At 69.2% G+C, this 97,053-nt stretch carries 79 protein-coding genes and 11 pseudogenes; 36 read left to right on the forward strand and 54 right to left on the reverse strand.

All coding sequences use genetic code 11. The features are described 5' to 3' along the window. The first annotated feature begins 198 nt into the window (after nt 1-198). Both E5082_RS30585 and E5082_RS30590 read left to right on the forward strand, forming a co-directional pair. Nucleotides 199-1,002, forward strand: a pseudogene (locus E5082_RS30585) (IS5 family transposase). Between the two features lie 360 nt (nt 1,003-1,362). After that, nucleotides 1,363-1,776 carry a hypothetical protein gene (locus E5082_RS30590; RefSeq protein WP_135794483.1) on the forward strand — a complete coding sequence of 138 codons (414 nt, stop codon included), beginning with the start codon at nt 1,363-1,365 and terminating at the stop codon, nt 1,774-1,776. 458 nt (nt 1,777-2,234) lie between these two features. Here E5082_RS30590 and E5082_RS33240 read toward each other — a convergent pair whose 3' ends face one another. The 4 genes and pseudogenes from E5082_RS33240 to E5082_RS30605 all read right to left on the reverse strand — a co-directional run bounded on the left by E5082_RS33240 (nt 2,235) and on the right by E5082_RS30605 (nt 5,067). After that, on the reverse strand, nt 2,235-3,143 hold the full coding sequence (locus E5082_RS33240) for a helix-turn-helix domain-containing protein (protein WP_244321664.1): 909 nt from the start codon (nt 3,141-3,143) through the stop codon (nt 2,235-2,237). 247 nt (nt 3,144-3,390) lie between these two features. Next, nucleotides 3,391-3,648: pseudogene (locus E5082_RS33840) on the reverse strand (hypothetical protein); the annotation flags it as partial. 114 nt (nt 3,649-3,762) lie between these two features. Then, a protein-coding gene (locus E5082_RS30600; protein ID WP_167514192.1) for an IS5 family transposase occupies nt 3,763-4,562 on the reverse strand; the annotation gives its coding sequence in 2 pieces (ribosomal slippage) (nt 3,763-4,223 and nt 4,223-4,562; 801 coding nt in all). Nucleotides 4,563-4,866: 304 nt separating this feature from the next. After that, nucleotides 4,867-5,067, reverse strand: coding sequence for a hypothetical protein (locus tag E5082_RS30605; RefSeq protein ID WP_135794485.1), 201 nt, complete (start codon nt 5,065-5,067; stop codon nt 4,867-4,869). Between the two features lie 505 nt (nt 5,068-5,572). Here E5082_RS30605 and E5082_RS30610 point away from each other — a divergent pair. Next, nucleotides 5,573-6,115, forward strand: a complete 543-nt coding sequence (locus E5082_RS30610) for an isochorismatase family protein (protein ID WP_135794486.1) — start codon at nt 5,573-5,575, stop codon at nt 6,113-6,115. 1,734 nt (nt 6,116-7,849) lie between these two features. Here the strand turns inward: E5082_RS30610 and E5082_RS30620 are convergent. From E5082_RS30620 to E5082_RS33255, 7 genes and pseudogenes are all read right to left on the reverse strand, one after another. Beyond that, nucleotides 7,850-9,046, reverse strand: coding sequence for an NAD(P)/FAD-dependent oxidoreductase (locus E5082_RS30620; RefSeq protein ID WP_135794488.1), 1,197 nt, complete (start codon nt 9,044-9,046; stop codon nt 7,850-7,852). After that, entirely contained in the window at nt 9,043-11,064 is a 2,022-nt protein-coding gene (locus E5082_RS30625) for a LodA/GoxA family CTQ-dependent oxidase (protein ID WP_135794489.1), read from the reverse strand. The genes E5082_RS30620 and E5082_RS30625 overlap by 4 nt, the downstream gene beginning before the upstream one ends. 1,018 nt (nt 11,065-12,082) lie before the next feature. Then, nucleotides 12,083-12,928, reverse strand: coding sequence for an AAA family ATPase (locus E5082_RS32710; RefSeq protein WP_229919025.1), 846 nt, complete (start codon nt 12,926-12,928; stop codon nt 12,083-12,085). Nucleotides 12,929-13,115: 187 nt separating this feature from the next. After that, entirely contained in the window at nt 13,116-13,637 is a 522-nt protein-coding gene (locus E5082_RS30645) for a transglycosylase SLT domain-containing protein (RefSeq protein WP_135794490.1), read from the reverse strand. Nucleotides 13,638-14,653: 1,016 nt separating this feature from the next. Further along, nucleotides 14,654-15,049, reverse strand: a complete 396-nt coding sequence (locus E5082_RS30655; RefSeq protein ID WP_135794492.1) for a hypothetical protein — start codon at nt 15,047-15,049, stop codon at nt 14,654-14,656. 134 nt (nt 15,050-15,183) lie between these two features. Continuing rightward, nucleotides 15,184-15,375, reverse strand: a pseudogene (locus E5082_RS30660) (IS630 family transposase); the annotation flags it as partial. 159 nt (nt 15,376-15,534) lie between these two features. Continuing rightward, a pseudogene (locus tag E5082_RS33255) lies at nt 15,535-15,735 on the reverse strand (GNAT family N-acetyltransferase); the annotation flags it as partial. A 150-nt stretch (nt 15,736-15,885) separates the two neighbouring features. On the opposite strand from E5082_RS33255, the gene E5082_RS30675 reads away from it, so the two are divergent. The 3 genes from E5082_RS30675 to E5082_RS30685 all read left to right on the forward strand — a co-directional run bounded on the left by E5082_RS30675 (nt 15,886) and on the right by E5082_RS30685 (nt 17,885). Next, nucleotides 15,886-16,473 (forward strand): SMI1/KNR4 family protein, encoded by a 588-nt coding sequence (locus tag E5082_RS30675; RefSeq protein ID WP_135794493.1) that lies wholly within the window; start codon nt 15,886-15,888, stop codon nt 16,471-16,473. 482 nt (nt 16,474-16,955) lie between these two features. Continuing rightward, nucleotides 16,956-17,303, forward strand: coding sequence for a DUF6281 family protein (locus E5082_RS30680; protein WP_135794548.1), 348 nt, complete (start codon nt 16,956-16,958; stop codon nt 17,301-17,303). Between the two features lie 78 nt (nt 17,304-17,381). After that, nucleotides 17,382-17,885, forward strand: coding sequence for a hypothetical protein (locus tag E5082_RS30685; protein ID WP_135794494.1), 504 nt, complete (start codon nt 17,382-17,384; stop codon nt 17,883-17,885). A gap of 45 nt (nt 17,886-17,930) precedes the next feature. On the opposite strand, the gene E5082_RS30690 is transcribed toward E5082_RS30685, so the two are convergent. The 8 genes and pseudogenes from E5082_RS30690 to E5082_RS30730 form a co-directional block, all read right to left on the reverse strand. Next, a complete protein-coding gene (locus E5082_RS30690; RefSeq protein WP_135794495.1) occupies nt 17,931-18,653 on the reverse strand; it encodes a transposase family protein in 723 nt (240 codons plus the stop codon). Nucleotides 18,654-18,970: 317 nt separating this feature from the next. Then, nucleotides 18,971-19,291: a hypothetical protein gene (locus E5082_RS30695; protein WP_229919026.1), complete on the reverse strand. Its 321-nt coding sequence runs from the start codon at nt 19,289-19,291 to the stop codon at nt 18,971-18,973. A gap of 376 nt (nt 19,292-19,667) precedes the next feature. Then, nucleotides 19,668-20,147 carry a hypothetical protein gene (locus tag E5082_RS30700; protein WP_135794496.1) on the reverse strand — a complete coding sequence of 160 codons (480 nt, stop codon included), beginning with the start codon at nt 20,145-20,147 and terminating at the stop codon, nt 19,668-19,670. Between the two features lie 536 nt (nt 20,148-20,683). Then, nucleotides 20,684-21,100 (reverse strand): annotated as a pseudogene (locus E5082_RS30705) (transposase); the annotation flags it as partial. Nucleotides 21,101-21,393: 293 nt separating this feature from the next. Continuing rightward, nucleotides 21,394-22,002, reverse strand: coding sequence for a hypothetical protein (locus tag E5082_RS30710; RefSeq protein WP_135794497.1), 609 nt, complete (start codon nt 22,000-22,002; stop codon nt 21,394-21,396). A gap of 701 nt (nt 22,003-22,703) precedes the next feature. Then, complete coding sequence (locus E5082_RS30715) at nt 22,704-23,576, reverse strand: serine hydrolase domain-containing protein (RefSeq protein WP_135794498.1); 873 nt, start codon at nt 23,574-23,576, stop codon at nt 22,704-22,706. Continuing rightward, on the reverse strand, nt 23,512-24,306 hold the full coding sequence (locus E5082_RS33610; RefSeq protein WP_308437585.1) for a thiol-disulfide oxidoreductase DCC family protein: 795 nt from the start codon (nt 24,304-24,306) through the stop codon (nt 23,512-23,514). The genes E5082_RS30715 and E5082_RS33610 overlap by 65 nt, the downstream gene beginning before the upstream one ends. A 534-nt stretch (nt 24,307-24,840) precedes the next feature. After that, entirely contained in the window at nt 24,841-25,863 is a 1,023-nt protein-coding gene (locus E5082_RS30730; protein WP_135794500.1) for an MFS transporter, read from the reverse strand. Nucleotides 25,864-25,941: 78 nt separating this feature from the next. Between E5082_RS30730 and E5082_RS30735 the strand changes: the two genes are divergently transcribed. Next, nucleotides 25,942-26,346 carry a MerR family transcriptional regulator gene (locus E5082_RS30735; protein ID WP_135794501.1) on the forward strand — a complete coding sequence of 135 codons (405 nt, stop codon included), beginning with the start codon at nt 25,942-25,944 and terminating at the stop codon, nt 26,344-26,346. 305 nt (nt 26,347-26,651) lie between these two features. Then, nucleotides 26,652-27,176 (forward strand): hypothetical protein, encoded by a 525-nt coding sequence (locus tag E5082_RS30740; RefSeq protein WP_135794502.1) that lies wholly within the window; start codon nt 26,652-26,654, stop codon nt 27,174-27,176. 397 nt (nt 27,177-27,573) lie between these two features. Here E5082_RS30740 and E5082_RS33260 read toward each other — a convergent pair whose 3' ends face one another. Continuing rightward, nucleotides 27,574-28,374, reverse strand: coding sequence for a hypothetical protein (locus E5082_RS33260; RefSeq protein WP_229919029.1), 801 nt, complete (start codon nt 28,372-28,374; stop codon nt 27,574-27,576). A 391-nt stretch (nt 28,375-28,765) separates the two neighbouring features. Beyond that, on the reverse strand, nt 28,766-28,963 hold the full coding sequence (locus tag E5082_RS33265) for a tyrosine-type recombinase/integrase (protein WP_229919030.1): 198 nt from the start codon (nt 28,961-28,963) through the stop codon (nt 28,766-28,768). 77 nt (nt 28,964-29,040) lie between these two features. On the opposite strand from E5082_RS33265, the gene E5082_RS30760 reads away from it, so the two are divergent. From E5082_RS30760 to E5082_RS30775, 4 genes are all read left to right on the forward strand, one after another. Next, nucleotides 29,041-29,397, forward strand: a complete 357-nt coding sequence (locus E5082_RS30760; RefSeq protein WP_135794549.1) for a Ku protein — start codon at nt 29,041-29,043, stop codon at nt 29,395-29,397. A gap of 3 nt (nt 29,398-29,400) precedes the next feature. Continuing rightward, entirely contained in the window at nt 29,401-30,645 is a 1,245-nt protein-coding gene (locus tag E5082_RS30765; protein ID WP_208766265.1) for a low temperature requirement protein A, read from the forward strand. A gap of 200 nt (nt 30,646-30,845) precedes the next feature. Further along, entirely contained in the window at nt 30,846-31,094 is a 249-nt protein-coding gene (locus E5082_RS30770; RefSeq protein WP_229919031.1) for a transposase, read from the forward strand. 310 nt (nt 31,095-31,404) lie between these two features. After that, nucleotides 31,405-33,048: an eCIS core domain-containing protein gene (locus E5082_RS30775; protein ID WP_135794505.1), complete on the forward strand. Its 1,644-nt coding sequence runs from the start codon at nt 31,405-31,407 to the stop codon at nt 33,046-33,048. A gap of 437 nt (nt 33,049-33,485) precedes the next feature. Here the strand turns inward: E5082_RS30775 and E5082_RS33845 are convergent. Beyond that, nucleotides 33,486-33,866 (reverse strand): annotated as a pseudogene (locus E5082_RS33845) (transposase); the annotation flags it as partial. Continuing rightward, entirely contained in the window at nt 33,860-33,988 is a 129-nt protein-coding gene (locus E5082_RS33515) for a hypothetical protein (RefSeq protein WP_268255649.1), read from the reverse strand. The gene E5082_RS33515 and the pseudogene E5082_RS33845, both read right to left, overlap by 7 nt. Before the next feature lie 165 nt (nt 33,989-34,153). Between E5082_RS33515 and E5082_RS30785 the strand changes: the two genes are divergently transcribed. The 3 genes from E5082_RS30785 (at nt 34,154) to E5082_RS32720 (ending at nt 36,638) form a co-directional block, all read left to right on the forward strand. Continuing rightward, nucleotides 34,154-35,320, forward strand: coding sequence for a serine hydrolase domain-containing protein (locus tag E5082_RS30785; RefSeq protein WP_135794506.1), 1,167 nt, complete (start codon nt 34,154-34,156; stop codon nt 35,318-35,320). A 294-nt stretch (nt 35,321-35,614) separates the two neighbouring features. Beyond that, nucleotides 35,615-35,752: a hypothetical protein gene (locus E5082_RS32570; protein ID WP_167514186.1), complete on the forward strand. Its 138-nt coding sequence runs from the start codon at nt 35,615-35,617 to the stop codon at nt 35,750-35,752. A gap of 223 nt (nt 35,753-35,975) precedes the next feature. Further along, nucleotides 35,976-36,638 carry a hypothetical protein gene (locus tag E5082_RS32720; protein WP_190045434.1) on the forward strand — a complete coding sequence of 221 codons (663 nt, stop codon included), beginning with the start codon at nt 35,976-35,978 and terminating at the stop codon, nt 36,636-36,638. A 120-nt stretch (nt 36,639-36,758) separates the two neighbouring features. Here the strand turns inward: E5082_RS32720 and E5082_RS33275 are convergent. Further along, nucleotides 36,759-37,001 (reverse strand): annotated as a pseudogene (locus tag E5082_RS33275) (protein kinase family protein); the annotation flags it as partial. Between the two features lie 256 nt (nt 37,002-37,257). Beyond that, nucleotides 37,258-37,782, reverse strand: coding sequence for a MarR family winged helix-turn-helix transcriptional regulator (locus E5082_RS30800; RefSeq protein WP_135794507.1), 525 nt, complete (start codon nt 37,780-37,782; stop codon nt 37,258-37,260). 40 nt (nt 37,783-37,822) lie between these two features. On the opposite strand from E5082_RS30800, the gene E5082_RS30805 reads away from it, so the two are divergent. Continuing rightward, on the forward strand, nt 37,823-38,812 hold the full coding sequence (locus tag E5082_RS30805) for an EamA family transporter (protein WP_167514187.1): 990 nt from the start codon (nt 37,823-37,825) through the stop codon (nt 38,810-38,812). Between the two features lie 87 nt (nt 38,813-38,899). On the opposite strand, the pseudogene E5082_RS30810 reads toward E5082_RS30805, so the two are convergent. From E5082_RS30810 to E5082_RS30820, 3 genes and pseudogenes are all read right to left on the reverse strand, one after another. Further along, nucleotides 38,900-39,159, reverse strand: a pseudogene (locus E5082_RS30810) (hypothetical protein); the annotation flags it as partial. Between the two features lie 137 nt (nt 39,160-39,296). Beyond that, nucleotides 39,297-39,983, reverse strand: coding sequence for a haloacid dehalogenase type II (locus E5082_RS30815; protein ID WP_135794509.1), 687 nt, complete (start codon nt 39,981-39,983; stop codon nt 39,297-39,299). 50 nt (nt 39,984-40,033) lie between these two features. Then, nucleotides 40,034-41,536: an NB-ARC domain-containing protein gene (locus E5082_RS30820; protein ID WP_135794510.1), complete on the reverse strand. Its 1,503-nt coding sequence runs from the start codon at nt 41,534-41,536 to the stop codon at nt 40,034-40,036. 265 nt (nt 41,537-41,801) lie between these two features. On the opposite strand from E5082_RS30820, the gene E5082_RS30825 reads away from it, so the two are divergent. Genes E5082_RS30825 through mctP form a run of 5 tightly spaced genes read left to right on the forward strand, consistent with a single transcriptional unit; the run spans nt 41,802 to nt 49,140 of the window. Continuing rightward, the gene (locus E5082_RS30825; RefSeq protein WP_135794511.1) at nt 41,802-42,212 is read left to right on the forward strand and encodes an OsmC family protein; all 411 of its coding nucleotides are present in this window, start codon (nt 41,802-41,804) and stop codon (nt 42,210-42,212) included. 34 nt (nt 42,213-42,246) lie between these two features. Beyond that, entirely contained in the window at nt 42,247-44,289 is a 2,043-nt protein-coding gene (locus E5082_RS30830; RefSeq protein ID WP_229919038.1) for an FAD/NAD(P)-binding protein, read from the forward strand. Beyond that, nucleotides 44,289-45,950 carry a histidine phosphatase family protein gene (locus E5082_RS30835; protein ID WP_135794513.1) on the forward strand — a complete coding sequence of 554 codons (1,662 nt, stop codon included), beginning with the start codon at nt 44,289-44,291 and terminating at the stop codon, nt 45,948-45,950. The genes E5082_RS30830 and E5082_RS30835 overlap by 1 nt, the downstream gene beginning before the upstream one ends. A 2-nt stretch (nt 45,951-45,952) precedes the next feature. Beyond that, nucleotides 45,953-47,521, forward strand: a complete 1,569-nt coding sequence (locus E5082_RS30840; protein ID WP_229919032.1) for an MFS transporter — start codon at nt 45,953-45,955, stop codon at nt 47,519-47,521. After that, nucleotides 47,518-49,140: a monocarboxylate uptake permease MctP gene (mctP, locus tag E5082_RS30845; RefSeq protein ID WP_135794515.1), complete on the forward strand. Its 1,623-nt coding sequence runs from the start codon at nt 47,518-47,520 to the stop codon at nt 49,138-49,140. Before E5082_RS30840 ends, mctP begins: the two co-directional genes overlap by 4 nt. 19 nt (nt 49,141-49,159) lie before the next feature. Here mctP and E5082_RS30850 read toward each other — a convergent pair whose 3' ends face one another. Continuing rightward, complete coding sequence (locus E5082_RS30850; protein WP_135794516.1) at nt 49,160-49,759, reverse strand: TetR/AcrR family transcriptional regulator; 600 nt, start codon at nt 49,757-49,759, stop codon at nt 49,160-49,162. Nucleotides 49,760-49,926: 167 nt separating this feature from the next. On the opposite strand from E5082_RS30850, the gene E5082_RS32575 reads away from it, so the two are divergent. Together E5082_RS32575 and E5082_RS30855 are read left to right on the forward strand one after the other, a co-directional pair. Further along, on the forward strand, nt 49,927-50,073 hold the full coding sequence (locus E5082_RS32575) for a hypothetical protein (RefSeq protein ID WP_167514188.1): 147 nt from the start codon (nt 49,927-49,929) through the stop codon (nt 50,071-50,073). Between the two features lie 110 nt (nt 50,074-50,183). Beyond that, nucleotides 50,184-50,834 carry a peroxiredoxin-like family protein gene (locus tag E5082_RS30855; protein WP_135794517.1) on the forward strand — a complete coding sequence of 217 codons (651 nt, stop codon included), beginning with the start codon at nt 50,184-50,186 and terminating at the stop codon, nt 50,832-50,834. 491 nt (nt 50,835-51,325) lie between these two features. Here E5082_RS30855 and E5082_RS30860 read toward each other — a convergent pair whose 3' ends face one another. Continuing rightward, the gene (locus E5082_RS30860) at nt 51,326-53,683 is read right to left on the reverse strand and encodes a hypothetical protein (RefSeq protein WP_135794518.1); all 2,358 of its coding nucleotides are present in this window, start codon (nt 53,681-53,683) and stop codon (nt 51,326-51,328) included. Nucleotides 53,684-54,096: 413 nt separating this feature from the next. Beyond that, nucleotides 54,097-54,318 carry a hypothetical protein gene (locus E5082_RS32725; RefSeq protein WP_190045435.1) on the reverse strand — a complete coding sequence of 74 codons (222 nt, stop codon included), beginning with the start codon at nt 54,316-54,318 and terminating at the stop codon, nt 54,097-54,099. 41 nt (nt 54,319-54,359) lie between these two features. Here E5082_RS32725 and E5082_RS30870 point away from each other — a divergent pair, with 41 nt between their 5' ends. After that, nucleotides 54,360-56,063 (forward strand): SpoIIE family protein phosphatase, encoded by a 1,704-nt coding sequence (locus E5082_RS30870; protein WP_135794551.1) that lies wholly within the window; start codon nt 54,360-54,362, stop codon nt 56,061-56,063. Nucleotides 56,064-56,649: 586 nt separating this feature from the next. Here the strand turns inward: E5082_RS30870 and E5082_RS30875 are convergent. The 3 genes and pseudogenes from E5082_RS30875 to E5082_RS30885 form a co-directional block, all read right to left on the reverse strand. Next, nucleotides 56,650-57,987, reverse strand: coding sequence for an APC family permease (locus tag E5082_RS30875; RefSeq protein WP_135794519.1), 1,338 nt, complete (start codon nt 57,985-57,987; stop codon nt 56,650-56,652). A gap of 69 nt (nt 57,988-58,056) precedes the next feature. After that, nucleotides 58,057-59,187: a ferritin-like domain-containing protein gene (locus E5082_RS30880; protein ID WP_135794520.1), complete on the reverse strand. Its 1,131-nt coding sequence runs from the start codon at nt 59,185-59,187 to the stop codon at nt 58,057-58,059. A 289-nt stretch (nt 59,188-59,476) separates the two neighbouring features. Continuing rightward, nucleotides 59,477-59,710, reverse strand: a pseudogene (locus E5082_RS30885) (Cif family virulence factor); the annotation flags it as partial. Between the two features lie 518 nt (nt 59,711-60,228). Here E5082_RS30885 and E5082_RS30890 point away from each other — a divergent pair. Then, a complete protein-coding gene (locus E5082_RS30890) occupies nt 60,229-60,756 on the forward strand; it encodes a MarR family winged helix-turn-helix transcriptional regulator (protein ID WP_135794521.1) in 528 nt (175 codons plus the stop codon). A gap of 134 nt (nt 60,757-60,890) precedes the next feature. Here the strand turns inward: E5082_RS30890 and E5082_RS30895 are convergent, their stop codons facing one another. The 3 genes from E5082_RS30895 to E5082_RS30905 form a co-directional block, all read right to left on the reverse strand. Then, nucleotides 60,891-61,238, reverse strand: a complete 348-nt coding sequence (locus tag E5082_RS30895; protein ID WP_167514189.1) for an STAS domain-containing protein — start codon at nt 61,236-61,238, stop codon at nt 60,891-60,893. Nucleotides 61,239-61,527: 289 nt separating this feature from the next. Next, nucleotides 61,528-62,244 (reverse strand): DUF1345 domain-containing protein, encoded by a 717-nt coding sequence (locus tag E5082_RS30900; protein ID WP_135794523.1) that lies wholly within the window; start codon nt 62,242-62,244, stop codon nt 61,528-61,530. 226 nt (nt 62,245-62,470) lie between these two features. After that, nucleotides 62,471-62,737, reverse strand: a complete 267-nt coding sequence (locus E5082_RS30905) for a hypothetical protein (protein WP_135794524.1) — start codon at nt 62,735-62,737, stop codon at nt 62,471-62,473. A gap of 587 nt (nt 62,738-63,324) precedes the next feature. Here E5082_RS30905 and E5082_RS30910 point away from each other — a divergent pair. After that, nucleotides 63,325-64,191 carry a serine hydrolase gene (locus tag E5082_RS30910; protein ID WP_135794525.1) on the forward strand — a complete coding sequence of 289 codons (867 nt, stop codon included), beginning with the start codon at nt 63,325-63,327 and terminating at the stop codon, nt 64,189-64,191. A gap of 252 nt (nt 64,192-64,443) precedes the next feature. Here E5082_RS30910 and E5082_RS33850 read toward each other — a convergent pair whose 3' ends face one another. Next, nucleotides 64,444-64,824, reverse strand: a complete 381-nt coding sequence (locus E5082_RS33850; RefSeq protein ID WP_373310126.1) for a hypothetical protein — start codon at nt 64,822-64,824, stop codon at nt 64,444-64,446. A 138-nt stretch (nt 64,825-64,962) separates the two neighbouring features. Here E5082_RS33850 and E5082_RS30920 point away from each other — a divergent pair, with 138 nt between their 5' ends. Then, entirely contained in the window at nt 64,963-65,871 is a 909-nt protein-coding gene (locus tag E5082_RS30920) for a helix-turn-helix domain-containing protein (RefSeq protein WP_135794526.1), read from the forward strand. A gap of 1 nt (nt 65,872) precedes the next feature. Next, a pseudogene (locus E5082_RS33280) lies at nt 65,873-66,088 on the forward strand (hypothetical protein); the annotation flags it as partial. Between the two features lie 232 nt (nt 66,089-66,320). Here the strand turns inward: E5082_RS33280 and E5082_RS30930 are convergent. After that, nucleotides 66,321-67,937 (reverse strand): tannase/feruloyl esterase family alpha/beta hydrolase, encoded by a 1,617-nt coding sequence (locus tag E5082_RS30930; protein WP_229919033.1) that lies wholly within the window; start codon nt 67,935-67,937, stop codon nt 66,321-66,323. Nucleotides 67,938-68,272: 335 nt separating this feature from the next. On the opposite strand from E5082_RS30930, the gene E5082_RS30935 reads away from it, so the two are divergent. Next, a complete protein-coding gene (locus E5082_RS30935) occupies nt 68,273-70,072 on the forward strand; it encodes a helix-turn-helix domain-containing protein (protein ID WP_135794528.1) in 1,800 nt (599 codons plus the stop codon). Between the two features lie 30 nt (nt 70,073-70,102). Here E5082_RS30935 and E5082_RS30940 read toward each other — a convergent pair whose 3' ends face one another. The 4 genes from E5082_RS30940 to E5082_RS30955 form a co-directional block, all read right to left on the reverse strand. Continuing rightward, nucleotides 70,103-71,716, reverse strand: a complete 1,614-nt coding sequence (locus tag E5082_RS30940) for a long-chain fatty acid--CoA ligase (protein WP_135794529.1) — start codon at nt 71,714-71,716, stop codon at nt 70,103-70,105. Nucleotides 71,717-72,590: 874 nt separating this feature from the next. Then, nucleotides 72,591-73,148, reverse strand: a complete 558-nt coding sequence (gene tpg / locus E5082_RS30945; RefSeq protein ID WP_135794530.1) for a telomere-protecting terminal protein Tpg — start codon at nt 73,146-73,148, stop codon at nt 72,591-72,593. 10 nt (nt 73,149-73,158) lie between these two features. Then, nucleotides 73,159-75,366: a telomere-associated protein Tap gene (gene tap / locus E5082_RS30950; RefSeq protein ID WP_135794531.1), complete on the reverse strand. Its 2,208-nt coding sequence runs from the start codon at nt 75,364-75,366 to the stop codon at nt 73,159-73,161. 305 nt (nt 75,367-75,671) lie between these two features. Continuing rightward, the gene (locus tag E5082_RS30955) at nt 75,672-77,063 is read right to left on the reverse strand and encodes an NAD(P)/FAD-dependent oxidoreductase (protein WP_135794532.1); all 1,392 of its coding nucleotides are present in this window, start codon (nt 77,061-77,063) and stop codon (nt 75,672-75,674) included. A 582-nt stretch (nt 77,064-77,645) separates the two neighbouring features. Here E5082_RS30955 and E5082_RS30960 point away from each other — a divergent pair. From E5082_RS30960 to E5082_RS30970, 3 genes are all read left to right on the forward strand, one after another. Beyond that, nucleotides 77,646-79,163, forward strand: coding sequence for a catalase (locus E5082_RS30960; RefSeq protein WP_135794533.1), 1,518 nt, complete (start codon nt 77,646-77,648; stop codon nt 79,161-79,163). Nucleotides 79,164-79,251: 88 nt separating this feature from the next. After that, a complete protein-coding gene (locus E5082_RS30965; protein ID WP_135794534.1) occupies nt 79,252-80,223 on the forward strand; it encodes an SDR family NAD(P)-dependent oxidoreductase in 972 nt (323 codons plus the stop codon). A 96-nt stretch (nt 80,224-80,319) separates the two neighbouring features. Next, entirely contained in the window at nt 80,320-81,102 is a 783-nt protein-coding gene (locus E5082_RS30970) for a hypothetical protein (RefSeq protein ID WP_190045437.1), read from the forward strand. A 7-nt stretch (nt 81,103-81,109) separates the two neighbouring features. Here the strand turns inward: E5082_RS30970 and E5082_RS30975 are convergent, their stop codons facing one another. The 3 genes from E5082_RS30975 to E5082_RS30985 all read right to left on the reverse strand — a co-directional run bounded on the left by E5082_RS30975 (nt 81,110) and on the right by E5082_RS30985 (nt 84,433). Beyond that, the gene (locus tag E5082_RS30975; protein ID WP_308437588.1) at nt 81,110-81,919 is read right to left on the reverse strand and encodes an oxygenase MpaB family protein; all 810 of its coding nucleotides are present in this window, start codon (nt 81,917-81,919) and stop codon (nt 81,110-81,112) included. Between the two features lie 493 nt (nt 81,920-82,412). Beyond that, the gene (locus E5082_RS30980) at nt 82,413-83,453 is read right to left on the reverse strand and encodes an LLM class flavin-dependent oxidoreductase (RefSeq protein WP_135794536.1); all 1,041 of its coding nucleotides are present in this window, start codon (nt 83,451-83,453) and stop codon (nt 82,413-82,415) included. Nucleotides 83,454-83,962: 509 nt separating this feature from the next. Further along, nucleotides 83,963-84,433, reverse strand: coding sequence for a DUF5959 family protein (locus tag E5082_RS30985; RefSeq protein ID WP_135794537.1), 471 nt, complete (start codon nt 84,431-84,433; stop codon nt 83,963-83,965). Between the two features lie 659 nt (nt 84,434-85,092). Between E5082_RS30985 and E5082_RS30995 the strand changes: the two genes are divergently transcribed. Further along, the gene (locus tag E5082_RS30995) at nt 85,093-87,732 is read left to right on the forward strand and encodes a SpoIIE family protein phosphatase (RefSeq protein WP_229919034.1); all 2,640 of its coding nucleotides are present in this window, start codon (nt 85,093-85,095) and stop codon (nt 87,730-87,732) included. Between the two features lie 231 nt (nt 87,733-87,963). Here the strand turns inward: E5082_RS30995 and E5082_RS31000 are convergent, their stop codons facing one another. The 3 genes from E5082_RS31000 to E5082_RS33285 all read right to left on the reverse strand — a co-directional run bounded on the left by E5082_RS31000 (nt 87,964) and on the right by E5082_RS33285 (nt 90,316). Then, nucleotides 87,964-88,449, reverse strand: coding sequence for a rhodanese-like domain-containing protein (locus E5082_RS31000; protein ID WP_135794539.1), 486 nt, complete (start codon nt 88,447-88,449; stop codon nt 87,964-87,966). Between the two features lie 159 nt (nt 88,450-88,608). Continuing rightward, complete coding sequence (locus E5082_RS31005) at nt 88,609-89,589, reverse strand: helix-turn-helix domain-containing protein (RefSeq protein WP_135794540.1); 981 nt, start codon at nt 89,587-89,589, stop codon at nt 88,609-88,611. A gap of 25 nt (nt 89,590-89,614) precedes the next feature. After that, nucleotides 89,615-90,316, reverse strand: a complete 702-nt coding sequence (locus E5082_RS33285) for a DUF6424 family protein (protein ID WP_229919035.1) — start codon at nt 90,314-90,316, stop codon at nt 89,615-89,617. Between the two features lie 234 nt (nt 90,317-90,550). Here E5082_RS33285 and E5082_RS31015 point away from each other — a divergent pair, with 234 nt between their 5' ends. Both E5082_RS31015 and E5082_RS31020 read left to right on the forward strand, forming a co-directional pair. Beyond that, on the forward strand, nt 90,551-91,144 hold the full coding sequence (locus tag E5082_RS31015; protein WP_135794541.1) for a lasso peptide biosynthesis B2 protein: 594 nt from the start codon (nt 90,551-90,553) through the stop codon (nt 91,142-91,144). Between the two features lies 1 nt (nt 91,145). Next, complete coding sequence (locus tag E5082_RS31020) at nt 91,146-92,924, forward strand: asparagine synthase-related protein (protein WP_135794542.1); 1,779 nt, start codon at nt 91,146-91,148, stop codon at nt 92,922-92,924. Here the strand turns inward: E5082_RS31020 and E5082_RS31025 are convergent. Beyond that, nucleotides 92,908-94,140 (reverse strand): hypothetical protein, encoded by a 1,233-nt coding sequence (locus E5082_RS31025; protein WP_229919036.1) that lies wholly within the window; start codon nt 94,138-94,140, stop codon nt 92,908-92,910. The two genes, E5082_RS31020 and E5082_RS31025, sit on opposite strands and share 17 nt — an antisense overlap. Nucleotides 94,141-94,390: 250 nt before the next feature. Continuing rightward, nucleotides 94,391-94,660: a M23 family metallopeptidase gene (locus tag E5082_RS31030; protein WP_167514190.1), complete on the reverse strand. Its 270-nt coding sequence runs from the start codon at nt 94,658-94,660 to the stop codon at nt 94,391-94,393. A 577-nt stretch (nt 94,661-95,237) separates the two neighbouring features. Between E5082_RS31030 and E5082_RS31040 the strand changes: the two genes are divergently transcribed. Continuing rightward, nucleotides 95,238-96,118, forward strand: a protein-coding gene (locus tag E5082_RS31040) for an IS5 family transposase (RefSeq protein ID WP_135794544.1) whose coding sequence is annotated in 2 segments (ribosomal slippage) — nt 95,238-95,598 and nt 95,598-96,118 — 882 coding nt in all. Because the reading frame shifts where the segments join, the coding sequence is not laid out codon by codon here. A 14-nt stretch (nt 96,119-96,132) separates the two neighbouring features. Here E5082_RS31040 and E5082_RS31045 read toward each other — a convergent pair. The 3 genes and pseudogenes from E5082_RS31045 to E5082_RS31055 form a co-directional block, all read right to left on the reverse strand. Beyond that, nucleotides 96,133-96,426 (reverse strand): hypothetical protein, encoded by a 294-nt coding sequence (locus tag E5082_RS31045; RefSeq protein WP_135794545.1) that lies wholly within the window; start codon nt 96,424-96,426, stop codon nt 96,133-96,135. 39 nt (nt 96,427-96,465) lie between these two features. Beyond that, on the reverse strand, nt 96,466-96,828 hold the full coding sequence (locus E5082_RS31050; RefSeq protein WP_135794546.1) for an amidase family protein: 363 nt from the start codon (nt 96,826-96,828) through the stop codon (nt 96,466-96,468). Between the two features lie 110 nt (nt 96,829-96,938). Further along, nucleotides 96,939-97,053 (reverse strand): annotated as a pseudogene (locus E5082_RS31055) (IS5/IS1182 family transposase); the annotation flags it as partial.

Consider the following 97,053-nt stretch of genomic DNA (forward strand, 5'->3'; position numbering starts at 1 on the left):
GAAACGTCTCCGGCAATCGCGTCAGCCATCTCCCGCATCACGGATAGCGACCCTAGCCTCAGCCGTCCCAGCCAGCTCGACCACCCATAACGGAATCAAACGCACCCGACAGGACAAAACGCTCTTTTACTAGTCGTTTCAGAAAGAGTTCAGCTGCGTGCCTTGTGCTCGACGATCTTGGTCGGCAGGCTGTCCCGGGTGCGTGTTGATCTTGTTCCTGACGAGCTGTGGGAGCGGGTGGCTCCGCTGCTCCCGCCTGCTCCCGAGCGGCGCCGCCGCTATCCGGGGCGGTTGCGTGTTCCCGACCGAACGACACTCGCCGGCGTCCTGTACGTACTGCGGACCGGCGTGGCGTGACGTCCCCGCGGAGACGGTGGGCTGCTCCGGCGTGACAGCCTGGCGCCGGCTACGGGACTGGACCGAGGCCGGCGTCTGGCCCCGCCTGCACGCTGCCCTGCTCGGCGAGTTGCGCCGCGCCGACCTGTTGGACCTGGACGACTGCGCCGTCGACGGCTCGCACATCCGAGCCCCGAAAGGGGGGATCACGTCGGCCCCTCGCCCGTCGACCGCGCCCGCCCCGGCTCCAAACACCACTTGATCGTCGACCGCCACGGAACCCCACTCGCCGTCACGCTCACTGGCGGCAACCGACACGACGTCACCCAGCTCCTGCCGCTGCTGGACGCGGTCCCGCCGATCCGGGGCCTGCGGGGACGCCCCCGCCGCAAGCCCCGGCGGCTATACGCCGACCGGGGCTACGACTTCGACAAGTACCGCCGCCTGCTGTGGAAACGCGGCATCAAACCCCTGATCGCCCGACGCGGCGTCGCCCACGGCTCCGGGCTTGGCAAGGTCCGTTGGGTGGTCGAGCGCGCCTTCGCCTGGCTGCACCAGTTCAAACGACTCCGCACCCGCTACGAGCAACGCGCGGATCTGCATCAAGGACTGCTCGAACTGGCCTGCAGCCTCATACGCCTCCGCCGCCTGCGAACCTCATTCTGAAACGATCAGTAAGCCGTTGTCGAGTTCTGCCTGGACCCGGCGATCGCGGAGGCCGCGAAGCTCACGGGAGAGGCTCTGCCACAGTAAGCCGGCATTTGCTGTGGCGGCCCTGTCCGGGACGCGATCCGGACAAGGCTCTGACCGGCCCGGACAGTCGGTTAACTGTCCGGGACACCTGGCTCTCATTGCTTCACCCGTCGATGGTCAGCAGTCTGTGTGGTGTCTGGCTGGCCGTCACGGCACAGCCCACCGCGTCGATGAATCACTCTCCATACAGCGAGCTGATTCTGAACGACAACCGGCGATCCGCAATGCGGATGACATCCGTTTTGTCCTGCTCCGCGGACGCTCAGCAGGACTATGAAGGAGGAGATCTTGCAACTGTTCAAAGGACTCGGAGTCGCCCTCGGTACGACCGCGGCAACCTTCGCGATGTTGCCGTCAGCGTCAGCAGCCGCTCAGGCGAACACCTTGCCCGCCCCCCAGGCTCCCGCAGGCGTGAACTGCAACTGGGACCCCACCGGGTCGGGCGGCGGCGTGGGCATGCGGACCACCAAGGAAATCCGGCTGAGGTACGGGCCGGCTGCGGGCTGCGACTTCATCGGGTGGAGCGACATGGACGTGGACACGCGACTGTGGGCTGTGTGCAAGTACCGCAACCCCGATTCGGGCAACACCTGGTACTACGTCGACCCGGCCGACTCGTCTTGGCGCAATGGCTGGATCTACTCCGGCAACGTCAAGGTCGATCAGGGGACGATCCGCAACTGCTGAACACGATCCAAAGCTCATTCCCCAACCCAGCCTGGAGCGTGTAGGGCGAACGGGTTTGCGGCCAGGTTGAGCTTCCCGGTGTATGCATATGTCCTGGCCTTCGGGCCGCATGGACACCGCCCGGCGCTACCTCGCTTCTACCCGCGTCTGAACCGCACCACGAGAAGCCGCGCCCACACAACGGAAGCAACTGGCGGGGTGTTCCCGGCACGGGAGGGCCCGTAAGGGCATGATGACCCGCAGATCCCCCCGACTCCGAGGTGGGGGCCGGACGCGTCGGCAGGCGGCATGGCGACTTGTTGCCATGCCGGTGGCGGCTCCGCTCGCACACCCAAGGCGTCGTCTTGGCCTGGGTCCTTTTGACGGGGGGAGGGCTTAAAAGAGGGGTGCCCGAAGGCACAGGAGATGGCTCAGGGCACCCCTTTCGACTGCACGTCTCGCACTCACCCTGAGCACAGCTACGCGGGCGAGATGGAGAAGATCTGCTTGCCGCTCCCGTCGCAGGGCTGTGTCACCGCCGGTACCCCGGCGACCGTCCCCGATCCGCTCATGCCCACGCATCCGTCGCCGACCAACCGGAGAACGTACTGGTCGCTTCGGCCGGAGCCCGTCGGCGCGATGCGGAACCTGCTCGTCTTCCCGCAGTCGTCCCAGGGCTCCAGCAGGGCGGCGCCGGTGCCGACGTTCACCGAGTTCAGGCAGCCCGTGCCGTGGTCGGGGTGGTACCACTGCACGCGGAACGTGTCGTCCGCCGCGGGCACGAGCTCGGTCTGCTGAGGTGCGACGTCCTCGCACGGACGCTGCACGGCCACCAGTGGTTCGTACCCCTCGGCATGCCCGTCGGTCAGACACAGGCCGTGCGCCAGGACCGGGCGGATCTGCACGGGACCCTGCGGCAGGGCGGTCCGGTCCGGCTTTCCCTTGGAACCGCCCGGCGCACCGGAGAAGCCGAGGACCCAGATGGTGACGGGCACGGCGGATAGCACAGCGAGCCCCACCAGCAGCGCCCGCAGCCGGCGTCGGCCCGGCGTCGGCCCGGTGCGCTGACCGGGAGGTCCCGCACCGTCCGCGCCCCCGCCTCCGTCGTGGCCTTCGTCCCCGCCTTGGTCCCGGCTCGCCGCACCGCTGACGGCCCTTTCCAGGGCCTCCAGCCATTCCTGCACCCGCTCCGCGTCTCCGCAGGTTCGCACGAACTCGGCCACTAGTTCGGGACGCGGTGTGGTCTTCCCGCTGAGGACGTCCGCGAGCGTGCTGCGGGCCAGCACTCCTCCGTGCTCGGCAGCCCGTTCTTCGAGCTGTCGGTACGTCAGCCCGGAACGCTCCTTGAGCTGTCGTAAGGCAGCCGCGAACTCCCCCACATTCGCCATGCGGACATGGTGACCGGCCTCGCGGCACGTGGACAACGCTGGTTCCGGCCCTCCGTGGCCGTTTTCCGTACGGTCCCGGACAGGATCTGGACAAGCCGCTGACCAGCCCGGACAAGGGCCGGCCCGTCCGGGCCGTATTCCGGTCGTGCATGCCCGTGCAGATCGACGCGTTCACCTCTTTGCGAACCGTCGAGGTCATCGCATCGAGCGTGGAGAACGCCGACAGCTCCAGCCCGGCCCCCACCACCTTCTCCAACGCGATGTTGATCAGGTCCGCCGGCCGGTTCTTCGCCGCGGCCTCCTTCCGGATCGATCCCTCCGCGATCCGGCGGGCCTCAGCCTGGTCGTACGTTGCACCCATCCGGCGGCGCACCTCCGTCCGCTGCCGCTCCGCAGGCCGGCCCGTCGCCCACCACGGTACGGTCTCCTCCGACGGCTCCACCGCGCGGCGGACAAAGTCGACCACCGTCTCTGGGTACTCGTCCGGCTTCGGGAACCGGCTCATCCGCTGATAGGGCTTTAACCCTGCTCGGTACAGGACGGCGAGCACGACCTTGCCGCACTCTGATTTCCCATGGCGGCTTTTGGGGCCCCTTGGCCGGGCCCTTTAGAGGTCATCTCATTTGGCGAGCCTGCGGTAGCAGATGAGGGTGCAGGCGATGCTGGTGAAGGCGAGGAAGTGCGCGGCTTTGCGCTCGTAGCGACGATGGAGGCGACGGCATCCAGCGAGCCAGGCCATGGTGCGTTCGATGGTCCAGCGGTGCCTGCCGAGTCGCTGAGAGGTCTCGATTCCCCTGCGAGCTATGCGATGTTGGATGCCTCGCTGGGATAACCATCGCCGCAGGTGGGAGTAGTCGTATCCCTTGTCGGCGTACAGCTTGCCAGGCTTGCGCCGACGGGGTCCTCGCCGGGATCGGATCGGCGGTATGCCCTTCACGAGCGGCATCAGGGCCTGGCTGTCGTGGACGTTGGCACCGGAGATGCCGACAGACAGGGGCAGACCGGTCCGCTCGGTGATCAGGTGGATCTTCGAGTCGTACTTGCCCCGGTCGACAGGATTCGGACCTGCCAGGTCCCCTTTTTCAGGGCCCGCATGTTCACCGAGTCGATCGCGCAGCGGGACCAGTCCAACTCCCCACGGGACCCGAGTTCGTCGAGGACCAGGCGGTGCAGCTTGGCCCACACGCGAGCCTTCGTCCACTCGATGAACCGGCGGTGAGCGGTCGCCCCGGACGGTCCGAACGACGACGTCGGCAACTGCTGCCACGTGCAGCCCGACGTCGCCACGAACACGATCGCTGCCAGCACCTCACGGTCGCCATGCCGGCGCCGCCCGCCACCTTGAGGCCGCGATGGCGCCTCCGGCACGACCCTCTGGAACAGCTCCCACAACTCGTCCGGCACCAGCCGTTCAACGATCCCCGCCACAGCGGACAGCCTACTCAACCAAATGAGATGACCTCTAAAGGGCCCCCTGCAGCGGCCGGGTAGCCCGACCAGGAGCGCGAGCAGCAGCGGGAGTGCAGCGGGTGGCTGCTACACCTCGATGAAGGCGACGACGACCACAGTTATCTGCGTTCTGATCTAGCTGGGTCATCCTGGCTCGACCCGGCTACTACGACACACCCGCTGAAGCCGCTGCCAGACTCCGTACAGCTGGGCACCAGGAGCCGTGACCTGACGAGAGTTCGGCTGGTGACGATCCACCCGTCACCACCGCCTATCAGAGTGGAAGGGCCTCATCAACCACGGTCTTCAGGTCTGCTGGCAGATCAGGTGAGTCCCGCCAGTTCTGGGCGATCAGCAAGAGCGCGACCCATGCGTCATGCGCCTCAGCGTTCGACTGCCCGGAAAAAACCGTGTCCAGAACCCGCCTGGCAAGACCGTCGACAACCTCATACAGGGCATTCGAAACCTTGCTCACGTCATCCAGAGGCGAGCCCGCAGGTTGAGACGGTGCACCGTCGAGCCGGATGGTGACTGAGGCAGCCGAGTACGTCCTTCCATGGAGGAAGTCACGAAGGCTGCCAACTTGATGACGAGACGGCAGAAGCGGCTGATCAGGGCTCTGAGACACACCGTCACCCTATTTGAAGCGGGACCGTCGCTAACGTCCCTCACACAGCAGCGAAGCCCTGACTCGGCGAGACCGGCAGCGGAGGATCCGTGCGGGCGCAGGGCGACGTGACGCGGAGGACGTCTGCGGGATAGCCGGCACGGTAGGAGCCTACTCGGAGGTGCGAGGGCGACGTTCGCGACGGTGGCCTCCGGCCAGCTGGGCGTCGTCAGACCTGCTGGCCAAGAAGCCAGGGCAACACCCCCACTGAGCAGGGAGAACTAGGCGGTTTCGTTTAGATCACGGGGACTCGCTGTTCCTGGGCCAATTTTGCCTGTCCAAGGTACGGGGTCGAGCCGGGTAGGCTCGGGTGATGCCGGAGACAGCATTGCTCATCATCGACATGCAGACTGCTTTGTTGAGCGACGCTTATGACGTCGAAGCCTGCCTCCGCACGGTCGCCGAACTGGGCGAACAGGCCCGCTCCGCTGGTGTGCCAGTCATCTACCTGCGACAACGGCTCCATGACGTACCTGCTGGCCTGATCGATGTCCATCCAGCGGTGGCACCCCAACTGGGTGATGTCGTGCTGGACAAGGACAGCGCGGACTCCTTCCTCAACACCGGGCTCGGTGATCTGCTGGACGAGCAGTCGGTGTGCCGTGTGATCGTCACCGGCTTCGCCACCGAGTACTGCGTTGACTCCACCAGCCGCGGCGCGCTCTCACGTGGCTACGACCTAGTGCTCGTCTCAGACGGACACACCACGCCAGAACGCCCTCCCGGTGCTGCGCTGTCGGCCGCTCAGGTCATCGCCCACCACAACACGACCTTCTCGGCCATCCAGTACGCCGAGCGCTCCATCACAGTCACACCAGCTGCGCGCGTCCGCTTCGGTGCCGCACTAGCGAGTTGAGGAGACCGTCCGGATCATCGGGCGGACAGGGGGGCATGTGGTCGACGACCCACAACGGCGCATGCGGTTACGGCTTACCAGGCAGCGCGCGGCTCCGATGCGGGTACGCGGGCAGGCTCGGCAAGACCCTCCCGAACCACAGGCGGAGCCTGCCCCACCAGAGCCCCGCCGGGAGCCTCAGCCCCCATCAGCGACACTGAGGTCCGCTTCCTCGTGGCGGGAAGCGTCGGCGCGGAAGCAGTCCATACCGTCTTCGACATCTCGGCACAGACGATGCCACCGTGCTCACAGCTCACGCTGACTTCGCGAGCCTTATGGGCGTCGACAGGAGGCCACGCAGTGAAGGTGCAGCGGTACTTCACCGACGATATGAGCTGGTACAAGAGTCACGGCTATGAGCGCCTAGCCTACGACAGCGTCGCCGACGTTACTGCCATGTTCTACGACCGTGACGGTCTGCGGTGGACTCGCGGAGAGGATCTCACCATCCCCGGATGCCATGACCGGGCCGAACCACCAGCCATCCTCGGGATACCAGCCACCCCTCCCCCATTCCATCCGTGCATCGTTCACGTACCGCTGCGGGAGCTGGGCGTCGACTGGGCATGCCGCCGGACAGTGAGATCCCGGAGCCGTGCTCTTCGGTCCCGGGATCTCGGTGCGTGGGGGCTCGCTGCGACGCAATGGTGTAAAGCAGCGGCCCTGGGTGCCAAGCGGATGCCGGGGCTATCGGCTACCGGCGGCGCGGGAGGGTGACCCGGGCCTCCGCCAGGACGATGCCGGTCGCCGGGTCGCGGTGCACGGGCACATACAGACCCCCGCCGCCACCGCCTTCGCCGCGGTCCTCACCCTCGCCACCGCGGTGGTCGGCGCCCTCGCCACCCTCCTCACCTGACCCAGCCCACCGGCCGCGGACAGGCTCCCGTGCCGGTGGGTCTCCACAGTCCAATCTGATGTTCCTGATCACGCAGATCCAAGGGCGGTCATACACACCGTTCCTCTGGCTCTGGATCGGCGTGGCGCTTTGGTCGGCCGGTGACGCGGCGCGGGGTGTGGCAGGAGGTCCCATATCCCAGGAGGGTCGCGCTCGGAGTGCTGCTGTCCGGGGCCGTGGGGCTCTCGGGCCTCGCCTACTCGCAGATGTACGTCCCGTACGAGACCCCGGTGCAAACCCCCTTCAGTGTGTCATTCGGGGAGCCTGCACTCAGCGGGGACGGAACCGTCCTGCACGTCCCAGAACATGTGGAGTTCCGGAACACCGGCTCTCAGTGCGGATCTATGTCGTTGGCACCCTCTGGTCCGTGATCGGGTGGCCGACCAAGTTCAGGGAGAAGGGCACGGGGGCGGAGGTGTGGCGACGGGCACTGGACCAGTTCGACGAAACAGTCCGGCACGTCGTCTACGGGCCCTCCCGCATGCTGGGGTACCGGTCGATTTGCCGACCCAGGCGCCCGGCTCGACCCCGGTGACAGTCTCTCCAGGGATTTCGTCGTAGACGTTCCCCTGCATACCGGGATCGGCCGTGTCGAGGTCGATGCCACCGCCTCGTTCATCCGCGCCGACCGAGGGAAGCTAGGCAACAGTTGCAGGGATTCGGAGGAAGTCAGCTGGGACCCGAGTCCGGGAATGCAGCCCCTGGGTTGGGTCGCGCGACCTGGGGACGACTTCTACCGATGGCACGCGGCTGAGACCCTGACAAGCCGATCTCGGCGACGACTCGGTGCCGATCCCTGTTCATGATCTGCTGGGCCCTTCCTGCGGTCGGCAGGACGAGTCGGGGAGGTCGGCCAGGCGCCGCGCCCAGAAGGAGCGGTCGGTCCAGCGGGCCTCCTGGGCGTGGATGACACGGTGGCCGCGCAGATACGCGCTCCGTGCGGCCGCGACCTTGTCCGCGTATGCGGCGAGGGCCGAGTCCGCGCCGTAGGGGGCGCGACCCAGGCGGGTGTCGACGGCCAGTCCCGCGCCCAGCCCGGTGTAGAGAGCGGTCAGCACGCCCTGGGAGGAGAGCGGGTCGAACGCGACCGCCGCGTCCCCGGCGGCGGTCCAGCCGTCCCCGTACACCGTGTCCAGGTGCGCTGTGTGCGCGGCGGCCCGGCGGGGCGCGGCAGGTGATGTGGGCGGGGGTCCGTCCCGGTGGACCCATCGGGACACGTGGCGGGTGGCCGTCATCCGCCCGCGGAAGTGGCGTGCGGTGTGGGAGGCGGCGGGCAGGTCGGCGTCGGTGAAGTAGGCGACCAGTCGCCCGCCGGAGGGCTGCGGGGCGGTGTACCACCAGCCGTCCTCGTCGGACTCGACGAGGGAACGGCGGTCGGTGTCCAGCGGGTCCGCCTCCAGGGGCACGTACAGAGCTGTGAGCCGGTCCCCGACCCGCCGCCGGGCCCCGCACCGGACGGCGATCGCGGCGGCGCGGCCGGTGGCGTCGATCACCCAGCGGCAGCGCACCGTACGCTCGCCACCGGACCGGGTACCGGCAGGGCCGGTGCCGCCGCGCAGGACCAGGGTCCAGCCGCCGTCCGGCGTCCGCGCGGTGTCGCGTACGGCCGAGCCCACGGCGACCTCGGCCCCCGCCGCGCGCGAGGCGTCGCGCAGACGCCGGTCGAACAACCGCCGGTCGAGGTGCCAGCCATGGCCGTGCGGGTCGTTGATGAAGTCCACGGCGTGCAGGTCGGCCGAACCCCACGCCGAGAGGCTGCCATAGCAGGGCAGATGCCCGGAGTCGAGAACACGGTCGGCGACGCCGAGGTCGCCGAGCAGAACCCGCCCGGCGGGCACGAGCGTCTCGCCGACCTTGGGCGGCCCGGTGCCGGCATCCACCAGCAGAACCGTACGGCCGGCACGGGCGAGCACGAGCGCGGCGGCGCAGCCGGCCGGGCCGCCGCCCGCCACCACGACGTCGTAGGTGTCCGCGCCGGGAGCGAGTGCGGCGCTCACCGCGCGTCGCGGAAGGGGTCGAGTATCTCCAGATATCCGGCGGTGATCTCCTCCTCCCGGTAGCCGGTCGCCCGGGCGGCCTCGCCGATGACCCGTGCCGCAGACTCGGCCTCGGCGGTTTCGGGGGAGATCCTTCCCTCGGGTCGGATGCCCGCCGCCGCGGACAACACGTGCGGACCCGCCTCGGGCACGTGCAGGTTGACGAGGTTCGCCGTTTCCGGTGCCTGATCGAGCGGTTGTCCCGGGCGTGACTCCACCAGGATCTGTTCCGGGAACTTCCCGTCGCCCACTGTGTAGTCGCGCACCTCGACGATGCCGAGCTTGGGCCAGTCCTTGATCATCTGTGTGCGCTGCTGGTTCATGGTGCCGTTGAGGCCGCGCAGCCAGGTCGCCCGCCGCTCGAACGCCTCTTCCCGGGCGCTGTCGTCACTTCCGGACGACGGCGTGTTGACCTTCTCGAAGTCCTCCAGCTTCAGGACATGGTTGGGTACCTGGGCAGGCCAGAAGGTCGGCAGGTAAGGGCTGTACCGGGGCCCCAGGTTGGCCAGCACCTCATAGCCGGAGCGGCAGCTCGCGGTGTCCGCCTGCCAGGGGGCGGCCATCCAGCGAGTGAGGTCTCCGGGCCCCTGAGCGTGCAGGGGGCCGTTGGCGGCGACCGCCTCCTGCGGGGTGAGGGTGGGCCCGTAGTCGGGTTCCGCCGTGCCGGTGGCGCGGTGCCAAATGCGGAAGGGTTCACTGAACATGCTCGGGTGCCTGATCGGCCAGGTGACCTCGCACCCCGGGTGGAACGCGTCGGCGGCGCAGTTCTCCAGGGCCGCCCGGTCCAACAGCCCCGGCTGCTCGCCGACAGGGGCGTCGTCGACCGTCGGGCGCGGCTGCCGCAGGGGTCCGGCCAGGAAAGCCCCGTCCGCCCAGCGCTGCAGCATCCAGTCCTGGGTCGGCGACAGCACCAGGTGCTGACGCACGGACTTGGGCGTGCTGGCCATGGCGTCGCCGTAGATCCATGGCCACGGCAGCGGGGACTTTCCGTCCCGGTCGTAGTCGCGCAGGGCGGCGTACGTCTGGCGGCGCAGTTCCCGGTTCCGTCCGGACGGATCGGCGAGCCTCTTCCGCATGGCAGGCGAGAGGAAGAAGTGGGGTCCGTTCCAGCCGAACTGTGCCGCGAATCCCTGGTTGACCCACTGCAGATCGCAGAACCGGCGGAGGATCGGCTCAATGTGATCGGTGAACGAGATCTTCTGCGGGCGGGCCAGCGAACCGGCCTGGACGAAGACGTCGAAGAGCAGGTCGTGGAGGGTACGTATGGACTTCACGCCGGGGGCGTAGTGCGGAGGCCCCACCACGACCCAGGCCGGGGCGGCGGTCAGATCCTTGCCGTCGATACGGACCGTCGCCGTCACCGGGCCGTCGGACACGTCGTCGTACCAGGTGTTGTTGTTGGCGACCCCGGTGATCGGCTGGTTCGTGTAGGAGGCGGAGTTGCCCCGGCCACCGAGCACCACCAGGCGGCCGTCGGAACGGGTGGAGATCTCGCCGAGGTACACCGACTTGCCCATGATCTTGCCGGTGTCGAACTTCTGCGTCTCGGTCTGCGAGCCGCGGACGGTGCGGCTTCCAGGGTCGTTGACCAGCTTCTTCCTCTCGGCGCCCACGACGTCGGCGTTGCGCAGAGCGTATTGCTCTACCGCGAGCGTCTTGCCCTCGGGTATGTCCAGCGCCAGATGGAACTGGTACCAGGCGGCCTTCTTGTTGGCCAGATGCACCGTCCACTGGATCTCGGAGACACCCTCGGTGCCCGGCTTCAGCTCCCTCACCACCTCCCCCGCGGCGTTGTAGCCGTACACACGGAACCGTGCGGCCTGCCTGCGGAGCGCCCCGGAACCGTCCTTGTAGGAGCCGGGGTCCGCTGGTTTCTGGTCCGGTGATTCCGGACCGATGAAGGGTGCTTCGAGACTGTTGCCGACCCGGGCGACACCGATGGCGGGGTGAATCTTCACCGTCACGATCTGACTGTCCATCGAAGAACCTTCCGTTGGGGGCCGTCGGGATGCGGTCTCGAACGTAAGACGTGCAATTCCGCCCGGGGTCACACTCCGACGGGGCTGATCGATGGCCGATCATCATTGACCTCCTACCAACTGCTGCCATACGCAAGCGAGTTCGCACCGGTCGTAGGTGTGTTACCGCACCTGAGGAGATCGCCGGCGGAAGTCACCGGACGCGGTCTCGATCGGCTCACCGCGCCCGTGAGGACTCGGCGCGCACGAAAATGCCGTACCGCCCCGCCTCATCGACGACCTCCGCGCCAAGACCTGCCTCGAGCTTCCGGCCGCCGTGACCTCGGCCATGGAGGTACACCTGGTGGAGAACGCCCTCATGCGTCAGGGCGAAAGCCGGCACGGTACGGTGGCGCGCGCGTACCGAAGGCTCGTCCTCCGCGACAAGTCTGAGCTCACCCGTGACGTCCCGCAACAACAACCACGGGTGAGGTGCGGGAAGGCTCCGGGGCAGGGCTCCACCCGGCGCCAGTCCGTCACCCGTCCGGGAACGGTGTGGTCCGCAGGGGTGACCCAGAAGGCTTGACCCAGCTCAGCGCTGAACTGGGCGCCTGAGCGGGCGCTGATCTCGTCGGTGAGGCGGTGGGCGCGCAGGACGGTCAGCCAGGTGACGGGCAGGGCAGTGACCCAGGCGGCAGCGGCTTCCCACGCGGGCTGACGGCCGCCGGGGAAGCGGCCCGGGAGCAGGGGCGGCTTTTCCAGGGCGGCGAGAAGGTCGTGGGTGAGGCCGGCCTTCGCTGGTGGTGCCCGGGCCGGGGTGCAGGGTGATCCGGCCGGACGGCGGATGGTGGGCGGCCAGGGCGGTGTGCGTGTGCAGCACGTCGTCGTGACGGTCGAGAACCACAGTGAAGGACGGCAGCGGCGGAGCAGAAAGCATGGACGGTGTGGTCAGGCGAGGCGGCTGAAGGCCCAACGCAGCAGCTCCTGGTCGACGCGGACACGTCCCGTACGGGCCAGGGCGGTGTGCGGGTGTGGGCGGTCAGCTGGGCCCAGGCGCGGAAGTTGCCGTGCGCGGCGTCGCTGTCGGCGAAGGCGATGTCCTCGGGGTCGGCGTCAGCCCAGACCGGGTGGAACAGCGGATCACTTCGAGGACCTCGTCGGGTGTGAGGCGGGTGAACTGCTGCCAGATGAAGACACGGGAGGACAGCATCGGTTCGCGGCGCAGCACGGTGTGGCAGCCCGCGCCACCGACGAAGATGATGGCGAGCTGGGTGGAGGGTTCGTCCCACAGGTAGCGGAAGTATTCGAACGCCTCCCCGTTGAGCCACTGGGCCTCGTCGACGAGGAAGGTACGAGGGCGTTCGGCCAGGGCGGTCTTCAGCAGACGGTCGAACTCGCTGGGGTGGCGCGGTGGCTCGCCGGCCAGGTCGAGCGCGGTGAACAGTTCGTAGCGCACTGCGCGGGCGGTGGGCCGGGCACGGAAGGTGATATTGCGGATGTCCTCGCCTGGTCCGAGTGCGCGCATGCAGGTGTTGACGGCCATGGTCTTGCCGAAGCCGGCGCCGCCGTGGATGCACATCATCGCGCGGGCGGCGACCGTGTCGCCGATGTTCTCCCGCGCGGTGAGCAGGGCGCGCCTGCCGGTGTCCGTCTCGCGCAGCCGGTAGACGCCCGGCTCGAGGCCGTCAAAGACCAGGGTGCCGTGGGCGCCGGTGGCGCCCTCGGCGACGACGCGGCCGCTGTCGGGCTCGGTGAGCTGGAAGGCGGCACCGGCCAGGCGATCGCCGTCCGGGTCCTGCTTGTGGATGGTCACACCCCCCGGGGCGGCGGTGACCTTTATGACGGCGCCCGCGCTCGCGGTGGTGGTGTCGCCGGCCAGCAGCATCCGCTGCGCCCTGCTGTCGCGGGGAGTGAGGATCTTCAGATCGGAGCAGTCAGCGGGGCGTCCGGACCGGTGGTGATGCCCGTGCTCGCCGTGGGTGCCCGCTTCGGCGAGTGGGACCGTGACTCCGGGAACCCAGGCGCCGGAGAGCTGGGCGGTGACCGTGACAGTAACCGTTACCCCGGGTGGCTCAGTACGCGGAGTTGACGTTGTCGATGGAGCCGTAACGGTGGGCGGCGTAGTTGGCGGCGGCGGTGATGTTGGCGACCGGGTCGGTGGAGCTGTTGGCGGTGCCGGCGACGTGGAATGCCTTGAACGTGGGGTCGATGACCTGGAGCAGGCCCTTGGAGGGGATGCCGTTCTTGGCGTTGACGTCGTAGTTGTTCTGGGCGTTGGGGTTGCCACTGGACTCGCGCATGATGTTGCGGTGCAGGCCCTCGTAGGTGCCCGGAATGCCCTTGGCCTTCATGATGGCCAGGGACTGCTTGATCCAGCCGTCGAGGTTCCCCGACCCAGCCGAAGCGGCCTGGGGGGCGCTGTGAGCGCGGTGGACGGCGGTGGTGACGTGATGGGTGGTCTGCGGCATCTCGGCGGCGGACGCGCCAGACGGCATCAGCGTCACCGCACCGGCCGCGGCACCCGCGGTGGCCAGACCGGTCAGGACGAGGTTACGCAGGCGGACAGAACGGGGGGCAGCAAAGATCGCAGACAAGAGGGGTCTCTCCAAGGGACGTCGTTGAGGCACCGGCCGGAATAGACCGAGAGCCTGTGGGCGCCGGGGCGAGGCCCCGCGGCCGCCAGTCAGACAAGAACAGGCACCGGGATGAACACCCGGACCGGCCCGCTGCTCCGGCAACGACAAACATGGTTAAACCCGGACAAAAGCTAGCGCAAGCATGTGACCTACTACCCCGAGACGGAGAAATGCGAGACATGTCCCGCTTGGGTGGCTGCAGCGCAGGTCGCGACGGGAGGCCACCTACGACCCGCGATAGGACGTGATCTACCTCCTATGACCACCACCACAACCAAACCCGCCAAACAACCCCCACCCCACCCACCACAGCCACACCCGCACACCACCGGCACACCACCGACAGAGAGCGGCGGGGGCGTCGGTACCGGCGAGGTGCCTGAGCAGTGCGTAGCTGGCGGCGTGGGGATCGCCATCAGCACTGGAGTCAGGCAGCGGGCACGGACCGCGTCACAGGCGCGTCGTCTTCTGTCGAGCCGACGCCCGCGGCGGACCATCCCCGCCGGCGCGGGGGCGACGTAGCCTACGTGGCGCTGGACGGCACGTTCGTCGGACCATCCCCGCGTGCGCGGGGACAGGTTCTGCGCGCCGGTGTCGGCGATCTCGTCGGCCGGAGCATCCCCGCAGGCGCGGGGGCAACTCGAATCCGGCCGGACTCGGTCTGCTTGCGGGCGTCGTGGGCAACGCGGCGCGGGTTGCCGATCGCCTCGAGGAGCGTCTGTTTCTGTAGCCGGCCGAAGCGCCGGAAGACCACCCCGGCCGGGCCCTGCTCCCGGAGATGCTCCTGCCATTGAGAATCAGCGGCCGGCGCCGTCTGGATGGCGACCTCCAACACCCAAGCACTGGTCATCCACCAGACGGTAGACGCCACCGCCGGCAACCCGCCTCCATTTCCGCGTGGGCGGGGAGCACTAGGAGTTCGCTGCTCTGGTGCAGACGGAGCCGCGCGCGGGGGCGAGGGCCCGGGCGGGCCGTCAGGCGGGGCGGGACTCTTTCTTGTGTCTCAGGGCGGCGGCCACGGTGCCAGTCGCGGCGAGGCTGCCCAGCAGGACCAGCGTCACGCCGACCCCGAACAGCCCGGTGGCGTCGTCCGACCAGTCGTAGAAGGCGGCGATGGTGAGGCCCGCCGAGGTACCGACCACCACGCTCCGGGCATCACCCCGCAGCGCTCCCCAGCACACCGGCACGAGCAGGGTGAGTACCAGCCCGATCACCTGCCACGGCTGGTACGGGCCGGTCGTGGAACCGTCAGGGTGCACGTCGCGGTGCTGATCCCAGCCGAGCCATGCGGCCCAGAGCGCGGCGGAAACGACGGCCTGGAGCAGGAAGGACAGGGGGCGGGCGGCAGACTTCTTCAGGTGAGGGCTCATGGTCCCAGCGTTCCCGCCCGCCCGTCTGCCAGGTAGAGCGCGTGTGCTCAGCTTCGGCTGAGTACCTGAGTGCCCGGCGGTATGAGTACCTGATCACCGGTCCACGGGGGCCGGCCGATGCTCCGAGGCAGGGGAACGTCGCGCACAGTGTCCTCGTCGGCCGCCACCAGCTGGGCGATCACCGGCACGCGGTTCCCGCCGGCCGAGGCCAACAGCATCATCGCGCGCCGGTAACGCACCGAGCTGGTGCTGCCCCGCCGCACGATCTGCTGCAGCCGCTGCCCCTCCTGGTCGGCCAGTCTGCGGACTTTGACCGGCTCTGCCACCACGCCTCCACGCACCAGATCGGACGTGTCCCCACATCCAACCGGCCCCCGGCCCCTGACCGCGAAGCACAACCGGGTGAACCATCCCGGTCAGAGCACTAGTGAACAGCGGGGCTTCTTACATGCCCTCATGGACGTGAGCGGCGGTGTCCGTCATGGTCAGCAGGTGGAGCGGATCATCACGGTCAGGACCGGGGATGCCATGGACGGCTGGCTGTGCCCGAGGTCCTCGTACCCCCACTACCGGTAGAGGGCGTGCACCTTCCCGTCTCCGGCTTCGGCGTTGACCATGAGCGTTACGAACGGCTCGTCGCCGGTGAGGAGGAGCGCGTCGTGGACGGCGCGGGCGGTGCCGGTTTTCCCGGCGTCGTCGAAGGACACGTCAACCGGATCAAGATGCTCAAACGCCAGATGTTCGGCCGAGCCGGCTTCGCGCTCCTGCGGAAACGGGTTCTCCTGGCCAGCTGACCCCAGCCACCCATAGGGTGACGGGACGAGAGAAGATGCACCATGGATCCCCGCATACCCCGCCTGCGTCGCAAGCTGGCCGCGATCCCGTTCCAACCACTGCGCAGCCACTCCTTCGGAGAAGAGCAACACAAGTTCCGCCTCGGTCCGAAGCTGGCAGAAGCACGCGTCGCTGCGTTCGAGGCCGAGCACAACATCGCCCTGCCCGACGCCTACCGGCAGTTCCTCACGCACATCGGCGGCTCAGGCGCGGCGCCGTTCTACGGCCTCATGCCGCTGGAGCGGTGTTCCCTGCTGGTCATGAACCCGCGTGAGGAACCGGGGGCACTCCGCGGATTCGACGACGCAGAACCCAGGGGTCACGAACGCGACCTCTTCCTCCACGTCATCGAAATGGGCTGCACCGACGTATGCGTCATCGCGGTGACCGGTCCCCTCACCGGCCGCGTCCTCATCGGCAACAGCGACGGGTTCTGGGGCCCCAACGTCTCCTCCGCCACCGACTTCCTCGACTGGTACGAACGCTGGCTCAACCACATGAGCGCCGGACGCGACAACCGGGCCCTCGAACTCACCTCAGCCCAGCTTCGCGCCCATCCAAACCGCCATCGCATGGCCCCGAAGATCTGACTTTCCGTAACCACTCCACGGAAAGTGAGCCAGAACCCGAGATTCGACAGCACCAAGAGGGTGGCCGGGTCGGGCACCGATTCCTGGCATACGTTCCAACCTATGACGCGAACCCTGAGATCCCGGCTGGTGGCCCGGTGAGCGGCTGGTGGGCCTACCTGGAGGAACGGACCTGCCGAGAGGTCGATGCCACTCGTGCCAGAGCAGCTCCCGCCCAAAGCCGCTACACCGACCGGGCGAGCAGGCGCGCCCCTTGAAGGATGGCGTGAGCACCTGAAAGAGTCGTCGCTCTGTTGGACGTTCATGAATCGATCGGGAGACGCGCGTGGGGTTCGAACTCCCCATGGGTTCCGCCGGACCCGGTGAGACGGAGAGCGCATGCTCCAGAAGGAGTCCCACTGATGCGAGTCAGACTTTCTCTCCCACGTGACGCCGACAGGCCGACGCGGCCGCGCTTGCTGCCGTTGTCCTCGGTGATGGTCATGGTCGTGGCCGTGCTGACGGCCGCCTGTTCGGCGCAGGGCGGTGGCGGGGAGGCCGAAGGGGATTGCGCGATCGTGGCCACGTATGGGGACCGTACCTATACGGAGGTGGCCAACGTCGACTTCCGGGTAGGCGACGCACTCGGCACCGCCGAGTTGCCGCCCTGCAATGACACACCGGGCGCCGACGACGATACGGCAGTGCACGAAGCGACGGCCTATGCCGTCGACGGCTTGGATCCACGTATCGCCATCGCGGTGCGGTACACCCCGGACGAGGTCATGCTGCTCGCCATCCAAGCCGGTGGCAGCCTGCCTCCGGAGGTCAAGAACCTGACCAGGCGCTAAGAGGAGTTGTCTGGGCGATCACGGTTCGGTGCGCAAGGTCAGGGGTTGCTTGTCGGGGCAGTCCCATAGCCTGCGCTCATGACGACCGCTGAGTCCGGCTCTTTTTCGAGCGCGGCCCTTGAGAAGTACCTCTCCTTGATCGACGAGCTGCTTGCACAGCCTTTCCCGGAGGCGAACTTCTCTGACGACACCGGTTGCGGTGGCCCTGATCATCGTGTGCGTATCCTGCGGGCCAGTCAGGAGTTCTGGGATGACGATGACGGCGAGGCGGCGCGCAAGGCTGAAGCAGAGCTGCGGGCCTACCTGGACGCCCTGATCGCAGCTCTTACGGCACGCTGGGACGAGCCGCTTGTCGTCGACCTGTTGCCGTATCTGCGGGCCGGCCTCGAGGGGGAGGCGGTTTCCGAGCCGATCAACTACATGAGCCAGCTGGCGGGAAGCATGCAGGCGTGGCCGCGCCGGGATCCCGGTCGCTGGCTCGGGCTCGCCATTGGACAGGGGGATAAGGAGTTGCCGCTCGAATTGCTCGCGGCGGTTGGCCAGCCCCTTGCGCTTGAGCCGAGCGAGTCCGGTAGGTCATAAGCGGAGCCAGATAATCGCGGTTGCCACAGTGAGCCCTTTCCAACCTCAGCTTGCCGTTGTCGGGTGAAGGGTGAGGACGGCCTTGCCCAAGTCGGTGACGCGGGTGGTGCTGCAGCGGAGCTTCCGTAGCAAGCGCCACGCCTTCAGGGTGGCCATGGCTTGCTCGCCGAGCGCGCGGATCCTGGCGTGGGGGCCCCGGAAGGGCACGAGGACGGTGCCGCCGGCACCCTGGTAGCCCTTGTCGGCCCAGCAGCGGAGGTCGGCCTCTGTCAGAGCGGCGATGACCCCGTGGGTACGTGCGGCCCTGATGTCGTGCACCGTCCCGGGCAGGGCGGGCGAGGCCCACAGCAGGCGGCCGAAAGGGTCGGCGATGACTTGCACGTTCATGCCGTGCCTCTTGTGTTTCCCGGAGTAGTAGAGCCGGTCGGCAGCGACCCGGTCGATCGCCAGGAGCGTACCGTCGAGGATCACGAACGCCTTGCGTCCCGCAGCACGGACGGCGGTCGCGAGGTCCGGGGCGAGCGTGGACAGGGCGTCCACCGCCTCGTCGGCATAGCGGTTCACCGTGGCGATTCCGATGCCGAAGCCAGCCGCGAGCTGGGCGTAGGTGTGACCGCAACGCAGATGGGCCAATATCAACAGGGCTTGGCGGTCCGTGGTGAGTCGACGCCAGCGCGTCTTGCGCTCCAGGCGCCGCGCGGACAGCAGGCGGGCCAGGTGACGAAGCGTCGAGCTGGACAGTTCGATCCCTGATGGATAGACAAGCACGTGAAGCTCCGGGCGGACATGTTGATCTTGGTCGATAACCCATCTACCAGGAGCTTCACCATTTCCCAAACGCCACCACCATGCCAAGTGGCCAGCCTGTCAGGCAGGTTGGAGCCGGCTTCATGAGCTGAGGGCCGCCGTGTGGTGCAGTTACCCGAGGGACGCGAACGGGTTCGAGAATGAGGCCAGGTCGCTCACGCGGACCAGGCTGAGCTCGCTGGGCTCGATCTCGGAGCCGGACAGGACCACGTCAGTGCTCTCGATGCATCCCCGTGCGATCCAGTGACAGTTGCTGCTGTCGCGCCAGAGTTCGAACGTCATGGGTTTCCCGTCTGTGGTGATGGTGACGGGTTCGGAGGCCGGCAGGTTGGCGGGGGGTTCCTCGCCGGGTGGAAGTAGATCTCGAAAGCCCGTTCCAGGGCCTCGCCAGCCTCTGCATTGCCAGAGGAGGCGCTGAAGACCGTGACGTGCTCGACCTGGGGGTCGAAGTACGGAGAGCCGAACCACAGGTACACATGGATGTCGCCGGTGGCTCGGTTGTAGCCGTGACCCGTGACCTGCCGCGATTCCGGCCAGTTGGCGTCGACAGCGAAGATGCTGAACCCTTCTGCCGAGCCAGGGATGCCTTGATCGTTCATGGGATCTCCCGCGCGCTCGTTCGTGATCAGGCATCCTGCCGCCGCGAGAGAACGGGCGGAAAGTCGGGTCGGCGTCCACGGCTCGGGCCTGGGGCTGGTCGGTGCACGCACACACAATGCAGGACCACCGGCATCACCGGCTTGGTCAAGGCCGTCCTCACCCTTCACCTGACAACGGCAAGCCGAGGTTGGAAAAGGCTCAGTAACTGTTCCGAGGAAGACGTAGCCGCGGAGGCCCGGTCGCTCGCGTACCCCAGCGAAGTACAGCAACCACAGCACCCTTTCCCGTCCAGCAGTACCCACCGGAGACCGTGAGGCGACCTGTATGGCCACCGTTGAGAGCAATAGTCAAGATCTGTGCATCAAGCCATGGCCGTCAGTCGCCAGACCTGCCCCAAAAGGCGATCACGGGATTCGCCCCATCGGCGTCCTTCAACGGCCTGCACCACGCTGACCAACGCGGCATGTCCCATAGTCCCTCCGAGCCCGGGTGCCGTGCGTCGTAGCGCTCCTGGGCTCGTTCGAAATCTCCTCGGGTCGGCTCCGAGGTTTCGAAGATCTCGCGGGATTCGTCGTCCGACAGCGGGCGCACGGTGTGGGAATCGTCGTACGCCTCGGCGTCGATCACCTCCCACACGTCGATGATCGTGTGTGTTCCCTCGCTGCCGAAGGTCTCGTCTTCCCACAGGGCATCGAGGTCGTCCACAGAGGTGAACGGCCGGCCTGCGGGCTGGAGCTTGTCCCAGTGGGTTCCGTGGACGAAGAGCCTTTCGAACTCGCGCTGTCGCACGGTGGCCAAGGCCGCCGCGACATCTCCGGCATAAGGCTCGATGTATTGCCACGATGACGCGCCCACCCCAGCTCCTGCCCTTCCCCGACCCTTGGCTGTCGCCACGGACCCTACCCTTCGGCTTCGGCGCTGCGGGCGTTCGGAGTCCGCCCGGCACGCCGAGTGCTGCCTTACGCCACCCGGTCCCGGCGCTCGACCAGCAGGCCGCGTTCGAAGCGGGCTCCGGCGCGGACGAGGGCGACTAAAGGCTGTTGCACAACGGCTGGTCGATCTTCCGGGTCTCCTTCCTGCGGCGTTCCAAGACGGCAGAAAGACGGGCACATTCGGGCAGTTGACCTTGCTGCCGATGGCTGGATCTGAGCGTGATCGCCGTTGTGCAACACCCTTTAGGGCCTGTCCGGCGGATCAGGGGGCGGGGAAGCAGCGGTGCCGATCGTCCCAGGTGAGCGGGGTCTGGTGCGTCCAGGTGCAAGGCGGAGAAGGGAGTCGACGCGGAGCGTCGGCGAGTGACGACAACGCCGCTGGGGGTCCCCCCTGCTCGCAGAGCTTGGGGGAGGGCGTGCCAGACCCCGCGTTCGCGCCATGATCCGCCGGACAGGCCCTAGGTGGGGTGCGTCGACGGCTCGCCAGCGGGCCTGGGCGGATTCCACCAGCTTGAAGACCATGGCCAGGGCTGCGGCCGCGCTGCCGGCGCCCTTGGCGACCTTCGTGCGCAGGCGGACGGTGGCGAACGTGGTCTCGATGGGGTTCGTGGTGCGTAGGTGGATCCAGTGTTCGGCGGGGAAGTCATAGAAGGCCAGCAGCTCGTCCACGTCGTCGGTGATCTTCTTGACCGCCTTGGGAAACTTCGTGCCGTAGGTCTTCTCGAATGCCGCGACCGCCAGGAGCGCGTGGTCGCGGTCCTCGGCGTTGTACATCTCCTGCAGGGCCTTCTTCGCCCTGGGCGGGGCGGACTTCGGGAGGGCATCAAGGGTGTTGGCGATCTTGTGCACCCAGCACCTCTGATGGCGGGCCTCGGGGGAGCTGGCTCCTCTTCCGCGCCCTGCCCGAACCCACCGCCCCCGGCACCCGGACGTCCACACCCGCACCCGCACGGGAAGACGCGTAGACCCGCACGAAGCAGTGAGCACACGTGTGGCCCGCCGGACGGACGAGGACGTGCCCGAAGATGGAACCTGCCGTCTGCCGGGGTCAGCTGACGGGCTGTCGGCTCTGGTCCGTGCCGTTGACCGCCAGCTCAAAGAGGCACGGGCCCGCCTTGAGGCCCTCACCGCCCTGCCACTGGATGACCGCGGTGACAGTGTCGGCCGTGTCAGCTGTCCATCGGCAGCAGCTTCTTGATCGCCGCGACGGCGGTCTGCGGTTCATCGGCGTGGCAGCGGACCGTATGAATCTTCGCGCGCCGCCCCAACAGGCTTACGGTGGTGACTGGTCGGGTCAGCTCGATAGTGATCGAGGTCTGCGAGGCGATGGCCACGTCCAGCACACCGTCCTCGGACTTGTTCGTGTCCGGGAAGCGGAGGTCGTAACGGGCGGACCCGATCCATTCCAGGGGTATCCGCAGATCGAGCCGTGTGCCTCGCCGTATTCGCAGCTCGGCCGGCCCCACGACGTGTGGGCGTGTGACGGCGGCGGCGTGCAGCCCCAAGATCATAAACACCGCGTAGAGGTCGAGAAGCAGCATGACCAGGTGGGCGACCGGATACGCGGCGAGCATGAAAGACACCCCGACCGTCTCGACCACGAACACGAAGACCAGACCGTACGCCGTCGGCGCCTGAGCGCGCGCGTACCCGACAGCAATGTCCGTGTCCCCGACCCCGTGCGAGCGCCGAGCCACCCAGAGCCCGAGGCTCGCCATCCACCGCCCCTCGTGTGCCGCCAGCCGTCGCGTCTGTGTGATGAGCGCTCCGATCCCCATGTGCCTCAGTGAATCAGAGGGGTCTCATAAATTCCCCCAAGTCGTTTTCGCCACCGGACGACCGCGAACGCGTGGCGACACCTGGTCGCGGTTGCCCGCATCTTCCAGCGCAACCCCGCCCTGGAGGCGGACCGATATGCCCCACAATCCAGCAAACCGTGACCGGCGGCGACGCCGAGAAGGGCGGCCGCGGCTCCGAGGTCACCCTGTCCGGCGCCTCATCAGCCCGTGACTTGGGCTGGTCTTGCGGCCCCGGAAGGACCGGGCCGGACTGTGGGACGTATCCACGCGCTCGGCGCAACGGAAAAGGCCCACCATCCGCTTCCACGCAGAGCACCCACGCGCGCTGGTCAGCGCACTCCGTCAGCCCGCCTGAGCACACAGATCGGTTCCGACCACACCGACGGAGCGGTAGACGACTCCGCCCCCTGTTAACCAATTCCGCGAAGCCGATGGCTCCCGGCAGACCCTCCAGCCCAACGACACTCCCTGACTACCGTCACACTCACCATGCATGAGCAGCACTACGGCGACGTGCAGGAGGTCGGACGCCCGCGGCCTTCGCCGCGACATGGCGTCCGGCAAGGCAGTCCGATCGGGCCCGCCTTCGACTGCTCGAGCTTCCGCAGTTCGGCAGCGTCGGCAACCCGTGTCGCGAATCAACGTCGGCAAACGATGGCCCCGCAGCCGCTACCCGCCAGTTACTTGTCCCTGGTGTCCGAGGTAGGAGTCCAGGGCCTACTAGGACTGGGGGTGGCCTGCTGCAGGAGTTTGATGCCCAGTTCGTCGGTACGGTCGGCTTGTCCGGTGAGGCGGTGGACCAGTGCCCATCTGCCGTCCGGCGTGGCACCGGCGAAAACGGAGGCGTCACCGGTGGCGCCGTTGTGCCAGAGCACGGTGCCGGATCTCTGCCAGGACAAGGCGGGCTCCCCCAGTTTCTGTTCTACGAGGAGCTTGGTCACCAAGTGAGCCGTGGCCCGCAGGGTGGCCCAGAGCCCGCCGGCGGGCAGGATGGCGCCTGTCATGGTCCAGGGACGACGTGGGCGGCCGAACAGCCCGCGGCTGTAAAGGCATCTGTCCGGTGGCGGAGCGCTGGTTATCTCGGTGATGTCCAAAGGGGCAAGGACGTAGAGATCCAGAAGGTCTTGGTAGGACATACCTGCGGCGGAAGTCAGCGCGGCTCCGAGGATGGCGTAACCGAGGTTGGAGTATTCCTCGGTTTGGCCCGGGGCAGCGGTGGTGAGGGCGTCCAGTCTGTGGAGCACGGCATGCAGGGCGGCATCGTCGAAGCCGGCGTACGGGTCGCGCCGTTTCACGTGCGGGGGAAGCCGTGGCAGGCCGGAGGTGTGCTGGGCAAGATGCCTCAAGGTGATGCCGGTTCCCCGCGGAACGGGCAGAAACTGCTCCAGTGGGGTGTCCAGCTGGAGCACACCCCGCGCAGCCAACTGGGCCAGCGCGGTTCCGGTGAGTGTCTTGCTCAGAGACCCGATCTGGACGTATGCGTCCAGATCATGTCCATGCAGGACTTGGGGGGCTTGGCTGCTGCTGAGGATGCAAGTGGCGATGGGGCGCATGGGAGGCTTTCCGCGGGAGGGGACGGGGGAAAACGCAGGTTGCTGTTCCGGCGGGCATCCGGTGCCGGTTGACTGCCACCCATCGGTAGATCTGGTGAGCAAGCAGCCTGATGACTGGAAGCCGCAGGCCGAATGCCATCCCGCGGTAGCGACGGGTCGGCGAGGAGCCGAGGAAGCCAGCGAGAGCAGCAGCACCGCCGCAGAGTGCCGTCCCTCCGTCGAGCAGGAGGACTTCCCTGTCCAAGCGCTGGAGGTGGGTCCGTATCAGAGGCTTTGGGAGGGACTGCCAGGGTGCGGCGGGCATCTGAGGTCGGGCGCGAACGCGGATTTGTTGAACGGCGGCCTGACAGAAGGCACAGTCTCCGTCGAAGACCAGTAAGGGGCGCTGCGCGGTGGCACCGCCCAGGGCGGTTTCGTCCACAGGGGAGGAATTCCTCTCGTTCATGAGGGGCGGCCGCGGCGGAGGGATTCGGGGAGCGCGTGGTGGGGCGGCAGTCGCAAATGGTTGGGAAGGCAGCGCTTTCATCCGGCTCGTAGCCAGCTCTGGAGAAGGGCCTCCCGGTGCCGCGACGGCTGTACTGCGGAGGGCTGCCAGTCTCGGTTCCACCAATCTGACATGACGGCGGGCGAGGAGGTGCCGCGGACGAAGCGTGCGAGCAGCCCGTGCGAGAGGTCGACCTCCCGCTGCGTGTAGGCGCTTGAGGCACCCGAGAAGACTGGCGTCTTGCATTCATTCCCACCGGCGGCAATCACTACGGTCATCTCGGCCGGGCTGCTGGGAACCCACGCGTTTAGGGCTGCCGCGGCAACACTCGCGGCACGGGCCGCCCACCGGGCGGCAGTTGAACGAACCGGTGCCTCGGTCACCCGCAGATCCGTCACGTCGGACCAGGACCATTGCAGCGGGTCGGGCCCGAGCACCTGCGGACCTGCGGGCGAGAGAAGTACGCCAGGTGCCGGCGAAACCGGGGGCGTACCCAGGTACGTCTCTCCCGACTGGATCCGAAGAGACCGACCATGGCGCCAGGGTCCTGCGGGTGATGCTTGGGCGGCGTGGATTCCATTGTCAGCTCCTTGCTCTTGGAAGGCAGTCGGGGAGGCGGCCGGTGCCGGAGCTCCCGAACTTAGGCGGGCTCTTGAGCGATGCTGCTCTGTTTGAGCCACGCATCAGGTGCGGGATGTGCGGGGCGGCGGCCCAGCACCGGCGTGCCGTGCCGCCGCGCGAAAGGCGTGTCCGCCCGCGACTACATCCTGCTTGACGTCCCTAAACCCTCTCCTGGGTCACGGCTGCGGTGGGATAGCTCTCAACCGCGGCGCCAGCCCCTTTTACGGCAAGGCGCAGGATCAGGCCCTGCAACGGGGCAATGGTGGCGGTGGCCAGCAGGCCCAGGACCAGGACCGCAAGCACGGCGGTGGGCTGCCAGGCGGCAGCGAACGGCATGACTGCCAGCACGCCGGTCAGGCCGCCGAATACCCCGCGCACGGTGGCGGAGATGGACCTGTCGGTCAGCTTGGCGGCGGCCAGGTTGCCCAGAAAGCTGCCGGCGCCGTAGGCAAACAGGAGAGCGGAGATGGCGGCCGGGGAGAAGCCGGCGATGCGGGTGAGCAGCGGCGCGATGTAGGTAATGACGACGGCGACGCCGGAGAAGCCGACCGCGGTGGTGGCGATGGCCAGCAGCACCGGTTTGCGGCTCACCACGCGCAGCTCGTCGCGCAGGCCGGCGGACGACGCCTGTTGTTTGGGCAGCAGCAGAGCCAACAGCGCGACGGCGGTCAAGGTCAGCGCGGTCAGCACCGCGAACGGGGCCCGCCAGCCGGCCGGGTATCCCAGCAGTGAGCCCAGCGGTACCCCGAGCAAGGTAGCGACGGTGAACCCGGAGGCCACCGTGGCGATCGCCGAGCCGGTCTTTTGCTCGGGCACCACGCTGGTGGCCACCACCAGCGCCAACGCCAAGAACGCGGCGTGGCTGAGCAAGGAGCCCCCCCGCCCGGCCAGCAACATCGTGAACGAGGAGGCCAGGGCGCTGACCGCGCTGCCCGCGGCGAACAGCAGCATCAGCCCGAGGGCCAGGGGCTTGCGGGGCAGTCGCGCGGTCAGCGTGGTCACCGCGGGCCCGCCGATCACCACGCCGAGCGCGTAGGCGGTCACCGCCTGCCCCGCAGCGCTTTGCGATAGCTGAAGATCCGCGCCGACCTCGGGCAGCATGCCCGCGACCAGGTATTCCGACGTACCGACAACGAAGACGCTCGCGCACAAGGCCGCGAGCGAGGCGCAACTCTTGGTCATGCTGGGGAAGCTAGAGTCTCACATCGGTGTGAGAGTCAAGCGGCGTTGCCCACCCGAGACATCCACGAGGAGGATGAAGTGCGGATCGGTGAGCTGTCCCGCAAGACCGGCGTACACGAACGACTGCTGCGCTACTACGAGGAACAGAACCTGCTCCAGCCCCAGCGGCGGCCCAGCGGCTACCGCGAATACAGCGAGGCGGACGTGGACACCGTGCGCCGCATCCGCAGCCTGCTCGCCGCCGGGCTGAACACCGCCACCATCGCGACGATCCTGCCCTGTCTGCGTGACGAGGGCGAACGCCTGGTGCCGACCTGCTCCGACCTCCTGGCCGACCTGACCAAGGAACGCGAGCGGATCACCAAGGCCATCACCGATTTACAGACCTCCCGCGCCGCACTCGACAAAGTCATCGCCGCAGCCCCCGCCGATGTCGCAGAACGCGCGACAAGCGGCGCAACAGCCCGCAGCACACGGGCATGACCGCCACCGGCCCCGAATAGCGCTGCCACCGTCAACAACGTCCTGACCCGCAACACCTAGCACGGGGGTGCGGCGATGCGGCATCCGTGTCGCGTAGGCGAAACGGGTGGGATCGGGTGCTCGTACTCCAGCTGTAGATCGTGATCTTCGTAGTACGCGGTCGGCCGGGCCGTCTCTCGTGCCGGGTTGGTCCGACTGGTCGGATCTGACGGTGGGTCGCGCCGGGACGTTCCGGGCGGCGGCACCGCCGAGGTTATGAATGCGGCACCTGACCATCCACGAGCATCAACCTCAGGAGCCACACGATGCGCCCCATCAGAGCAGCCTGTCTCGGCGCGGCCACTGCCCTGGTCACCCTTTTCGCCTGCACCCCTGTCGCGGCCGCCGCGACGAACACCGACTCCGCCCACACCAAGGGCGGAGACAAGGTCATCACACTCATCGGCCATCTTGCGCAGCAGTCGCGCTTCCCCGTCACCCCCGGCGGCCCCGCCGCCCAGGGCGATCGGACCGTGGTCCGCTCGATCCTCTTCGACGAGAACGACAAAATCCAGGTCGGCGAAACCGGCGGCTTCTGCACCACCACCACGGTCGAAAACCGCGGAGCGGAGGAGTGCGTCGTGACCTACAAACTCCCGGGCGGCCAACTCACCGTGCAGGGGATGGTCTTCCGCATTCTCAACGCGGAGGGCGGCGTCGCGATCCCTCCGCCTTCGTTCGACAACGCGATCACCGGCGGCACCGGGGTGTTCGACCGGGCTCGTGGCCAGGTCCACGCCGACACGATCGGTACGGGCACCAGGCGCTTCACCATCGACCTCGACCGCTAACTGACCCTGCCCCCGCCCGGTGAGAAGGCTGGGCCGTCCACGGCACGGCCCACCGGCTCGATTGGTCCCATCGGCGACGCCGCAACCAGGGGTGCCGGTAAGAACGCTGTCACCAGCCGCAAACGAGGGACGTCACGTCCGGCGACGTGCAGTGGGGTCGCGCTCGGCAACGTGTCGGGCGACTGCGTCAACACCGGGACGGGCGTACCGCTCCAGGGACCGGACGGAGGCGTGCCTGGAGCGGGCCAGCAGCATGGGGGTGGAGGTGCCGCCCTCCGCGTCGTGTGTCAGGGCGCTGTGGCATAGCCGGTGCAGCGTGAAGCCGTCCAGGTCCTCGATGTCCTCGGGTGAGGCGAGCGGGTTGGCCAGCAGTCGGGTGTTCTCCTCGAAGATCTCCTCAGCCCGGCGGTAGGAGAGCCGGGCCCGGCCGGTCTCGGGGCATACGTCGAGCGTCGGCGTCCCGGCCGGGGCCTTGCGGTCGGTGAGGAACAGCGGGCCGCGGGTGCGGCGGGCGATCAACCTGGGCAGCAGCTGGGCGGTGCCGGACTGCCAGTGAATCCATTCCGTCGCCCCACCCTTGGCGGTGATCCTGCCGCGCTTGTCCTGCGGGTAGGTCTTCCACGTTCAGGCACAGCACCTCGTCGGCGCGCGCCGCGGACTCGTAGAGCATCTTCCAGAACGTCTTCTCCCGCATGGCAACGTCCAGCCGCCACAGGGCGGCGATCTGGTTCTCGGCCAGCGCCTTGGTGCGGTCGGGCGGTCCCGGCCGCCGCTCGATGCCGATCGTCGGGTCGCCTTCGATCCAGCCCTGGCGCTGCCACCAGCCGATCGCCTTGCGCGCGATGGACAGTTCCCGGTTGACGGCGTCAGCGTCCATCTCGTCCGCCCGCGCCGCCGCCCGCTCGGCCAGCACCATCGGCAGCGCCGGGTCGTCGATCGCGGCGACGGGGAAGACGGGCGGCTTCGCGCCGCGGCGGGCGGGTCCGGTCGGCGCCGGTTCGCCGGCGAGCATCCACCCCCACGTCGTCAGCGAGATCCGGTAGACCCGCGCGGAGGACTTCGCGATGCCCGCGCCGGTGAGGTACCGCTCGACCGCCGCGGTGTACGACGCGGGCGGGGCGGACAGGGGTACGACCCGGGCGCGCGGCAGCCGGAGCGCGCCCCCGCCCCCGATTTCGGTCACCGGTTCGATCGTCACGTCCGTCCCGCCCTTCCGGCTCTGCCGCAGTAAATGCGTACTCGCCTACGGCGGCCGGAGAGTCCGCCGCAGGTGTGTGTCGAAGGCCGGTCGATGAGGCGCCCAGCGCGAGAAAAGAAGCTGGTCAGCAGGGGTGCGATAGGCGAACCGCCAGGCGCCTTCTAAGCGCTTGGCCGCAGGTTCGAGTCCTGCCGGGGGCGCCACGTCTGAGCAGCAAGAACGCCCCGGAGGGAAGAGCCCTTCCAGTGCGTTTCGCATGTCTGAGGTGACGCTGACGGCAACGTCCCCGTCGACTCAACTGCGCCGCGTCAATCGTCGTCCAGCAAGGTTCCCAGCCGATCGAGTGCGGCACGCGTCTCCGTCATGTCCGCGTGCGCGTAGATGTTCATCGTCACGTCCAGGCACTGTGCCCGCCGATGTCCCGGACGATGTGGGGCGGGATGCCCAGTCCGAGCAGCAGCGTGACGCAGGTGTGGCGCAGGTCGTGGAAGCGAACCTCAAGCCCCAGCCGCTCGCGGATCGGATAAAAGTGCCGGTTGATCTTCCGGGGTTCGATCGCAGTGCCGAGCCTCGTGGTGAAGACCCGCACCGGTCCCCCGCCGCCGCGCGCTCCGCGTCCTGCCCCGCCCGGTGTCGGCGCAGCGCGCGAAGGACCAGGTCATCCCGATGAGCTATGCCGATCTGGCGAACCTGCCGCTGCCCACTGCGAAGGCGGTGGAGATCGAGTCGTTCGTGCCGCTGGACTCCATCGACCCGATCCGTATCGGCGCCGGCTTCTACCTCATCCCTACCGGCCAGGCCGCGGCCAAGCCCTGCAAACTGCTGCGTCAGGCTCTTGGGCGGTCCTCGCGGGTGGTCATCGTCAAATGGGTCTGGCACGGCCGCGAGCGGCTGGGCCTGCTCCGCGTCCACGACGACGCCCTCGTACTGCACCTCATGTACTGGCCGGACGAGATCCGCGGCCCCACCGAGCTGCTGCCGCTGACGGTGGAAGTGACCGAGGACGAATCGGGTTCCCGCTAGAACGTGGTCGTCGCTCTGACGCGCACGATGTGGGTTGATGTACGCAACATCGAGGGCGGTGAGGTGGCTGTGGAGCGAGATTCGCGCGGAGATGGTGGTGGCGGTGCTGGTGAGTACGCAGCCGAAGACAAGGCGGACCGGTCGGTCGGGACGCTGGAGCTGTTCTTCGACCTGGTCTTCGTCTACGCGATGTCCCGGGTGACGATCCTGATGTTGGCGGACATCTCCTGGGCGGGCTTCGGGCGCGGGCTCCTGGCGCTCGCCGCGGTGTGGTGGGCGTGGGTCTGCTACGCCTGGCTGACCAACACCTCCGACCTCGCCGGGCCCGCGCACCGGCTGCTGATCTTCCTGGCGATGGCGGCGATGCTGGTTGCCGCGGTCGCATTGCCCCAGGCATTCGGCGGGCGGGCGCTGGTGTTCGGACTCGCGTTCCTAACGGTCCTACTGATCCACGTCGCGCTGCTGGCTCTCGACGTGCGGGGCGAGGCCGACGTGGGTGCGCCCGCGCTGCGGCTGGTCCCTTCCTTGCTCGGCGGGCCGGCCCTGCTGGTGGCCGCCGCGTTCGTCGAGACACCGGGGCGGGAGCTGCTGTGGATCGCGGCCGCGGTGATCGGCTTCTCGGGACCGGTTGTGATCGGTACGGCCGGCTGGGGTGTGGCGCCCGGTTACTTCGTGGAGCGGCATGGGCAGATCATCATCATCGCGCTGGGTGAGGCGATCGTCGGGGTGGGCGCCGGCGCCGAAGACTCTCTGGGACGGCTGAGCGTGGTGACCGCCGTCCTGTTCGCGGTGCTGATCGCGGCCGGCCTGTGGTGGTCCTACTTCGGTTATCTCCGTGGCGGGGCCGAGCGGCGGCTGCGCGGTACCCGGAATGGGGAGCGGGCCCGGCTGGCGCGCGATTCCTACAGCTACCTGCACCTGCCGCTGGTGGCCGGGGTGGTCTTCTTCGCGCTCGGGGTGCACGAGGCCGTCGCGGGTGCAGGCGAACCGCTCCCGCTGTTGCCCGCCGTGGCCCTGGCCGGTGGCGTCGCGCTGTTCTTCGGCGGCGACGTCGCCTACCGGTGGCGCGATCACCACCAGCTGGCTGTCGATCGCCTCCTTGCCGCACTGGGGGCTGCCGCGATGATTCCGGTCGCTGGGGTGGTGCCGGCGTTGGCTGCCCTCGCCGGGCTTACACTCATCTGCCTGCTCCAGACGAGTTGGGAGCTCTGGCGTCATCCGGCGATCGGGCCGGTCGGCAGCTCCTGACCCTTGAGCGCCTTCGACGTTCCCACTCGTCCTACCCTCGGGTGCCGCCAGCCTGGCGATGACGCGCTCCAGCCCGGGGTGCAGTGGCTCCGGCCAGACGAGCTCGAGGGGGATCTGCAGGGGCTGGTCCAGGGAGACGAATCACGGTGCCGGCGACCGCTAGGCGGTTTCGTTTGGATCAGTGGGTCGTTGGTCCGGGTGTGCCGTTGACTGATGCGCAGTGGGCGCGGATCGAGCCGTTACTCCCGGACCGGACGCCGAAGCGGGGTGGTCGCTGGCGGGATCATCGTGAGGTGATCGACGCGATCGCCTTCAAGTTCCAGACCGTAACCCAGTGGGTCCACCTGCCGGAGAAGTACGGCAACTGGCGAGGCGTCTACAACCGGCTGCGGATGTGGGCCGTCGATGACGCCTGGGAGCGGGTGTTCACCGCCCTGGTCCCCTACTAGGGGTCCGGACCTGTCGGAACATCACTTTTACCGGTGGACCTGGGAGGACGGAAGGCCGGCCCCGTCCGGGGCATGTCCGGGACGTCGGCCCTGCCGGCTCAGGTACGCGCGCCTGACCGCCCGGCGTGGTGGTTCCCGCCGACCGCGCCCGAGTGGTTCGTCCACACCCTGCTGCCAGGCCGCTTGTACGGAAGTGCCGCAGGAGACCGTCGCAGGGACCCCCGAGCTCTGCCCTAAAGTACCTTCCGCTGCGCCCTGGCCGTCGGGTTGAGTGGAACGTCGCCGACGATTCCAGGAGGGGCGGAGCCCGATGCGCGAGCGGAAGAACGAGGAAGCCACCGGGGCCAAGGTTGGCCGGGAGGCGAGGCACGCGCCCGCCGAGGCCGGGCACCCACGGTCCAGGCTCCTCGCCCTCCAGGGCACCGTGGGCAACGCGGCGGTCGTCCAGATGCTCCGCCGGGCCGGCCACGGCCTGGACGAGGAGGAGCACCGGCACGGGGACGGCTGTGGCCACGAGGGCTTCAAGGACCCCGCCGTCCAGCGCTCCTCGGTCCACGACGTCGTGCGCAGCCCCGGCCGGCCCCTGGACCAGGCCACCCGTACGGACATGGAGTCCCGCCTCGGCGCCGATTTCTCCGACGTACGCATCCACACCGGCAGCGCCGCGAACGCCTCCGCCGCCGAGGTCGGCGCGCGTGCCTACACCTCCGGCAACCACGTCGTCCTCGCTGCGGGCGGGGGCGACGCGCACACCCTCGCCCACGAGCTCACCCACGTCATCCAGCAGCGCCAGGGACCGGTCAGCGGTACCGACAACGGCAACGGGCTGAGGGTCTCCGACCCCTCCGACCGCTTCGAGCGCGAGGCCGAGGCCAACGCCCGCGCGGTGATGAGCCGTCCGGCCCCCCGGGCAACCTCCGGCGTGCAGCGTTCGGACGGCCCCGAGACCGGGACGGCCGGTGCGGCAAAGGCGCCCGTGCAGCGCACCCTCGCGGCGGGCCTCCCAAAGGGGACCCAGGTCGTCAAGCACACGGACGAGGGGGACGTCGAGGGGCAGACGATCCTCAGTTTCGGCTTTGGGTCCTATCTGATCTCCGCGGGCGCGGACGGCAAGAAGCCCCGGGCGTCCCTCAAGGACAAGTCGTGGGGGACGGTCGAGGGGCGGGAGGCGTCCCGCACGGAGTACGAAGCGGCTCGCGCCGCGGAGTTGGACCCGGCGGTCCTCGCGGCCAAGCAGAAGCAGAAGGACCTCGACCTCGGCGAGAACTACCTCAGCGCCGACTACCGCCGGATCAACCCGCTCCTCGCGGCCCTCGGGCAGGTCGGCTTCACCCCCGGCGAGATCGCCGCCCCCGGCTTCTCCTACAAGTCGAAGGAGAGCGAGGTGCTCGACGCGTGGCGCAGTGTCGCCATGGCGCGGGGGTACGCAGACGAGCAGACCACAGAGGCGTGGGACGAGAAGCACCTCGCGGACACCTTCGACATCTTCGCCCGGATCAACGGCGTGTGGGACGACTTCGCGACGCCCCGCGCGAACGAGGAAGGCAACGTGGTGCGGGGCGACAGCAAGCACATGTACGAGTCGTTCGGCGGCATCCTCAAGCAGCAGGAGAACCACCCGGACGGTGGCTACGTCTCGGTCGACCAGACGATCGAGTGGCCGGCGATCCTGTCGACCACGTACGGCGATCCGTTGACCCACACGTACGTGGCCGGCAAGGAGATCGTCTGGGAGTTCGGCCTCCCGGAGGACCACCGGGGAAGGGCGCTCGGCAGGAACAACCAGTCCGAGGAGGAGATGACCTTCCCCATCGGCACCAAGATCCACATCCGCCAGATCCTCGTGCGGAGCGGCGATTTCCGGCAGGAGCAGTCGGCGAAATACGGCGAGAGCGCGACCGTGATCGTTTTCGCCGACATCCTGGCGGGCCAGCGACCGACTCGAGGGGACTAACCTCGCGCTTTCGCGAGTGTGGGCGTCCGAAGTTTGATCAAATAAGCGAGGAGCGCCTCTGACCTGGGACGATGGGACTTGCCTAGGGCCCTGTTCGTCGTCAGGAATGCTGCACTCCTCAGGTGAAGATGACGGCTCCATGCCCTGCCGAACCCCGGTTGACCAGCAGCTTCCCGTCCCTCCGAGCAGGATCACCCCGCCGGAGCCGTGGAACCCGGCGCGCACCCGACACGACAGCCGGGCCACCAGCATTCCCACGACCACCCCACAACAGCGGAACGGCCCGACGGAAGAACCGACGGACCGTCATGCAAGATCGAGGCTAGTAGGGCTTGGTCAGGTTCGTATCGGGATGGGCATGTCGCGGTGACAGGTGGGGCAGGCGCCGGCCCAGAGGGCGAGGAGTGTCTGCAGCTCGCGGACGACCTGGTAGAGGCTCAGTCCTGCGCCGCGCCTTTTGGGGCCCGGGCCAGTCGCTGCAGTGTGCAGAAGGCATGCGCGGCCGAGACGAGGGTGACGTGGTGGTGTCAGTCGTTCCAGGTGCGGCCCTCGAAGTGGGCCAGCCCCAGGGCCTGTTTTATCTCCCGGTAGTCGTGCTCGATGCGCCAACGGAGCTTGACCAGTCGCACCGGTGTGGCCAGGGGCATGCCGGAGGGCAGGCTGGACAGCCAGAACTGCACCGGCTCGGGCTCGGTGGCGGGCCATTCGGCCAGCAGCCACCGCTCGGGGAGCTCCGGACCCTCCGTCGCCTGGCGGATCTCGCGCCGGGCGGGACGGATGCGCAGGGCAACGAAACGCGAGTACATGCGCTTCAGCCCGCCGGCAGCGGAGGGTGGGCCTTCCGGCTGATCTTCATCTGCGGGTGGCCCTTGGGCCGGTGGCGTGGCTCCAGCTCCGCCTTCACCGCCGCCTCCACCTGGTCCTGCTGCCACCCCGACACCGGAGCGGTGTGACTACTCCAGCTGGCACACCAGGACGCTCACGAGGAGTCGGCCGGCGACCTGTTCTTTCTCTGGCCTTCCCTCCAGTCCGACCAGTCGGTACGTTCGTGGGGCCCGGATCGCGGCGGTGTGGCCCGGGCTTCCGGCGGAGGACGGAGGGGCCCATGGCGGAACGTGAACCAGTCGCGCGGGGACACTGCGACGCGCGCTTCGAGGCGGTGCGGACGGCGTTCGAGGAGAACTTCCGTGAGCGGGGGGAGCTGGGCGCCGCGGTCACGGTGACCGTCGGCGGCGAGGTCGTGGTGGATCTGTGGGGCGGTTGGGCCGACGCGGACCGCACCCGGCCGTGGGAGCGGGAGACCCTGGTCAATGTGTGGTCGACCTCGAAGGGCCCGACCGCGCTGTGCGCGCACATCCTGGCGGACCGGGGGCTCCTCGACTTCGACGCGCCGGTGGCCGAGTACTGGCCCGAGTTCGCCGCGGCCGGCAAGGAGAAGGTCCTCGTACGGCATCTGCTGTCGCACCGGTCCGGCCTGTCGGGCCTGCGCGAGCCGCACTCGGTCGAGCAGCTCTACGACTGGGAGCTGACGACACGGCGGCTGGCGGCGACGGAGCCGTGGTGGGAGCCGGGGACGGTGTCCGGCTATCACGCGATCACCTTCGGCCACCTGGTCGGGGAGGTCGTACGGCGGATCTCGGGGCTGGCGCCCGGGGCCTTTCTGGAGCGGGAGGTGACCGGGCCGCTGGAGGTCGACTTCACCATCGGCCTGCCCGAGAAGGAGGCGGGGCGGGCCGCCGAGCTGGTGCATCCGCCGGCCGCCTCCGACAGCGAACAGGCCGCGGCCTTCGGCCGGTTGACGCCGGCGGTGCTCGCCGCGCTGGCCAATCCCCTGGTGGGTGCGGCCGAGGCGAACACGCCGGAGTGGCGGGCCGCGGAGATCCCGGCCGCGAACGGCCACGGCACGGCGCGGGCCGTCGCCGCCCTGTACGGGATCTTCGCGGGACGAGGGTCGTACGACGGCCGGCGCGTGCTCTCCCCCGAATCGGCGGAGCGGGTGCGCGAGGGGCAGGGCAGGTGCCGGGACCTGGTGCTCGGTCCCGGACTGGGCACCGTCACGGAGATCGGGCTCGGTCTGTGGCTGAGCGGGCCGAACGGCTCCTACGGGCCCAACCCGAGGGCTTTCGGACACGACGGCTTCGGCGGCTCCTGCGGACTGGCCGACCCCGAGGCGGGCGTGTCACTGGGGTACGTCATGAACCGGATGGGGCCTCATATCGCCGACGACCCGCGGAAGACGGCACTGGTCGAGGCCCTCTACCGCGCCTTGTGAGGCCAACTGGCCGGAGGTGGCGGTCATGCCCGGCGGCGAGGAGTGTGGCTGCGGATGTCCACCGACCGCTCCAGCGTCGCTGTGTGGACCATCGAACAGTGGTTGGGCCTTCTCCTCCGGGGAGCTGCCCGGCGCGACGCCGCCGCAAGCCTGAGAGGCGAGGCCCGCAGCGCTTCGGCCGGCGTACGGACGGCGGAGGTCGGCGTGGCTCCGGCGGGCCCGGGTCGTTGGGCCTCTGGCCACACCGCAGGCCCTGCGGTGGGCTGGCCGCCGCAGCAATGTGAACGAGGACCGATGCCGACGAAGCCCGCTCACGACCCGAGGTACGGCTACGACCCGGAGACGCATACGGTCCGGGTCGATCAGCACGACCTGGCGCGGCTGCTGTTGATGTTCCGCTTCGGTCCTCGGCACGCTATCGGCAGGCTCTGAGACCGGCCTCTGGGCGCGTTCCGATCCACTGCCGACAGTCCCCCCGCTGCTCAGGAGGCGCTCGACGCTGGGCCGAGTCACGTCAACCGGTCCTCGCCGTATGCGATTTCGGCCAGCCGGACGTCCTCCTGCATGACCTTGGACGTGGTGCACGGACGTGACTACGGGGGATGTTATGAACGGGCGACCGGAAAGTCCTGCGGGCACACCGGTGCGAGATGCCGTGCGAGACATCGTCGGCGAGCTGGCGCCGCACGAGCTGATCGTGCTCGACGCCCTGCTCCTGGTGGACGACGACACCGCGTTGCGACGGCTCGCGAGCGGTGGGCACCGAGACCCCCTGGGATTCGGGCTGGGCGAGGCCGCGACCCTGCTGACTCCCATGGTGTGGATGGCGCTGGACGAAGCGGCACGGCAGGTGGTGTCCGCCACCGTCGCCTCCGCCGGCCGGCGGGCACGTCCGTGGCTGCGCCGGATCAGGCACCGGCCGGCAGAGCCTGCACAGTCCCGACTACTCCCGCATTTGACGCCCGAGCAACTGGAAGCCGTGCGGTCGCGGGTGGCCCGGCTCGCCGTGGAGAGCGGGCTGGAGCGCGAGGCGGCCGGGGCACTCGCCGAACGGGTCGTGGCCCGGCTCGTACTACCCGCCGAGCCGCAGCCGGACGACGGTGTCGAACCGGGACCGGACGACAACGAGCCCGAACCCGACGACGGCGCCGAGCCGGGACCCGACCGTCGCGCCCCACACCGGGTGACCACGGCGGACGACGGTCCTCGGCCGGCCGCGAAACGGACCGGGGTCGCCTGGCAAGAGAATCAGCCCCATGCGCTCTCCCCGCTTGCCGAACACAAAGGATCGACGACACAGGGCAGCCTCGGCAACTGAAATGATCTTGCTGTGGCTGGGGTGAACAGGCGTCGGAGCTGTCTTGCACCAAGCGCCATGTACCCCTGACGCATCCAGCCCGACTCCCCTCCCGAAGGGTTCGCCGGTTCTCGCTAGGCCCCCGAACCCCGCTGAGCCCACCCAGTACTGGTAGAGCATCGGCAAGCCGAAAAAGTTCGCCGTCGACCGCACGTTCTCCGCCCGCAACTCGGTGTCCGTCACGGGCACTCGCTTGACGAACACCGGCGTGCCATCGATGTCGAGCTCAGCAGACCTGCCACCGATACGGGACCCGCGCGGGGCTGCGACGGAGACAACGTCACCGACTCGACGATCACTCAGCAGGGACAGACGCGTTACCACGGTCCCCTACACGGCAAACCGAGCGGCATGCCGCAGGTCCGGATGGTGCATAGACGACTCCTCGATGCCCGGAACCAGGGCCTCGGCGCTCACGCGGACCTGGCCGAGCCTATCCGCCGGGGCTGTCGAAGGATCAGGTACGCAAAGTCGCCCGGAACGCTGGCCGCCGGAGGTTTCCTCAGGCGGTGATAAGCCCTCACACCGACCGGAGATTTGACAGCTCCCGTACCCGCTCGGCCTCCCGGCGCCGAGCGGGTCACTTACTGTCGGACGGACGCGGATTTTCCACGTGTGAGATCCAGGTGGTGAGCAGTCCTTCGAGTGCCTTGGTCTCGGCGGGCGTCAGCAGACTGAGCAGGCGGCGTTCGTTGCGCATGTGGTCGGTGAACGCCTGGTCGATGAGTTCGCGACCAGGCTGGGTCAGGGCCACGATCCGGCCACGCTGGTCGTCGTCGGAACGGCGGCGGGTGACGAGTCCGGCCCGCTCCAGGCGGTCGATCCGCTTCGTCATCGCGCCGGTCGTGACCATGGTGTGTGCGGCGAGTTCGCCGGGCGCGCATTCATAGGGCTCACCGGCGCGGCGCAGTGCGCACAGGACGTCGAACTCTCCCTCGTTGAGTCCGTAGCGTCCGTAGACGAGGCTGAGTTCTTCGGTGAGGTGGTCGGCCAGGCGGTGCAGCCGGCCGATCACGCCCTGCGGGGAGATGTCGAGGTCGGGCCGCTCGCGGCGCCAGTCGGCCTGGATGCGGGCCACGCGGTCCAGCGGTTGCGGGGTGTCCATGCACCCCACGATATCTTCCCAGGAAGTTATATTACCTTCCATGGAAGCTAATCTCCGGTGGGCGGCACTCACCGCTGTCGCACCGGTGGCCTGGGGCACGAACTACTACGTCACCCATGAATTCCTGCCGCCCGACAGCCCCCTCTACGGGGCGGTGCTGCGAGCGCTGCCCGCCGGTCTCGTCCTGCTGGGGCTGTGCCGGCAGCGACCGCGCGGTGTCTGGTGGTGGCGGTCCGCGGTGCTCGGGCTGCTCAACGTGAGCGTGTTCTTCGTTCTGGTCTACGCCGCCTCCCAGCTCCTGCCGACGAGCATCGCCTCGACCGTCATGGCAGTGTCCCCGCTGGCGATGATGCTCATCGCCTGGGCCCTGGTGTCCGAACGGCCCGGCATAGCGCACCTGGCCGGCGCCACCATCGGACTCGGCGGAATCTGCCTCACGCTGCTCACGGGGGTGGGAGGAGTGAGTGTGCCGGGAATCCTCGCCTCCGCCGCGGCCATGCTCGTGTCGGCCTTCGGCCACATCCTGACCAAACGCTGGAACAACACGGGTACCGACGTGCTCGCCTCGACCTCCTGGCAGCTCACCGCCGGAGGACTGTTTCTGCTGCCGGTCGCCGCAGCCGTGGAGGGCCCTCCACCCGCACTCTCCGCACCGGTGCTCCTCGCGTTCGGCTACGTCGCCCTCGTCGCCACCGCACTGGCCTTCGCCGCCTGGTTCACCGGGCTACGCCACCTGCCCGCGGGAACCGTAGGCCTGGTCGGACTCCTCAACCCCGTCACAGGCGTCCTGCTCGGCACGGCGGTCGCCGGGGAGGTGCTGACGGCTCAGCAGTTGTGCGGACTGGCACTCGTTCTGACAGGAGTCGTCCTGGGACGGCCCATACGCGCAGGACGACGCGGCGGCGTCAGGCCCCTCTCCAGCCTGCACCCGACAAGCGACCCGCCCGCGAGTCCTCGACCTGCAATCCCCTGTGAGGATCAGGGGACACGGGAACAGGGAGCGGCGCCGATAGCCGGCCGGGACGCGTGAGCAGATGCGCAGGGGTGCCGCAGTCACGGATCGATCTGTCCTCTATCCCAGGCCCGACCAACGGCCCGTCGGACAGCGGTGTTGGGTTCACCGTCTGTTGTCGTCGGGCGGGAGGACTTCGGCGATTGACTCCGCCGAGGGGTGGAAGTAGCGCTGAATGTTCTCCGGCTTCTTGTGCCGCGACTTCGCCATCAGCATCAGCAGGCTGGCCCCGGCCTCGTCAAGGCGCGTGAGCCCGGAATGCCGGTATTCGCGCAGGTCCCATCCCGTGCCCGGTACGCGGCCGACAGCCGTGTGCGCATCCAGCAGGGCGCGAGCCCGGCCCATGACAACCGGACCAGCCCGGTGCCCGCTCGGCATTCTGGACTGAAAAAGCGGCAGTCCCGGCCAGGATGTTGGCCGGGACTGCCGCAGAAGGGGTGTGATCGGGAAGGGCGGTCGCCTCGAAAACGATCAGGGGCGTTGGGGGGATGCTTAGCGCTTGTCACTGGTCGGCGACCAGCACCCTCACAAGCTCCTCCAGATCCTGCGCGCTGAAACTCGGCGGGGTCATCGTGCGCGGGTAGACGGAGGCTCCGCGCCGCAGCCATGCACCGTCCAGCCCAACCCTGCGCGCCCCGTCGATGTCCCAGGGATGCACGGCGACCAATATCGCCTGCTCAGGCCCGACGCCGACTCGTTCGACGGCATAGTGGTAGGCCGCCGGGGCCGGCTTCCAACAGCGTGGTCCGTGCACGTCCGACAGGGCCTCGAAGCAGTCCAGCACTCCTGCCGCGTCCAGCAACCGCTCGGTCAGCGCGATGCTTCCGTTGGTCATCGCCGTCAGCCGGTACCCCGCATCGCTCAACTTCCGTACGCTATGCGGCACATCGGGGTGCACGTCCAGCTGGCAAAGGCCGTCCAGAATGTGCCGGGCTGCGGCCTCTTCATCTCCCGTCCATCCCTCCAGGCCAGATAGCAGCGTCCGTAGTCCGTCGTGTGCCACGGAGGTGAAGTCCGCATACGCACCTGATGCTGTCAGGGCGAATCCGTCCCGCAGTACCCCGGCGAACCAGGTCGGCAGCAGGTGCCCGGGGGCACCGACGTCCTCGAAGCGACCGCGCAGTGGTGCTAGGTCACTGAGTGTCTCGTTGACGTCGAAGACGAGGACCTGGTGCTGGTCGGCGGGCATGCTCTTCTCCTCCTTGTGTCCGTGCGCGGATGCCGGACGTAGTAGCCCCCTCAGGCTGCGAGTACCCGTCCTGTGTGTGGTTGCGGCAGCGGGCTGTTCCTCTCTCCATCTGCTGCAGCGTGCTGCCGGGGTATGGGCAAACGGAGTCCGCGTATCGTCCGAGTCTCGAGTCGCATGTCGGCACCCCAGCGGTGGCTGTGCTCCGACAGTCGGGTCAGGGCCTGGCGGATGTGGGTCGCAGGTTCGTCGATGCAGAGACGTTCCTCCGCGTAGGCGTGGGTGAGCGGATGAATCCGGAAGCGGCGGGGTGCGGTGCGTTCGATCAAGTGCTCTGCCGCCAGAGCGGCAAGGTGACGTTCGGCGGTAGCGGAAGGTTCGCCCAGGAGAGCGGCCGCTCCTGCGATCTCCACCTCTGTCGACGGATGGAGGGCCAGCAGGCGAAGGAGTCGCCGTGCGCCCTGCGACAACCGTGCGTCAGAGGCGGCCAGTGCAGTGCGCACGCCGCCCTCAAGGGCCAGGGTGATCAGAGGCTCGCGGTAATAGTCGCCGAGTGCCCAGGCGGGATGGTCGCGCATGTGGCGACCGATGGCCGACAGCGCGAGCGGGAGGTGCCCTAGTAAGTCGGCGATCTGCTGGACCGCCGGGAGGTCCGAGACGAGGCGTTCGGCTCCGGTCGCTGCCCGCACCAGCTCGACGGAGTCGTCCGGGGCCAGCGGCGGTACCGGCAGCCGGGCGGCTTCAGCGAGGCTGTCCAGCGCGCGCCGGCTGGTGATCAGGGTGCGGCATCCTGAGATCCTGGGCAGAAGGGGCCGCACCTGTTCTGCGTCGGCCGCGTCGTCCAGGACGATCAGTGCGCTCCTTCCCGCCAGGAGTTGCCGGTAAAGGGCTGTTCGCGCGTCGAGGTCGTAGGGGATGCGGTCGCCGGTAATACCGAGCAGCCGCAGAAAGGTCTCCAGTACGGCGGCAGGGTCGGCGCCTGGACCCTGCGCAGCAGAGCCTCGCAGGTTCGCGAACAGGACCGGTATGTCGGTGCGTTCCCCGGCGAGAACCCGATGTGCGATATGCAGGGCGAACGACGTCTTGCCCACACCCGCCATGCCCTCCAGCGTCAGCGTCGGCATCTGCGCATCCCGGGTCAGCAGTGCCTCCGCCTCGGCCACCAGGCCGGTTCTGCCGATGAATGCGGAAGGTCCCGCAGGTAGCCGGTTGTAGGCGCTGACGCGTGCGGCTGCCTCGGCTTCACCGAGCACGGCGCGTAGTGACTGCCGCCAGCCGGAGACGATGGCTTCGTCGGAGCCGACGAGTGCTTGCACCACGGCCAACAGCAGGTCGGCGTTGGGGCGGCGGCGGCCCATCTGGAAGCAGTTGCCCACCGTGGAGCGCGCCGGCCATTCGCCGCGCGGGCGTCCTGCCCGTTGCCAGTCCCGGTGGATGCGCCGTGTGAGCTCGGTGATTGACGGGTTGCCCGCCCACGCCTTCAGCAGTCTGAGTTCCGCGATGAATTCGTCTATGGTGCGGGCTTTTTTCGGATCCAACACCTGCGGCACGAACATCCTCCCCCATGGGACACCTGGGCCACGACAACCTGGAATGGTCGTTTCAAGTTAGACGGCATGGGGTCTCGACTGTCAAGCGATATCCGACGGTTGACCTCCGACCACGGAGCGCATCCAGGATCATCCACGATCGCTCCGGAAGCCCGCATTCCGTCCTGATGCTGAGGGCCGTCCCCGCTCACCGGCACCCCAGGAATCCCACTCGTCCCCTGACGGCGAGCCTCGTGTGCCCCCGTTCCAGGACAGGAGTCCGCGCATCACCATGCCCGAAATCGGTGTTTCCCTGCGCCCCGTCGACGGCAGCGTCGTCGTAGGCCAGGCCAGAGACCACACGCTCACCATCGACCGGCCCAAGGAGAAAGAGGGCACCGACGCCGGTCCCATGGGCGGAGAGCTGCTGCTTCTGGCACTCGGCGGTTGCTACGTGAGCACCTTCCTAGCGGCCCTGAAGGCTGAGGACCCGCAGGCCGACGCCTCCGAGATCAGCTTCCAGGTCGACGGAAGCCTCGTAAGCGCGCCGGCCCGATTCTCCGAAATCACCGTGCAGGTGTCGGCGCCCGCCGCCCTTCAGGACCTGATCTCCAAGCCCCTGCTCAAGGCCGAGCGGGGCTGCATCGTCCACAACTCGATCCGTGGCGCCATAACGGTCCGCTTCACCCACGAGTGGCGCTGACGCTTCCCCCACCGAAGGAGACAAGACCGTGGAAATGCAGAACGCCGCGATGCAGGACAGCCCGAGCCAGGACCGCGGCATGGCGGACATGGCGATGCAGGCGAGCAGCTTGCAGCACGACCCCGTGGGCGGCGCGAGCCCAGGCGCGCGGCGCGTCACGATCGTCGGCGCGGGCTTTTCCGGCACGCTCACCGCCATCCGGATGCTCCACTTCGCCGACATGCCGCTGGAGATATGCCTGATAGAGCGGGAGGAGGGCTACCGCTACGGAGGTATCGCCTTCGGCTGGGCGTCCACCAACTGGGAGCACATGCTCAACATCCAGGCCGGCCGCATCACCCTGCGCCGCGAGCGTCCGGAGGACTTCCTGGAGTGGGCCAACGAGGAGGCGGATCGCTCGGATTGGCCGCAAAAGTGGCAGTACCACACCTTCGGCGTGGCCTGCGTCGTGCCGCGGCGGATCTTCCGGCAGTACCTGGCCGAGCGGCTGCGCGGCGCGGCCGCCGACGCCCACGCCGAGGTGACCCTGCGCGAGCTCACCGGTGAGGTCATCGACGTCCGCGCCCAGGGTGGCGGCTACGTCGTCAAGTACGCCGATTTCTCGGCTGAGGGCGGGGTGCACGACCTCTTCTCGGACCAGGTGATCCTGGCGACGGGTCACCTCTCGCCGGTGCAAGCGTCCTTCTACCACCGCATCAAGGACTGCGATCGCTTCCTCGCCGACCCCTACGCCCCCGGTGCCCAGGGCTGGTTCCAGGAGGTCGGCCCCGAGGAGAGCGTCCTCGTCACGGGCTCCGCGCTGTCGGCCTTTGACACGGTGATCTCCCTCATCCACGCAGGCCACCGGGGGCAGATCCTGATCTGCTCGCGCGGCGGGCACATGCACGGCACCTACCCCGTCGACCACGAGCACGACATCTGGCAGGCCCGCCGACCGCCCTTCCTCGACGCCGAGAAGCTCACCCCCGAAGCGGTGGTGGAGGGGATCAAGGCGGAGTACGCCCACCTGCGCGCCGAGCACGGTGTAGAGCCGGGCAGCGCGCTCGAGGCCGTCTTCCCCGAGCGAGTCATGAAGGCGTGGGAGCCGTACGTCATCGAGTTGATCTCCCGCATGGACGCCCGCGACGTGCGGATGCTGCTCGACCGGTACAAGAGCCTGATCGTCACCAACCGCACCAGCACCGTGCAGGAGATCGGCGGCGTTGTGCGCAGCCGCATGCGCGGATACAACGGAGCGCCGAAGACCGTCGAGGCTCTGTCCGCCGGCATCCAGGACATGCGCCCCCTCCAGAACGGCACGAAGATCCGGGTGGTCTTCGCCGACCAGCCGGACATCGTCGTCGACCGGGTCGTCAACTGCCTGGGCAACAAGACCGATTACGAGCGCCCCGACCACCCCCTGTGGCACGCCCTGGTCAACGGACACGGCTATGCGCAGCCGCAGACCAAGACCCACCGCGGCATCGAGGTCGGCCCACACGGACAGCTGATCGCGTCCGACGGCGAGGCGGCAGGCGGCCTGTTCGGCGTCGGCCCGATGCGCCAGGGCGACGAGACCACACGCCGAGGCCGGCTCGGCGCGTTCGTGTTCAGCATCGGCACCCTTCGCAACCAGTGCTTCGACACGGCGATGGAGGTCCTGCGCCGCCTCGAATCGGCGAACGACGAGGAGCAGATGGACATCCCCGACGGCATCCACCACTGCCTGATCCGAAGCAGCGACTGGATCGCCGCCGACCTCGCCACCGAGGATCCGCAGGCCACCCGCCTGCGCGAACGCCTGCAGAGCTACGCGAAAGACAACGCCTACCCCAACGCGGTCAACTACCTCCAGGCCCAGGACCGCACCGAGCGCCGCAAGTACCGCACCATCCTGGACGACGACCTCGCCGACTTCGGCGTCGCCCTGTCCCGCGAGTTCGGCCTCACCACCCAGCAGGCGAGGCGGACCGTGTCCCTGCTGGCCACGCTCGTGCAGAAGCACGCGGTGCACAACCTGTGCGACATCACCAAGCTGGCGGGCTGGGGCTCCCAGTACGCCGGGCAGGTCAAGCACGCGCCGAGGAAGGGGGCGTGATGGCAGAGCACGACGAGCAGCTGCTGAGCCGGCTGTTCATGGTCCGGCACGGCGAATCGACCTGCAATTCCGTCCACCGCATCGCCGGGCAGCGGGACGCACCCCTGACCTTCCTCGGCCGGATCCAGGCCGAGAAGGTCGCGGGGCGCCACCGCGGCCAGCACTTCGACCGTGTCTACGTCTCCCCGCTGACCCGCGCCTATGAAACGGCCGACACCATCTTCCGCCTCGACGCCCACGAGGCGGACGTCCCCGAGGTCGTGGTCGACGAGCGCCTCATGGAGCGCGACTTCGGCAGCTACACGCTGGAGAGCAAGTCCATTCTCCAGCGCCGCCACGGCATCGCCGAGTACGAGCGGGCCATGAACGCCGACAGCCCGACCATGCACGGCGGCGAGACGTTCCGGCAGTTCAAGGACCGGGTGCACGCCTTCTACGAGCAGGAGCTGCTGCCCGCGCTGCGGCGCGGCGAGACGGTGTGCGTGGTCTCGCACAAGTACGTCGTGGAGCTGATCTGCCGGTTCATCCTGGACCGCCCGGCCGATGAGTCGTACGACCTGCGGCTGCCCAACTCCCAGATGCTGCAGGGCGACCGGATCCACAGCTACGTCAAGAACGAGAACAAGACCATGAACATGGTCTATGACTGGATGGTCGTCAACCATCCCGTGGTCTTCTGCGCTGGCCTGGCCGCAGGCCTGCTCGCCAATCTGGCGGGAGCGCGGATCTCCACCTCTCCTTACGTGCTGCTCCTGCTCCTGGTGCTGGCCAGCGTCATCACCATGTGTCGCATCGAGCTGGAGAACGCACGAGCCTTTGTGACCGACCGTGGCACGCTGAGGTCCGTTGCCCTGCGCTACCTCGTCCTGCCGACGGCCTTCGCGGCCCTGGTGCGCTGGTCGGATGCGGGCAGTACGAGTACGGCGGCGATCGCCGCGGTGTTCCTCGCCACGCCGAGCTCCGTGGTGGCGATGACGGTCAGCCGCTGCCTCGGCGGGATGATCATGCCGACGTTCGCGCAGGTCCTACTGTCCTCACTGGCCGCGACCCTGTCCTTCTCGACCGTCCTCGCCCTGACCCTGCAGGAGGACGTCGCCCCGGCGATCGCCATCAGCGCTGCCACCTCGACCGGCGTCGTCACCGCCGTCTACGTCCTGGTCAAACGTCTGCGGGAACGTTCGCCCATCCGCACGGCCAAGTACGGCGAGCGCAACGGATACGTGGCGGTGCTGCTGCTGACCGCGTTCATCGTGCTGGTCTGCCTCAAGCTCGACCTGCAGGGCTTCACCAGCTACGCGCCAACCGCCGCGGGCATCGCCGTCGGCCTGCGCATGCTCGCCGCCTTGCTCAAGCGCCGACGCCACGTCCAGACGCTCGACGACTACACCGCCATGACCTACCCCAACGTGTTCGTAGTGGTCATCATCGCCGCGCTCACCGGCAACCAGCCGCTGGAGCAGGTGGCGATCTGGGCCCTGCTGCCGATGTTCGTCCTGTCCTTCTTCGACAGCTGGTACGCCCGCCATCTCGTCGTCGCTCCCGACGACCCGCGCTGGCCCGACGTACTCGGTCTCCAGGACCGGCCGTCGGCCGAGCAGCATGTCACCGCGCCCGTCCGCGCCATTGATGACCCCGATGCCCGGCTTTCCGCGAGGAGTTGACATTGTCCGCGCCACCCGCTTCGTTGATACCCCGGCCCTTACTGTTCTGGTCCGGTGTCGCCCTCACCTGCGCCGGCGTCGTCGAGCACCTGTGGATGTTCATCGATTCCGCGTCCATGCACTTCCACATGTCCATGATGGACATGTCACCGGCCATGATGTGGGCGGCCATGGCTGCCATCGTCGTCGGCGTGGTGCTCTCCGGCATCGCGGTCGTGCAGCCGCGTACAGCAGGTGCCGTTGCTGCCGCTCCGGCGCTGATGTCCACGGCGAGCCGGCGCCGCCTCATCGCCATTTTGAGCTTCGCCCTCATGGTGGACCAGATGAAGCCGGCCACTTTGGCATTCATCGCGCCCGGCCTGCGCGATGAATACGGTCTCAGCGCGGCTGATGTCTCGTGGCTGCCCACGGTTGCGCTGACCGGCACTGTGCTCGGATCGCTCGTCTGGGGACGTGCGGCGGACCGCATCGGCCGCCGGGCCACCATCCTCATCGCCTCTCTGCTCTTCCTCGGCACCACGGTGTGCGGCGCCATGCCGACCTTCGGCGGCACCCTCGTCATGTGCGCGCTGATGGGCATGGCGGCGGGCGGCATGCTGCCGGTCGTCTACGCCCTGATGACCGAGAGCCTGCCGCCCGGCCGACGCGCGGCCATCATGGTCCTGCAGGCCGGGCTGACCACCACCGGCGGCTACATGGCCGCCTCCGGTCTGGCCGCGATCCTCATTCCGCTGGCCGGCTGGCGTGTGACGTGGTTCGCCCAGCTCCCGCTGGTCCTGGTCATGATCGCGCTGAACCGCTGGATCCCTGAATCAGCCGCGTTCACCGCCCGGCAGACACGAGCGAAGCAGGTCCCCGCCTCGGCCTTGTTCAAGCGCCCGCAGACGGTCAAGACACTGGTCGTCAGCGCCTACGCACTGGCCTGGGGACTGGTCTACTGGGGCTTCATCACCTTCCTGCCCAGCCAGCTGGAATCCTCTGGCGGGCACGGCATGTCTGCCGCCACCCTGCTGTTCCTCTCGTCGCTGCTGGCGATCCCCACGTGCGCGGTCGGCGCATGGCTGTACATGCGCTGGTCGGCCAGGGGCACGATGGTCATCTACGCGGCCCTCACCGTAGTGGCTCTCCTGACGTTGGCAGTCGTCGGCATGGACGGCAGCAGGCCCCTCCTGCTGGCCACCGTGATGCTGCTGTTCGCCGGCACCGCCGGTGTGATCGCGCTCATCGGCCCGTACACGGCTGAGATCTACCCCCTGGCCATCCGCGGTACCGCGGGCGGGTGGGCCGCGGCCGTCGGCAAGTCCGGCGGAGCCTTCGGCCCGCCCCTGATCGCCCTGGTCCTATCGGCGCCGGGAGGCATCCGCACCGCTGCGGTGTTCGTGGCGCTGCCCATGGCTCTGGCGGGACTGGCCGTCGCCGTCCGCGGGAGCACTCCGCAGGCCGTCACCTCGACTCCAGAGGGCATTACCGCGTTGGACGCCGAACTCGACGACCTGGTCAGCAGCGAGACCGTTGCCGCCCAGGCCACAGCGACAACACCTCTACCAGGCAAGGGAGGAACGCGGACATGACCGGCGGCGTCAACGCAGTTGCCCTTGCCGTCTTCGCCCTGTTCTTCCTGGCCGTCACGGTCATGGGCTTCCTCGCCGCCCGCTGGCGCAAGCCCGGCAACAAACACACCTTGGACGAATGGGGCCTGGGCGGCCGGTCGTTCGGCACCTGGATCACCTGGTTCCTGCTCGGCGGAGACGTCTACACCGCCTACACCTTCGTCGCCGTCCCCGCGGCCATCTACACGGCCGGAGCAGCCGGCTTCTTCGCCGTGCCGTACACGATCCTCGTCTACCCGCTGATCTTCACCTTCCTGCCCCGCCTGTGGTCCGTGTGTCACCGCCATGGGTACGTCACCACTGCCGATTTCGTCCGTGGCCGCTTCGGCTCGAAGGGGCTGTCGCTCGCCGTGGCCTTCACCGGCATCCTGGCGACGATGCCGTACATCGCGCTGCAATTGGTGGGTATCCAGGCTGTTCTCGACGTGCTGGGCGTCGGCGGCGGTGAGAACACCAACTGGTTCTTCAAAGACCTTCCTCTCCTGATCGCGTTCGGTGTGCTGGCGGCGTACACCTACTCCTCGGGCCTGCGTGCTCCCGCCATGATCGCCTTCGTGAAGGACACGCTGATCTACGTCGTCATCGTCGTCGCGATCATCTACATTCCGATCAAGCTGGGCGGCTTCGACCACGTCTTCGCTCAGGCGAGCGAGAAGTACGCGGCAGCCGGTGCCGGCGGTCTGCTTCCACCCGCAGAGGGGCGATGGACCTACGCCACCCTGGCGCTCGGCTCCGCGATGGCCATGTTCATGTACCCGCACTCGATCACGGCGACGCTCTCGTCCCGCGGCCGCGAGGTAATCCGCCGCAGTACCACGGTGATGCCTCTGTATACCCTGATGCTCGGCCTCTTGGCGCTGCTCGGTTTCATGGCGATAGCGGCCGGCGTAAAGGTCACCAACGGCCAGTTGGCGATCCCGCAGTTGTTTGAGGACATGTTCCCGAACTGGTTCGCGGGCGTGGCGTTCGCGGCGATCGGTATCGGCGCGCTCGTGCCGGCGGCGATCATGTCGATCGCCGCCGCGAACCTGTTCACCCGCAACATCTACAAGGACTTCATCAAGCCCGAGGCCACGCCCCAGCAGGAGACCAAGGTCTCCAAGCTCGTGTCCCTGCTGGTGAAGGTGGGCGCGCTGGTCTTCGTCCTCACCATGGACAAGACGGTCGCCATCAACTTCCAGCTCCTGGGCGGCATCTGGATTCTGCAGACCTTCCCCGCCCTGGTCGGCGGCCTCTTCACCCGCTGGTTCCACCGCTGGGGGCTGCTCATCGGCTGGGCGGTCGGCATGATCTACGGCACCCTTGCCGCCTACGGTGTCGCCTCGCCCACGCAGGAGCACTTCGGCGGCTCGGCGGAGGAGATCCCAGGCATCGGCCAGACCGGCTACATCGGCCTGACGGCGTTCGTGCTCAACGTCGCCGTGACGGTGGTCCTCACCTTCGTCCTGAAGGCGGCCAACGCCCCGGAGGGCGTCGACGCCACAGCCCCGGGGGACTACACCGCGGATACGGCAGAAACCGAAGCCGTGTCAGCTGCCACCGTTCGTCGGGGCCCTTCACCTGCCCCCAACCCCAGTTGAGAGCCCGATCGACAGACGCCTACGCCGCCGCCCTGACCCCGAGCGAGCCCAGGGCGGCGGCCACCGTCTTTCGCAAAGAGGCGGCGTCGGCACCGGCACGCGAGCGCAAGTTGACCCCGTAGGCGAGCAACGCCAGCAGATCCGCGGAAGCGCCAGGATCGGCCCCGGGGGCTAGCTGATCCTGGCGCTCGGCGGTGACCAGTGCTGCGTACATCGCCTCGCGCAGCTCCCGGTGGTGCTGGTCCAGGACGTCGCGCACCTTCGGATCACTGTTCTCGACCCCGGCATGCGCATTGGAGACCATGCAGCCCCATTGGGCGTACTCACCCGAGCAGCGCGCCTCGATCAGGCCGGCGAAGAACTCGGAGACAGCCGGCAGACCCCGCTCGTCCTCGGCCAGGCGCCGGAACATCGGCTGGGACCGCTGCTCCAGGTACCGGCGCAGCGCGGCGAAGTAGAGCTCCTGCTTGCCGCCGAAGGTGGCGTACAGGCTGGAGCGGTTGAGCCCGGTCGCGGTCACCACGTCCTGGATCCCGGTCGAGGCCACGCCCTGCCGCCAGAACAGCCGCACCACGGTCTCCAGGGTGGCATCCGGGTCGAAGTGCTTGATGTCCGGCACGTTTCACCCCGCCATCCTGAAATAAGGATTCCAAGATACTCCCCGTTCCCCACCCCGCAAAGGTACTGACGGGTACAGAGCAGGACAGGCCGCCACGCCTCCACCATGGCATCCAGGTTCGTCCACGATCCACCCAGGGTGGCGCCGACCGCCGCGACCATGCCCCCATGAACCGCATACCAGCCCTCTGGGCCGTCGCCTATGGCTCCCGCACACCCCGCCTCCGCCGCTTCCTCGCCCGCCGCACGGTCCACCTCGCCGCCTTCATCCGCACCCTCGCACTGACCGACCATCACCCCTTCACCAGCCTCTGACCCTTCGACATCTCCGCACGGCTGGCGCGGGGCTCCTCCTGCCCTTATCTTGGAACGAACATTTCAAGATATGCCCCGCTCCAGCCATCAACCAGGAGGAACGAAGCGCCATGACCACCCTGAACGCCGAACTGCGCACCTTCTACGAAGCACGTCAGCAGCAGATCCCCGCCGAGATCCGGGAGATCATGCAGCGGGCCGGCCAGGAACTCGCCGACTCCGGCCAGGTCGACCGCGCCCTGACCGTCGGTGCGCAGGCCCCTCGTTTCAACCTCCCCACCGCGACCGGACAGAACCTGGCCCTGGACGACCTGCTAGCTGACGGCCCGGTCGTGCTGACCTTCTACCGCGGCGCGTGGTGCCCCTACTGCAACATCGCGCTGCGCGCACTCCAGCAGCACCACGACGCCATCACCGCCCGCGGCGCCCGCCTGGTGGCCGTCTCCCCTCAGATCCCCGACGAGTCCCTCACTCTGACCGAGAAGCATGGCCTCGCCTTCGAGGTCCTCAGTGATATCGGCTCCGACACCGCCAAGCAGTACGGTCTCGCCTTCGACCTCCCCGACGGCCTTTCAGCCGTCTACGACAAGCTCGGTTTCGACCTCCAGCGCGTCAATGACGGCCATCCGCGTACGCTCCCGCTGCCCGCGACCTACGTCATCGACCGCGATGGAGCGATCCGCTGGGCCTTCGTCAACACGGACTACACCACCCGCGCGGAACCCGCCGACATCATCGCCGTCCTCGACGCAATGAGCTGATCGCCTCTCCCTCAGCTTTCGCAGCCCATCGACGATCTACGCAGACGCTTTGGGCTGAGATGCAGCGAAAACCGTCCGGCCTCTGTTCCGCGACCGCATGCCTTTGGGCTCCTGGAAGCGGAACGTTCCGTTCGGGAAGCGCAGGGCATGGCCGATGCGCAGCTCGCCGCAGCCGAGTCCGACATCCTCCTGCCTGAGACGGAGACGGTACTGGCCCCCGAAACCAGGGGCATGGGGCTAAAGGCTGTTGCACAACGGCTGGTCGATCTTCCGGGTCTCCTTCCTGCGGCGTTCCAAGACGGCAGAAAGACGGGCACATTCGGGCAGTTGACCTTGCTGCCGATGGCTGGATCTGAGCGTGATCGCCGTTGTGCAACACCCTTTAGGGCCCGTTGCGAAACCGCCCTGAGTCAGCGCGGCCAACCGTCAGGTTGGCGTCTGGGTACTTCGGACGCCATTCCCGCGCATCGACGCTTGGCGTGATCGGACTGTCAGGTCTGGGCCGGGGTGAGGAGTTCAAGGGTTGGCGCGGCCGTGCCCACGGCGCTGAGCAGGTAGATGTCTGGGGTGTACTTGCCTGCGGTGTGCAGGCCGTGCAGTTCCTGTCGAGCGACCGTCGTGGTGGCTGTGTTCCATTGCGGAGCGGCGGTTGCGAGGATGAGCCGGTGCGCGGCAACGGTCTTGCAGCCGTTCAGGAGTTTGCCCAGTTCTCTCTTGATGTCGCGGTGGTTCTCGCCCAGTGCAGGGCCCTTCTTGGCCTCGCCCAGCCAGATCTCGTCGGCGCCTGCCAGGGCGAAGTCGATCTCCACGAACGGCTGGCCGTCGCGCAGGATCTCGAACTCGGCTCCCACCAGTAGGCGCATGCCGCGGGCCTGTTGGCGCAGGTGCCGTGTGGCCTGCAGCGGCACGTCGGCGTTCTTGTCGATGAGTTCGGCAATGGCCGGGTGCAGTTCGTAGTACCACTCGGGTTCGCTGGTGTCCGTCTTCCAGCGCTCGTGGATGAGTTCGTTGTCGGCACTGCATCGTCGGCAGCGGTAGTGCTGGGTGACCTCCTCCAGCGGATAGAACTCGAAGGCCGGGCACTCCTGGCAGCCCAGGGCCAGTCCTCTGCGCAACACGCCCTGTCTGGTCCACTCGTCGACCTGGGCACGCCGCTGCAGTGTGGTCCATTCCGGCTTGGTGGGGGTGGCGGCCAGGGCGCGGAAGGACATGACCACCGAGGTCTTCAGTGCCCACCAGGCGTCTTTGGGCTGGCTGGGGTGCTGTTGCCTGGGCAGGAACGTCTTGAGCAGATCCCAGCCGGGGCCGTCGGCAAGGTTCTCGAGAGCCGTGCGGGAGCCGAGCAGGCGCTGGGCCACCGCGGTCCGTTTGCCTGCGGGACTGGACTGCACCGGGTGGGGCGCGGCTGCCATGGCCAGGAGGGACGGCAGGCTTGGCCATCGCAGACGCGGTGCGGCCAGCGTGCCGGCCAGGGAGGCTCCTTTGGGCACGAAGTCGAAGCGGTGCGAGGAGTAGGTGATGCCCCCGTCGGCGGCCCGCACGAAGGTCTCCCACGGGTTGCTGCGCTGCGCGTACAGCGCTTCGCCGGTCAGGACGCGGTGCGGCGGCACGGGGTGGTCCGCCGCCACCAGGAGGACTTGCCATTTGTCGCGGGTGGGGTCGAGTCCGGGGGGCACTTCCGCTGGAAGCCCCAGGGATGCCTCCAGCGAGCCGTCCGGCAGGATCGTGGCGGGCAGCGATCGCGGGAGATCCCACGCCTGGTCGTGGACGTAGAGGCTTTGTCCACTGGTACGCAGGTCGTTCACCGGCACGCACTCGAATGCCTTGTTGTCCACCTCTTCGCCATCGACGAAGGCGCGTGGCCTGCGCTCCCACATCGTGTGCATCCGTGCCTCGACCTCGGCGGGCGGCATCGAGGCGCTGGTGACCCGGGGCAGGCCAGTCCCTCGCCAGCGCGGGAAACGGCCAGTGATCGTCATCGCGCTCGGGTCGGGCCATGGCACCCACATGCACGGGCCGTGAACCAGGTTGGCGAGTTGCGCCAGCGCGAAGTCCTCCGGTCTGTCCCCCAGCACCACAACCGGCTCCGCTTGGAAGCGGTCACGCTCCAGTCGCGCGCATCTGGCCGCTGTCGGATCGAGCATGGCGAGCGTGTCCTGGGGCGATGAGGGATGCAGCCAGTCCAACAGAGACGTGCTGGCTTGTTGGGTGACGCCTTCTTGCCAGCGCGCTTCTTCGGGGATGCGGGAATCGGCGGCCGCCCCGTCGAGGTCCACACCCACACGGGCCGCATAGGCCAAGGCACTTGGTGTCGACACGAGCGGGAACGGCACTCCCAACACCGGTCGGATGCCCACGTCGGTCAACGCGGTGAGCCTCGCTCTGGCGGGGTCGTCGAACAGGTGCGTCTCCTGCGCCATCTCCGGTGTGGCGTTGACGCCCAGCCGTTCCCGCAGCCCGGCAGCGGCCTGTTCCACCTCGAGTGCCTCGAGGTGATGCCACGGCTCCGCGCGCACAAACGCTTCAGATTGGACTCTGGCTTCACCCTCCAGATCGCCGACCATCTGGTCGATGACGCCCGGACGGATTGCCTCGACGGTGGCGCCGGACGGCGTGTACGCAAGCACATGGTCGGGCTGCATCCGCCGCATCAGGTCCGCCAGTGAAGGATGTGCAACGACCGAGGCGGGAACGACCGCTCCCGCGCAGCCGCCCCAGACCTGGCTCAGCGCGCCCAGACCTGCCGCCGCCCAATGCACCCACTCCGCCTCGACATACGGCACCACCACCAGCAGACGCGGCGGCCGCGCGAAGGCGCGCAGCGCCACGAACCGAAACTCATCAGCCACTCCCCCACTGTGGCAAAACATCCCTCACCCGGGCAGCCGAAACATCCCCACGTGTGGCACGCTCCCGTTCCCGCACTGCCCCCGCTCGGCCACCAGGCAGGCACACCCCGACCCGAATCTTCCGGACACCGAAGCACGGAACACCTGAGCCGGCCGCGCAGCGAACGACCAGCGAAGCCGCGCTACTCGATGCCCCAGGGCACCGCCGGAGACCAGCCACCGAATCGAGCATTCAATAAGGTTGGGATAGAAAACTGCAGGTCAGACGGACACCCCTATGGGCTTCCCAATGCAGTGCGCTGGAGAGACAACATCGCAAGCCAACAAACACTCGACACACCAACAAACCCCCCTCCGAGCGTCACCCGCCTGGGCTGAACCGGATGCCGGAGTCGGCGTCCCGTTCTGAGGGGTCAGGCGATCCAGTCCGTTGGGATCTCGGCGGCCAGGTCGCGCACGCCGAGCCCGTCACGGAGCCGGGAGGCGAGGGCGACGGCCTCCTTGGCCTCGACGGTGGCTGTCAGGCCCGGCGCGCGCCGGGGGCAAGGGCGGCATGCCTGCACCAGGGTTGAGGGGGAAAAGAACGCAGGTACGCAGCGTCCGGGTGCGCAGCGGGCGGCACGACCGACGATCATGAAGGAGGCACTCCGTGGCGGAGCCAGAGGACACCGAGAGCATGGACCAGTACTCCCATGGGGCGGCTGCCACCGCTGTGGGCGGGGCGCTGGCCGCCATCGGCGCGGGGGCGTACGTGGTGGACGAGAAGGGGTGCATCATCGCGGTCAACGCCCGGGCCGAGCAGCTGCTGGCGCGGCCCGCGGAGGACCTCGTCGGTCATGACGCGCACGATCTGCTGCACCGTGATGCCCGCGGCCAGCCGATGCCGACCAGCCGATGCAGCATGCGGCAGGCCTTCCACGCCGGAAGCACCGCCCAGGCCGAAGGAGAGTGGTTCGCCCGCGGTGACGGCTCCCTGCTGCCCGTCAACTGGGTGATCACCCCCTACGACACCGGTGGCCGGGAGGCCGCCACGCTCGTGGTCTTCCACTGCGCCCAGCAACCGCAGGAAGCGGGCCGGCGGCCGGAGCCGGTGGCTGAGGCGCTGACGGAGCTCGAGCGGCTGGCGCTGCTGGCGCAGACCACGACACAGCTGAACTCCACCCTCGATACCGACGAGGCGCTGCGCCGGCTCGTGGCGCTGCTCGTGCCCCGGCTGGCGGACTGGGTGGTCATCGACTTGATCATGGAGCGGGACGAGGTGTGGCGCGCCGCCGTGGTCCATGCCGAAGACGGCAGGCTGGTGCACCACGAAGAGTTGCAGGGTCCGATGCCCCCGGTGCCGGAAGAATCCCCGATGCCGCTGTCCAGAGCGCTGCGCGGGGTTGCTTCCACCCTTGCCGGTCCCAAGACCTACCAGCAGCCGCCCGATTCCGGCATCGCGGTCGAACAGCGCCACCTGTTCGAGGCCACCGGCATCCGATCCGCGGCCATCGTCCCCATCCGCAGCACCCGGGAGGTCCTGGGGGCCTTGACCCTGGGCCGCGCCGAGAAGGCGGGGGACTTCACCACCGCCGACCTGCCGCTGATCGAGGACATAGCGCGCCGGGCCGCGATCGCTCTGGACAACGCCCGCCTCTACCAGCGTCAGCGCAAGGTCGCCGAGACCATGCAGAACCACCTGCTGCCCCAGTTGCCGCGCGTGCCCGGGCTGGAGATGATCGCCCGCTATCTGCCGGCACCCCACGCCTCACAGGTCGGCGGTGACTGGTACGACGCCTTCCGCCTGCCCGACGGCGCCACCGCCCTGGCCGTCGGGGACGTCGTCGGCCACGACCTGGAGGCAGCGGCCGGCATGGCACAGGTACGCAACGTGCTCCGTGCCTACGCCTGGTCCCAGCAGGAACCCCCCAGCCGGATCGTCGAGCGGCTCGACGAGGCGATCACGCACATCACCAACGTGCCCATGGCCACTATGATCTTCGCCCGCCTCGATCAGGCGGAGCACGGCCACTGGGAACTGTCCTGGACCAACGCCGGCCACCCGCCACCCCTGCTGGTCAGTCGGGACGGCCTCACTCGCTACCTCACCGACGGCCACGGCATCCTCCTGGGCACCTGGGCCCGCACGCCCCGCCCCGACGCCACCGCCGCACTGCCGCCCGGATCCACCCTCCTGCTCTATACCGACGGTCTCATCGAAGCAGCCGGACACTCCCTGGACGAGGGCCTGGGCCGGCTGCGCCAGCACGCGGCCGCCCTCGCCCACCGCCCCCTCGCTTCCTTCACCGACCAGCTCCTGCGCCGGGTCCGCCCCGCCGACAACGACGACGACGTCGCTCTCCTCGCTCTGCGGACCCCCATGGAAACACGCGCGAGATAAGCACCGGCCAGCGCGGCGCACACGGCAGCGACCGCGCCGCAGGAAACGCGGCCCAGCACCAGCACCAGCACCAGCGGGCAGCCCAGAATGTTCCGCCCCCGTGCTCGAGGCTGCCCCGCACCCCGGTCCCCACGGATCCCGGTGGCCAGCCGGGACCCTATGGCTCGCCACAGCAGCCCACTGCTCCGACACCCTCACCGGTTCACTCTCTCGGCCAAAGAACTCCGCCCTTCGGGAGCAAGTGAGCCCTGCTATCCGCACGCATGCACGCCGCGCCTGAGGGATCAACCGTCTCCCGGCACTGCCACGCGGGCGGGGTGGCCCAGGCGCGGTAGACGGCTGTGGAAGGGCACCGCCCTCGCAGACACGGCCGTGCCGCAATCGGTGCCGCGCCCCCGGCTGCACAACCTCCTGGACTGGACGTGCGGCTCGTACGCGTACCGGGCCGAGCTCACCGAACTCGTGACCACCCCGGCAGTCGTCTCGGGCAGCCCCGCACTCGACCGCGACCCCGGGCTGCCGGACGCGCCTGGTGGCGAGACCTGCGTGCCGCATCGCGCGCGCTCGCCACGGTCCGACCGAGCCGTCACGCCGTCGGCGCGGCCTTGCGCCGGGCCGCACGGTGGCTGATCGCCCCGAGCACGGCGCCCACGGCGAGCACCACGAGCCCCCGCCACCAGACCTCGGCCTCGACCTGGGTGGCGAGCACCACGCAGGAGACCGCTCCCAGCACGGGCAGCACGGTGGGCGTGCGGAAGTGGTCCGCCGTACCGGTGTCGCGGCGCAGGACCAGGACCGCGATGTTGACCACGAAGAAGACGACGAGCAGCAGCAGGACCAGTGTGGAGGCCAGCGTGGCCACGCTCCCGGTCACCGCGAGGACCATCGCCAGGATCGTGGTGGCCGCGATCGCGACCCAGGGCGTACGGCGGGCGGGCAGCACGCTCGTCAGCACCGAGGGCAGCAGTCCGTCGCGGGCCATGCCGAAGGCCAGCCGCGAGGACATGATCCCCGTGAGCAGCGCGCCGTTGGCGACGGCCACCAGTGCGATCGCGCTGAACAGCCGCGGAGGTACCCCGCCCGCCGCGTGGACCACCTCGAGCAGGGGCCCGCTGGACGCGGCGAGGCGGCTGGTGGGCACGGCGGCCGACGCGGCGATGCCGACCAGGACGTACACGGCTCCGGCGGTGGCCAGCGCGCCGAACAGCGCGCGCGGGTAGGAGCGCCGCGGGTCGCGGGTCTCCTCGGCGACGTTCACGGACGTCTCGAAGCCGACGAAGGAGTAGTAGGCGAGGACGGACCCGCTGAGCACGGCACTCGCCGCGTTCTCGCCGGGCGTGCCGAGCTGGGTGAGCCGCCCGACGTCGCCGTCGCCCCGCAGCAGCAGCCAACCGCCGAGGGCGACGATGATCAGCAGCCCGCCGACCTCGATCACGGTGGCGACGACGTTCGCCCGTGTCGACTCCTGGATGCCCCGCGCGTTCAGGGCGGCGAGCAGGGCCAGGAAGACCACGGCGACGGCGGCCACGGGCAGGTCGACGAACGCCGACAGGTAGTCACCGCCGAACCCCCGGGCGAGCGCGGCCACGGAGACGACGCCCGCCGCGAGCATGCAGAAACCGGCGAGGAAGCCGGCGAACGGCCCGAACGCCTTGGTCGCGTAGTGGGAGGCGCCCCCCGCCTTGGGGTACTTCGTGGCCAGCTCCGCGTAGGACGAGGCGGTGAGCAGGGCGAGCAGGAGGGCGACGAGCAGCGGCACCCACACGGCCCCACCGGCGTCCGCGGCGACCTGCCCCACGAGGACATAGACCCCGGCGCCCAGGACGTCGCCGAGGATGAAGAAGTACAGCAGCGGGGTGGTGAGGGCTCTCTTGAGGCCGGTGCCGGAGGCGGTGTCCGGCTGTGCGTTGTGGACCGAGGACATACGGCGCGTGTCCCCCACGACCGGGAAAACAAGCACTCCGTCACCTGGGTCCTCCGGCCCTCGTCCGCGCTAAGACAGCGCGTGGAACTGGGGACCGTAGGTGCTCCGCCTGCCGGGGATGCGGGTCTCCATCAGGTGCAGGGCGGGTTCTTCCAGGCCGCGCATGGCGTGGACGGCCGCGCCCAGGGCGCGCAGGCCGCCGCCCGCCCAGGCGGCGTCGAGGGAGGTCAGCACGGTGGTGTAGGTGGTGTCGAACCGGTGGAGGAGCCCCCGCACCGGCGCCGACGGGCAGGACCAGCCGCCGGCCGGGACCCGCGCCATGGGGCGGGTGTCGGGGAAGGGGACGCGCGCCCCGGTGAAGGTCCAGGCCCGGTCGGTCACGCGCAGCCGCCGGCCGTGGTAGATCTCGCTGAACGCGTAGTAGTGGGCGGGGTGGTCGTCGGCGAACGAGTCGGCCGGTGAACTGCCCGTGCCCTCGCCCTGCTCCCTCACGACGTCGATGGCACGCTCCACATCGAGGAGCGTCCTGACCGGCCGCAGGTCGTCCGAGCCGATGCGCGTCTCCAGCTGCCCGCGGGTGGACAACTGCGGGGACACCAGCCAGAAGCCCTCCAGCACGGCTGTGTAGAAGTCGCCGACGGAGGGGGAGGTGCCACGGTCGCGCGAGAGTGGTTCGTCGGGTGCCTCGATGGCCATCATCACGTCGTGCACGAAGGACCGGGTGAGCCCCGACAGGTACACGGTGACACCCGGGTGCACGCCGCCGGGCAGGGGACCGGGGTAGGTGGGTGCCCCCGCCAAGATCCGGGGCCGCCCGCCCACGGCCACGAGGAGGTTGCACGCCACGCCCAGGTGGTACATCTCGTCGTCGATGACGCGCCGGATCAGGCGCGCGGCGTCCGAGCGGCGGTCCTTGACCGACCACCAGGCGCACAGGTACGGCGGGATCGTGGACAGCTCCAGTTCCACGGCCACCTGGAGGGCGGACCTGAGCCACTCGACCCCGCGGCCGGCCGCGGGCACGGCCAGGAGACGGGCCACGGTGCCGGACAGCCGCGCCTCGGCCGGTGCCCCGGTGCCCGCCCAGGCCGGGGCGGGCGCAGCGACGACGGCTGACGCACCGGCCGCCGCGGCGGCGGTGGCCAGAATGGTCCTGCGCTTGGGCTCCGCCACGGTCGGCCTCTTCGCGTCCTCGGTCATGCCCGCCGTCCTCGCCTTGGCTCACGCTCCGGGCCCCGCCTGCGCCGAAGCGGTACGAGGCTCATGATCAGCTCGTGAAGCTAGCAGGGGGCACCGCGGAGGAGGGGCGCGACGGGGGAGCACAGACCCCTCCACCACCCGGACAGGCCAAACCGGCAAGCGGGCGGCGGGATGATCGGTTCCTTGTCGCCACCCGTTGACGCTGGCCGCCGGACAGTGCGACGCCGCAGCACGGAGCCGGCGGCCACGCCCCACAGCCTTCGATTCCGCGAACTCACGGAACGAGGGGTCAGCCGGTGGGTGGGACGAACTTGGGCTGGTCGAGCAGGCGCAGCCAGCTCCCGTCAGGCTCGCGCCGGACGACCTGCGCCCGGGCGCGGGCCCCGTCCACCGGAGGAGTCGAGGTGAGGGCGATGTCGCCACTGATCAGCGTGGTCAGTGGTTGCTCCTGCTCGAAACGGGCACGGTTGGCCAGCACCTTCTCCCACAACGCACGAATCGCCTCCCGGCCCACCGTCTCGCGACAAGGGAACTCGCCAACGCCGCCACCCGCGGCTATGCCACGTGAGACGCCTCCTGGGCCGAGCACCTCAAGGGCGCGATCGAAGTCGCCCGCTTCCGCAGGATCAAGGACCTCTTCACAGACCGGCTGCCGGGGGTGCGACACCGGGCGGTAGCCCGGATCTCCGCCAGGGAAGGAATTCGTTCATCCGACCAGCGAACAGGGCGCAGCGGTCGCTCGTGCTCCACCGCCGCACGACGACCCGCCGGGATCCGCCTGCGCCTGGAGGAGCGCACCCAGCCGCTCGAGCGAATGCTGACGATCACCGGCGTCCTCGACCACTTCGTGCCCGACCACCGCACCGCAACCGACCGGCAGGCCCGGTCGTCGCGGACGGCGTACAGTTCGACCCCGGACGGCGAGATACCCGCGTCCGGCCGGGCCGATGACGCTGCAGGGCCGGACACCGGCGCCTGATGACGTGACCACGCGTGCTCATCACCAGCAGGGGACCACCTGGTCCCCGGACGGGACACCGCATGACCGAGCACGCCAAGTCCAGCATCCGCCCCGACACCACCCAGGCGGCGGCCCGGCAAGCCGGCGACCTCGTCGAACTCCTCGACATCATGTGGGAACAGGCCCGCAGCGCCAGCCCGCCCCCGAACGTCCCCGCCTCGCAGCTGCGGGTGATGTACCTCGTCGACCGCGAGGACGGCATCCGCATGCGCGCCCTCATCCAACTCCTCGGCGCGGCCCCGCCTTCGGTCTCCCGCCTCGTCGACCGGCTCCAGGCCCTCGGCTTCGTCCAGCGCGAACCCTGCCCCGACAGCCGCCGCGAAATCCTCATCACCACCACCCGCGCCGGCCGCACCCACCTCGCCCGCATACGCCAGCGCCGCGACGCCCTCCTCATCCAGACCATCGCCACGATGCCTGCCCGCCAGCGCACCGCCCTGACCCAGGGCCTCGCCGGCTTTCACCGCGCCCTGACCGAGCAGCCCATGCTCCGCCTGCTTCCCTCCGACCCGGTACCGTCCCCGCTCGACGCCGAGCACACCGCCTGAGCCACCCACCTGTCGGGCACCTCCGCGGCTCGGCAAGACTCGGTCGTAGACAGCCGCGGCCTGTTGGCTCTCCTGGGTCTGACCGAGACCAGCGCGACCGGCGATCGAGCGGGAGGTCTCGCCGCTTCGTCGGGTCAAGCGGTCAGGGCGTCATCGGAGCCGTCCGCGGCCGCGGTGTCCGCCGCGAACAGGGCGTAGGTCTCCGTGATCTGCAGGAGGTGCGCGGGCTGGTGCTGGAGTCCGGTGACGGCCAGGCGGCCACCCTCGGCGTGAAGGCGCCGGCGCAGCAGCACGAGCAGGTTCAGCCCGCTGGAGTCCATGAAGGACACACCCGACAGGTCCACGTGCAACGCCTTGCCGCTCAGCGGGACGATTGCCGCGGCCCTCGCCAGCTGGGGACAAGTGTGCACGTCTATCTCCCCGCGCACGGTGATCACGCTGCGGTCGGGGTACTGCTGCGAAAGCACGGTGAAATCGCTCACGGTTCGCCCCCTTTCGGGGTCGAGCCCATCACGCCCTCCGTGGAGGAGGGCATCAAGCACGCGGCGTAGGGCCGTGTACAGCCGAGCAAGACAACCCGTACCGCGCCCCGGTCACCGGCAGATGACCTTCGGAGGCGGCGCGGGGCCTCTCACCAGACCAGGCTGGTCGTCCCCGAAGCGTCGCACACGCGGGTCAGCGTCCACCAGCACGTGCTCCCGCGTGCTGTCGAGCGGAGCGGGCGGGGGCACCGTGCGACCTAGAGATCGCACCCGGCGGCCGGCCGGCGGGTCAGTGCAGGATGCTGACGGCCCGCGCGATCACCAGGAGCGAGGTCAGCAGAGCGGAGATGCTTTGCACGCTCATCAGGGCTTTGGCACGGGTCGACAGCGGCATGGTGTCGGTCGGGCTGAAGGCGGTGGAGTTGGTGGTGGACACGTACAGGTAGTCCATCAGTGTGGGGACCCAGTCCGAGGTGGCGCTGGCTCCGTCGGCGACTTCCTGGATGGCGTCGTCGTTCTCGTCCTGGGAGAAGCGGAAGTCGGCCAGCGGCAGGGCTGAGCGGGGTGCCTGAGTGCGGCTGACCGGGCCGCCCCGGTCCAGCTCCCAGTAGGCCAGCCCGAAGACGATGATGTTGGTGAGCCAGATCTGCAGCGCGGCCACCAGCAGGGACCGGCCGTCCTTCACCCCGGCGTAGAGCAGTTCGTGGATCAGGATGACCAGCGCCACGAGATTGCTGACCACGATGACGCCCACGAGCGTCAGCGACAGCACGCGGAACGTCTTCGTCTGCCGGGTCAGCCGTTTGGGGTTGATCGCGATAAGCGGGATGAGCAGCAGGCACTCCAGGGCGGGCAGGGCGTACCGGGGAGCGATCAGCAGCCGTTGCGGCAGCAGCAGGTACAGGGCGATCGCGGCGAGGGTCGCGACCACCGCCGGGAGCCGTGCCTCTCCCCTGCGCTCATGCCTGGGATGCCGGGTGCTCGCCTGTGCCCGCGTACGTGCCATACCTCGTGGCCTTCCGGTCGTTCCCGCACGGACCGTGCCACGGCACCTGAGCATTCTTCGGTGCCGGGCGCCGCGCACCCCCAGCAGGTACCCCCGAACAGACGGCTCGTGCCGTGGGAATGCGGGAGCGCGCGACGTGAAGAAGTGGGGCCCGGTGATGCCGGCCGGAGTGTCCCGACCGGGAGGTTAGGACCCGTCACAGCCCGGAGTTTCGCGTCACGTCACCTCACTGCGCATCCTCCCCCGGCCCTCCGCGCCGCTTGTTGATGATCGCGGCGGTGATGACGGCCGCGATGATCGACGCGTCGCCTTTGAGTTCCAGACAGGAACGCAGTGGGGCCACCTGCCGGAGAAGTACGGCAACTGGACACCCGTACGGCCCGCAGTCGCCCCGGTGAACGTCTGCCGCCGCGGAGGCCGGTGCCGGGCCGGGCAGGATGACGGCGGCCGCGAGCATCGCCGTGGCGGTGAAAGTCCTGATCGTGGTTCCCATGCCCCCCGCTCGGGCACCGGGTCGGGGCCACCGGCCTCGGTCACCCAGCGCGGGGGCTGGCGGCCGGGCCGGTGGACACGGCACATCCACACTCCGCGGACGCCGGCATCACGCGCCGGATGTAACGGATCCAAGGGCCCGCGGGCAAGATTCGTATCCGGTACTGGGTTCGCCGGACGACCCTTCCCAAAGGCACGGGACCCGTCAAGCGAGTATCGGTCGAGCAGGCCGCCCACCTCAATTTCTCGCCGCTCCTCCCCCAGCCTGCGATGCCTCACCACTCGCATCACAATTCCCGCTCAAGCCATCCTGCGACTGCATTTGGCCAGCTCAAGCTGGGGTTTGAAGGAGCTCACCGAGCACAGCACGTGCACCGTCCCGTCCCGTGAAATCCATACCCACTCCCGGCGATCAGTTCCACTCGAAAAGCCACCGCAGACGGGGACACAGGACTAATCCCTATGGGTTTTCTCACAATGCGGCACGTAACGGGATTGAAGTGATGCAGGCCACTTCCCAGAGCGAAAGTCTCCCCTATTCTCGTCATTTAATTCCGTCCGTAATCCAATTATTGAGGTGTGCTTGCCATGTCGTATCCGCGTCGCAGGAGCCGCGCCGGCGCCAGCGCCGGTGTGCTTCTGGCCTCGGTGGCGGCTCTCTTCTCCCTGGGTGAACTACAGGCGGAGTCGGCGGCCGCCGCGCCCTCGCCGTCAGGGCAGACCCATGCCGCGGCCGGCGTGGACGCCGCGGTACAACACCCGAGCACGACGCGCGTGACAGCGGCAGTGCTCAGTCTCGACGGCGGGAGCGGGAAGCCGCTACTGAACGGCAAGGATGTCTCGTACGACACCGCCAGCATCGTCAAGGTCGACATTCTCGCCACACTGCTGCTGCAGGCTCAGGATGCGGGCAGGCCCCTCACCGCCAAGGAACGCGCCCTTGCCGAACCGATGATCCGAAACAGTGACAACGCGGCGACGAATGCCCTGTGGCGTGAGATCGGCGGGGCGCCGGGCCTGGAGGCGGCCAACAAGCGCCTGGGCTTGACATCGACCAAGGGTGGTCCCGGCCCGAAGTGGGGGTTGACGCAGACAACGGCAAGTGACCAGATCAGGCTCTTGCTCTGTGTATTCGACGGTGCCACAACGTCGAAGACCGACTCTCCGCTGAACAAGGACTCCCGCGCGTACATCCAGGACTTGATGACCCGTGTCGCGAGCGACCAGGCGTGGGGAGTCTCAGCGGCTTCCGGGCCGGATCACGCGCTGAAGAACGGCTGGCTGCAGCGCACGGCCTCGGGGCTCTGGGATGTCAACAGTGTCGGCCGGGTCACCGTGGACGGACACCGCTACCTCGTCGCCGTACTGTCGGACGGCAGCCCGTCGATGAACGACGGCATCTCCGTGGTGGAGCGAGCGGCCAGGCAAGCCGTGGCCGCGACCACTCGGACCTGACCCGGCCGGCCGTCCCTCATTCAGGGCCCTGACGCCGCTGTCCGGCAGGGGTGTCAGTGCCTGCGCCCGACTCGCCCCATGACAGAGTCCTGCGGCAATGTCGGCGACGCCTCAAACGGCCGCTGGGGCCGGTGCCACAATCACCACCCCGTGACGGCGGGGCCGCAGCATCATTGGATGGTGCGTCCCCCGAGCCGGGCTCCGGGGACGCCATGGCTGATCCACCGGGCCCGTAGCACGTCCGGCGCTGTGTCAGCTGTCGCTGCCTGAAAGGTCGGTGAGCCAGTTGACGTAGCGGGTGACGTCGACGCCCCACCAGGCCCTGGGGCCATCCCCGCGTGTGCGGGGCAGACGATCGCGCAGTGCGCGCGGTCCAGGTCCTGGGGCGGTCACAGTTCCGGTCGCGGCGACGCTGCCCAGCAGGACCAGCGTCACGCCGACCCCGAACAGCCCGGCGGGATCGTCCGACCAGTCGTAGAAGGCGGCGACGGTCAGGCCCACCGGGGTGCCGACTACCACGCTCCGGGCGTCGCACCGCAGGGCGCCCCAGCACACCGGCACGAGCAGGGTGAGTACCAGCCCGATCACCTGCCACGGCTGGTACGGGCCGGTCGTGGAACCGTCGGGGTGCACGTCGCGATGCTGATCCCAGCCCAGCCAGGCGGCCCAGAGCACGGCGGAAACGGCGGTCGGCAGAGCTCTGGCGAACTCACGGGATGTCGCACTGAAACGCTTGAGTCTCCAGCCGCCGGAGGGTTCAGGATCTTACTCATGGACGACGAACGCCCCGACGTGCTCACCATTGGCCGCCTCGCGCACCGCACCGGGCTTCCGGTACGTACCCTGCGCTTCTGGTCGGACGAGGGGGCAGTGCCGCCTGTGGGCCGTTCCGCGGGCGGCTACCGGTTGTACGACGCCGAGTCCGTGGCCCGCGTCGAGCTGGTCCGCACCCTGCGGGAGCTGGGCCTCGGGCTCGACGACGTGTGCCGCGTCCTGAGCGGCCGCACCACGGTCGCCGAGGTCGCCGACGCGCATGTGGCCGCGCTCGACGCGCAGATCCGCTCCCTCAAGGTGAGCCGGGCCGTCCTGTCCACCGTGGCGAAACGGGGTTCGACCGTTGAGGAGACGGCACTGATGAACCGGTTGGCGCGGCTTTCCGCCGCCGAGCGCAAACAGATCGTCGACGAGTTCAAGGAGGAGGTGTTCGGCGGCCTGGACGACCCGCGTCTGCGCGACCGCATGCGCATCTTCAGCATCGAATTGCCCCACGATCCCACACCCGAGCAGGTCGACGCCTGGATCGAACTGGCCGAATTGGTTCGGGACCCCGGTTTCCGCGCCCGGTTGCGCACATGGATGGAGCTCAACACGCCCATACCGGGGCAGGGCAGTCCCCCTGGGGCGTCCATCTGGTGGGCCAGGCAGATCGTGCAGACCGTCGCGGAGGTCAGAAAAGGCGGGGTCGCTCCCGAAGGGCCGGCAGCGGCCGAGGTGCTGTCCAAGCTGTTCGGTGACGCCGATCGGGTCGCCGTGCTGCGCAGCCTGGAAGCCGGGATCATTGCAGGAGCGGAGCACTACCGCAGGCTCGTCGCCCGGGTGCGCGGGCAGAATTCGTCGCCCGACGCGACCGAGGAGCTGGAATGGCTGGCGCGGGCCCTGCGCGCCGCGGACCAGACCTGACGTGGTGCTGGACCTCGGCACGGGGCAGGCCGCCGACCTCGCGGTGCCGATCGACCGGAACGAGCTGATCGCTTAGGGGCCGCGGCTGTCCTGCAACGGCGCCACCCACCTCGGGACGGCGGCGTTGGTCCGGAGGCCGGACCCGGACACGGCACGCGCCGTCCCGACCCCGGACCGGTACGCCGACTCATGGCCGCCTGCGTCGTCGTACAAGTAGCTCCTACGGGACCGGACGGCCGAGCCGACGCCGTCCGTGTCCGTGCCCGCGTCGTCGAGTTGCCTGGCCTGGCCGGTCATGCCCGCCTTGACCTGATAGCCGTCCGAACCATCGCCACTCCCCCGAATGTATGACCATGGACACGCGAACACTCACGCCCCGAACGGCTGTACGGCCTCGACGACGCGGACTTGGCGGGGGCGGACCCGCCGGACGACGCCTCCGTCCGGTCTCAGCGCGCGCACACGAAACTCGACGCGCTGTCCGGATCACCGGCCCGGTACCTGGGCCAGCCCGGGTACTCGCACAAGGGACGCGTGCGGTCGTGGACGGGGTCGGACACGACCTCGTTGGCGGGCGGCTCATCCTTTTCGACCCAGTGCTCGAGCGCGGAGAGCGAGTCCGTGGCGGCGGCGAACGCGGGGGTGCCGAAGTTGGCGTGGTTCGCGCCGGGCACGACGTAGTACCGCAGGAACGAGTGGGTCGGTCCGGCGCCCAGTGTGGCGCGGACCCGCTGGTAGTAGTCGGTCGTCGAGTACGGGGAGACGAGTTCATCCGCGGCGCCGTGGAGGAGGATCAACTTGCCTCCGGCGCGGGCGAATTCGCCGAGGTCGGTGTCGTTGCGGTCCTGGATCGTGGACAGGTGGCTGATCCGGGCGAGCCACTTGCCGGGGCGGCGGGGATCGATGGTGAGGGAGTTGTGCCCGGGGTCGCGGGTGAGGAAGTACTTGACCCATTGATCCCAGAACTGCATGCCGTAACCGCTCGTCACCGGCATGGGGTTGGCGGGCGCGGTGGTGCCGAAGCCGAGGAACGGGGTCCGCATGTCCGCCCCCGAGAGGAACGGGAAGCCGGGATACTCGGTCTCGCCGCTGGCGACCCGGTACGGCCATCTGAACGGCGACGACATGGCCGTCACGGCCTCGATCTGCGCGTCCGACAGGCAGTTGGGCCCCGCGCCGGTGCCCTTCGGACAGCGCAGCGTGTGGGGATCGAAGTGACAACTGCCCGGATTCGAGACGACGTCGTCCTTGACGCCGTCCAGCCCGTCACACGCCTGGACGACCCTGTCGTAGAGGAGCTTCTGCTGATCGGCGCCGGGGAACGCGCCGGGGCGGGACAGGACTTGGACCAGGTGTCCCAGGTACAGCATCTCGCTGAGGTTGTTCCAGGCGGGGAAGGCGGAGATCACCCCGTCGAACGCGGTCGGCCACCGCTGGGCCACGACGAGCGCTTCCCGGCCGCCTGTCGAGCCTCCCGAGAAGTAGACCTCGGTCGGGTTGGCCCCGTAGGCGTGCTGGACGAGGAACAGGCTAGCGTCGTGTGTCTTCTTGAGCGCGTCACCGGCGGCGAAGTTGTTCAGGGCCTCGTCGTTCACGCCGAACGACCCGTCCAGCGACGGAGGGGCCGTCGGGCTCTGCTGATGCCCCGAGTCGCCGGCGAACGTCACGTACCGCCGGGCCAGCGGGGCCGGTTGATCGGTGGGGCCGAACGGCACGTTGGCCGTGAGGTCGGGAATGGTGCCGTTGTAGCCGCCCCCGCCGAACATCAGCGCCTTGCCGTTCCAGCCGTACGGCAGGGCCACGCGCATCTTGATGGCGGGCGCGGTCGGATCGACGGGACGGATGTCGGCGTCGGCCTGGCAGTACGTGATCGTCTCGCCGCTGACGACGCCGGTCCTGACCGCGGCCGACGTGACGCGGCCGCCGGTCGTCGGCAGGGTCATGGCCGACGCCGGGATCTCCATACCGTCCAGCGCGCCGCACACGGGCGACGTCGCCGGGTGACCGGCCCGGGGTGGGCTCGTGGCGGTGGCCGCCTCCGCCCCGAGGACGGGACTCGTCCCCATCAGCAAAACCATGGACGCCAGCACGCCGAACCGGCGAACCGCCGTGCCTCTTGCGGGTGTTCTCCTCACGATGACCTCTTCCTTGAAGTCGAGCGCGCGCAGAGATGCGGGACCGGGACGGCACAGGGAACCGCCGCGGGCGCGGGCAGGGTCGGTCCCGGTCGGACGCTGCGCCGGCGAGAGGCGTTGCCGTACGCGCCGCCTTCGTCGAAAGCGCGCAGCGGTGATGACGGTGAGATTAAGGCGCCGTTACGCTGTGGCTGAGGTGTACGTCACCCACACCTCGCACCGTTCCGGTGGGACTTTCTCCCACCCGCCCGCAGGGGGACGACACTGTGGTCAGCGAACCCGGCAGCGAGACGGAGACGTTCTCGCTCGTGCGCCGACAGCGCGAACTGGCGTCGTTGTATGCGACGGCCAAGTCCCTCACTGCGCTGGGCGAGTTGGACGAGGTGCTGCGCTCGATCGTCCACCATGCCCATGAGCTGATAGGCACCGACTTCACCTACCTCTCCCTGGTCGGTGCGGACGGCAGACTGTCGGCCAGGGCGTCGGAGGGAACGGTCTCCGCCTCGTTCCTCGCGGCGGGCATCCCGGCCGGAGCGGGGCTCGGCGGCAAGGTGCTCGCCTCCCGGAGCCCACACTGGGTGAGCAATTACGCGGCCGCGACGCTGATCGAGCACGACCCGGAGTTCGACCGACTGGTCGCGGCCGAGGAGCTGGTGGCGCTTCTCGGTGTGCCCCTGGTCATCCGGGGTGAGGCGGTGGGCGCGCTGTTCGCCGCGGACCGCTCCGAGCGGTCGTTCCAGGCCGACGAGGCAGCGCTGCTGAGCGCGTTCGCCGACCACGCCGCCGTCGCTCTGGACAACGCCCGTCTCTACGAGGCGAGCCGGACCGCCCTGCGGGAGCTGCGCGTCGCGTACGGGCGGATCGAGCAGCACATGGCCGTGATGCAGCGGGCGCAGGAGATCCACGAAGCCCTGACCGGTGTGGTGCTGGAGGGCGGCGCGCCGGAGGATGTCGCGCAGCTCCTCGCGGATCGCCTCGGCGGCAGCGTCACACTCCTGGACCGGTCCGGCGCCGTTCTCGTCCACCGGGACTCGGCGTCGAGTCCGTGCCGGGCTCCGGGGGGAGCCGGCCTGGCGGATGCTGTCGAGGAGGCGTGCCGTACGGGTCGGTGCGCGATCTCGGCGGACGCCGACGGCACCACCGTCCACAGTGTGGCTTCCGTCCAGGCGGGCGACCACCGCCTCGGCGCGCTGGCATGGAGCCGGACCACAGACGCCGGCGGCGGCGCCCCGGACGACACGGATCTGCGGACCCTGGAACGGGCCACCCACATCCTCGGCCTGCTGACCCTCAAGGAGCGGGCCGTGGCCGAGGCCGGCGAGCGGCTGAGCGGAGAGCTGCTGACCGAACTCATGACGGGCAGCCCCGGGATCAGCCCCGCCCAGCGCGCCCGTGCGCGGGCCCGCGGCATCGACCCGGACCGTCTGGACCTGGTCCTCGTCGCGGACTCCCCCGCGGTGTCGTCGGCCGACCTCCTGCGGCACCTGCACGACATCGCCCGGGACTGCTCCGGACTGGCCGGCGAGCATCTGGGCAGGGCCACGCTGATCCTCCACAGCACCGAGGACGACCGGACCGTCGAGGACGTTCACCGTCGTCTGCGTCGCGCGCTCGGCGCCCCCGTCATCGTCGTCGGCGAACGGGTGTCCCGCCATGACTGGTCACGCGCCTTCTCCCTGGTCGGCCGTTGCGCCGCCGTGGTGCGGGCGCTCGACCACACCGACCTGGGCACCACCACGGGCCGGTACGCCCTCTACGCCATGGTCTTCGACCCCGACCGGGTCCACGAACTGGACCGGTTCGTCTCCGGCTCCATAGGGCCGCTCCTCGACTACGACCGCCGCCGCGGCACCGAGCTCGTCGAGACGCTCGGCACCTTCTACGAACACCGTGCCAACGTCGCGGCGACCGCCCGCGCGTTGTACGTGCACGTCAATACGCTGGTCAAACGACTGGACCGGGTCGCGAGCGTACTCGGCCTCGACTGGCGCGAGGGGAACGACCTGGAGCTGCGGCTCGGGCTGCGGCTGCACCGGCTCAGAACGCTCGCGAACACCCCGTCGTGATCCCCGCGCCGCCCGTATGCGGCCCGCATCTCAGACGCCCCCGGTCGACTCCCGCAGCGCGCTCTTGGAGAGCTTGCCGGTGCCCGTCCGGGGCAAGCTGTCCATGAAGACGAACTCGTCGGGCAGCCACCACTTGGCGACCATGGGCGTGATGTGCCGCAGCAGGGCTTCGGCGGTAGCGGCACCGCCGTCACGCAGGACGACGTAGGCGACGGGACGCTCCGTCCACCGCGGGTCCGGGCGGGCGATCACGGCGACTTCGACGACGTCGGGGTGCGAGGCGATGGCGGCTTCGAGTTCGACCGACGAGATCCACTCGCCTCCGGACTTGATCAGGTCCTTCATCCGGTCCACGAGCCGCAGATAGCCGTCGGTGCCGATGGTGGCCAGATCGCCGGTGCGCAGCCAGCCGTCGTCGGTGAAACTGTCGCCCTCTTCCACTCGGAAGTAGCCGCCCGCGACCCAGGGGCCCGCCACCTCCAGCTCGCCCACCGCCCGTCCGTCGAGCGGCAGTTCGCGGCGTGTCTCAACATCGACGATCCGCAGGTTCACGAGAGGCAACGGCTGGCCCTGGGCGGCGCGCACGGCCACCTTCTCCTCCTCGGTCGCCTCCTCGTGCTGGGTGCGCGTGCCTCCGATGGCGCCGATGGGGCTGACCTCGGTCATCCCCCATGAGTGGGTGATGGGTACGCCGATGGCGGCGCGGTACGTCTCGGACAGGGACGGGGGTACGGCGGACCCGCCGCCGAGCAGGAACCGTGTGGCGCTCAGGTCGAAGGCGCGCAGCTCGGGAACCAGGCTGGTCCACACCGTGGGAACGGCACCGGCGACGGTCACCCTCTCGGCTTCCATCAACTGCAGCAGGTGAACCGGTTCCGCGGAGCTGCCGGGAAGGACGAGGGAAGCGCCCGTCAGCATGGCGCTGTACGGGAGACCCCAGGCGTTGGCGTGGAAGAACGGCACGATCGGCATCACCACGTCGCTCTCGCTCAGGCCGACGAACCCGGCCGCGAGGGTTCCGAGGCAGTGCAGCACCGTCGAACGGTGGCTGTACAGCACGCCCTTGGGCGGTCCGGTCGTGCCGGAGGTGTAGCACAGTCCGGAGGCAAGGTGCTCGTCCGCGAGCGTGAAGGTCCCCTCGAACGAGCCCCTGAACGGCTCGGCGCCCAGGACCAGTTCGTCGTAGTCCATGACGCGCGGGTCCGCCGGGACGGGCGTGTCGCTGCCGTCGGGCAGCACCACCCAGTACCGCACCCGGGGCAGGCGGCCGGCGCTCGGCCAGATCCGCGGGAGCAGGCCACGCTCGACGAACACCATGTCGTCCTCGGCGTGGTCGACGATGTACTCGAGATGGGCCGCCGCGAGCCGGATGTTGATGGTGTGCAGCACCCGCTTGGTGGCCGGCACCGCGAGATACAGCTCGAGGTGCCGTCGGCTGTTGCTCGCGAACGTACCGACACGGGCGCCGACCGGGACATCGAGCGCTGCCAGCGCGGTGGCGAGCCGCCGGGCGCGATCGGTCACCTCGGCGTAAGTGAGCAACTCGGTGCCGGCCGTGGCGACCTGCTTGTGCGCGTAGAGCCGTTCGGCTCGTTCGAGGACGTGGGCGAGGGTGAGCGGCCGTTGCTGCATCAGTCCGTCCATGACGTCTCCGCGAAGAGGGTGGCCATCGTGACGCGCGGTGGGTGCCAAGGGAGGTGACCCCAATCCATGAGTGTCTTCTCGACGCAGAGTCCGTCGGGTGCCGCAGGTCACTTTAGGAACGGCCACGGAGCGAAAAGAGGTGAGACGCCCACACTCCTTGCGTCGCGTCGGCAGCGGTTCCCCACACCTCCCGGCGGCCGTCGACCTCCGGCACGACTTGACGGGAACACTGTTCGTGAGGAGAAGAACGCGGCGGCACCATCCGCGCGTCGGCGGCTGCACGCGCGGCGAGATCGGGGTCGGACCAGTCGACGAGGCCGGGGGCGAGGACGATGCCCGCGAAGTGGCCGGTGAAGCGGCTCGGGCCGCCGGTCCCCGGCCAGACCGGCGTACGACCCCATCCGTTCGGGGACCTCCCGCTGTATACGCCGGGCGGCAGGCAGCAGATCCCGCCGGTCGAGCGCCTCGGCCGTCGGCACGTTGACCGACTACGCCCCGCGCGAGGACCACGTCCAGCAGCTCGCGGGCTTTTCGGGGTCCGCGCTGTCGACGACCGCCTGGGCGAGAGTTCGGTGGCTGCGTGTTCCCGCGACAGTTGGCGTTCGCCGCACCAGGGATGGAAGCGCTTGAGGTGACCTGCGTACGTCGTCATGGTCGATTTCGTGCGGGCCCGGCCGAAGCCCAGGTGGCAGAGGAAGCCGTCCACGTCCTCGACGACCGTCAAGGCCGGCCCGGCAAGAACCGTCCAGCAGGCAACGGCAGGTACAACACGGCAGCCCTGACCGGCAAGCCGAACCCAGCGACCCCGCACAGCCGGGCCTCGCCGGCGCCGAGCCGCGCTCAGTCACACTTCGGGCCCTTGCTGCTGGAAGATCTACAGGTCGAACTCGAGGTGCTCGATGTCCGTGAACCGGACCTCTTCCAGGCTCCCGGCGCGGCGGCCGCCGTCCTGGAAGTAGACCTCCTTGAGCGCTTCGGCCGCGATCTCCTGGAGGCGGGCGTCGCCGGCGCCGGCCTCCTGGGCCTGGAAGAGGCGGGCGGCGTAGTTCGGGGGCAGCGCGACGGTCAGGTGCCGGATGCGGTCCTGGTCGGTCGACCCGATCGGCGCGGTGTAGCCCATGCGGGCGCGGGTGTCGATGACGATGCCGCCGGTCGTCGCCGCCTTCTGCCGGGCCCTGGCCCGGATCTGCGGCTGCCACCGCTTCTTCACCTCGCGCTCCAGGCGCGCCGCGAGGTCGGGGCGGGGCTTCTTGATCTGGTCCTTCACGTACCGCTCGACGGTGCGCTGGGAGATGCGCAGCATCTGGGCGACCGCCTTGGTGCCCTTGAGCTGCTTGACCAGGTACCGCATCTGCGCGCCCGCGCTCTTGGGCGCCGGGCGGGTGAACGCCTTCTGCACCGCGGCCTCCAGGCCGTCTCCGAACAGGCTCATCGCCCTCTACCTACTCCCCGTTGTCGATGTCGGTGACGGTGCCATCCTTGATGTACCGGGCGAGGTTGAGCTCCGGGGCGTTGAAGCGCTCCCGGACTTCCTCGCCCCACAGGACGTCCTGGGTGCCCTCGTGCTTGACCAGGCCGGGGTTGATGCCGAGCTTGAAGCCGCCGGGCAGCGGCTTGCCCTCCCGGTAGGGCAGGAAGTCCAGCGGGCTCGGCCCGTTCGCGGCGTAGACGACACAGTCGGACAGGATCGCGATCGGGTACTGCCCGGTGAACGCCGCGTGCTTGACGATCTTGCGGTGCAGGTTGATGCGGGTGCGGGAGATGACCGCCGCCCGGATGTCCGGCCGCCAGGTCGGGCGGGACAGGGCGCGCCACGGCTCGCCGGGCCGCCAGCCTTCCCCACGCGGGCGCTCGCGCAGCTTGCCCAGGCCGCCCTTCACCGTGGCCTTGATCGCGGAGACGACGATCGCCAGGTCCGGGTCGCGGCTCTTGTAGCCGTCCATCGCGGCGAGGAAGTCGGCCGGGGCGAGGGCGGCGTCGACGCCGAGGTCGGCCATCGTGGCGAGGTAGGCGTCGCGCAGCCGGTTGTACCAGCCGTCCAGGTAGCGGCCGTTCTCGTAGCGCACCCACGCCTCCAGCGGGCGTACCTCGTAGCCCAGCTCCTGGGCGTAGGCGACGGTCGGCGTCGCGTACCAGGCCGGGCCTGTCGGGTGGTCGCCCTTGGGCATGAACGGGGAGGGCAGCAGGCTTGCGTCCAGCTCCACCCACTTGTCCTTGCCGACCTTCACCTTCGACAGGTCGACGTGGCTGAGGTCGACCAGCCAGGAGCCGGGCAGCTTCGGGTCGAACGTAGGAGCCTTGACGTGCGTTGCCTCACCGAGGCCGACGTTCAGACCGTTGGCGCCGGCGGCGAAGGCCATGTTGACGTCGATGCCGACCAGGTGCCGCCGCGTGCACTCCGCGTCGGTCATCGGCCGCGCCCAGTCGTACGCCTCCTCGAACAGCTTCTCCGCCGGTCCGCGCACGTGGAAGCGCGGCATGTCCTTGAGGACGGGGTGACCGTCGGGGACCTCGCACGGCGGCCAGTTCATCGGGTCGATGGCGTCCTTGCCCAGCGAGCCGGGGTTGTGCTCGGAGTGCCGCTTGCCGTCGGCGTCCGGCTCTGAAGCGCGGGTCGCCGGGTGCAGCGCGGTCATCAGCTCCAGGCCGGTCACGGCGGTGGAACCGCGCGGCGTCATCACGCGGGAGGCGTACACGCCCAGGAGGCGGGCGAGTTCGACCGGCGGGAGCTGCCCGGCCTCGCCCCAGTGCCGGGTGTCCAACGCGTTCCACGACGGGATGCACAGCTGCACGCAGGCCCGCTCCGCACCCTGCGCGGGCCGGTAGATCCTCGCCCACGGGCCGAACCCGCGCTTCGTCAGCTTCCACTCCGCGCGGACCAGTTGCTTGATGACCTTGTGGCCCTCCGGCAGGCGCCCGGCGAGCCGCTCCTCCTCGGTGAGCGTGACGGGCAGGCCGTAGCGCTCCAGCGCGGCCTCGGTGAGCACGAGCAGCGGGTCGGCGTCCTTGCCGGGGCCGGACAGCTTCGGCGCCCCCAGCTTCGCCTCCTTGAGCGTCCAGTCCACCAGGGACGGCAGCGACTTGGCGGGCACGTCCAGGACCAGGCCGCCGACGCAGTACGCCGACACCTGTCCGTCCGCGCAGTCGATCACTGCGAGCGGACCGTTCTCGAAGCGCGGGTCGGCGGCGGCCGCCTCCGTGGTCTTCTTCGCCGCCGCCTTCGTCGCGCCTGGACGTCGCGACGACGCAGCAGGCCGGGTGGTGCTGCTCGCCACCGTCTTCGGGCGGGACTGCGGGGCTGCGACAGGCGCGGGAGCCGGGACCGGCTCTGGGACCGGGCCGCTGAACGCCTCCGGGACCGTTGACGCCGGGGCGGCGGGCGCGTCGGCAGTCGGAGCGGGGAAGCGGGCGGCGAGGCCTTCCAGGAGCCGGGCGTATGCGGCGCGCTTGGGCGGCCGCGGCTCGGTCTTCCCGGTCTCCCAGTTCCCCACTGCTTCGCGGCGGGCGTTCAGCGCCGTGGCGATCTGCGCCTGGCTCAGGCCCGCCGCCTCCCGTAGGCGCTTGCGCTCTGCGGGGGCCGGCAGATCGTCCTGCGCGACTTGCTCCAGCAGCGCGTCGACGGCGCTGAACAGCTCGTTCTCGGTAGACACAGAGGTCACCTCCAGAGACACCCTACCCGATCGCGCATCGATTCGCTCTCTGGATCGCACATCAATCGCTTATCGATTGCGACTCAGCCGCATCGACTTGCACGGCAGCGGCGGGCCGAGTTGAGACGGCACAGATGTGGCCCAGGGCGGCGACGCTCGGCGTCGGCCAAGGGGGCAAACCCACACCGGGACCACGGCCATGCCCGGACCCACGCGGACGCTCAGCCGTTCACCGAGACCAATACGCCGACAAAGGCCCGGCATCAGCAAGAACGGAACGCGAGCTCGCCGACCCACCCCGCGGCTCACCCCTCCCGCACAACCGCCTTGCGTTCCTCCTCAGTCAACGGAGCATCCGTCAGAAACGGCCGCCTCGGACCGAACAGCATCGGGAGCAGCATGCCGGGCGATAACAGCCGTGTCGCCGGACGCGACAGGCTCATCACGTCCAGCAGCGCGGCCAGAGCGCGCGGATTGCGGGCGCCGGTCGCCACCGCGCGGTCGACGAAGGCCGCCAAGGCGCGCTCCATGCGGGTCGCAGGGCGGTCGGTCGCGCCGGGGTAGAAGATGTCCTGGCCGATGGCCAGGTCCCAGGCCGCGGCGACCGGGCGGGTGAGCAGCTTCTGCAGGCGCCTGGCACTGCCCGGCCGGAGCAGGCCCCGCATGGCCGCGTAGTCCCGCAGGGCGACCGCGCTCTGGGCGGCCACCGTGATGCCATGGCCGTAGACGGGGTTGTAACCGGCGATCGCGTCGCCGATGACGGTGAAGCCGTCCGGCCAGCGGCCGAGCTTCTCGAAGTAGCGGCGGCGGTTGGCGGTGCTGCGGGTGGTGGCGACGTCGGTGAGGGGCTCGGCGTCGCGTAACAGTTCGCCGATGACCGGGTCGCCCAGGCCGTGCGCGAAGTCGGTGAACGCCTCGGGATCGTCGGTGGGCTCTCCCCCGCGCGTGCCGGAGAGGGTGACGATCCAGCGGCCGTCCTCCGCGGGCAGGATGATGCCTCCCCGGCCCGGTGCCGTGGCCGGGTTCGCCTGGACGTTGACCAGGGGGAAGCCGGGGGCGGGGGCCCGGAAGACGCGGGTGGCGTAGGCCACGCCGGCGTCCACCCGGCGCTCGGCCACCGCGGGCAGGCCGAGCCGCTCCAGCCAGTGCGGGGCGCGGGAGCCGCGACCGGAGGCGTCCAGTACGAGGTCGGCGGCGAGGTACTCCTCGGTGTCGCTGCCGGAGGTGCGCAGGTATACGCCGGTGACGCGGGCGGCGTCTCCCGCGAGGCGGGCGGCAGTGGTGTTCTGGCGCAGGGTGATCCGAGGGCCGGCGAGAACGCGTTCGCGGGTCACGGCGTCCAGCAGGTCGCGGGAGCAGACCAGGTTGCGGTGCGGGGTGGAGGTGAAGCGGCGGAACCAGATCTCGTTGGGGGCACGCGAGACCATGTCGCCCATGATGTGGGCGAGACGGGCGCCATGGGCGACGAGTTCTTCGGTCAGGCCCGGCAGCAGCGTGTCCAGAGCGGTCACCCCACCTGTCCACACCACATGGGCGTGGCGGGCCTGAGGCACACCGCGGCGGGGCTCGGGGCCGGCGGGCAGGGTGTCGCGCTCGATCAGGGTCACGTCGGCGTGGCCGGCCAGTGCGGCGGCGGCCAGCAGGCCGCTCATGCCGGCGCCGATCACGACGGCGGTGGGGCGGGGGGCGTCAGACATGCGCTCGCGTTTCTTGTGGGGCCACCCGCTCGCGGATGGTATCGAGGGACCGCGGCCGATACGGCACGCGGGAGATGGCTTCGATGTCGCCCTCTTCGAAAACCCGGACGCGGCAGCGCCCCGGCTCTCCTGGCGACGGCCTGCCGCCGGCCCGACCGCCACGCCGTGAGGGCCGCGTCCACGGTGATCGCGGCCGCGATGCCACGGGCCGTACGCTCCGGGTGGCCGACGGCGCGGGCCGCGTCCTGGGCACGCTGCCACAGGTCGGCGTCCAGGACCGGCGCCAAGCGCAGCAGGCCGTCGTGGATGCGTTGCAGGAGCCGCAGGTCCAGCCGGGCCAGGGCACCGACACGGGCACCGGCGGTGCACGGCCCGACCTCCCGCAGGGCCGGCTCCAGGAAGCGCAGGCGGCTGAAACCCCCGTCCCTGCGGCCGGAACTGCACCCACCCAGGTCATCCCGCCCCCGCCCACGTTTGCCACCCCCCGCCGCCGGTCACCCGGTACCCCTGAGCCCATAACCGTCGGCACGGCAAGCGGTACTCGTCGGGCCCGGCGCTTTGGAAAGGAACCGCGAGCTCACCATGACCGAGACTCCCCGCACCACCACCGACTCCGGCGCCCCGGTGGAGAGCGATGAGCATTCGCTCACCGTCGGGCCCGCCGGGCCGATCCTGCTCCAGGACGCGTACCTCATCGAGCAGATGGCCCAGTTCAACCGGGAGCGCATTCCCGAGCGGCAGCCGCACGCCAAGGGCAGCGGGGCCTTCGGGCACTTCGAGGTGACGGGGGACGTCACCCCGTACACGAAGGCAGCTGTCTTCCAGCCGGGGACGCGTACCGATCTGGTCGCCCGGTTCTCCACCGTCGCCGGGGAGCGCGGGAGCCCGGACACCTGGCGTGACCCGCGCGGCTTCGCGGTGAAGTTCTACACCACCGAAGGCAACTACGACATGGTCGGCAACAACACCCCGGTGTTCTTCGTCAAGGACCCGATGAAGTTCCAGCACTTCATCCGGTCCCAGAAGCGCCGCGCCGACAACAACCTGCGTGACCATGACATGCAGTGGGACTTCTGGACCCTCTCCCCCGAATCGGCGCACCAGGTCACCTGGCTCATGGGCGACCGGGGCGTGCCGCGTACCTGGCGGCACATGAACGGCTACACCTCGCACACGTACATGTGGATCAACGAGGCCGGCGAGGAGTTCTGGGTCAAGTACCACTTCAAGACCGACCAGGGCATCGAGTTCTTCACCCAGGACGAGGCCGACCAGATGGCCTCGGCCGACACCGACTACCACATGCGTGATCTGTTCGAGCACATCCGGGACGGGGACCACCCGAGCTGGACGCTGTACGTGCAGATCATGCCGTACGCGGACGCCGCCGAGTACCGCTTCAACCCCTTCGATCTCACCAAGGTGTGGCCGCACGGCGACTACCCGCTGATCGAGGTCGGCCGGATGACGCTGGACCGGAATCCGACGGACAACCACGCGGAGATCGAGCAGCTCGCGTTCCAGCCGAACAACTTCGTGCCCGGCATCGGGCCGAGCCCCGACCGCATGCTGCTCGCCCGGCTCTTCTCGTACGCCGACGCGCATCGCTACCGCATCGGCGCGAACTACGCCCAGCTGCCCGTCAACGCGCCCATCACCGACGTCCACACGTACTCCAAGGACGGCGCGATGGCGTACCGCAAGACCAGCGACCCCGTGTACGCCCCGAACTCCAAGGGCGGCCCCGCCGCGGACACCGCCAGGTACGGCACCCCGCCGACCTGGCACACCGACGGCGACATCACCCGCACGGCCTACGTCTCGCACGCGGAGGACGACGACTGGGGGCAGGCCGGCACCCTCGTCCGCGAGGTGCTGGACGACGACGCGCGCGACCGGCTCGTGGACAACGTCGTAGGCCATCTCCTCAACGGCGTCACCGAGCCCGTGCTCGAGCGTGCCTTCCAGTACTGGTCCAACATCGACGCGAAGATCGGTGCGCGGATCGCCGAAGGCGTGCGTGCCAAGGCCTCCGAGAAGGACCCGAAGGCCGCGGACCAGGGCAACCCTGCCCGTAGCAGCATGCAGCACAAGGCCTGACGCCCAGGCGCGGAGCGCCCCTCCCCCATCCGTGGGGTGAGGGGCGCTCGGCCGTGTGAGGGTGGGGCGGACGGGTACTGCGGATGCCATGAGTGTCACCTCGCTGATCGACACCGCCCTCGACCGCTCCGTCGTCCTCGGCTACGGGTGGCCCGGACTGCTCGTGCGCAAGGCCCTGCCGGACTGGCCCGACGGGCCCGTGCGGATGGACGGCAAGGTCGTCCTCGTCACCGGCGCGGGGTCCGGGGTCGGTCTCGCGGCCGCCGTCGGCTTCGCCAGGCTGGGGGCCTCGGTGCGGGTGCTCGGCCGTAGCGAGCAGCGGGCCGAGGAGGCCGCCGCGCTGACGCGGGAGCAGGCGGGCGATGACGTCGACGTACGGCCCGTCGTGTGCGACGTCAGCAGTCTGGCCGCGCTGCGGGACTTCACCACGCGCTTCCTCGAGGAGGAGGACCGGCTCGACGTGCTGGTCAACAACGCGGGGGTGATGCCGGACGAGCGGCAGTACAGCGTGGACGGGGTGGAGCTGACGTTCGCCACGCATGTGCTGGCACCCTGGGTGCTGATCGAGGAGCTGACGCCGCTGCTCGCCCGCTCCGCGCCGTCGGTGGTGATCAACGTGACCTCGGGCGGGCAGTACGGGCAGCAGCTTCCCGCCGGTGATCCGGAGTCCGAGGAGACGCCGTACAGCCCGAAGAAGTTCTACGCCCGGACCAAGCGGGCGCAGGTGGTGGTCACCGAGAAGTGGGCGGAGCGGCTGCACGACCAGGGTGTGCACGTGCACTCGATGCATCCGGGGTGGGCGGACACGAAGGGGGTACGGCAGTGGCTGCCGGTCTTCCGGGCGGTGACCCGGCCCATCATCCGCAGCCCTGCCCAGGGGGCCGACACGATCGTCTGGCTCGGCGCGGCTTCGGAGGCCACCGAGAACGACGGGCTGTTCTGGCATGACCGGCGGCCTCGGCCGACTACGTATCCCCTCGCGGCGGGCGCGGATTCGGAGGAGGCGCGGGAGGAGTTGTGGGAGTACGTCTCGTCCCTTGCGCATGGTGAGAGGGGTTGAGGGGGCGTTCAGCGGCGGCCTCCAGCCAGGGAACACCCGTACGGTTCATCGTTGATCGCTGTGTATCCTCGCCTCCCACATCACAGGGGAGGGATCATGAAACGAAGATTGGCCGCAGCGGCCTGGGGCGTGACCGGTGGGGCGATTGTGCTGGCGCTGGTGTCCACGACCGTCGCTCATGCGGAGGGTCGGGGGGACGTGCGGGTCACGAAGACCGTCGTGAACGGCGGGAAGAACGTCGGCGTGGGGACTTCGAAGACCATCACCTATCCGATCGCTGTCACCATCCGGGACAACTCCGGGGTGAAGGGGCTGACGGACATCAGCGTGTTCAACTCGGACAACGGCTGGGGGTTCAGCGACTGGGTGGGCACCCGGTGCGAGAAGCAGAGCTCCACCACCTCGGTGTGCACGGCCACGATGACGGTCAACCCGGCCTGGCTGCCCGACAGCCTGCCCGACCCCAATACGGCGGCCGGCACCTGGCAGGTCAACGCGACCGTGAAGGCCAAGGACGGTGACTACTGGATCTCCGACCGCATCGCCCAGTTCAAGATGAAGCGCGCCTCGAAGCTGACGACGAACGCGTCACCCGAACCGGTCGTCAAGGGCCACAAGTTGACCGTCACCGGCAGCCTGACCCGCGCGAGTTGGAAGGACCTGAAGTATCACGGGTTCTCCGGGCAGGCCGTACAGCTTCAGTTCAAGAAGTCCGGCGCCTCTCGGTTCAGCACCGTCAAGACGGTGAAGACCAGTAGCACCGGCAAGCTCAGCACCACTGTCACCGCCGACTCGGCGGGTACCTGGCGGTGGTTCTTCCCCGGTACCACGACGACGGCACAGGTCGCGTCGGGCGGCGATGCGGTGAAGCTGAAGTAGCGGCTTCTCAGCAGTGGGGTGGCGGTGGTGGTGGGAGCAGGTGTCTGATCAGGGCCGTCACCGCTGCCCCGGCCGGGGCTACGCACCAGCGTTCGGTGCGGGGCAGGACCGGGAGGTCCAGTTGCTGGCGGGACCACCCGGGGAGGAGGGAGGCGGCTGCGGCGCCGAGGAGGAGGTACGGGGGGAGGACGGGTTTAGGGAGGGGCGGGCGCAGGAGGATGTAGTGAACCGCCTCTCGGGTTTGGGGAGTCAGGCGTAGTTCGGGGCGGTAAGTGTTGAGGGTGGTGTGAAGTTCCGCCACCGTTGCCGGGGGGTTCTCGATGCCGAGCGCGGTGGCGACTCGCGCCATGTCGGCCACGTACGCGTCCCGGCCCGCCGCGTTCAGCGGGTGTCTGCCGTAGCGCTGGTGCGCGGTGAGGAAGCAGTACGCCTCGGCGCTGTGGACCCAGGCCAGGAGGTGGGGGTCGGCGGCGTGGTACGGCTCGCCGTCCGGCGTGTGGCCCCGGATGTTCTCGTGGACGGCTCGTACGCGGTCGACGGCTCGCTGGGCGTCGTCCGCCGCGCCGTAGGTGGTGTACGCGAGGAACGTGCTCGTGCGGGCGAGGCGGCCCCAGGGGTCGTTGCGGTAGTCGGAGTGGTCGGCCACCGCCGTCATCGCCAGGGGGTGCAGGGACTGGAGCAGCAGGGCGGCCAGGCCGCCGGGGAACATGGACGCGTCGCCGTGGACCACGCGGATCGGCCGGTCCGGGGCGAACCAGCGGGGGCCGGGTGTGCCGTGGACCCGGCGTCGGCTTTCCGGGCCGTCGGGGCCGGCCACAGCCCGGAAGAGGGCGTCGCCCAATCGGCCTCGCAGGCCGGGACGTGGGGCTGCCGCGCCCGTTGTCCTTCGTTCCGGGCGCGGTCGGGTGCGCGTGGCTGAGGAATCGTCGACCATCGACACGCCCTTGTCCCTCGACTACCACCGAGTGAACACCCATGGAGCGGGCGATGCCAGTCGCATCGCTACTGCGTCGTTTCGGGGTCGTGCGGGTGCCTCTCCCGTGACGAGCACAGCAGGGGCAGGTTGTCCGGCGCAGGTCTCATACCACCTGTCTCGGGCAGCTGACGGGCTCAGCTTGGCTTTCAACCTCTGTGCGCTTGTGTCTGCGGTGCCTCTCCGTAGGACGCGGTCTGGTCACGCGGAAGGAGAGAGCTGTTCGCGCACCCATCCGGGATCGGGTTGGTGTGTGTGGCGGACGACCTCACGGTCGGGGTGGACGGACGGCAGGCCGTCCGAGGCGCTGACGAGTACGGGACCCGGCCGCTGGTGATCAGCCGCTGGGGTGCCCGCCGTCAGGGCGCCCCAGCGCGGGGCCGAGCTTCGTCGCGATGTCGGTGAGGATCTGTACGTAGTCCTCGTGCCGGAAGGTGAACGGCAGCGCGAACGCCACCTCGTCCACCTCGCGGAACCCCGCGTGCGCGTGTAGCCGCTCGGCGATCTCCTCGCTGGTGCCCACCAGGTCCGGCGCGAACAGCAGCCGCGCCGGACCCTGCGGTGAGGCCGTGCGGGGCAGCCGGGCGGCGGCGAACTCGGCGTACCGCGCCCGCTGTCCGGCCGTCGCGGAGTCGGTCGGAATCACCACCAGACCCTGTGAGACCCGGGCCGCCGCCCCCTCGGGGTGCCGCGCGCGGAACTCCCGGATCTGGGCCGCCTGGATAGCCGCGAAGTCCAGCGGGGCGTCAGGGTCCTCGGCCTTGACCACACTGCTGGTGAGCAGGTTCATGCCCTGCTCACCAGCCCAGCGCGCCGAGGCCACGCTGCCGCCGCCGTACCACATGCGCCGGGCGAGGCCGGGAGAGTGCGGCTGGACGATGTCGGAGTACTCCTCGAAGCCCTCGGCGCCCTTGAAGTTGGTGGCCGGCTCACCCCCGACGAAGTCGAGGAGCCGCCGGACTCGTCCGTACCCGAAGTCCTCCGCCTCGACGGAGGCCGGATAGAGCGCCTCCTTGACCTGGTCGTAGTGGATCGGGGGTCCCGCGCTGACCCCGGGATTGAAGCGGCCGCCGGAAAGCACGTCCACCGTGGCCAGGTCCTCGGCGAGGCGCAGCGGGTTCTCCCAGCCCAGCGGGATCACCGCCGTGCCCAGCTCGATGCGCCGGGTGCGCTGCGAGGCGGCCGCCAGCACGGCGACGGGTGACGAGATGCCGTACTGGAGGTGCCGGTGCCGCACCCAGGCGCTGTCGAAGCCCAGCCGCTCGCCCAGCTCGATGATCTCCAGCGTGTCGGCGTGACCCCGGGCGGGCTCCGCCGGATCGAACAGCCCGATCGTCAAAAACCCCAGCTTGCGCAGTGGACGCGACATGGACGTCACGGCCTCCTCCACCACTCGGACAGCACTCGAAGCGCTCCGGCCGCGCTCGGCCGGGAACAGCCCGATTCTCCCAGCTGAATGTGACAACCGTGTGATCGAAATGAACGACCCGAAGGAGCGGGGCACCTACTATCTGCGGGCCCGGCGGCCCGAGCTGGCCTCGGCGCGGGCGGGGCTGCCCGACCCGGCGGGGGCGACATGGCGTCGTGGTGGCGATGGTTGCAGTAGCCCGGATCATCCCCGCGCGTGCGGGGACCCACCGGATCTCGCCGGTACGGAACGTGCGGTAGATGGGACCATCCCCCCGCGTGCGCAGGGCCGACTGGAACGGCGCGCAGACCCCCACCGGACTCGCCAGAGCGTCCCCCCGTGCGCGGGGCCGACATCTGCTGGTCAGGCACTTACTGGGCACGGCGGCCGTCTTCATTCGGTGGCAACGGCCCCGCCCAGCAAGACTCTTGGGACTGAGATTGAACTCGTGACGTCGGCAAGATCGACAGGCGGCAGCCTCAGCGCTTGCGATCGGGGCACCACTCGTAAGCCCCCGGCGCTGTCTCGATGACTTCACTGGGCCAGGTCTGCCTCACCCGCTGCAGATCTTCTTGATGCTTGTGGACCCAGTTCTCTTCTGCACGGATTCCCAGGAGCGTTGTGAGACGATCCGGATCTTCGACCGTCACCGACAGCCAGCCGTCTTCATGCATGTGAAGGGTGAGGCTCAGGCCACGATCTCCTCCGATGCCGGCTTGCCGGCCTGGGACGAGGTCGGACAGGTCTTGCTGCCAAGCGTCGAGGTCGTGCTGGAAGAGGAGGACGTCCAGCCGAGCCTCGATGAAACTGGCGGATACAAGCACGTCGGCGCGCAGGATGTCGTGGCCGGTCAGTATGCCCGGCTGGAAGCGGCCAGTGACGCGCACGATGCAGCGGTTCCCGTCTGCGTCCTCCAGGTGGATCAGATCCGTCGGGGCAGGTTCCGTCATCGGGTACTCCGTTTCCTAGAGATGGGGTGAGCTTGCATCCTCTCCTCCGTGAGCGACGCGGCCGACCGAGGGCAATGAGGGTCACGGACCAAAGGTCATGCTGGTGGCGGCGACACAGCCGTCGATGACGTCGGCTGTCTGCAGGCCTCGGGAACCATCCCCGCGCGGAGGGGGAGCACGCGAGACGAGGGCGCTGCGGCACGTATCCGAGGGACCATCCCCGCGCGTGCGGGGAGCAGACTCACTGACCTGCAACAGCCGCCCCGGACTCGGCGAACGTGTCCTGCTTGTGCTCGTCGTGGAACGACATCAGCGGCATCACCAGCGCCACCGTCGCGGGCCCACGAGGAATCCGTAGCGCGCGGCCGGCACGACATCGGCGCCGGCGGCGGCCGCGCCGACCGCAGCGGCGTTGTCCGCACGACGTCGGCACGCCGGCCGCACTTCCACTCCGAGCGCGTTCCGTAGCGGCACCCGCACGGGAGAGATACTGGAGTGGCTCCTGTGACAGCAGTGAGTCACCGGGGGTTCAGAGGGGAGCAAAACCTGCGTCCATCTCATGGACCGACGTAGTCACAGACATGTACCGGTGCTACAAATGCCGCATGTCGGACCGATTCACCCGATTCAGGCGTATGGCATGGCATGCCGTGGTCGCCATGAGCCCGCGCAGCCTCGCCGGGCAGGTGCTGCTCGTGCAGGTGGTACTGGTGGTCGCGCTCGTCGTCTGCGGCGTCATCGCTCTCGTCCTGCAGTCGGAACATGACAGCAGCGTGGAGGCCAGGCGGCGATCCATAGCCGTGGCGCAGACCTTCGCGCACTCCCCCGGGCTCGTGCAGGCGCTGCGCTCCCCCGACCCGTCGAAGGAACTCCAGCCGCTCACCGAGGCGGGCCGCAAAACCGCGGGCGTCGACTTCATCGTGGTCATGGACACCAAGGGAATCCGCTACACCCACCCCATTCCGAGCAAGATCGGCCAGCGGTTCGTGGGCAGGATCGGTCCGTCGCTGGCCGGGAAGGTCTACACGGAGAGCGTCCACGGCCCGCTCGGTAACGAGGTGCAGGCGACCGTCCCCGTCGACGACGCCCGCGGCCGGGTGATCGCCCTGGTCTCCGCGGGGCTGAAGGTGAGGAACGTGACCAGCCAGGTGGACCGGCAGCTGCCGATCATCCTGGCCGCCGGCGCCGGGGCGCTCGTGGTGTCGACCGGCGGTACGGCCCTGGTGGGCAAGAGGCTGCGGCGCCAGACCCACAGCCTGGCGCCCGACGAGATGACCCGGATGTACGAGCACCACGACACCGTGCTCCACTCCGTGCGGGAGGGGGTGCTCATCGTAAGTGACGACGGTCGGCTGCTGCTCGCCAACGACGAGGCGAGGCGCCTGCTGGAACTGCCCGCCGAGGCCGAGGGGCGCAACGTGCGGGAGCTGTCGGACCTCGACCCCGCCACGGTCGAGCTGCTCGTCTCCGGGCGCGAGGCCAGCGACGAGGTGCACTACGCCGGGGGACGGCTGCTGGCGGTGAACCAGAGGCCCATGGACGGCGCCGGCAGCCCCGGGGGGACGGTGGTGACGTTGCGCGACTCCACCGAGCTGCAGGCGGTGTCCGGCCGGGCGGAGGTCATCCGGGAGCGGCTGGAGCTGCTGTACGACGCGGGTCTCGGCATCGGCACCACCCTCGACGTGGTCCGCACGGCCGACGAGCTGGCGCAGGTCGCCGTCCCGCGGTTCGCCGACTTCGTCACCGTGGATCTGGCCGACGCCGTGCTGCACGGCGAGGAACCGCTGCCCACCGCGACGGAGGTGCGGCGCGTCGCCGTCAGCGGCATCCAGGACGACCATCCGCTGTACGAACAGGGCCGGCTGATCGACTTCCTTCCGTCCACACCGCAGGCGCGCGGCTACGGCTCCGGCCGCTCGGAGCTGGTGCCCGACCTGTCGACCGCGGAGGGCTGGCTGGTCCAGGACCCGGACCGGACCCGGCGGGTCCTGGACTACGGCATCCACTCGCTGATCGCCGCCCCGATCCAGGCCCGCGGTGTGTTGCTGGGCATGGCCAACTTCTGGCGCTCCAAACGGGAACCCTTCGACGAGGAGGAACTGTCCTTGGCGGAGGAGCTGGTGGCCCGGGCCGCGGTCAGCATCGACAACGCCCGCCGGTACACCCGCGAGCACGCGCTGGCGGTCACTCTCCAGCGCAGTCTGCTGCCCCGGGTCCTGCCCGAGCAGAGCGCCCTCGACGTCTGCTATCGCTATCTGCCCGCCCAGTCGGGCGTGAGCGGCGACTGGTTCGACGTGATCCCGCTGCCCGGCAGCCGGGTGGCGCTGTCCGTCGGCGACGTCGTCGGCCACGGTCTGCACGCGGCGGCGACGATGGGGCGGCTGCGGACGGCGGTGCACAACTTCTCCAGCCTCGACCTGCCGCCGGACGAGCTGCTCAGCCATCTGGACGAGCTGGTCGGCCGCATCGACCAGAACGAGGCCTGCCCGGAGACGGCCGACGAGATCGTGGGCGCCACCTGTCTGTATGCGATCTACGACCCGGTGACGCGCCGCTGCGTCATGGCCCGGGCCGGGCATCTGGTGCCCGCGCTGGTCGCGCCGGACGGCAGTGTCGCCTTCCTCGACGTGCCGGCGGGGCCGCCACTGGGTCTCGGCGGTCTGCCGTTCCAGACGGCGGAGCTGGAGCTGGCCGAGGGCAGCCAGCTGGTGCTGTACACCGACGGCCTCATCGAGGACCGCGCACGGGACCTGGACGAGGGCATGGAGCTGCTGCGTCTGGCCCTGGCCGGACACCCCGACCGGACGCCGGAGGAGAGCTGTCAGGCGGTGTTGGACGAGCTGCTGCCCGAGCGTCCCAAGGACGACATCGCGCTGCTCATCGCCCGCACCCGCGCCCTGCCGGCCGAGCGAGTGGCCGACTGGGAGGTGCCGCGGGACCCGGCGGCCGTGTCGGGCATGCGTCTCGCCGTGTCCGACACGCTCGAGGAGTGGGGCCTGTCCGAGCTGGGCTTCGGCATGGAACTCGTCCTGAGCGAGCTGATCACCAACGCCATCCGCTACGGCTCCGATCCGATCCATGTGCGGCTGATCCACGACCGCACGCTGATCTGCGAGGTGGCCGACGGCAGCAGCACCTCGCCGCATCTGCGGTACGCCGCGACGACCGACGAGGGCGGCCGGGGCCTGTTCCTGATCTCCCAGCTCGCCGAGCGCTGGGGCACCCGGTACACCGCGCAAGGCAAGGTGATCTGGGCCGAGCTGGCGATCCCGGACCTGGACGCGCTCCTGGCGGAGTGAGCGATTGCACCGGCCGCGGTGGCGCCTGGCCGCGTCAGGCCCCATGGGGTGCGGACAGGCGAGGCCTCGGCGACGTGCCGGGCGCCGATCGCCCGCCTTGCCACCGAACCCAGGGCGTTGACATCAAGTGAACAAGAGCGCACTGTTCGGCTCCGGGGGGACCCCCATCGCGTCGACTCCCTTCTCCGCCTTGCACCTGGACCATTACGCCGCCCAGCCGTGCAATATCCTTCAGCATGCGCAGGAGATACCCGAGCGCGGAGCGGTCAGGTCGTCGACAGGGCGCTGCTCGGCGCCGGTGGCGGAGTCGTAGGCGAAGCCCTCGCGCGCCCAGTACTCGAAGCCGCCGAGCATTTCCTTGACCTGGTAGCCGAGGCGGGCGAAGGCGAGCGCCGCGCGGGTCGCGCCGTTGCAGCCGGGCCCCCAGCAGTAGGTGACCACGGTCTGGGCAGGGTCGATCAGCTGCGGCGCCAGGTCGGCAATCTGTGCGGTGGGGATGTGGAGGGCGCCCGGGATGTGGCCCTGCTCCCAGGCGGCATCGCTGCGGGTGTCGACCAGCACGAACCCGGGCGTGCCGGACGCCAGATCGGCGTGGACGTCGGAGACGTCCGCCTCGAAGGCGAGGCGGGCGGCGTAGTGGGCGGCGGCCTCGGCCGGGGCGGCGGCGGGCACGCTCAGGACCGCGCTGGCGATCTCTGCGGAAGCGGGTGCAGGCATGGAGGTACCCCTTGTCTTGCTGGTGGGAACGAGATCCAGTGGGGCCGAGCCGGGTTTGCCCGACCGGCAACAGCTCCATCCTCCGACCCCTGCACCTCCTCTACGAGGGGCGTGAACGCCGAAGGTCGCCAAGATTCCGCCAGTCGTACGGAGTGCCCCTCATGGGTGCGCAGGGATGCGGGTGAACGTCTTGCGGTAGGCCGTCGGCGTCGTACGCATCTGGCGGGTGAAGTGGTGCCGGTACGTCGCGGTGCTGTCGAAGCCGACCGCGGCGGCGACCTCCTCCACGGTGCCCTCGCTGGACTCGAGCAGTGGCAGGCTGGCAGCCACCCGCTGACTGATGACCCATCGCATGGGGCTCACGCCGTTGCGGCGGGTGAAGTGCCTCAAGTACGAGCGTTCCGACATGCGCGCAGCCCGGGCCAGGGCGGGCACGGACAGCGGTGTGTGCAGATGGCGCAGCGCCCAATTCATGCTTTGCGTGACGCCGTCGTCCTCGGAACTGATCTCTCCCACCGCCGCCTCGATGAATTGGGCCTGGCCGCCCTCGCGGTGCGGCGGAACGACGAAGCGGCGCGCCACCGCGTTGGCGACGGCCGCACCGTGATCGGCCCGGACGAGGTAGAGACACAGGTCGATACCGGCCGCGCTACCCGCGCTGGTGAGGACATCGCCGTTGTCGACGTACAGCACATCGGGGTCGACCTCGAGCCCGGGATGCCGTTCGGCGAGCTTGGCGGCGTAGCGCCAGTGGGTGGTGGCGCGCCGGCCCTCCAGCAGGCCGGTCGCGGCCAGCGCGAAAGCCCCCGAGCAGATCGACACCAGGCGCGCCCCCTGCGCATGAGCCCGCAGCAACGCTTCCACCAGGGCGGGCGAGACCTCCGCCCCTGCCTTGGCCACCCCCGGCACGATCACCGTGTCCGCCGCGGCCAGCGCGTCGAGCCCATACTCGGCGCGCAGCGTGAACCCGCCGACCGCCCGCAGATCCCCGCCGGGTTCCTCAGCGCATACCCGCAGCTCGTACCAGGGCAGGTCTCCCAGCTCAGGCCGGGACAGGCCGAAGACCTCCACCACCACACCCAGCTCGAAAGGCGCCATTCCGTCGAAGGCCAGTACGGCCACCACATGCGTCTTCGTCATGGCTGGATTCTCCCCCGGCGTCAGATCACGGCAGATCGCCCGGTGCGGTGTCGTCGGCGACGGTGCGTTGCCAGGCGGGGACTGCCTGGCAGCACGCAGGACCAGCTCGCGATGGACCGCCCGCACGCTCCCCTTCCACAGGGCCAACAGCCCCTTCCACAGGGCTCACAGTCGCCCTGCCGGGCGAGTGCCTGCAGGGCCACACATCGCTGTTCGCCGGCAGGACGGCCACCAGCCCCCGGTCCTGGGCGTCGGCGATCGTGGAGGCGGCGGCGCTTCCCTCCGGGACGAAAGCCAGACGGACCTGCCCGTCACCGAAGCCGCGGCGGTCCACCGGCGCGACGGCGCCGCGGGTGCCGTCGGGCAGGGTCACCCACAGTGGGAAATCGTCGTACCGGACGAAGTCCGCGCCCTTCACCAGCCAGGAATAGGGGTGTTCACCGGGTACACCCGGAAGGATGCCCTGGTGGTTGGCGTGGCTCAGGCACACCCGCGAGTTGAACAGGAAGTCGGTCCAAGCCTCGACGTCGTCGGCGTCCTTGATCGGACGGGGCTGAATCCCCCTGCATCCAGGGTGCGCCGCCGACCGGCCGACCGTGACCTGGGCGGACGACGGCGACCGTGAGCAAAGCCCCTGCGCGCACGGCACGCTGACGGTGTGTAGTCCAGTGCGGCGCCGCGAGGGAAGCCGGGCCCGCTCGGTGTCGGCAGTGCGGTTGCGGGGCATTCCGGGCAGAGTAGCCTGGAGTTGATGCGGCCCTGACCGATCTGGAGGTGGGCGATGTTTCTCCGATTTCTGCGGCGTCGTCAGTCGCACCGGCTGGTCCTTCTCGGCAACGGCCGTCTGATCCGCGGCTTCAGCGGCGGAATGTACGACGGTCACGGTTACCTGTCCTGACGCCGTTCACAGTCGACGGTTGGAGGTAGTGCGGTGACAGAGGACACCGATGCCCTGGCAGGCATGGCAAGGATCCTCTCACCGCACTGCCGTGTCACCGGGATGTCCGGCGGGGCGCTGATCGCGGACTGGAAACGGACGCGTTTCCTAGGGATGGCGACGGCGGATCTTCGTAGGTTCGCCGACGGTACCCCCGAGGAACGTGCCGAGCTCGTCACCGTTCTCCTGCGCGCCGGGTGTGTCCGGGGCCGCCGGGACCCGCACATGGACGCCGGCGTCGGCACCTGGCTGCGCGGAGTGCACGTGCTGATCCGCACCGTGGGTTTCGGGCGGGTCCTGCGGCTGCTGTCCCTGGCCGCCCCGGAGTACGTCCGCGCGGACGTGCCCTCCGCGGAGGAGGTCCTGCGGCTGAAACGGGCGGTGCAGACACACAGCCGCCACAGCTGGCTGGTCGACGGCGACTGCAAGTCCGAGGCGGTGACAGCCTTCGTCCTGCTGCGCCGGTCCGGTCTGGAGGCCGTACTCCACGTCGGTGCGCGCGAGCACCCGTTCGCCCTGCACGCCTGGACCGTCTCGGCCGGTCAGAGCATCCCCGACGCCGATCCGCAGGGGCACGCCTTCGACCCGGTGCTCTCGATCGACGGCGGGGGACGGTGACATGGATGCCCTCCGCCTCGAGTGGGCGGGCGGCGCGCCGAAGCTCCGGGCCGCCGACGCCATGACGCGTCGTGGACTCGTGACGACGGTCTCCTCGCCAGTCGGCACCGCGGCCGTCGTCGGCTGGGTGGGCTCGGCCCGCGACCGGGTGAGAGGCGCGCACGCCCTCCTCGACACGTACGGCCGGCAGGGAGCGGCCCTGCCGTCACCGCCCGGCGACTACGCGGCCGTACTGGTGTGCCGCGACCGCATCCTCCTGACCCGCGACGAGCAGGCACGCATCCCCCTGTTCTTCAGGGAGTCGGGGGGCCGGGTGAACGCCGTGAGCACCTCCGCCCGCGCCCTGGGCGGCACCGGTGAGCTGGACCCCCGCTACTTCTGCCGGTACCTCACCGGGAACATGGCGCAACCGCACACGGACCTCACCCCGTTCACCGGCGTGCACCGCGTGCTCGGCGGCGAGGTGGTCGAGCTCTCCCTCACCGGACAGCTGCGAGGTCGTACGCCGCGAAGCGCCCGTCCCGCCACCGGCGCGTCCGCGCCGACAGCCCGCGGTCTCTGCCTCGACGAGGCCGCGCAGGACCTGCGCCTGGCCCTGGAGACCGCGGTGGGACGCCGTATGGGCGCGACGACGGCATGCCATGTCTCGGGCGGCACCGACTCCACGGGGGTCGCGCTGCTCGCCGCGCGCCTGCTGGCCGCGCGGAGCGACGAGCCCAGGGAGCTGGTCCTGCTCTCCGGGCGCTTCTCCCAGGGGGAGCTGGCCACGGAACAGCCGTACCTGGACGTCGCGCTGGAGGCGATCCGCCGCCACGCCCCCGCCGCCCGCCCGGTGATCGTCGACGCCGACGACGTGGCCGACTTCGACGACTTCCGGCACCACGCGGGAGACGCGGACGAACCTCATGCGCACGCGTTCCGCGCTCCGTTCTGGAGCAGACTCCACGGCGCAGCCGCGGGACTTGGCTGCGACACCCTTCTGACCGGTTGCGGGGCCGATCCGGTCGCCGACGCCAACCCGTTCCACCTGCACAGGCTCGCCCGCACGGGCCGGTTCCGGCAGATGACCCGCCAGGCACGCGCCTGGGCCGAGGGGAGCGAACGAGGCTTGCGGGACGTCGTCCACGCCTACGTGGTCCAGCCGGCTCTGCCGCTCACGGCCGAACGGATCACCGCACTGTGCCGCGGCGGAACGGTGCTGGGCGGCCTCGGCGCCTTCACCCGCCCACGATGGCTGCGGCCCGGATTCGCGCGGGCTCACGGGTTCCGTGAGGCCCGTATCGCGCAGAGCCGCTTCGTCTTCGGGCGCAGACCGGAAGAGTCGCTGTACGACGCCGCCAACTACCTCGCCGCCCCGGATCCGCTGTCCTGGCACCGGGCCGGACAGGACGGGTTTTTCCTCTCGCACCCCTTCCTCGATCCCGCGGTCGTCGCCACGATGAGCCACCTCCCGGCCATGGCCACGTTCCGGCCGGGCAGTCCGAAGGCCGTTCTCCGTGAGGCCCTGGCGGACCTGCTCCCGGCCCCGATCCGCGGCAGGGCGGTCAAGGTCCCCTTCGACAACCTCTACGCGCGCGGCCTGCGCAGACACGGCGAGGAACTCATCGCTCTGTGCCGCTGTGCCCGACATCCGCTGGTCACGGAGATGTTCGACACCGAGACGCTGTGCCGGGCCGTGCGGGAGGCGCGGCTCGGCATCGGCGACGCGCACTCCTGGGACCGGATGAACAGCTCACTCGCGCTGGTGGCCTGGCTGGAGGGGCTCAGCGCTGGCTCTTGATGTCCCAGAGGTTCTGGACGTAAGGGCCGGTGGTCAGGTCGATAAGGCCGTACCGGCTACTCGTCTCGAGTTGTTCCGTCGAACTGGGATGGTGGGCCTCCTCGCCCAGGCGCGTAATGGACGTCGCCACCGAGGCACCGTGTGTCCCGAATCTCCAGTAGACGGTGACGTAACGTGGATCCCTGGTGTACTCGTCGATCGCATTATCCTCGCGGACCCTGGCACGGTAGACAAGGAAATCGGAGTCCTTCTGTTGTTGTTTCTTCACCCACTCGGGGATATTTTTCTCGCCCCAGGATTTCGTCAGGTAGTGGAGTGGTGGCTCCAGCACGAGTCGGTCCTTGCGCGCCAGGCTCGCGGTGGCATAGAACGTCACCTGGTCGTACGGCGTGTTGAGGGGCAGTTGTGCCACCACTCGTGTGGTGAAGGTGTCCCTTGACTGGATCCACAGTCCGAAGTTGACCCACGGTTTCGCCGCGACCAGTTCGCCGGCCTGGTGAATCTCCCAACGGGAGAGTGGGTTGACTTCCGAGGGTTTGGTCCACTGGTCGGCATCGGTTCGCCACTGCTCGCGCAGCCGGCCCTTAGGGCTGATCGGTACCTGCTGCGCCATCGCATGGAATTCGGAGCCGAGCACATAGAAACTCCTGTCGCCGCGGTTGTCAAGGGTGATGTCGACCGGTACGGCGAAGGCCTCGCGGTCCTTGTTGAGCACCGCTTTTCCCACGGACAACGTGATGACAGGGCTGGTCTCGCGTTCGTTCGGGTGCCAGAGATTTTGGTAGCCGTAATTGGCGACCGCCACGACCGAGGGAATGATCACCGCTGCGGCCACACGCTTGGGAGTGGGGACCATGACCGACGTCCGCCAGACGAAGAAGGTAGCCACTGCGGAGCCCGCCGCGAGGACGCTGAACACCACCTTGTAGAAAGTGGAATCGCCGTCGTTCCACGTCGTGAGCAGGAGCATGACGTTGGCCAGCAGGGCCGTGAACGCGCAGACCAGAGCAACCAGTCCGGAATAGGCAAAGCAATGCCGGATCCAGTGGTCCAGGACGGCGGCGGCACCCACCAGCGTAGTGAGTGAGACCGCGAGAAGGACCGCGCCCGTTAACCGACCCGGGAAGTTCAGGGCATGGAAGAAGTCGGCGCGGCCGAATCGGGCCAGCACCACCGTTGTCGCGAGGAGGACCAGCTCGATCAGCCCTACGGCCACTCGCGACCGCCAGGTGTTAAGCGAGGGCCGTACTACTTTCGGGCGCAAGCCGTTGTGCGGCTTGGAAGCAGTCCGCACCCGATCACCTCCTGAGACTGAGACCGATACCGACGACCGTGCCGGGACACACGTGTGCGGCGCGGCCGCGGGGGTGCGCTGCCGTGCCGGGGGTTTCGTCACCATGGTCCGTGGTGATCCACCGGGGCGCCATCGGACGCCCCCGGATGTGGGACCCCCGAGCCCGCGCGGTTCACCAGCCAGGTTTCGCGACCTTGCCATAGGACCAGTGGGAGCCCGTGGACATCTCGAAGGGCAGGTGCGGCCCCTCGGCGTTGCCCGTGGCCCCGATCCGGCCGAGCTGCTGACCGGCGGTCACCTTATGACAGTCGTCCACCTGGCGCTGTGACAGGTGACGGTAGGTGTAGACGTGACCGTTGTCGGCGCTCAGCCCGATCCACTGGCCGTGCGCCCCACCCTTGCCGTTGGACCAGGCGACGGTGCCGTTGCGGGCGGCGATCACGGGGGCGCTCCGCCGGCGCGGTGAAGTCCTCCCCCCGTGTGGCGGCCGACGCCGTCCGGCTTCCAGGAGTACCGGCCCCGAGAGAAGAACGCGAAGCTGACCTTGTGCCCCGGCACGGGCGACGACTCCCGTTTACCGCCGGAGACGTTCGGGCGGTCGACGGCGAAGCCGGCGCGTTTGCCGAGTGCGCTGAGGGAGACGTAGGCGGGGATACCGTCGGCGTCGGCTCTCGTGAAGTCCAGGGCGAGCTGTTCGGCGCGGTAGGGGGGCCTGGAGTGTGCGCCGAAGACTCCGGTGGGGCCGCCGGGGATTGGTGGGGTGGGTCTGCCCCATGCCCAGGGGCGGGCTCGGGCGTTGAGCTGGGATGTTTCCTGGCGGGTGGCTTGTTCGATCTCGGGCCGTCCGGCGAAGGACTGGCCGGCGCGGGCGGCCTTGCGGAAGATACGCCACCCATGGTGACCTCCTGCCCGTCCCGCACGCGTAAGGCGCCGTACACCCAGGTCTTCTCCGGCCCGCGACCCTAGGCACTGTCCGGCGGATCATGTGACTGTCGGTCAGGTGGGTCGTTGTACTCCGCATGGGGCGGGGTGATCTGACGAATGCGGAGTGGGTGCGGCTGGAGCCACATCTGCCGCCTGTCGGGCTACGCGGCGGTCGTTGGCGCGATCACCGAAGGGTGATCAACGGAATCCTCTTCCGCGTGCGGACAGGCATACCGTGGCGGGACCTTCCGGAGCGGTTCGGCAGTTGGAAGACTATTTATGAACGTCATCGCCGCTGGTCGGCGGACGGTACTTGGGGCCGGATCCTGTGTGCCGTCGAGGCCGACGCTGACCTGGCGGGTCGGCTCGACTGGAGCATGGTCAGCGTCGACTCCACGTCCTGCCGGGCCCATCAGCACGCCGCCGGGGCCCGCAAGAAGGCACCGCGCGTTCCGAAAAAAGGGCGACGCCCCGAAACCACCGATCCGACGAGGGGCTTGGGCGGTCCCGGGGCGGCCTGACCTGCAAAATCCACCTTGCCGGTGAGGGAGGCTGCCGCCCGCTTGCCTTCCTGGTCACACCGGGCCAGTGGGGTGACGCGCCGCAGATGATCGAAGTTCTCAAACGGATTCGAGTCCGCCGCCCGCAGGGCGGTCACCCGCGAACCCGACCGGACCACGTCGGTGGCGACAAGGCATACAGCTCGCGGCGAAACCGCCGCTACCTGCGCAGACGTCAGATCAAGCACACGATTCCCGAGCCGAAGGACCAGCGGGCCAACCGCAAACGCCGCGGCAGCAACGGCGGCCGGCCCACCAGCTTCAACTCAGAGATCTACAAGCGCCGCAACGAAGTCGAACGGACAATCAACCGGCTCAAGAACCACCGGGCCGTCGCCACTCGCTACGACAAACGCGCCTACGTCTTCCACGGCACCGTCACCACCGCCGCGATCCGGCTATGGCTCCGGGGCTGAGCAGACCTGCTGTCTCAGTCCCCGAGGAACCACAGGTAGAGGTGCTGTCCGTCGAGAACTGTCTGGCCCAAGTCCAGAAGCTCACGCGCGAGCGCATCGGTGACTACGCCTGGTGGCAGGCGCGGTACTTCCGCCAGCAGAGTGACCACCTGGCGGCTATTGAAAACAGTGTCCGCATACGGCAGCAGATGCCCCAGTATCGGAAACTCCGCTGGGTCGAGAGTGGCCAGCTCTGGCCCCCACGCCAGACCATGCTTGGCGCGGGCCTCGACCGTGCCGCTCTCGCCACGGACCTGCACGTTAATCATGGTCAGATCCTATGGACCTCATGATCCGCCGGACAGTGCCTAGTCGACCTCGGACTTGATGCGGTGGCCGTCCGGCGACCAGCCCGGCGCCGAGGCGAGGTGCAGGATCGTGGAGTCCGCATACGAGTTGGCCACCAGCTGGACACCGATTGGGATGCCGTCGCTGCTCGTGCCGAACCGCACCGGCAGGGCCGGATGTCCCGTCAGGTTGAAGGGGACGGTCGTCGACGACGCGTGGAAGGCGCCCAAAGTTCGGCCGTCGAGCGTGAATTGGTCGGGCTGGTGCCCGTGGGCGGAGATTGTGGGGACGGGGAGCAGGAGTGCGTCGTACTGGTGGAAGTGTTCCGCGAAACCGACCCGGAGCCGCTCGACTGCCGGTTCGACCTTGATGTGGTCCTCCATGGACGTGACAGGCGTGCCGGCCAGAAGGTGGAGTAGCTGAACATCTGGTCTTCATGACCCGCGGTGACCTGGCTGAAGTCGACCCGGACCCGCTGTTTTTAGACGTCGTTTCATTTGGTGAGTCGTCGGTAGTTGATGAGGCTGGTGGCGATGGCTGTGAACGCGAGGAAGTGCTCGGGTTTCCGTTCGTAGCGCCGGTGCAGGCGGCGGCTGCCGGCAAGCCAG

This window comes from Streptomyces griseoluteus (genome assembly GCF_004784465.1).
In the GTDB taxonomy this organism is placed as follows: Bacteria; Actinomycetota; Actinomycetes; order Streptomycetales; family Streptomycetaceae; genus Streptomyces; species Streptomyces griseoluteus.

Excerpts from the sequence above, each read along its gene's own strand:
- E5082_RS30590 (WP_135794483.1), top strand. The coding sequence starts at position 1,363 with ATGAAGGAGGAGATCTTGCAACTGTTCAAAGGACTCGGAGTCGCCCTC.
- E5082_RS33240 (WP_244321664.1), bottom strand. The coding sequence starts at position 3,143 with ATGGCGAATGTGGGGGAGTTCGCGGCTGCCTTACGACAGCTCAAGGAG.
- E5082_RS30610 (WP_135794486.1), top strand. The coding sequence starts at position 5,573 with ATGCCGGAGACAGCATTGCTCATCATCGACATGCAGACTGCTTTGTTG.
- E5082_RS30625 (WP_135794489.1), bottom strand. The coding sequence starts at position 11,064 with ATGGACAGTCAGATCGTGACGGTGAAGATTCACCCCGCCATCGGTGTC.
- E5082_RS32710 (WP_229919025.1), bottom strand. The coding sequence starts at position 12,928 with ATGCTGCTGGCCGGCGACACCACCACCGCGAGCGCGGGCGCCGTCATA.
- E5082_RS30655 (WP_135794492.1), bottom strand. The coding sequence starts at position 15,049 with ATGAGCCCTCACCTGAAGAAGTCTGCCGCCCGCCCCCTGTCCTTCCTG.
- E5082_RS30675 (WP_135794493.1), top strand. The coding sequence starts at position 15,886 with ATGGATCCCCGCATACCCCGCCTGCGTCGCAAGCTGGCCGCGATCCCG.
- E5082_RS30680 (WP_135794548.1), top strand. The coding sequence starts at position 16,956 with ATGGTCGTGGCCGTGCTGACGGCCGCCTGTTCGGCGCAGGGCGGTGGC.
- E5082_RS30685 (WP_135794494.1), top strand. The coding sequence starts at position 17,382 with ATGACGACCGCTGAGTCCGGCTCTTTTTCGAGCGCGGCCCTTGAGAAG.
- E5082_RS30695 (WP_229919026.1), bottom strand. The coding sequence starts at position 19,291 with ATGAACGATCAAGGCATCCCTGGCTCGGCAGAAGGGTTCAGCATCTTC.
- E5082_RS30710 (WP_135794497.1), bottom strand. The coding sequence starts at position 22,002 with ATGGGGATCGGAGCGCTCATCACACAGACGCGACGGCTGGCGGCACAC.
- E5082_RS30715 (WP_135794498.1), bottom strand. The coding sequence starts at position 23,576 with ATGCGCCCCATCGCCACTTGCATCCTCAGCAGCAGCCAAGCCCCCCAA.
- E5082_RS33610 (WP_308437585.1), bottom strand. The coding sequence starts at position 24,306 with ATGCAAGACGCCAGTCTTCTCGGGTGCCTCAAGCGCCTACACGCAGCG.
- E5082_RS30730 (WP_135794500.1), bottom strand. The coding sequence starts at position 25,863 with ATGACCAAGAGTTGCGCCTCGCTCGCGGCCTTGTGCGCGAGCGTCTTC.
- E5082_RS30740 (WP_135794502.1), top strand. The coding sequence starts at position 26,652 with ATGCGCCCCATCAGAGCAGCCTGTCTCGGCGCGGCCACTGCCCTGGTC.
- E5082_RS30760 (WP_135794549.1), top strand. The coding sequence starts at position 29,041 with ATGAGCTATGCCGATCTGGCGAACCTGCCGCTGCCCACTGCGAAGGCG.
- E5082_RS30775 (WP_135794505.1), top strand. The coding sequence starts at position 31,405 with ATGCGCGAGCGGAAGAACGAGGAAGCCACCGGGGCCAAGGTTGGCCGG.
- E5082_RS30785 (WP_135794506.1), top strand. The coding sequence starts at position 34,154 with ATGGCGGAACGTGAACCAGTCGCGCGGGGACACTGCGACGCGCGCTTC.
- E5082_RS32570 (WP_167514186.1), top strand. The coding sequence starts at position 35,615 with ATGCCGACGAAGCCCGCTCACGACCCGAGGTACGGCTACGACCCGGAG.
- E5082_RS30800 (WP_135794507.1), bottom strand. The coding sequence starts at position 37,782 with ATGGACACCCCGCAACCGCTGGACCGCGTGGCCCGCATCCAGGCCGAC.
- E5082_RS30805 (WP_167514187.1), top strand. The coding sequence starts at position 37,823 with ATGGAAGCTAATCTCCGGTGGGCGGCACTCACCGCTGTCGCACCGGTG.
- E5082_RS30815 (WP_135794509.1), bottom strand. The coding sequence starts at position 39,983 with ATGCCCGCCGACCAGCACCAGGTCCTCGTCTTCGACGTCAACGAGACA.
- E5082_RS30820 (WP_135794510.1), bottom strand. The coding sequence starts at position 41,536 with ATGTTCGTGCCGCAGGTGTTGGATCCGAAAAAAGCCCGCACCATAGAC.
- E5082_RS30825 (WP_135794511.1), top strand. The coding sequence starts at position 41,802 with ATGCCCGAAATCGGTGTTTCCCTGCGCCCCGTCGACGGCAGCGTCGTC.
- E5082_RS30830 (WP_229919038.1), top strand. The coding sequence starts at position 42,247 with ATGCAGAACGCCGCGATGCAGGACAGCCCGAGCCAGGACCGCGGCATG.
- E5082_RS30835 (WP_135794513.1), top strand. The coding sequence starts at position 44,289 with ATGGCAGAGCACGACGAGCAGCTGCTGAGCCGGCTGTTCATGGTCCGG.
- mctP (WP_135794515.1), top strand. The coding sequence starts at position 47,518 with ATGACCGGCGGCGTCAACGCAGTTGCCCTTGCCGTCTTCGCCCTGTTC.
- E5082_RS32575 (WP_167514188.1), top strand. The coding sequence starts at position 49,927 with ATGAACCGCATACCAGCCCTCTGGGCCGTCGCCTATGGCTCCCGCACA.
- E5082_RS30855 (WP_135794517.1), top strand. The coding sequence starts at position 50,184 with ATGACCACCCTGAACGCCGAACTGCGCACCTTCTACGAAGCACGTCAG.
- E5082_RS32725 (WP_190045435.1), bottom strand. The coding sequence starts at position 54,318 with ATGATCGTCGGTCGTGCCGCCCGCTGCGCACCCGGACGCTGCGTACCT.
- E5082_RS30870 (WP_135794551.1), top strand. The coding sequence starts at position 54,360 with ATGGACCAGTACTCCCATGGGGCGGCTGCCACCGCTGTGGGCGGGGCG.
- E5082_RS30875 (WP_135794519.1), bottom strand. The coding sequence starts at position 57,987 with ATGTCCTCGGTCCACAACGCACAGCCGGACACCGCCTCCGGCACCGGC.
- E5082_RS30880 (WP_135794520.1), bottom strand. The coding sequence starts at position 59,187 with ATGACCGAGGACGCGAAGAGGCCGACCGTGGCGGAGCCCAAGCGCAGG.
- E5082_RS30890 (WP_135794521.1), top strand. The coding sequence starts at position 60,229 with ATGACCGAGCACGCCAAGTCCAGCATCCGCCCCGACACCACCCAGGCG.
- E5082_RS30900 (WP_135794523.1), bottom strand. The coding sequence starts at position 62,244 with ATGGCACGTACGCGGGCACAGGCGAGCACCCGGCATCCCAGGCATGAG.
- E5082_RS30905 (WP_135794524.1), bottom strand. The coding sequence starts at position 62,737 with ATGGGAACCACGATCAGGACTTTCACCGCCACGGCGATGCTCGCGGCC.
- E5082_RS30910 (WP_135794525.1), top strand. The coding sequence starts at position 63,325 with ATGTCGTATCCGCGTCGCAGGAGCCGCGCCGGCGCCAGCGCCGGTGTG.
- E5082_RS30920 (WP_135794526.1), top strand. The coding sequence starts at position 64,963 with ATGGACGACGAACGCCCCGACGTGCTCACCATTGGCCGCCTCGCGCAC.
- E5082_RS30930 (WP_229919033.1), bottom strand. The coding sequence starts at position 67,937 with ATGGGGACGAGTCCCGTCCTCGGGGCGGAGGCGGCCACCGCCACGAGC.
- E5082_RS30940 (WP_135794529.1), bottom strand. The coding sequence starts at position 71,716 with ATGGACGGACTGATGCAGCAACGGCCGCTCACCCTCGCCCACGTCCTC.
- tpg (WP_135794530.1), bottom strand. The coding sequence starts at position 73,148 with ATGAGCCTGTTCGGAGACGGCCTGGAGGCCGCGGTGCAGAAGGCGTTC.
- E5082_RS30955 (WP_135794532.1), bottom strand. The coding sequence starts at position 77,063 with ATGTCTGACGCCCCCCGCCCCACCGCCGTCGTGATCGGCGCCGGCATG.
- E5082_RS30960 (WP_135794533.1), top strand. The coding sequence starts at position 77,646 with ATGACCGAGACTCCCCGCACCACCACCGACTCCGGCGCCCCGGTGGAG.
- E5082_RS30965 (WP_135794534.1), top strand. The coding sequence starts at position 79,252 with ATGAGTGTCACCTCGCTGATCGACACCGCCCTCGACCGCTCCGTCGTC.
- E5082_RS30970 (WP_190045437.1), top strand. The coding sequence starts at position 80,320 with ATGAAACGAAGATTGGCCGCAGCGGCCTGGGGCGTGACCGGTGGGGCG.
- E5082_RS30985 (WP_135794537.1), bottom strand. The coding sequence starts at position 84,433 with ATGACGGAACCTGCCCCGACGGATCTGATCCACCTGGAGGACGCAGAC.
- E5082_RS30995 (WP_229919034.1), top strand. The coding sequence starts at position 85,093 with ATGAGCCCGCGCAGCCTCGCCGGGCAGGTGCTGCTCGTGCAGGTGGTA.
- E5082_RS31000 (WP_135794539.1), bottom strand. The coding sequence starts at position 88,449 with ATGCCTGCACCCGCTTCCGCAGAGATCGCCAGCGCGGTCCTGAGCGTG.
- E5082_RS31005 (WP_135794540.1), bottom strand. The coding sequence starts at position 89,589 with ATGACGAAGACGCATGTGGTGGCCGTACTGGCCTTCGACGGAATGGCG.
- E5082_RS33285 (WP_229919035.1), bottom strand. The coding sequence starts at position 90,316 with ATGCCCCGCAACCGCACTGCCGACACCGAGCGGGCCCGGCTTCCCTCG.
- E5082_RS31015 (WP_135794541.1), top strand. The coding sequence starts at position 90,551 with ATGGCAAGGATCCTCTCACCGCACTGCCGTGTCACCGGGATGTCCGGC.
- E5082_RS31020 (WP_135794542.1), top strand. The coding sequence starts at position 91,146 with ATGGATGCCCTCCGCCTCGAGTGGGCGGGCGGCGCGCCGAAGCTCCGG.
- E5082_RS31045 (WP_135794545.1), bottom strand. The coding sequence starts at position 96,426 with ATGATTAACGTGCAGGTCCGTGGCGAGAGCGGCACGGTCGAGGCCCGC.
- E5082_RS31050 (WP_135794546.1), bottom strand. The coding sequence starts at position 96,828 with ATGGAGGACCACATCAAGGTCGAACCGGCAGTCGAGCGGCTCCGGGTC.